Raw genomic sequence first — 115,343 nt, forward strand, 5'->3', positions numbered from 1 at the left:
TCCCTATAGCCAAACCTCGCTAACACTGCATAATTCAATTCAAAATGAGGTATTGCATATTTTAACTATTGAACCTGCCACAATGCAGGAACATTGGAAGGTTCCCACCCAGGCAAGGAAGTGTGGGACTGCAAACATTTATACGTCTTGCCGCTATACGTGACCAGTTGTCCTACAGTATAGGCTGTATTCGCCTGCCAGGCGGAAACGCCCGGGTTCGTCGTTCCTGCTGCCGTTTTCACAGTCAACGCATTGCTCGCAACAGAACTATTCCCCGCCGCATCCTTTGCTTTTACCGTAAATGTATACGAGGTATCCGCAGCGAGCCCACTGATCGTTGCTGTCGTTCCGGTGACAGATGTCGCCAAAGCCGTTCCATTGTACACATCATAACCCGTTACACCCACGTTATCCGTAGATGCCGCCCAGCTCAGCGTTATGCTGGATGCCGTTTGCGCTGTCGATGCCAGGTTCATCGGTGCAGTTGGCGCTTGTGTATCACCTCCAGGCTGAGTCGTGGTGCTTACAGTTACAGCATTACTGGCTGCAGACAGATTACCTGCCGCATCTTTTGCTTTGATCGTAAAGGTATAGGAAGTACCCGCGGACAGACCGCTGATTGTTGCGGTCGTTCCGTTGACGGAGGCAGCAAGATTGGCACCATTGTAGACGTTATACCCGGTAACCCCGACATTATCCGTTGAAGCATTCCAAGCGAGCGTCACCGAGTTGACCGTCACACCTGTCGAGCGGGCATTTCCCGGTACGCTTGGCGCCGTCGTATCTGCTGGAGGTACTGTACCTCCGGTAGGCAGATCGGCTTTTAGTTTATTTTGGAGTGTTTTGTTGCGGTCACCGCTAAGCTCCCAGAACATCGCACCGCCGAGCCCCTTGCTCTTGATATAAGCGGTTTTATATCCAATCGACTCCGCATCATCATAGCTAATAAAACGCTTGTTGGATGCATTATAGAGATATGGCACTTTGGCCGTATCATTCCAGTAACGCGTGTACCCGTTTTTGTTAATGTAGTTGGTCTCCAGATCATAGAAGTCAAAGGAACCTGCTTCCCATGTTCCAACGGAGGAACCTCCCGTACAGGTCTGATACTGGCCATTGCCCGCCTGTGCGCATCCATCCCAGCCGCGGCCATAGAATGGAACACCAAGCACAAGTTTGGCGGCCGGCACGCCAGCATTCAAATGTCCTTGTGCTCCGGCAGCCACATTAAATGTATTGGCATCCGGCACCCCGGCAGTCGAAGCCGCAGGGTCATAGTTCAACGGCGCGTTATGCGCGCTGACTTTTTGCCAGGCCCCGTTAAAGTCGTATGTCATAATATTAATCCAGTCGACGATGGCCGCTATATTGGCAAGCTCTGTATTCGCAGCATAGGTCGTCGACGCACCGCTTGCAATCGTAAGCAGATACTTCTTGCCGTCCACAGCTCCCGCAGCATCCAGCTTCTCACGGATTTTGCTCAGAAGCAGCGTGTAATTTTGCTTATCCTCAGGACGTTTGCTGTTACCATCAAGCCCGCCTGATACCGGATACTCCCAGTCCAGATCCACCCCGTCAAAGTTGTATTTTCGCAGGAAATCCACGGCAGAGTTCGCAAATACTTCTCGCGTTGCAGCAGTCGCAGCTACATCAGAGAAGCGGTTGGACCACGTCCATCCTCCCACAGAGATGATTGTCTTCAGATTAGGATTGATTTGTTTCAGCTTGTTCAGCTGATTGATATTGCCTGCAATGGGTTGATCCCATGTATCCCCTGCAAATGTCTTCCCTGTATCGATCCAAGGATCGCCAAGTACAATTGTTCCGTTGGGCACATTAATTGTCTGACTTTTTTCATTCTGACAAGTCCAAGTCACAGGATTTGGGCCCGAAGGGTCCGGATTCCCATGAACACCGTTCCAGCAAATATCGGCAAACGCATAGTTGATATGCGTGACCTTGGTTGGGTCGATATCTGTTACATTATAGTTTCTCCCGTACGCAGCCCAGGACGGATAGTAACCAACAATTTTATAAGAATCTGCTGCCGCCGCCGTAGCGGGTTGGAGCACAAAAGAAGGAACAATGATGGATAAGAGCAGGGATAGACCCAGGAGAAACTTTGCGGTTTTCTTGAAAGCAGTGTGTTTATTGAAAGGTATCATCTAATACACAACCTCCTTTGTCGTTTGCGTACTCAGCCCGTTCAGGAACGGACGATGTGCGCTCGAAAACTGATTATTCGTATATGCGTCCCAGTTGATTGACCAGGTCATAATCCCTTTTATCCCCGCATAGCCCGCAGGCTGGCGCAAAGTATAGGAACCGCCGTACGACACACCTTTGATCAGATAATTCAGCGCCTTCTGCAGATCGGCTGGCGTGGTATACCCACCTCCGGCAGCCTGTTGGGAAGCCGGTACGCCGATGGCAATCTGATCCGGTCGCAAGGCACTAAAGTAAGGACCGGAGCTGCCGCCTACATGAAAGCCCTGAAGCAGCATCTCAGCCATAGCCACATGGAAATCAGCTGTTCCCTGGGCGTAAGAGCGCCCATCCAGACCCACCATGGAGCCCGTGTTATAGTGCTGTACATGAAGCAGGGTCAGGTCATTACGCAAAGCATGGATGACTGGCAGGTATGCTCCCCAAGGACCACCGTAGCTTAGATATCCCCCCTGTACATAGGCCGTCTCCGGCGCAGCCGTCAGGATGAAATTGGCGCCGAAGTGTGACTTAACCGCTTTCACACCTTGGATGAAGTTAACAATTTTCGGTGTAGTTGGACTACGGAAATCGGTATCCCCTGCATTCAGAGACAGGGAGCTTCCTTCCAGGTCGATGTCGAGACCATTGAAACCATAGGTGGAAATGATTGATTTTAACGAATCTTCGAATTGCTGTCTCTTGGTTGCGTCGGTAAGTTCAATGGTACCGTTGGCTCCGCCCATGGAAAGCAGTACTTTTTTCCCTTGGCTTTGCAGGTAGGCAATATCGGATTTGAATTCGGCTACCGTCGCATTGTATGGAGTAAAAGCAAGTGTTCCGCTGCCATGTGAAATCGGTTCGGCAAAGGAGACATTAATGACGTCATAGGCTGTTGATACATTACGAAGTCTGATATTCGTTGAACCATTATCGAAGTTGTGCCAGTAGCCGATCAGCCATTTGCTGCCGGTTGGCCCAGGATTAGAAGAACCGTTGGAAGTTGTTACACTGAGGGAGGTGCTCGCAGCGGATATATTGCCTGCGGCATCTTTGGCTTTTACCGTAAATGCATAGGTCGTGCTGGCCGTCAGTCCTGTGACTACAACCGTTGTAGTTGAAGTACTTGTCACAAGAACGCCGTTCCGGTACACCTCATATGCCACTACGCCCACATTGTCCGTGGATGCATTCCAGGCAAGGCTAACGGAGGTGTTCGTTATGGCGGATGAAGTCAGACCCGCAGGAACAGAAGGTGGCGCCGTATCTGGCGTTGGCGTTTCGCCTCCCGAACCTTCCCCGACGTATTTCCACAACGCGGGTACAACAGAGGGCTCCCATCCGGTCAATGCCGTATGGGCCTGAATACACTCATAATCTTTATTTTGATAAGTGACGAGGTCTCCTTTCTTGTATGCGGTGCCTGCCTGCCACTGGGCGGCGGCATCGGCTCTCGGTACAAACCACAAAAGAAGTAGAAGAAATGCCAAAGCAAATGTAATAACCGGGCGGAATCGAATAGCTTGATTCAAGCAAAATCCCTCCTGTATTAAGGATACGTTCACCTTGCAAACAAGGCATCAGTCGCTCACCTGTATCTGATCTTTGATCGATTAGAGCCAGCCTCATTCAGCCATCTGATGTTGGTGTCGCTTCACTCCCTTCCCTTATCAAAATGGACCTTCCCTCTCGTTTTCTCTTTCAGCAGACATCACCAAATTTTACAGGGAATTTACAGATCCTCACCCTGTATTTAATCAGTAAAATGCCTGGGAGATAAGGGATAAAATAGTTCTATTGGGGGCGAAAAATGTAATATGGCACGCCGAAAAGGCTTTCTTTCAAGTCCTAGGAGACTTGAAAGAAAGCCTTTGTTGTATATTGTGTAGAGAGGATAGGGCAAATCTTACCGCTGCTGTTCCCCTCTCCCTTCGAAAGGCTGCCATCCATCCACGCCGGATAGAATCAGAGGTAGAGCGTATTCCGCCGCTTCCTGTTCGGTCAGTATTTTGGCCCAAGTCACACGATCGGCAGCATGTGCGGCACCAGGCCCAGCACTGTTATACTCCGCATACTGGACGGTCTGCTCTGCATCAGTCTTGTTCCAGTTATGCCAGCCCTCCCGCTTCACATGAGCGCCGATCCAGCAGTTGAGGAAACAGACTTTGGCATGATGACGCCACGGTCTGCCCAGATACACCGACTGCGGCGGAGCATTGCTGGTCAGATCACAGTCCAGAAATACATAGCCGTAACGTACATCCTCCGGCGTAGATGCTGCGGTAATCCAGCCGTTCACTTGTCCATCCGCAGCCTCCGCTTCGGTCAGGCGATTCTTCGTAAAAATCTCGCAGCCCTTAAATACCACCGTAGCCGAGCCAAAAATAAAATCGATATCGCCTTCAATGTAACAGTCTTCGAAATACTGTCGCAGTTTGCGCCGCTCGGCACCATCGCGTGGCCCGCCAAAGTAACTGCGGTCCATAGGCTGCTCTGGTAGCGGGCCAGTGAAAATCGTATCCTGGTGACCGATCAGACGACAGCGGCGAAAGACCGCCCGGTCTCCATCTACGTAAACGGCCAGCGCCTGACCAACCTCCTTGCCCGGCCCGGCAGCATTTACGAATGAAATCCCCTCTGCCGTGAAATTATCGGCACCGATAAAAGCGGTATAGGAATGAAACGTATGATATGGCGACCCGTCCGGGAACTTCTTGAGTGCATGATCATCATACGTAATGATCGTCTGCTCCGCCCCGTCACCAATCAGATGGATGCCCGGCTTCTCCATATGCAGCTTCTCATAATAGACGCCAGCTTTCACTCGAATCGGGACGTTTCCGATGCCATTCTCCGGCAGCGCATCAACTGCAGCCTGAATCGTCACATAATCCCCCGTCCCGTCTGAAGCAACAGTCAGACAGGAAGACGATGGTTCCAATGCTGCATTCGGCAATCTCTGCTGTGTCATGGCAATCGCTCCATTTCCAGCGCTGCCAGCAGGAGCGGTGCCACCCCCATAAAGGAATCGCTTACAACCGCTTCGCTCACATAGTAGCTGTACGAGCCATCCCGGTCCAGACTTAGTCCTGCGCCATGACAGATCCCGTTTAACCGAACGCCATCAGCCGTCTCCTCCACCAATCTGGAGGAAAGCCCCTGCCATCCTTTCTCCGCCGCTGCTCTGAAATGCGGCTCCAGATACTTTAGCCGCACACCCTTCGCAAGCGCATATACAAACATGCTTGACCCGGATGCTTCCAGATAGTTGCCTTTGCGGAAGCCCTGATCCAGCACCTGGAACCATAACCCGCTCTCCTGCTCCTGCACGCGCACCAAAGCATGGCACATCCGTTCGAAGATACCGATGATGGTTCCGCGCTTTGCATGATTCACGGGGAAATGCTCCACGCTGTCTACAATGGCCATGGCATACCAGCCCATCGCCCGGCTCCAGAAGTGTGGCGAGCAACCTGTCGATGAATCGGCCCAGACCTGCTCCTTCGATTCATCCCAGCCATGATAGAGCAGCCCGCTCCGCGGCTCACGGGTCTGGCGTTCGATCAGCAGAATCTGGTGTGCCACTTCATCCCATAACTCGGGGTGATCAAATGTCTTCGCATACTCGGATAGAAAAGGTGACGACATATACAAGCCGTCCAGCCACATCTGGAATGGATAGATTTTTTTGTGCCAGAATCCGCCCTCCGACGTTCGAGGTTGCCCTGCGAGCTGTGCAGCCAGGAGATGCGCCGCTTCTGCGTAACGCTGATCTTCAGCACCCTCAAGCAATGCAAACAGGTTTTTCCCCTGATTAATCTGATCCAGATTATATTCTTCCAAAGTATACGTGCCAATAGAGCCGTCGGGCTGGATATACAGGTCCATATGTTTTTTCATAAAATCAACATACTCTTGCTTGCCATAATAACGCCCGGTTCGTGCCATCGCCATCAATGTCATGCCTTCCACGTATGCCCATCGTCCCGAAGGGAACGCATGATAACCGTCCCCGTCACATTGCTGGATGATCGTTGCTGCAATTCGCTCAGACCAGGATAACTGCGTCTGTACCTGCATAAGCAATTCCTCCTTAAATGTTGTAACCACCTAATACATGTATGACTAACGGATAACCGCTTCACTCTTGCTTATTGTCGGCACATTGCCGTTGAATTGCGAAGGTTCAGCTTGGGCTGAACGACTACCGGAACATCGACCTGTTCATCACGAATCAACGATACAATCAGCTCCGCTGCCTGCACGGCCAGTTCATCCAGAGACGGGCCAATTGTCGTCAAGGCTACTTCGGCATACTGCATATCCGGCAGATCATCATACCCGATTAAAGAGATATCGCGGGGAACGTTGAACCCTGCTTCAAGCAAAGCCCGGAGCGCACCTCGGGTGACCAAGTTGTTCAGTCCAATAAAAGCTGTCGGCGACTCCGGCCCAAACGCATGATTACGTATGGCAAAATACCCGTCTTCCCAGGAGGAATACGCTGGCAGCACATGATCTTCGTTAAAAGCCAGACCTGTGCGCTGCAACGCTTCCCGGTAACCCTCCAACTTGACATGCTGGGAGTTGCCGATGAATCCGATTCGGCTGTGGCCCAGCGATTTTAGATGCTCCACTGCTTTGAACAGCCCTTCTTTGCGATCAATCTTGATGTAAGGAGAGTTCGGCGCTTCATCTGTACCCAGCACAAAACATGGCATGTTAAGTGTCGAGAACTTTTTCCAAAATACATCCCGATTATCCAGTGCATAGTCCCACAGAATACATCCATCCACACGCAGCTGGCTGAAGACATCCACGCCATCATCGGCCACCACCAGGATCATCTGATATCCCCGCTTCTTCAGCTCGGTGTGCAGACGGCCGGAGATGTTCGAGAATAACGGATTGCTCAGCTCATCCAGCACAAAGCCGATGATGTTGCTCCTGCCGGTGGAGAGCTGCCGGGCCAGCATATTTTTCCGATATTGATGTTTCTCTGCGACCGCAAGCACCTTCTGCTTCGTTGCCGGTTTGATTCGGGGATCATCATTCAGCGCCTTCGATACCGTGCTATAGCTCACCCCCGCCAGTTTGGCAATGTCTTTAATGGTTATCAAAATCAATCAACACCTCTCATACGCCTGAAACCCTATTTCCTATTTCTGTGCAGCCTTATAACGATCATATTGTGCCTGTCTGCCCGCAATAACCTGCTCTATATTCATCTTCTTCAACGTCTCAATATAACTGTCAAACTGGTCCAGACTCGCATCACCGCTAATAAACTTGAAGTTCATCTCTTCCACATATGTGGTGATGTCAGGCATCGCCATGCTCTCCACGCTCGCTTCATCCGGCAGGGCATAGACAAACGGGAACGGTTCGCGGACATACGGCTCCAGTTCCTTATCCATCTTTGCATGCCAAGGGGCTACGACGGAATCGGCAGAATCGGTGGATTGAATGTTCGGCAGATTCACTGGACCGATGCCGAGCTTCTGAATGTATTCATTGTCCTTGCCTTTGTCCGTAAATGTCTTCACGCCATTCTCTTCCGTATACGTGTCATCCTTGATGCCCCAAGTATAATACGTCTGTGCCTCTTCACTTACCGCATAATCCAGGAAGCGGAAAGCCAGCTCCGGATTTTTGCTGTCCCGCGTGATACCGAAGATGCCGCTAACCGGGGTACGACCGATGTAGAACTGATCGCCATGTGGTCCTTTCAGTGGCAGAATGCCTTTGATGATCGGCTCTTCCGGATTGTAATCCTTGAACAGCGGGCTGTAGACCATCGACATGTACCAGCTAAAATTAAACGTTGCGCCGGTGACATCCTGAGAGATGCGCGATGTGACCTGATCACTCGTAGTACTCGCATAATCCACGCCAAGCAGACCTTCCTTATACAGTCCGTTCAGATAGGTCAGGTATTCCTTGTACGCTGGTTCATAATAGCTGAAATGCACCTTGCCCTGATCGTCAGCATAAAACTGATTGGACAGATCCAGTCCAAATGCCGGACCAAAGGCCATGGACACAAATTTGGCTTCCATAGAGAGCGGAATCTCATCCGCCTGCCCATTGCCGTTCGGATCTTCTGTCTTGAACTTGCGCAGCATCGCCGTGAATTCATCCAGCGTCGTTGGCTCGCTTAATCCCAGCTTATCCAGCCAGCGCACATTAACCATAAATACCGGCATGTAGTTGCGGGTGAGCGTCTGCTGCGGGACATAATACATTTTACCATCTGGCGTCGTTAAACTGGCTTTGACCGAAGGCGACTTTTCATATATTTTTTTGAGATTTACGCCGTACTTCTCTACGAGATCATTAATCGGAATGAACAAACCGCTGTTGATGTACTTCATGAGCTGATCCTGATCCGGCAGATACACGATATCGGGCAAGCCGGTACCGGCAGCCAACCTCGGATTTACGGCATCTGCATAGTTCTGCGGTGGAATCAGATCCCAGTCCACTGTAACGCCGGCATTGCTCTCAATTTTCTTCACAATGGCGGCGGTAGACAGATCCACATTGGTCGTCCAGGCATTGGTTCCGAGAACAGACAACTTGGCATCCGGCTGATCCGTTACCGGTCCTGCACCGGTGTAATTAAATGCAGGTTCCGAACTGGTTGGAGTACTTCCCGCATCAGTTCCCGCCCCTGTTCCGCCGCTACATCCTGCCAGGCTGATTGCCAGTATCGCTGCCATTACGCTTTTTCTTCCTGCCCCTTTAAATCTCATCCATCATTCCTCCTTGGTATGAACCCTTTTGAACTCCCTTGAATGACATGACACTAAGCAATACAAGCTATCCTTTCACGGCTCCGAGGGTAATTCCCTTAACGAAGTACCGTTGGATAAACGGGTAGATCGTAACAATAGGCAGAATGCTGACCACAATGGATACATAACGAACCTGAAGGGTCGAGACCGCCAGCGCACCGGATGTCATCGTGCCGCCCATCTTCTGCATCACTTCCGGTGATGCCATGATCAGCACCCTTCGCAGGAACATCTGCAAGGGCTGCATATCCTGTTTGCCCAGATATAATAGGGCCGAGAAAAAGTTGTTCCAGTGGAATACCGCATAGTAGAGCGTGAGAACAGCCAGCGTCGGCTTGATGATGGGAACCGCCAGACGATACAGCATCGTCATCTCGTTGGCCCCATCTATACTGGCACTTTCGAAAATCTCATTTGGAATGCCTTCAAAGGCCGAACGGCAGATCATGACGTTAAACGTAATGACCAGCACGGGCAGCACCATGACCCAGCGGGTATTGTACAGCCCAAGCGAGGTAATCAGCATGTAGACCGGAATGAGCCCACCTGAGAAATACATGGTGAAAGCGATGAAAAAGTTCAGCTTGCGACGCAAGAAAAACTGCTGTCTGGATAATGGAAACGCGGCAAGACATGTGGCCACAATGTTCAACAGTGTGCCTACCACGGTGTACCAGAGGGTGTTGTAGAACGATACCCATAACTCCTTGTATTGCAGTACCATTTGGTAACCTGACAGGGTAAAGCCAACGGGCCACAATACGACTTTTTGTTTGTCGATGGCATCCACCGAGCTGAATGAAATGCTGATGACGTACAGAAAGGGATATAACGTGACAACCACCGCCAGTATGGTCAGCAGGTAGACACCTCCGTAGAACAAACGGTCACTTCTCGATTTTTGCATACAGGTCTCCTTTGGTCCGGGTTATAGTCTTACCAGAGTGACATCTTGGTCAGGCGGCGGGTCATGGAATTGGCAGCAAACACAAGCACAAAGGTAATAATGGAGTTAAACAGGCCGACCGCTGTGGCAAAGCCGTAGTTCTGGCCCTCGATCCCCATCCGGTATACATAGGTGGACAGGACATCCGCCGTTTCGTAGGTGGCTCCGTTGTAGAGCAGATATACTTTCTCGAAGCCTACGCTCATAATGCCGCCAAGCGACAGAAGCAGAAGAATGACAATGGTTGGTTTGATACTGGGAAGGGTCAGGTGCCATAGCTCCTGGAATTTGTTGACGCCGTCGATTTTGCCGGAATCATACATCTCGGGGTCGATCCCCATAATGGCTGCAATGTAGATGATGGAGCTGAAGCCAAAGCTCTGCCAAATGTCGGAACTTGTGAAGATGGTGCGGAACCAGCTGGCATCCATCATGAAGTTCACTTTTTCCAAACCAAGACTCGCAATGAGGGTGTTCACAATACCGTCTGTTGGTGACAGGAAGTTAATAATCATGCCGGCTACAACAACAGTGGAGATGAAGTGAGGAAGGTAGGTAACCGTCTGGGCAAATCGTTTGAAAGTTCGGTTCTTGATCTCCACAATGCAGACCGCGAACAGAATGGGGATCGAGAAGCCAAACAGGAGTGGCAGAAATGCAAGCAAGAACGTGTTGCGCAGCAGTCGCCAGAAGTAAATGGAATTCACGAACTGTTCGAACCAGCGCAGTCCCACCCATTCCCCGCTGAGCATGCCCTGACCCGGCAGGAAATTACGAAATGCCAACAACACGCCAGGCATCGGAAGGTACATGAAGATGAGGTAATACAGGAAGATAGGTGAAAACATCAGCAGTAAATACTTATCTCGTCTGATCAGGCTGAACAGCGTAGACATGCGTTTTTTCAACGTGAAACACTCCCCTTCGCCACATAATTACAACGTTTGAATTTTTGAATAAAAGTGAACTGCCATTTCACTGACGTATTTGTTATTCATCCCATCCACTTTTGGTAACAACCTATAATATTCTGCGTAAAAAGAGATTCTTGATCGAAATAGTCCTCCTTACATTGTAGTTCTTTCTTTTGAATCAATTGTTAAAACCATAATTACAACGTTGTAATTTTAAATTAAATGTATACGCTTACATAAACTTTTTCCCATCTTAGCAAAGTCTCCATTGTTTGGCAACAACAAAAATCAGTGACATGCTGCAACGCACTAAATACAGCCTCGCATACGCGAGACTGTATTGATAATCTACACTTGATTCCGATACTCCATCGGTGTCATAACATATACTCGCTGAAACGCTCTGTAAAACTGACTGACGCTGGAAAATCCCAGTTCATAACTGATGGTGGTTACCGAATCCGTCGTAAGGCGGAGCCTTCTGGACGCTTCTTCTACACGCAAATTTAATAAATATTGATACGGTGTCTTTCCCGTAAGAGTCTTGAAAGAGCGCATGAAATGATATCGGCTCTGATGCGCGACCATCGCCATCGAATCAATATCCATTGGACCCGTATAGGCACTGTGAATGTAATCCAGCACGCGGCGGAGATGAGGGTCCATACATGGACCATTATCTGCAACCGTTTTTCCATTTTCCTGCCCCATCAACATGCGTCTTAGATACATCTCGACCGCCATTTCTGTTTCCTGTACTTGGAGCGAATCCGGCATGTCATCTAACAAAATGGAGTTCCAGCCTCGGAACAGACTGCTGATCTCCGTTGGATCAAAAGTATGGGTGGGTCGAAACTCAGCTTGTCCGCTACTAATCTCCGCACCTTCTAAACTACCTAAAGGCGGCTTACGGAACTTGATCACGATGACAGCCGAATCCGACCCTATCTCAAAATAATGCTCAGTCTGAGGATGAGCAATAATCCCCTTGCCTGCGTTCAGAGGGTATGCGTGCCGTTCCTGTACCAGATGACATTGGCCTCTGACCGGCAACGTTAGCTGATACCAGTCATCATGCACATGAGGTTCATTCGCGAACCCTCCGGTAGCTTTCCATAATTCCAACCCATTTAACGTCATGTTTAATTCCATCGTTTCCTCACCTGCTGACATTATAGCAAATCGTGCTCACTTTCCAAGCACTTTTCACAAAGACAATGCCTGACCGTATCTTTTATCATAGAAAAAAATAATTCGAGGTGATCTCCCATGGCTCAGGCCACTTTAAGCAAAATGCAAATCAACTCTTCCGCCAATTGGGCACTCGCCGGAGTCAGCTTCGCCCATTTGCTGAATGATGCGATGCAGACCGTGGTTCCATCTGCTTTTCCGCTGTTTCAGCAAACCATGCAGCTCAGTTTCGCCCAGATGGGTTGGATTGCCTTCACCCTGAATATTACTGCATCCGTCCTTCAGCCCCTGGTCGGTTATATGTCAGATCGCAAACCCATGCCGATTCTGCTTCCCGGAGGCATGTTATTCTCACTGATCGGTGTGCTCGGCTTAGCCTTGTCTTCCGAGTTATGGATGCTGCTTGTTTCTGCAGCATTGATTGGCATAGGCTCATCCATCCTCCACCCTGAGTCCTCACGTGTGGCTCATATGGCGGCCAGCCGTGGACGCGGAATGGCGCAGTCAATCTTCCAGGTGGGAGGCAACACGGGACAGGCTATTGCTCCATTACTGGTCGCTTTCATCCTGCTGCCACATGGGCAGCGTAGTTTTCTGTGGCTGATGGGCTTTGCCCTGATCGGTATCTTGATTCAGTCTGTTGTCAGTCGCTGGTACAGAGACAAGCTTGCCGAGACTCGCATTCGTCAGCAACAGCCTCTAAAATCAAGCGGCGCAGAGCCAGTAGCTCGACCTGTAAGCCGCGGATTCATCGCTTTTACAATGGGCATTCTTATCCTGCTGCTGTTTTCCAAATTCGTATATATTGCTGGCATGACCGGATATTATGCCTTCTATTACGCGGATGCATATGACTTGCCGCTCTCCCAGGCACAGATCTGTCTGTTTATTCTGCAATTCGCAGGCATGGTCGGAACCTTGCTCGGCGGCCCCCTCGCTGATCGCTATGGACGCAAACCGATGATCTGGTTCTCCATTGCAGGCACTGCACCGTTCTCCCTGTTGCTGCCTTATGCAGGACCCGTCTTGTCCATGCTGTTGTGCGGAATGATTGGACTAATCCTGATGTCCGGCTTCAGCGTCATCATTGTCTATGCACAGGAGCTGCTTCCTCGTCATATTGGAACGGTATCCGGGTTATTTTTTGGCTTGTCATTCGGAATGGCTGGACTTGGCTCGGTGGTGCTGGGTTCCTTAATTGATGTGACCAGCGTTGCATTTGTTATCAAGTTATGTTCGTTTTTGCCACTGCTTGGTGTGTGTGCCGTATTACTGCGCAAGGACCAACCAAGAACAGCGGGATAACCGTTGAAACCTCACTGATGTTGTGACTACAATACACCTAGGACAAACGAGGATAACAGAAGGAGGGATTAACACATGATTATTGATGTACAGCATGTCACTTGGAAAAGGGGACCTCTTACCCTGCTGAACGATGTAAGCTGGCAGGTTAATGACGGAGAACACTGGGCGTTGCTTGGCCTGAATGGCTCGGGCAAAACAACACTCCTGAACATGATCACCGGGTATCTCTGGCCGACGGAAGGCAGGATATCCGTGCTGGGCCATGAATATGGCGATGTAGATCTGAGACAGCTCCGCAAATCCATCGGCTGGGTCAGTTCATCTCTGCAAGAGAAATTGTACGGCACGGATCGCACACAATATGTCGTAATCAGCGGCAAACATGCCACCATTGGCTTGTATGACAAGCTATCGGATGATGATCTGGAACAGGCACAGGAATTGATGCGAACGCTGGGCTGTCAGCACCTGTGGGATCGTGAATATCGCACCTGTTCTCAAGGTGAGAAACAGAAACTCCTTATTGCCCGAGCACTCATGGCCAATCCGCGCGTACTCATTCTGGACGAGCCTTGCAATGGACTGGATCTGTTCTCAAGAGAGCGACTGCTGGATAGCATCCGTGAATTATCACAGCGTCCAGACACCCCTTCACTCATCTATGTCACCCATCATACCGAGGAAATATTGCCCGTGTTCGGTCACAGTCTCCTGCTTCGTAGGGGTGAAATCGTGAATAGCGGACTAACGAGCGATCTGATGAACACCGAAGTGCTGAGCAACTTCTTCGAGGCCCCTGTGGAAGTTGATCGGCACGGGGAACGTGTCTATGTCAGAGCTGCGGCGGATTCATAATTACGTGGTTATACACAGCACACGCAGCATAGGTGCAGAAACTTAACAGTAAAAGCCCAATATCTTATCCACATGTGGATAGATTTTGGGCTTTTCAATGCTATATCTAGTGTTATCCACCGTTTTCTGTGTAGAACTTTCTACTTTTTGAGTATAACTCAGCTATTCCATCTGTTTCTTCACCGCGATCTATTTCCGGGCAGCCAGGAACAGAAACAATGGAATACGCTGCCTGCGCAGATAGGTTTCCTCGTTTATGAAATGGGCACGCTGTGGTGTTGACTCGCGCAAATGTTCTACACGGAACCCCGCCCGCTGCAATGCCATAAAATAGGATTCAATGGACCGATGCATCTTTTTCACAGAACCGCCCAGCCACTGCTGCTCACGGAATCCTTCCACAAAATACTGATCAACAACCCAATCCGTTCGTGTCCCGGAAGGTTGCAGTGTGGACGTGATCACAGGATGTTCTACGGAGAATACGAATGTCCCGTTCTCTTTCAACGTATCGTATATATTGCGGAACAGGCCCTCCACATCCTCAATATAATGGACAGCCAGTCTCGATATCACCAGATCGTACACTTCGGCCGGGTAGGTCCAATCTTCCATGAACGCTTGTTCAATCCGGGCATTCAATCCTTTTACGGATTCGTTAGCTGCCTGAATCATATTCACCGAACCCTCAATTCCCGTATACGTCGCACCTTCGCGCTCCCGACTCAGCAATTCTGCGGCGAACCTTGCATCCCCGCAACCAAGGTCCAGTATATTCTTGCCGGTTACATCTCCGATCAACTCCAGCATCACCGGCTTTTCCAATGTATCATTGGCGTTCTCCTGCCACTTGCGACGTTCCATATACTTCTCGAAATTCGCCTCATCATCGTAAAAGTCTGATCCTCTGTCATTCATTCCATGACCCTCCGTTTCGGGTAAGCATGATCCTCTTTACAGCCTGTATGAGTATACAGAATGCCAACCAATCTTTCCATAGTAAAAAAGACTGCCTTCTGAACGAATCCAGAAAACAGCCCTTCATTTATAAGTTGATGTTTCTCAGCCAAAACGCTGCGTTTTGTACCATTTGGTTTCTCTCCGGAATAGCTTATCTCCAATAAGCGAGATAAATGCTTTGACGGATATGACCAGAAATAACTGGGCATATGTGAAATAGGAGATGCAGGCCACAATAAAATTCTGCGTATTGCTTTGCCCAATATCTGCTGAGAGTGCGAGATTAATTTGTAGTACATAAATGTAGTACATTAATGCCCATGCTATTACGAGATACACGTAAACATCCCCTGAGAACTGGAAGGGAGAAATGACATTCGGATTAAATAATGCAATAACCTGATACACTAGATTCGAGACAAAAATAATATCCGATACAATAATAGCGATCATAAACCAGAAATAACTTGCAGCATAGTACAGAACATGCAGTTTAATTCTCCAGCTAGTACGGTCAAATAAATGCTTCACATTGTCGATAACAACCTGGTAATTTCCCTTGGACCAGCGCTCGCGCTGTTTCATATATACCGATAATTGCTCAGGTTCCTGCTGGTAAGCCTCTGCTTGTGGCGCTAATGCAATAAGCTGACCCCGAGTAAGAATATCAAACGACACGGCCGTATCTTCCGTGATCGCATCAGGGTCCCATCCACCAATCTCACGGATCAGTGCTGCCTTGATAATATAGTTCGTACCAGGAATCGTGCCCAGTTTGAATAACTCCCATAGCCCCGTATGGTGAACACGTTGGACCGTTACAAGTTCCAGATTAATGCAACGGGAGAGAAAATTTTGACCCCGATTACGAGCTTTGTTTCGACCAAATACAGCACCATACTTCTCCGGGTTTTCCAATGCTTTTTGTGTCAAAAACATCAATGCATTCCGCTCAGGCGCCGCATCTGCGTCATAGATACATATCCATTCTCCCCACGCCAGTTCAAGGCCATCATTCAAAGCTCCCGACTTCCCACCTGTACCGGTACGCTCCAGAATGGTAAAGTCACGATCTGCATAACTCGTCTTGGCCTTGAGTTCCTTCAGGTGCTCTGCTGTACTATCTGTACAATTATCTGCAATAACAATAACTTGAACTTTGTGCTCAGGGTAGTTCAGACGCAATATATGCTCAACGGTAGACACGATAACTACCCCTTCATTATGCGCAGGCACCATGACAGTCACAGTGGGGTAATCATCCATATTTTCAGGAATTTGAATTCCCTTTTTTTCTTGTTTGTTAATGAAACGAATAGCTCCAGCCATAATGACAATCGACTCGGTGACGGATATCCAAATACTGAGGATGGACATCAACAGCAGGAAATCAGCCATTCAATTTCCTCCGATCATATTTCCTGTTAATTTTCCCTCGAAAACGAAGAGTCGCAAAGGTTAAGATAAGAATCGTAATGGCAAAGAAACTGCTAACTACAATACATAATGGAACAAACCATGTTAAATAATTCACAGAAATACTCCTCCCCCATAGCATCTAGATGTATTCACCAATGAGATCTGTCTCTGTGTTCCGTTCCAGTGCCGCAATAACAGCATCGATATCCTCATACTTACTGAATTGTTCCTTCTGAAATACCAGTGCACCCGATCGAATAACCGTCTGCAACTCATTTCCCTTTTTATCGATGATTTGCAGATCCATCATGGCTTTTTTGATCCGTTGTGTCAGGATGGGCAAGTACTCCACATTGGTCATTGGACAGATAATCACAAAACGTCCTCGATCCACAAAAAATTTATAATCCTCAAACCGAATCTGCTTCTGTATGGTAGTGGATAGTTCAAGAAGGAACTGTGCATAACGTACGGAACCGAGTGATTCCAGTACCAACGGCAAAAACTCGATCTTGAACATCGCCATGCTGAATCCGTATTGCTCCGAATAACGTCTGGCTAGATTACTTTGCTTAACAAGCGTATCCGCAAGTGCATCCTTATTGCCCAGGGAGGTATCCAGATCAATCTCCGGATTACGCTCCTGAAGCTCCTGCAGACGCTCCATGACACGCGCATTGCGTACAAGACTTGCCTTGATAAAAGCAGCCACAGCCACATTGGCTGGAATGAGCAGCCACCAAGAGAACGTAAGTACACTTACATCCGCGTAGGTAACAAGCCACACAAAATAAGAGACCAAATAGATAAATCCGGCGACGACAGATACCCCGACAGGTATCACAAAACCCAGGATCAGCGCTCCAAGCGACACAATGCTAAACACCACATCCAGTGTAGTATAACTCTGATTCATATAAATCTTAAGATAGACAATGAGCTGCTGGATTACGGCTAATCCAATCAAACTCGCATATCCCCATGCAATACGAAGGATGGGTGCTTTATTCCTCATAGGTTTCTTCTCTCCAGTAGATTGGTTAGTGATATTTCGAGTAAACAATATATGACATGAATAGACAAACATTATGTTAACACATTGTTGAATATATTAAACGACATTTTTATTACTTTTTAAGTAACTTCTGTAATTCAGTTTCCCCAAGCAAAGGAAACAGGTTATCAAACATATGTGTGTTTCCACTAAATACATATCCGCCTGGATAACTGGCGTCCAGACTACGCATGCTGATCATATGCTTATACAGCTGTTTCGCCCATTTTGGATCACCTGATTGAACCGCAAGCAACATCGCGAGTCCATATACGGATGGAGATTGGTAAGATACCGCAGGTGTGCGAGTACTACGCTTATATTGTCCCGGCAGCTGATGACGGGTATTGAATTCTTTTTTTAAAAAAGCAATGAGCTTGTCCGGTTTACGGCTGGTCGCAGTTAGATGGTTCGCTACGATCAACTGATCAATCAGATTCACTGTGTCATCATATGTATACTCTTTCGTCCCCACATTGAATGTTTTCGGATAAAATATCCCGTCATCCGGCATACTCTTCAACATGGATTCGTACTTGGCATATGTGCCCGGCTCCAGCATTTCATGCTTCTCCATTAATTGGAGAGACGGTAGATCCACATAAACCAGGCTTAACATATCCGCGGAGTAACCATTGCCAAAATCGTGAAAATCAACATAATATCCTTTATTCTGAACCGACTGCGTCAGTGTACGGGAAATATCCGAGGCTGTTGCCAGTTTGGCTTCTCTTCCCTGTTGCCATTGATCTGCTGCCTTTAATAAGGCACCGACAATTCGGAAATCATCACCGAGTGCGTTGGTGGTCACGTGAGATTTTCCCTCAGCATCCAGCTTCCAGGCAATATATTTTTGCGGCATGAGGAAATAGGTCGTCAGCAGCTCATAGCTTTGCTCAAATAACGCCTGATCGTTCTTCGCTACAGCATATTGCATCCAAAGACCAAGTGATTCAGATAAAACCTCTCTGCCTGCTACGATATCCGCTTTTTCGGATGTGGCATCTTGCAAATAGGACGCAAGTAAACCATTGGGATTGGTCATATGCTCTTGGACAAAGGATACTGTAGGGGATAATTCATTCATCACGAACCGCTCCTTCATGAAAATAATGAACGCTGCTGCAATACTGACCACCATTATGACCAACCACGTTACTGTTTTCCGGTTCATTCTCTTCATGATTCCCTCCTGTACTTTTGCTATTGTGAGATAATGACTCTGCTCCTTGAGATCGGTTCGGCTAGGGTCTGGGATGTAGGGGGCAAGGATAGAGGTATTGTTCATTCTGAGATATTCATGTAGGACCGCCGTCCGCCCTTTTTGACAAATTTCCAGTCTACCTCGATGTTGTGGCGCATTCGGCGGAGAAGTTTAACCGCCGTATCTATCTCTTCATCCGTAAAGCCGTCCAGCGTCACCTGGTCGGAATGCTCTCCCTCTTTACGAATGAATTCCCATGCTTTCAGGCCAGCTTCTGTCGGATATAACAACTTGTTCTTCTTATTGTCTATTGCCGACTGTTTGACAATAAATCCATCGGATTCGAGTTTGCTAATCGCTCTGGCAGCAGTCGTGCGATCCACTTTGATCAGTTCAGCGAGCTGATTCGGGATGATTCCCGGATTCTCACAGATGCGATACAGGTAGAGATATTGTCCACGGGACAGGTTCAGATGCTGAAATTCGACATTGCTGATCGAATCCAGACAGCGGGCAATCATGCCAATTTCACGCAACACTTCTTTTTTATCAGTCAATGCGCTCACGCCCTTTTATAAAATTGTTGCATTCACAACATAAATAGTGATATAACTACAGTTAAATTGGATTAAATTTTAACCATGATACTCACAAGGAACGGCTGCAATGATTATGCCATATACCAGTTTATCATGCCCGGATATGATTACTATCGTCCAAAGGAGAAACATTCATGAATACAACGATTGTTGAAGTTAATAATCAGGAATTGCTCGATGCCTGCTTCGCCATCCGTACCGCTATTTTTGTCGAAGAACAAGGCGTACCCGCAGCGGATGAATTCGACGCTTATGATACATTAGACGCCGAGGCGCGCCACATTCTGCTCTACGTAGACGGTGTACCTGCTGCCTCCTCCAGACTGCGCGTTGTTGAGCAGGTCGCCAAATTGGAACGGATCTGTGTCATGCTCGATTACCGCAAACATGGCCTGGGCCGTGTGCTGATCGACAAGCTGGAGCAGATGGCCATTGCCGACGGACTCGAGAAAGCCAAATTGCACGCCCAGGTACAAGCCTCCGGGTTCTATGAACGTCTCGGATATGCACCTGCATCGGACGTATTTATGGAAGATGGCATTCCCCATCTGTTGATGACCAAAAAACTGAAATAATGTATTCCAAAAACGCCTCCGTTATCACTTCTCAGTGATGTACAGAGGCGTTTTGTATTCAGGCAACACATTCATTCGCAACCCAACAACGGTATATGGTAAGTACAGACTCTGAATATAACAACTAGGTATCCTAACTTACTTGCCAGCTACGCGTTGTGTCTTAGCCCAGTGCCAGACGGTCTGGCTCTGATTCGGCAGTGTTGTTCTTCATTTGTTTACTGCGCAACTGTCCGCAAGCAGCATCGATATCCGTACCATGTTCCATACGGACAGTGGAGTTAATGTTGTTCTTTTTGAGCGTATCATAGAAGCCCAGAATCGACTCCTCAGTACTCCGTTGATACTGACTGTGCTCATCCACCGGGTTGTATGGGATCAGATTCACACTGACCATACTTCTGCGACTGGACAACAGTTCAGCAAGCTCCGCGGCATGCTCACGTTGATCGTTAACATCACGCAGGAGGATATACTCGAACATGATGCGTTTGTTCGTCGTAGCCAGATAATAATCGACTGCATCCATTAATTGCTCGATCGGGAAAGCCCGGTTAATCTTCATGATGTGCGTACGCAGTTCATTATTAGGCGCATGCAGGGAGATCGCCAGATTGACCTGCAGACTGCTGTCTGCAAATTCCTTGATTTTGTCCGGAAGGCCACTCGTGGACACCGTTATGCGTTTGGCGGCAAGTGCCAGTCCTTTGCGATCCTTGATGACTTCGATGAAATCACTCATGTGCTGGAAGTTATCGAATGGTTCACCAATACCCATCACAACCACGTTGGTTACCCGTTCGTCTTGTCCCGCTGCATCCAGATGTCGCTGCACATGCATAATCTGTTCGACAATCTCTCCAGCAGTCAAGTCACGGCTCTTCTTGATCAGACCGCTCGCACAGAAGCTACAGCCAATATTACAGCCGACTTGTGTGGTCACACAGACAGTCAGTCCGTATTTTTGCCGCATCAATACCGTCTCAATCAGGTTGCCGTCCTGCATTCGAAGCAGGAATTTCACGGTACCATCTGCCGATTCCTGTTTCACATGTTCGCTCAGCGAGTTCATGGTGAAATGCTCGGAGAGAACGTCCAGACATTCCTGACGGACATCGGACATCGCCGGGAAATCATGCACACGCTCTTGGTATAACCATTCCCAAATCCGGGATGCACGGGATTTCTTCTGTCCATGCTCCGGCAGCCAGGAACGTAATTGCTCTAATGTTAATCCATATATGGATGATTTGTTCATTGTATAATCCTCTTTTCGCAAAAAAGCATATGGCTTATCGGTCCTACCCAAAAAACCTCTACTCCGTATTGTCCCAAAATTGACGAGGGAAAACAAGGGCTTTTGCATTTATTCCAAGAGGTTTTATCCATGGTAAATCTGCACAACAGACCATATTTAACCCTATCGGGCCTTCACATTTAGAAGTGAATGATACCGGATGTGTGCAGTAGAACCAGCAGAACCAGGATCGGAGCCACGTAACGCAGCATGAACAGCCACACACGGAACCATCCGGAACGCAAACCGGAAGCTTCAGCAGCCGTTTTCCAGAAGTATCCGGCAAAGATCGTCACAAGCAGTCCACCTACAGGCAACAGGATGTTGGATGCGACAAAGTCCATCCAGTCGAACACGCTCTTCGATCCAATCGTCCATTCAGGCAGCAAACCGAGCGATAGTACCGAAGGAAGCCCCACGATAAAGACCCCTAGCGAGATAATCCATACCGCACGACTACGGCTCCATGACAGACGTTCCATGAAATACTTCACCGGGACTTCCAGCAAGGACACGGCTGACGTCAAAGCCGCAATAGCGAGCAGGATGAAGAACAATCCGCCAAACAGGAATCCAAGCGGCATAGCTGAGAATGCTGCCGGAAGAGCCACAAAGATGAGTGACGGCCCTTGGTCCGGTGCAATACCGAACGAGAATGTCGTTGGGAAGATGATCAGACCAGCAATGAATGCATAGATGAGGTCACCGGCACCAACAGCGACGGTCGCTGCACCGAGAGATTGATTTTTATCCACATACGAACCGTAAGTCACCAGTATACCCATCCCGAGTGACAGGGAGAAGAAGGCATGTCCAAGCGCCACCAGTGCAGATTCCGTTGTCAGCTGCGAGAAATCCGGATTCAGGAAGAAGGAAACCCCGGCCCCTGCACCTGGCAACGTAACAGCACGAATCATCAGGATAATAAGCAAAACCAACATTGCCGGAATCAGTACCTTGTTGAACTTCTCGATTCCGTTCGAAACGCCTTTGGCAACAATCCAGCCTGTAATCAGAACTGCAACCAGCTGCCAAACGATCGGCAAATACCCGCTTACAAAGGAGCCGAATTGTCCAGCATAATCCGGATTATTAAACAATGTTCCACTGAAGGAAGTCACTGCATATTGCAATGTCCAGCCCGCGATAATGACATAAAAGGACAGAATGATAAATGGCGTTAATACTTGCAGCAATCCGGCTGCGAGCCAACCCTTATGTCCACCTGCTTTGATAAAAGCAGTAGCAGCACTACCTCGTCCACTGCGACCAATCGCAAGTTCAGCCAGGAGCACTGGCAGACCGATGAGCAGCAAACAGACGATGAAGAGCAGGAAAAACGCAGCTCCTCCGTTCTCACCCGTAATGTACGGGAATTTCCACATGTTGCCCAGACCAACCGAACTACCAATGGCTGCCAGGATAAATCCAGCTTGGGAAAAACGCTCTCCTTTGCCAGCGTTGTCTTGATTTCGATTAGGCTTACTAAAATTCATTGTATCTACTCCATCACTTTAAAGTTTTCCCGTAATTATATACTACTGACCTTGTCAGGTCATTCGAAATTCGAAATTTGTCGAAATGTTATTTTTTTACATATAAAAACACTCGATCATCTTCATTCTCATAAGTTCCCTAAACACAGTATGTGATAAATTCTGTCAGGCCAACCGTATGGAGTTATAACATAACCATATTTCCAACCTTTCAAAACCCATTAGAGCGAAAAAGAGGTGTCCCTCAGCCACTTTGATGACTGGGGAACACCTCTCTTTTAAAATTAAACTCTTATTTCAAGCAACTCATATTTGATAACACCCATCGGAGCATTAACATGAATGACGCTGCCCACTTCTTTGCCCATCAGTTCTTTGCCAAGTGGACTCTCATAGGAAATTTTATTATCTGCTACATCAGCCTCAGCAGGACCAACCAATTTATATTCAATCTTCTCAGCGAATTCGATATCATTGAGCAATACAGTGGAACCTACACCCACTTTGGTAGCATCCATATTCTCGGATGTGATGACTTTGGCGTTTTTCAGCATCTTCTCCACGATCAGAATCCGTGTCTCCATAAAGGCCTGATCATCTTTGGCTGAATGATACTCACTATTTTCCTTCAGGTCACCGTAACTGATCGCGAGTTTCAGACGCTCAGCCAGTTCCTTACGCTTCACTGTCTTCAATTCCCTCAGTTCGTCCTCCAGCTTTTCCAAGCCTTCCTGTGTCAAAATCACTTCTTCATTAGCCATTTTTCCATCTCCTAATCCTGCTATCTATCTATATTCTAACCTATATCCACTCCAAAGGGTTAGCATACCCCAGAAAAAGAAATAGCTCATCCATATATTGTATTTCACTACCATCAAAATCATGATTACCTCTTGAATGATTTTCAGAGCTGTCCTACTAATTGTACCGTTACAATTAGCTTAATTGACGATGTTGCTTTCACCCGTTGACTCTTACAATGAACTCAGGGCAGCAGAAGTTTATAACCATTGCTTGCAGCCCAATATATATCCTGAGGTGATCTGAATGAACGTTATATTAAATCCATCTGAAATACAGGCCTATCTGAAACGGATTGGCATGAATGATATAAAGAAACCTACGCTGGAATACTTAATTGAACTCCAACGTACACATGTGCAATATCTTTCGTGGCAAACGGTCGATATTTTTGCAGGTCGTCCTGTAGGAATCAGTCTTCAAGAATCAATTCAGCTCATATTACAGGGGCGCAGCGGCTACTGCTTTCATCTAAACGGTGCATTTAGTGTTCTTCTCCGCTCGCTGGGTTATACGGTTGATTGGCATCGTGGCGGAGTACAGCCTCATGGGGAACAACCCCGCGTGAATTCATTCCATCTCGGTCTGTCTGTCCTTCTGCCGGATGCCGATCCAACAATTGAACGCTGGATTGTGGATGTAGGTCTTGGTGGAATGCCCTTTGAACCTCTGCCACTTCGTTATGGAACCCATGGTTCCGCTCCATTCACATACCAACTGATGCCATCATCTGTTGCTGCTGGGGGATGGCGGCTTGAGTACGAACCGAATGGGCCAAGTGAAGGCGTCGACTATGCTCCTGAAGCAGTTCACGATCTGGGGGAGTTCATACCGAAACATGAATTCTACAGTCGGGCGGCCGAATCCCCTTGGCATAATGTATTTTTGCTTCGTCAGCGGAATGAGAACCGCAGTCACGAACTACGAGGATGTATGCTCCGAACACATGATATCGAAGGAATTCGGAAAACGGAAATTCAGAGTTATACCGAATGGCGTAACGTATTAACTGAAATATTCCATGAACCCTTGGTGAATTACAGCGAACTGGAATGCCAGGACATGTGGGAACGAGTGCAGGCTGCGCATACGGAATGGAAACAAGCGCAAGAAGCATAAAGAGGAAGATGCAGAACCTGAGGCCTTAACACGATATGGAAAACAGGATAATTATCTTGATTAAGCATCCGTATAGGGAGCACTTAAATAGAAATCACATAAGGGATTGTTCCATATAAAGGAAAGCTACTGATCCACGCCGAATACGTCCTTAGGTGATAAATGATGATAACGATTCGTGTACTCCAAGTTCCAGAAGTAATGCCTGAGGCATACTGGAATCATTTTCTGTCCCAAGTCTCGGCAGAGCGTCGCACCCAGGCTTCACGTTTTGTTCGTCAGGCTGATGCGTATCGCTCCGTGTTGGGAGAAATATTGACTCGTGTGACTTTGAGCAGGTTAACTGGCCTAAGGCCAGCTGAGCTTTCTTTTACCCGTAATCCCTACGGCAAACCTTCCCTCAGCCAGCATTCGGATGTACAATTCAACGTCTCCCATTCTGGTGACTGGATTGCTCTGATCTCCGGCGGTACCGATGAACTGGGTGTGGACGTCGAGAAAATAGCCCCCATTGACATGCAGATTGCAGAACGTTTCTTCTCTCCAACGGAGAGCCAGTTCTTGTCCGCCACGCCTGACGATCGTCGGCTGAATACCTTCTACCGTCTATGGACGCTGAAGGAAAGTTATATCAAGGCAGTGGGTATGGGGTTGTCCATACCGCTGGACTCCTTCGCCATCCTGCCGGATGAGGGCGGAGTTTGGTATTGCGAGCAAGCCGGGGCATATCGCTTTCTCAGTCAGCGACTGGACGATGGGCATATGCTTGCGGCATGTTCGGCTGGGGGAGAGCTGCCAAGCCAGCCCAAGATTGTAACCTTGGAGGGTCTATATACGGAGTTGATGTAGTGTTCGGCTAGTTGCGGCTTATTAGGGGATCGTGAAGTATAGTTTGGATTTGGTTTTCAGGCTTGGGGTTTAGGGCCGGGTTTTGGGGGTCGGGGTTAAGATTGGGTTCATGCCCTAACGAACCTGACACGCCTTATGGGCTTCAATTACACAGGTCTGGCATTCTAAGGAACCCTACGCACCCTATATGCTCTAATATGTCCTTTTTCACGTTGATATTGCCGAATTCTGCAACAATAAGGTATCTGAGGTTGGTTAGTTTTCCCAAAACACTAAAAATCCTCTATTAAGAGGTGATAGATTCGTTAGAATCTCTCACCTCTTCCTGCAAATCCTGCAAATAAATAAGTGACTAACCAATTAACTAACCAACCCAAAAAAAAGCGAGTCAATCCGGCGACAAATGAACCACGTCCCGTATGACTCGCTTTTTTTTATCAAAACCCTATCAGGTAGAACCGTCTACTTGTCTTTCGTTGCTTCATTCGCAAACTCAATCCTATCCTTCTTGCTGTACCACCGATTCAGAACTCACAGCCGATGAACGATTCAACTTGCCAAACAATCCTCCAGCTGGCGTCTTTCGTATCGTGGCTGCCGCGTCAGCATCCCGGATCTTCAGGGCAAACCACAGCCCGATGAGCAGAAATGCTGCTGCCCCCAGCAAAGCCAAACGGTACGCCAACATATTCGACTCCATCGCGCCTGTAGCAGTCACCGTTGTTGTACCTACACCTGCCAGAACAGCAGAGAGTAAAGCCATGCCGATGGCTGATCCCAGACGATTTTGTACCGTGAACCAAGTAGAAGCTCTCCCCATGGATGCAGGAGGAATCTGGGCGAATGCAGCGATCTGTACCGCCCCTACCGTCTGTCCCAGGAAAATTCCCACACCGAACAATAATGAACGAATGAACCACGGGTTCGTATCCACTGTGATCTGACTAAGCGTGATGAAAATGACTGCCGTACAGATCAAACCCATCGAGATCAGCTTTCGCGGGCCCAGCCGCGGATAAGTCCAAGGGACAAGCTGAGAAGCAATCATCAGTCCCAGCGCTTCTGGGAATGTGGTAAGTCCTGTTTCCAACGCAGAGGCCTGTAGTACATTTTGATACATTAATGGAAACACATACAGCATGCCCAGCAATCCGGCTGCCCCACATACGGATACCAAGCCTGTATAACGTAACAGTCGGTGCTTCAGCAAACGCAGATCAAGCAACGGCTGCTTGGCGCGCAGCTCGACCACGACGAGCAACGTCAGCAGCAGAATACCTGCAAAGCCCGCTCCCATAATAAGCGGTGACGTCCAGCCTCGCAGCGGCCCCTGACTGAGCGCATACATCATCAGTGCGAGTCCCGGTGCAGATAATAACCACCCCGGCAGATCCAAAGGACCTGCTTCCTGTTCTCGGTGCTCCTTCAGATACAGCATGCCGAAGATCACGGCTGGAATACCAACAGGCAGATTCACATAGAAAATCCAGCGCCATGACAGTTGATCCACGATCAATCCGCTCACAATCGGCCCTAAGGCTGGAGCAAGGGCAATGGGCAGCACCAACATGCGAGATACCTTGGCCCGTTCCTGCGGTGGAAAGGTCCGAAACAGCATCGCCATCCCCACAGGTGTAAGCAGACCGCCCCCTGCTCCCTGCAAAATGCGGAAAAATGTCAACGTGCCTAGTTGATCAGCTGTGGCACACAGCGCAGAGGACACCGTAAACAGTGTCAGCGCCGACAGGAAAACCCGTTTCGTGCCCCATCGGTCACCAAGCCAGCCGGCGACAGGCAAAAATACTGCCAAACTCACCAAATAACCTACATTTAAGGTACCGGCAGCAGCCGGCGGAATACCCAGTTCGTTACTGATGGTTCGCAGCGCCACGTTTAAGACCGTTGCATCCATGGCAACCATAAACATCGCCAGAACATAGACAATGCTCACAATTGCCTTTGGATTCAGACGAAACCTCATCTGCCAGCCTCATGAATCATGCCAGGCATCCCCGTTTCATCACAGAGACTCAGAGGCTTCAGGTCTGTCCACTGCTCCGCAATGTAATCCAGACATACACGTCGTTTGGCTTTCCCCAGCACCAGGGTCCAACCTGCCGGTACCGGAATGGATGCAGGCCACAGCGAATACTGTCCTTCATCATTCATTAACACCAGATAATTGCTGTCTTCATGTTCAAAAGGGTTGCTCATCAGCTTATCCTCCTATTTGTGTTGAATGTTACGATTCTTGTTCAGCATCTCCAGCCGGATGGACAGGGTACGGCAAATTTCCTCCAATGGCCCCGGCTGACAAAGATCTTTGTGACGACAGGCAATATCATGACGTTCCAATTGGCCTCCAATGAATGCATTCCACATCTCGGGTTCAATCGGATCGAACCAGTCGGGGATAATGGTAGAACGGAAGAAGATCAGGTCACCTTCGAATCGGGATGGCGTGTAAGCCCCCAAGATCCGGACGGAATTTTCATAGGTTTTCCGGAGCTTCATGATCGTCTCTTCATCCAAACTAGCAAGTGCACTGCCTTCGCTACGAAGAATACGCATCGCTGTTGCCATATCCAGCGGCCCATCCCCAATACTGTCCGGATCATATCCGCCAAGTGCAAGCAATGCCGTTAAAGCTTCTTCCTCATCTGGTTCCCCGCGAATAGGCAGATAGTGACTCGGATACGCATCCAGCATGGCCAGAAACTCTACTTCCTCTCCTTCAGACTGAAGCTGCACGGCCATAGCCTGTGCCACGTTGCCGCCCAGTGACCAGCCAAGCAAACGATAAGGGCCTTCGGGCTGCACAGACCTGATGTGACGGATGTAATCCGCTGTCATATCCTCCAGTGTTGACGGGAGCACCTCGTACTCGGCAATCCCTCTTGCCTGCAATCCGTACAGCGGATACTCCATACCCAAGTGTTTCATCAACCCGGCATAACACCAACTGAGTCCTCCCGCCGGATGCACACAGAATACAGGCGGATGCTGCCCATGAGTCCTCAGCGGTAACAACACTTGAAGCGAGCTTTTCCCGGAATCGGCACCCATCTCCAATCGCTCGGCCAGACCAGCCACCGTGGCGGTCTCGAACAGAATGCCGATGCCCGGCTCCTTGCCCATCGCTTCACGAATTCGACTCATCAGGCGCACCGCAAGCAGCGAATGACCACCCAGTTCGAAGAAGCTGTCATCAATACTCACACTCCGCAATCCCAATACTTCGGCAAACAGATCACAGAGAATCTGCTCCTGCGGATTGCGCGGTGCTCGGCCATCAACCGAACATTGCATCTCTGGTGCAGGCAACGCTTTACGATCCAGCTTGCCATTTGGCGTAAGTGGCAGGATGTCCATCCAAACAACCGCAGACGGAACCATATAATCCGGAAGGCTCGCTGCCGCATGTCGGCGTAACGCAGGCGTTTCCAGTTCCGCTTCATTGTCCGATGCAGGAACAATATAAGCGGCAAGACGCTTATCTCCCGGCTGGTCTTCACGAACGATAACAGCAGCCTGAGCCACGCTCGGATGTTTTGCCAGTACAGCCTCAATCTCGCCAAGCTCAATGCGGAACCCGCGGATTTTCACCTGTTGATCTGCTCGTCCCAGATAATCAAGCGACCCGTCATGCAGACGTTTGGCCAAGTCGCCCGTACGATACATTCGCGTGCCTGGTGGCCCATAAGGATCAGCGACGAATCGCTCTGCCGTGAGATCTGGCCGTCCCCAATATCCACGTGCCAGACCGGCTCCGGCCACATACATCTCTCCAGTTACACCTGTCGGTACAGGCTTCAGATTATCATCCAACACATAAACGCGCAGGTCTGGAATAGCGCAGCCAATCCAGCTGCTTACGCCTTCTGCAGCGCTGCCCGCGTGCAGTTCCTTGTAGCTGACATGAACCGTTGTTTCCGTAATACCATACATATTGATGAGTCTTGGAGTGTCATCCGCATGGCGTTCATACCAGTCATCCAAACGTCCCAGCTCCAGTGCCTCGCCTCCAAAGATCACATAGCGGAGCGCAAGCTGCTGTCCCCAGACCGGATTTTCCCTGTCAGCCTGCATCAGTTGGTAGAATGCAGATGGCGTCTGGTTCAGTACGGTTACCTTCTTTTCGGCGAGCAGTCGCAGGAACGCTCCAGGTGAGCGGCTAATCTCATGGGGAACAACAACCAAGCTGCCTCCATACAACAGAGGACCCCAGATTTCCCACACGGAGAAGTCAAACGCATAGGAATGGAACAACGTCCACACATCGCTCTCGTCAAAAAGGAACCAGTGCTGCGTAGCATCCAATAACCGGATGACATTCGCATGTGGAATCACGACACCTTTGGGTTTCCCTGTTGAACCTGAGGTATAGATCATGTAAGCCGGGCTCAGCGGAGTTACCCGTCCGTTCCGTTCATGGTCTGCCGGGTTTCGCTCATCCATGGATTCCAATTGCCCCTGGGTATGCAGATCGTCCATGTTGATACATTCAATATTCGCCATCTGCGGCAGCAGGGCGTATACATCTGTACTTGTAATCAACACTTTCGGCGCTGCGTCCGTCAGCATATGCGTTAAACGGTCTGCCGGATAATGCGGGTCCAAGGGCAGATAGGCAGCGCCCGTTTTGAGTACAGCAAGAATGGCTACGACCATCTCTACCGATCGAGGTAAGGCTAAAGCCACCATCTGTTCCGGCCCAGCACCTTCTGCGATCAACAGTCTGGCCAATCGATTAGCCCGTGCATTCAGCTCCCTGTAAGTCATACGGATATCCTCACAATGGAGGGCAACCGAACTGGGGTGAGCGGCTGCCTGCACTTCAAAACGCTCGGCTATGGTCAGCTGTGGACCTTCATCCGGTGAAGATATCCATTCCTTTTCAAGCTGGGCATGCTCTGAAGGTGTAACCAGGTCAAATCTGCTGATGCGTTCATCCGTCTGCTGTACGGCATCCTCAAGCACCTGCATTAACCGAACCACCAGCTCTCCAGCAGTCGATTCACGGTAGAGATCTGTACTATACTCCAGTACACCTTCAATTCCGGCTGGAAGTCCGTTCTGCTCCCGTTTCTCCGTCAGTTCAAGTGTGAGATCGAATTTGGATGAACCCAAACCGTGGATGCGAGTCTCCGCTTCAACACCTGGCAGGTCAAGACGAACATCTGGCGTGTTTTGAAGCACCAGCATCACCTGAAAGAGTGGATGTTTGGAACGAGATCGGGGCGGATTCAGCACTTCGACCAGCCGTTCAAACGGTAAATCCTGATGTTCATAAGCCGCAAGATCTGCATCCCGCACGCGGGCCAATAGCTCTCGGAAAGTAGGATCGCCCGAGGTGTCTGTACGCAGAACAAGCGTATTGATGAACATCCCCACGACATCATCCAGCGCATCGTCACTCCGTCCGGCAATCGGTGTACCTATCGCAATATCCGTCCCTGCACCCATTCGAGTAAGCAGCACAGATAACGCGGAGTGCAGAAGCATAAACAGACTGACTTTATGCTCACGGGCAACTATCGCAAGTTGCTCATGCAGACGTTGACTGATCGTAAACGGCACCGATCCGCCTCGGTAACTGGACACAACTGGACGGGCATAGTCTGCCGGGAACGTGATTTGTTCTGGCAATCCTGCTAGCCGATCAGTCCAGAACGCTAACTGCCTCGCGATCAGACTGTCCTGCCGCTTCTCATCCCCAAGCAGGCTCTCCTGCCACACCGCATAATCTGCATACTGAATGCGTAGCGGCTCCCAAGCCGGAGCGGACCCACGCAGACGAGCAGTATAGGCCTCCGACAAGTCCAGGATGAGCCTTGATAAGGACCATCCGTCCCCTGCAATGTGATGAATCAGCAACAGCAATGCATGTTCATCCGCATCCGTATGGAACAATTCCGCGCGTATACCCGGCTCGGTACTAAGCTCGAAGCTGTAACGTGACGCTTCTGCCAGCAGCTCGGGCAGTTTCTCAGACAAAGCCCGGGTGAGCTTCATATTCACCGTCACCTCTGATGCAGGGAGGATATGCTGGCTCGCCGAACCCAGATCTGGCGGATACAATGTGCGCAGCGTCTCGTGACGGGCAACAATATCTTGCAGAGCGTTTCGGAGAGCGTCCACATCCAGCTTCCCGGTCAACCGTGCAACCAACGGAATATTGTAGGTGGGATTAGCCCCCTCAAGGCAATAAAGGAACCATAACCGTCGCTGGGCAAAGGAAAGCGGAATCTCACCCGCACGCGGAACAGGTTGAATAACGGGTCTGACGGACTTCGCCTGATCCAGCTTTCGGGCAAGCCCTGCCGCTGTCGGAGATTCAAACACACTGCCGATGTTCAATTCAGCTCCGAATACATCACGCACTCGGGCTATAATTCGCCCGGCCAGCAGGGAATGTCCACCCAGTTCGAAGAAATCATCATCAATCCCTATGCGAGCTACACCCAGAATCTCTGCAAATAGGCTGCACAGGATCTCCTCCTGCGGTGTACGTGCCTCCCTTCCGTTTGCACTAGTTGTCAATGCAGGCACAGGAAGGCGTTTGCGATCGATTTTTTTGTTCGGTGTCAGCGGCATCTCTGGAAGCAGCATGAAGGCAGAAGGCACCATATAATCCGGTAACGCATCACCTACGTGTGCTCTGATATCAGCCAAATCCATGTCAGCTTGACGATCTTCAGCATCAGCCACAATATATGCCGCTAACCGCTGGTTCCCAGGTTGGTCTTCACGTGCCATGACCGTGACCTGTGCTACACCCGGATATCTGGAGATGACGGATTCAATCTCCCCCAGTTCAATGCGAAAGCCCCTGATTTTGATCTGATGATCTGCTCGTCCCAAATAATCGATGGAACCGTCCGGCAACCATTTAGCCAAGTCTCCTGTCCGGTACATTCTACTGCCCGGCTGTCCGAAGGGACTCGCGACAAAACGTTCTGCGGTCAGATCAGGTCTGCCCAAATATCCCCGTGCAAGTCCCTCTCCTGCGATATACAATTCCCCTGCTACACCCGGAGGGACAGGTTGCATACTCTGATCCAGCACATAGAGCTGTGTGTTACGAACGGGACCACCAATAGACGGTTTGCCTGAATGTCCTTTCCTAAGCGATGCAGCTGTAGAATAGATGGTTGTCTCCGTTGGCCCGTACTGATTATTGACCTGACACCCCAACGCCTCCAGCGAAAGCTTCAGTTCCTCGGATAAGGCCTCTCCTCCGGTAATCACCGTTACTCCGTCGAACCTTCCCGGGCAGCTCGCAACCAGAGACTGCCATAACGTTGGCGTAGCCTGCATAATCGTCGTCTCTTGCTCTCTCATCTTCCTGGCCAGTGCTACCGGATCAAGAATGGTTTCCTTTTGTGCGATATCCAGTCTGGCCCCAGTCGTCAGAGGCAGGAAGATTTCCAGTACCGAGATGTCAAAAGCAATCGTGGTCACCGACAGCCAGCGATCCTGCGGACCGACCTGTAGTCTCGTCTTCATATCTTCAAGCAGATTCGCTAATCCAAGATGGGTCACAGCCACACCCTTTGGTTTACCGGTAGAACCCGAGGTATAGATCAGATACGCAGGGTTGAGCAGAGAAGCCGTGCCTGACAGATCGTCATCTTCGGGATTGCTTCCCGACCGACCGCTCACTGCCTGTATACTGTCCGGTTCATCCATGACCAGAATCGGTACACTGGACGCCTGCGGAATATGAGAGAAGTTGTTCATCACCGTCACTACACAAGCAGGCTTGGCATCCTCCAACATGTAGATGAGACGCTCTTGAGGATAATCTGGATCAAGGGGCAGATAGGCTGCTCCTGTTTTGTGAACAGCTACAATCGCGATAACCACTTCCAGTGAACGAGGCATGGCAATGCCAACTACCTGCTCAGGCCCTACTCCGTAAGTCTGTATCAGTTCATGTGCCAGTTGATTCGCACGCTCGTTCAGCTCTGCGTAGGTTAGCAATGACCCTTCGAATGTTATTGCATCTGCAAGAGGTGTACGCCGAACCTGCTGCTCGAATAACGCTGCTGAATTGCACTCAGCAACGGCATGTTGCGTCTGATTCCATCCTTCCAGCACTTGTTCGCGTTCGGCAGGGAGCAGAATGTTGATCTGTCCAACCGATATGTCTTCTGCCCCTTCTGACATCATGGATTGCAGGATTTGCACATAACGAAGCTGATGATTACGCAGTTCCGAATCCACATAGATCGAAGGGTTCGCATCAAAAGAAATACCCAGTCCATGACCATGTCCCTGGTCTACAATATGAATCGACAGGTCATCCACTGGACCGGTGGACAGATTATGGATCATGCCGCGTGCGCCTGCAAAATTCAACTCATGATGGAAGGGCATTACATTGATCATCGGTCCAAACAGACGCCGATTCTCTCCCAGAAGCTTGAGGTCCCGCCGCAGGTCCTGATGTCGGTATCGCTGGTGTTTGCGTACCGACCGAATCTCCTTCACAATCTGTCCCATCAATTCAGACAAGTTCATCTGCGAATTCAGGTACAGGCGGAGCGGAAGCACATTCATGACCATGCCCGGAACACGTAGAGATGCAGAACCCAATCGGCACATCACGGGCAAGGCCAGAACAACATCGTTGGACCCTGTCATTCGCTGCACATAGACCGCTGTTGCCGCTACACACAGATCCGGCCAAGTCGCACCGAACCTTCCCGCTGCTGCTTGCAATTGCTCCCGTTGTGACGGCGTGAAGACCGCACTCTGTCGTAAGAACTCGGTGGATGTACGCGAAACACTTTCACCCAGACTGACCACATCCGGTGCATCCGCGAATCGTTCGATCCAAAACTGCTGATCCTGCTCTCGACTGGTGGAGGTTGAGTACGCTTCATCTTCTTCCAGAACAGAAGTCAGTGATCCAAACGCTGCCGTTCCCTGTATCTGTCCCGCACCCTCTCCCTGAAAGCTTGCAGAGTACAAGCTGGCAACCCTGCGTGTGATCAGGGATACGCCGTACCCATCAATCGCAATATGGTGAATGCGCTGGTACCAGTAATACCGATCTTCGCTCACCCGGAACAGGGCTTCTGTGAAGAGTGGACCAACTGCCAGATCAACAGGCCGTGCCAGATCCTGCTTCATCCAGTTGAGCGCAGCCATATGAGGATCAGCCTGATTACGAACATCCATGACATGGAATGTCCAATCATTCCTATTGGTGCGCAGACATTGCCACGGGCCTTGCTCATTTTCCCCATATACCATATTCAGCGATTCGGCCTCCATCACGGTCTGGCGTACACTCTCCTCTAATCGTCCCGTATGGATCTGACCTTCAATAACCACATACTCGGCCGTGTTGTACATCGGGTTGTCCGGATTCAACTGTTGGGCATACCAGATGCCAGACTGTGCAGAAGATAAATGCCAAGCTGTGTTCCGACGATGTGACGTCTGCACCGCCCCGCTCAAAAGTAGTCTCCGTTCGGCAGTACTTTCGGTTGGACATGATCAAGGAGTCTTGCCCAAGCGGCCAGTGTAGGCTGCTCCGCCAGATCAACAAAGGTAACCTCTGCTCCTTCCGCGCGAAAACGTTCAGCCAGACTCATCATGCGAATGGAATCCATTCCCCAGTTCTGAATCAGATCGTCATGCTCCCCAATGGAATCGGACTGCTCCTGTAACAGATCGCCAATCTGAGCTCGTAATGCTACCAACCTTGCATGATCAACGGCTTCTCGTCCTTGCTCGACAGACCCAATCTCCGCGGTGGATGCTGATTGCTGCTGCACCTCGGACGTAACTTCCTCTCCAATTCTGGTTGAGGCTGATGCATTCAGCAACGCAATCGAACGTTCGGTCGTTAGTGCTACCGCACATCGCTCTGCCGCGTACGTCAGCGCCATACGATGTTTTTCCGCTGAAAAATCAGCAACCGCATCGGCAATCAGAAACGCCTGAATGTCTCGCATGAATGCCTCACTTGACGTCATCAGACATCCGATATGCGCATATATGCCGCAAACCATCAATTGATCCCGGCCCTGCCGCTCCATCAATTCAAGCAGTTCTGTCTTCTGGAAGGCGCTGTAGCGCCATTTGGTCATAAAGATGTCCTGTGGAGCGGGTGCAAGCGATTCAACAATTTCTTTTTGCACAGGTCCGCCATCGATCCCTGCACCCCAGAAGTCCAGCTGTAGTCCGCGCTGCTCCGGTGTCTGCCCACCCGGTTGTGCCGAGTAGACCACGGGAATCCCTAGTTCATGACACGTTGAACGAAGTTGTGCAATATGATCAATCAGCTCTACCGCCGGGGATGCTCCCGCCGTAAATGCATTCATGAAATAGTTCTGCATGTCGTGGATCAAAAGTACTGCACGCTTCGCATCCGGGGTCCAGGATACCTTGTTGACCGGAAGCTCCGACGCTACAGGCATTGCATATGGTTGAATCACTGGAAGTGCCATGAATATCCCTCTTTTCAGCTTTATTGATCAGATCACGTTCAGCCATATCAGTTGAATTAAAGAATGTTTACACTTGCCACTCCGATGACAGAATAATCTTCCGATCGCTGTTACCCCCAGATTTTTTGATTCAATTTTACAAAGGTGGAAATCCGGTGATAGCGTATGCTTCCGATGTAGCTTTCTTGCAGAAAGCTTTTGGGCGAACGCTTCGCTTCTTCAGGTTATTTCTGCCCTCTACGTTCTTGTGTAAATGGTTAGTTCAACCGATACAGTGCAACGTGATTGAGAATTCTTATTTAGAAACAGGTTGCCCGATGGTCAACATCTCACGTAATGCTTTTTTGCTGACCTTGCCTACTTGTGTCTTCGGAAAAGCGTCTACCCACTCAATCCGGTCCGGAATTTTATAACTGGCCAGTCCCCGATTGCGTAGAAAAGACTTGATCTCGGCCACCCCCGGAGCTTCACCGCTTGGCACAATAAATGCGCAAGAGCGTTCGCCCAGATACTCATCGGGCATGGATACCAATGCTGCATCATGCACGCCAGGATGGGCCAGCAGGTGATTTTCCACTTCCTCGGCAGCCACTTTATCCCCGCCACGGTTAATCTGATCCTTCGCCCGCCCTTCGACAACGAGATATCCGTCAGCCGTCAGGCTCGCAATATCGCCTGTGCGATAGAAACCGTCCGTAGTAAACGATCTGGCGTTATGTTCCTCGGCTTTGTAATAACCACGAATGGTATAGGGCCCGCGTGTCAGTAGGTGTCCGGCTTGTCCCTGCTCCACCTCAACGTCTTCGTCATCCACAATCCGCACCTCGTCATAGGGTGACATTGGTTTCCCTTGTGTATGGTTAATGACATGCTCGGAATCGTCGAGACGTGTGTAGTTCACCAGCCCTTCGGCCATCCCAAACACCTGTTGTAATGTACAGCCAAGAACCGGTTTGACGCGTGCCGCCACCTCTGCACTGAATTTGGCTCCCCCCACTTGAAGCACCTGGAGCGACGGAAGCTTGGTTCCTCGGGCAGCCGCTGCGTTGAGCCAGACGAGAGCCAGCGGCGGCACCAACGCCGTGATCGTTACCTGATGGCGCATAATCAACGGAAAGGCTTCATCCGGGCTTGATCCCCGTGACAGCACAATCGTGCCACCTGCGTACAACGTGCCCAGAATGCCAGGTGAGCTCATTGGATAGTTATGTGCTACAGGTAGTGCAGCCAGATAGACGCTTTCGGGACTGAGACCACACACCTCAACGCTTCTTCGTAAACTGTAAATGTAGTCATCATGAGTACGTGGGATCATCTTGGATAATCCGGTACTTCCACCCGACAACTGTAGAAAAGCAACATCCGAAGACATCGGTTCATCCGGCAGTGTGACAGGTTCTGCATAGACATCTTCCAATGCTGTAAACGGCCCGGCCTCTCCCGCCACGAAAATATGCCGAAGTCCCGGAACCTCTGCCTGTACCTCCTCTGCCAACGTGCGATAATCAAATCCGCCATCCTGATCCGGAATCAGATATGCTACGGCCTCGGAGAACCGAGCGAAATATGTGATTTCGCTCTTTCGATGCAAGGGAAGAGCGAATACAGGCAGCGCACCGATGCGGAATAAAGCAAAACATGCTTCAGCAAACGCTATAATATTGGGCAGCTGAAGAATAACCCGGTCATGCTGCCGTATGCCTTTGGCATATAAACCAGAAGCCAATCGATCCACCCGGTCATCCAGTTCTGCATAAGTGAGCTGTTGTTCACCGCTAATAACGGCTACCCGATTGCCATATAGATCAGCTCGCTGGCGAAGCATTTTCCCAAACGTAATCCCTTCCCAGCAACCCTCCTGCCGATAACGCTCTGCAACTTCCTCAGGCCAAGCCTGATATCCTGACAGCATTGCTCATTCCTCCTTCTGACTGGACACAGTCGAATCCAAACCCATCGCGAGCAGCATCGTTCTGAACTTGGCAGCAGTCTCTGCCAGCTCAGCTTCTGCCGTAGAACCTGCTACAATGCCCGCTCCAGCGAACAATTTCACAGCTGTGCCTTCCACTTCAGCACATCGGATTGTTACGGCCCACTCGCCGTCGCCCTCACTGTCGCACCAGCCCACCATTCCCGTAAATAATCCCCGGTCGAACGGCTCCTGTTGCTTAATAGCTGTCCGTGCAGCCTGTACAGGTGTTCCACAGATGGCGGGTGTGGGATGAAGAGCCAAAGCGAGCTCCAGTGACGTTGTGGCCGCGTCTGCCAGCTCCCCGTGTATTTCGGTAGATAAATGCCACATCGTGCGCGTCTGAATCAGCGAAGGTTCTGCTGGAACGGATAGTTGTCGGCATAATGGACGTAGCGCCTCCGCAACTGCTTCAATGACTACGGCATGCTCATGACGATCTTTGGCTGAGGCCAGCAGTGCCTCTGCACGGCGGCGATCTTCCGCTGGATCTTCACTCCGGGGTGCAGAGCCTGCCAGTGGATTGGCGCGTACATTTATTCCTTTGCGGGTAACCAACAGTTCCGGGCTTGCCCCGATGAAGGTGCGACTTGTTTTATTTTCAATTTTTCCATCTAGTTTAAATCGTTGTTTATTCGTTGTTATAGTACTTACAGACTGAGTTTGGCCCCTCATGGGTACTGCAAATGTATATCCATGTGTGTTGTCCCTGAACAGATTACGCAGCAATTGATAGGTGTCCACGAGGGTCTGCGAAGTCACCTCAAGTGTACGGGATAACACGACCTTGTGGAGATCACGCTGGTTCAGGTCAACCAATACGTTGTCTACACTTTGCTCATACACCTCCCCCACAGGAACCTCAACAACTTCACAGCCTACGGCTGCTGGCAGCTTTTGAATTAATGCACGTGATTCCGGGGGTAACGATTCAGCCCACTGCACCGTCTCAGGTACATATAACTCAGCAGCAGCATCCAGCGGATCAAATGGAATGGCGCCCACCACCATCGGGTTCGATTGACCAGCTTGTTTGGCCTTGTCCATAAGCTGTTGAATACCGTCTATGAAAAGATGTATCTCTTCCTTATATTTATGTTCCATAACTACAGCAGAATTGCTGAGATCTGATTGAATTGCGTGCTCCGTATGCAGCGGAGACCAACGAACCCGTTCTCCTTGCGCGAGCAAGGTATGTTGCGGTGAAGACCAGAAAAAGGACGTCCCTTCTCGATATTGCTCCAGAAGGTGTATGGCGGAAGTTACAGTGACCGTACCCGCTTTTGACATGATTCATCATCTCCTTATCTCTTGATTCAGGCACCAAGTGTGGCGCCTCCATCCACACACAGATCATGCATCGTTATATGTCTGGCTTGATCCGATACCAGATAGACCACCGCATCCGCGATATCCTCGGGCAATGCCATCCTGTTCAGCGGTATGCCCAGACGGAAGGTTTGCGGTGAGCCTGCAATAACCGCCTCAGCGCCATGTTCATCTTGCCACATGGCTCGCTGCATTGGCGTATCCGTTGAACCTGGAGAGACAATATTGCAGCGAATATGCTGATCCGCGTATTCCAGAGCCAGACATTTGGTGAAGATGGTCGAAGCGGCTTTGGAAGCAGCGTAGGCAGACATATACATTCGCGGAACACCAGCAGCATTCGAACCCACGGTAACCACCGCACCCGTCCTGCGTTCAGCCATATTTCTTACTACTGCACGCGACATGTAAAATACACCGTGTGTATTTACGTCAAACGTCCTCATCCATTCCTCATCTGTCAGCTCACTAACTGCCCCTGTGTACAGCACACCCGCAGCATTCACCAGAATGCCAATGGGGCCAACCGTCTCTTCGATCTGTTGAACAGTATCCTCAACGGCTTGACGATCCGATATATCAGCAACATGGGCTGTTGCCTGATGGCCATGACTGCGTAGATCGGTGACAAGCTGATTAAGCGAATTATCCTGTCGATCCACCAGTGCAACGATCGCGCCATTCTGTGCAAGCAACCTCGCCACTGCTTCACCAATCCCTTGCGCAGCACCAGTGACCACGGCCACTGTTCCATCGATTCCTGTGTAGCTCACTCGTATACCTCCCATACTGCCTATAGCTGTGTTCTCCCCTAGAAAACTTCCTCATTCCAACCTTCTATGACTCCGGACTACAGGCAAAACGCATCGTACGACTAATCAAAAATGGCAATACCGAGACATGATTCTCTTCTTCGAACTCGGTGTAGGCGATATCCAGCCCCGGCTGCTTTAATGCCGATAAACGTTCCGTTAGTGTCGATGCCTTGTCATTGTTACGAGCCGGGTGGGTCTTCTCCTGTTCTCCCATACCAATCCACACCCTGACGTTCACCGGATGCTGTTCCAGCCTTGCGACAAATTCCTGTTCCTCAGCCTGCATAACCTTCTGATTCCAGTGCAGCGAGGGACTGCCTGCAATGTAATATCGAAAAGCCTCTGGCTTCGTGAACAACGTATGGATCACGAATAACCCACCGAGCGAATGACCAAATATAGCCTGTCTATCTCGATCAATCCGAAATTGCTGCTCCATATCCGGTTTCAGTTCTTCTTCAATAAAACGCAAGAATTCATCGGCACCTCCTTGTTCCGGAAGAGGTGTACCATCAGACTTTGTGGAATATTCCGTCGTAGCCTTTGGAGTAAAGTCATAGTATCGGTGAGGGGAAAAGGGGCCCGTGATCGGGTACCCGATGCCCACAACAATTGCTGGGACTGCTCCTGTCTTCTCCGGTCTGCGTCCCTGCACACGAACGGCTTCCACCATGGTGCCGAATACTGAATTGGCATCCAGCAGATAAATCACCGGGTAACCGGACGGAGGCGGAGGTTCGGCAGGCTTGAATACCATAATCTGATAGTCATGATGGCCTGAACGTGATTTCATGGTCCATTGTTCGGCGTTCGGGATGTGAACGGTACTGCGTGCGATGTGCTCCAGGGAGCCAGGAACAGTTGGGTTGGGCTGAAACGTCATTACGGATGGGTCCTCCTCGTTGTTCTGCTTATATAAGTTGAATACTGAACTACACTCTATATATGAGATTGATTCTCATTACCAATTATAAAAGAGTGAATGCGGCTGTCCCATGGACGATATCCAGAAATCATTTTGATTATCTCCATATTTCCATATTTATGTCATATCATGTTCACGTTTCAATCGAAAAAACTCCCTCATGGTGTATCCGAAACACTGGACTAACATCCGGTTTCCGGCACTCCAAAGGGAGTTGTATTTCTCCAATTATTGCGTTAACGCTTTGAGTGTATCATCGATAACATGACCGTATGCGATTAATCCACCCCCCAGCCATGGAGCTGGCTCGACAGCGTACACATGCCCTGCTTTTACCGCAGGCATACTGTTCCATACGTTGGTTTCGGTCATTTCCTTCATACTCCCCGGGCCCTGTTCCACGGTGAAAATAAAATCGGCATCAATCTCTGGTAATATCTCAGTGGATACAATAGCACTGTTCTCCGACTCGACCAATGCAGGCTTACCAAGTCCCAGTTGTTCATATACGACGTAACCGCTGAAGTAGTTGCCACCCATCATGCTGATGCCACGCGGGGCAAAACGGATAATGGCTGCTTTTTTGCCTTCGGCTACTTTCGCCAGCTCAGCTTTGGCTGACTCAACCTTGGCATGGTAGGTTTCAATGGCTTTTTCGGCTTCAGCCGTTTTGCCCAGCAGATCACCAATGACCTGCAAAGACTTCTCTACATCACCCGAAGCATTCGTAAATACGTAGGTCGGTGCGATCTTGGAATAACTTTCGTATACCCCGTTCTCGGCATATTGGGCCGTATGTAAAATAATAAAGTCAGGTTTATACGACATCAACGCTTCAGGTGAAGGTAACCCACTGGAGAAATCAAGTGTAGGCACATCACTGAGCTGATCCTGGAGATAGACGTGTCCTTTTGTACCACTTGCCCATTGGGCTACCGGCTTAACACCAAGGGTTAAAAGGGAATCTTCCAGATATGGCGCAAATACGCGTTCAGTCTTCGCTGGAACAATCACATCATGTCCCAGATCGTCTTTTACGGTGCGTTCACCAGCTGTTTCTTTCCCATGTTCTTCCTCTGCAACTGTCTCGGTTGAAGCCGGGTTTGAAGTTTCCGTTGTGGGCTGCTCCGCTTGGGCCGATCCTGTATTCTCGGATGCTGCGCCACAGGCGGACAACAGTCCTGTCATTAACATGAGTAGAATCAGGGCTGAGAGCCGGGCACTGCGGAATTGGTTACCAACGGAACGTTGTCCGATGTTTTTGAAATAGTGAAACATGTGTGATATCCCCCTTGATAAACATTCTCATTTAGATACAAGGATTATATGTCACGTCGCCCGGGAATCACCATGGACGTTATCCAGATATATGTTTGGACAATATCCCGTGAAGATCAATAGCGCTTCATCCAGCATGCGCAACACGCCTACAGCCGAATAATCAAACCAGGGGTCGCCTGTGATCAGATGAACTTGATACTGACGAATGGCCTTAAGCTGGCGCCATGTAACCGAATGCTGCAAGCTGAGCCAGTATGCCCGTGAAGCTGCTTCGGGACACACCATAACGAGAATTCGATCGGGGTTCATGGCGGCGAGCTGCTCCAACGTTAACGGATCATTGGCACTAAGATCAGAGAATGTATCCAGTTGCAGCGCTCCATACAATACTTCTTCAATACCGGGATTGCTATAGAGGTACAGACTTTGCCCGTATACCCGCACAACGATCACTTTCTCCCTGCCCACTTCCCGCTGTACCGATTCACGCGCCTTTTCTGCTCGCTGGTTGTACATGTGTATCCATTGCTCCGCCTGTTCCTTCCGCTCCAGAAATAATCCAATCATTCGCAGCTGTGTCCGCCAATCCGAATGATGTTTGGGGACAAAACAGCAAGGCGCAATCTCGGCCAATTGGGACTGATCCTGTTCACTAATCTCGTCTGTACCTACAATGACATCAGGACGAATATGAACCAACCGTTCCACATTGGCCTCAAACCGCCAGCTCGTGTACGGGTCCGTCAATTTCAGGTGGGACTGAATCTCTGTACGATGTGCATTATAATAATACGCCGTCCACTTGGGGTCGATGGGTGCAGCGACGGGAATGACATTGAGTGCCAGAAGTTGCCCAATCACACTGGAAGAACAGGTGGCAATCCGTTTTCTGGCGTTTTTCGCATAATCCGAAGGAGATACGCCGACTTCCTTTTTAAATTTGCGGCTAAAATAGTATTCATCACTATATCCCACCCTCAGCGCAATATCGCGAAGCTTGTATCGGGATTCCTTCAGGTATCGCTTGGCGCGATTAATGCGCAGATCAGTAAGATACTCCATTGCACTTTGTCCATACGTTTTCTTGAACAGATCTACGAAATATTTCGGACTGATTCCCGCTTTCGAGGCAAGATCTGCAATTGATAGGTGCTGGTAGTAATGCTTGTCCATGTATGTTTTAACGTTGGCAAGATTCGTCTTGGGACTGCGGCCGGTAACAGGCTGGTGCGCAGCAATCTGCGAATCATTTTCCAGTAACATGAGGCCACTCCTTTCGATCTGCTTGATTTTTAGCTAGAGAATGATAACATCAGGCAACTTAATAACCTCTAAACGAAAATGATAATCATTATCAATAAAATAACATAACTATTTCCAGACCGTCAATCCAAATATGGTAACATGTACACATCTGACTCTACATAATTGTCCTCCTTCTACTTTCCATGTTGCTTTCAGACTACCTCCATATAAAACAAAAAAAGCCAACGACGTGAGTAACACGCGTTAGCTTTTTGACTTTAAATTCAAACTCCGTTTACTTCTCGAACATGATTGAAGCAGGACTAGTCCCGGCTACGCAATTTGCCAAGCAGACGGATGATCTCAATGTACAGCCATACCAGCGTTACCATCAATCCAAATGCACCGTACCATTCCATATACTTGGGCGCACCACGCTCAGTGCCACCTTCGATGAAGTCAAAATCAAGGACCAGATTGAGAGCAGCCACAATAACAATAACGACCGAAATACCGATGCCGATCAAGCTGTTGTCATGCAGATAAGGAATCGAAATACCGAAGAAACCAAGTACAAAGCTCAGCAGATACATGATCATGATACCGCCGGTTGCAGCGACGACCCCAAGCTTAAAATTCTCTGTAGCTTTAATCAATTTCGTTTTGTAAGCCATCAGCAGCGCGATGAATACAGCCATCGTCAACAGAGCGGCCTGCAAGGTAATTCCGTTATACAGGGATTCATAGGTTGCGGAGAGCGCCCCCAGGAACAGGCCTTCTGCCACGGCATAGACAGGTACGAGATATGGTGCTGTTATCGGTTTGAACGAAATCACAAGTGCCAGAATGAAACCAACGATCAATCCGCCATACGCGAGCGGCATTACTTCTTGTCCGTTAAAGAACATCATCCAGGTTGCAAACGCACTAGCCAACAGGATCACCAGCGTAATAAACGCTTTGTTCACCGTGCCGTTAATCGTCATATAATTCTGATACCGATCTTCTCCATATCCTCTGTTCTCAAACGTGCTGTCTTTAAGGGTAGGGTTACCGCTACGACCGATCAACACAATCACCTCTTCATATGTATTTGGTATATCTGTGATACTGGGTTTGGGCGTTCTACGTTTCAAATTCTATAAGCTATTCCCTTGAAAGAGCGGGATGGCACCACAAAGGATCGGATGCAACCCTTCGATTACATCCTTACCTCGCGGTGCAACACTTAGGACATATGTCCTAGGTGTTGCATGTTAATTCAGATTTTATGCGTCTTATTTGTACAATACTTTGTCTACATTGTATTTCGCACGCATCGTGTTGATGATATACGTCTCGTAAATTTCACGATCTACCGGATCTTCAATCACGCACACTTCAATCTTTGTTACTTCCTCACGGTGGTTCTTGATTGGTGATACAGTATCTTCAAAATGCTTTTTGATACGTGGTCTTAATTTTCGTGCTTTCCCGACAAATAACAGCTCTCCAGCGGCATTGTAAAACATGAAAATCCCGCCTAGTTCCCGAGTTATCAGGTGAAAATCCGTAAATCCATAAATGTGGCTAAGCTGTGGATCAACCTGCTTCGTAATGGTTACATCCGGTGTTGGCACAGTAATATTAATCAATAGGCTCACTTCCTCATTATCTATAGGTTTACATCCTATCACATATTATAAAGGGACACCATTTCAATCTATATGAAGTACAATTCACGCAATTTTCGCTATTACGACAAATATTTCAAAAAAAAGGTTAACTTCCCTGATTCAAAGTGTTACTATAGGGGTATGAGGAAGAAATTGGGCACTGAGACACATGTCTTTATATCTACCTCCGTCTATTGTACCCTATGATTGAAACTCTTTTTCATGCTGAATTCTGTTACGTGATCACGACAAGAGTACAGTTAGCAAGAACCTTAGCTTATAGATTGTAGATTCATCATCTAATCGACCCTTGCAGCAAGCAAACGTAGAAAGACCTAGATTCTTGATTCACTGTAGATTTTAAGTATCACCTAGAAAGCCTGCAATTATAGTCGTACTGAGTTAATAGACACACGTAGAAGGTCAGATAGCTATCGATCCTAGAGAGACTAGTCATGCAATGCAACTGTAGAATTATAGCAGCAGTACTATAGAAAATGGATCAAGTCTCACCACAGGCCCCGGCATATTGCTTGGGCTTTTTTGCGTTTACGCGAATAACCGACCACCTCTCCAGGGAAACAGAGGTATCGTGGTTCTTTCTGTCGGGTTTATAATATGGCAAGATACCAGTAGAGGGAGTGATGGGATGTATTCCGATCTGCAACTGACGGAGGACCGCCCTGTATATATACAAGTCAAAGATTATATGAAGCGATTGATGCTCAAAGGTGGCCTGCAAGCCAAACAAAAACTGCCCTCCACCCGTGAACTTAGTACACTCATGAAGGTTAGTCGTAGCACGGTTCTGCTCGCTTATGCCGAGCTTGAAGATGAAGGTCTGATCTACGCGGTCAAAGGCAAAGGCAATTACGTTAGTGCTTCCATTGAGGCTCCTGAGGCCACAGCGAGCTGGCAACTGGACTGGAAGACGGAGGTAAGTAAGTATGCCATCCAGGCAGAGCAGTACGATCTGATGAAGCATGGCTCCGGAGCAGAGCGCGGCAAGATATCGTTTACCAGCATAGCACCGGATGAAAAGCTATTTGATCTGCAGAACGTGAAACGGGCTTTTCTGGATCGCATGTCACTTGAAGGCGAAGTACTGCTGAATTACGGATATGCGCAAGGATACAGACCGCTGATGAACTATTTACTACGATATATGGAGAACAAAGGTGTTGACCTCCGTGGCAAGGACATCCTGATCACCAACGGATTCACGGAAGGTTTCGATCTGGTGCTTGGAGCGTTGCGCAAAAAAAGCGGAAAAGCGCTCTGCGAGAATCCGACGCACCACACGGCAATCAAAAACCTGAAGCTGCACCAGTTCCACCTAACCGGTGTCAATATGGAGCCGGATGGCCTGGACTTGAAGCAGCTGGAACATGAACTTGAGGAAAGTCCATATGATCTGGCGTATCTCGTGCCCTCCTACCATAATCCAACCGGGATTGTGACGTCTCCTGCGAAACGGGTAGAGATCATCCGGTTGATGAACAAGTATCAGGTTCCCATCATTGAGGATGGATTCAACGAAGAATTGCGCTATTCCGGTTCCCACGTATCTCCCTTGATCGCCAGCATGGGCAAGGGCAATGGACTGGTTTATCTGGGCAGCTTCTCCAAAGTCCTGTTCCCAGGTCTGCGGGTGGGTTGGGTTATTGCTGATGCGGCGCTGATTGATTATCTGGAGAGTATGAAACGGGCACGCAGCATCCATACCTCCACACTGGACCAATCGTTATTGTATCAATATCTGAGCAACGGCAATTTCGAGAAATATTTGAAGCGAGCCCGCACGGAGTATAAGCGAAAATATGAATTGGTTGTGCGTTGCCTGAAGCAACATCTGCCAATGTGCCGGATTTCCGGTGCGGGTGGTCTGCATCTGTTCGTGCAGTTCCCGTCCGAATACAGAACCCGTGAACTGCTAGAGGCTTGTAAAGTGAAAGGTGTAACGTTCACACCAGGGGATACCTTTTATCTGGAGCCCGGTCAGGGTGTGAACACGATGCGTCTGGGTTTCTCCAGAGTGAGCGATGAGCATATACGTAAAGGCATTCGCATCATTGGCGAGACAGCAGCTCAAATGAGATAAGGAGGATTTCACATGAAAGTTGGCGTGATTATGGGCGGTACATCTTCAGAGCGGGATATTTCACTGCTCACCGGACAGGAGATGATTGCCAATCTGAATAGAGACAAATACGAGGTTGTGCCCATTGAACTGAATTCCAAGCGCGATCTGATCGACAAGTCAGCGGGAATCGATGTGGCACTGCTTGCCCTGCATGGCAAATACGGCGAAGACGGTACGGTTCAAGGCACACTGGAATCCCTAGGTATTCCCTACACAGGCTGTGGTGTGCTTGCAAGCAGTGTATGCATGGATAAAGACATGTCCAAACAGCTCATGCAGCATGCAGGTGTGCTTACCGGTGAATGGTTGCGAGTGAGTCATATGGAGGAGCTGGCCTCTATTGCTGTTCAACAATTAACGTACCCCGTGGTGGTCAAACCGAATTCAGGCGGTTCCAGCATTGGTACCCAAGTGGTGAAGGAAGCTTCCGCCCTGCCTGCTGCTGTAGAGGCTGCCCTCGCCTGGGATGACACGGTCATGATTGAACAGTATATCGAGGGTGAGGAAATCACCTGTGCCATTCTGGATGGTAAGATGCTGCCGGTGATCTCCATTCGTTCGAACGCTGCGTTTTTCGACTATTCTTCCAAATACGATGACAATGGGGCCGATGAGCAGGTTGTGCAATTGCCTGTGGACCTTCACCATCGCGTCGAAGCCACGGCCCTGGCCTGTTATCAGGTGCTAAAATGCAGCGTCTACGCTCGCGTGGATATGATGATTCGGGAAGGCATGCCTTATGTGCTTGAAGTGAACACGCTGCCGGGACTTACTCGTAACAGTCTGCTGCCCAAAAGCGCAGCTGCTGCAGGCATTTCTTTTGCAGAACTACTGGATACCATTATTGAACTTTCATTGAAGGAAAGACCCAAGGAGGATACAACATTATGAGCCTGGATGTGACGATTAGACACAGCTCCCCTACCGATCTGCAAGATATGGTCATTCTGATGGACCAACTCGGTTACCCCACCACTTACGCCGAGATGGAAGAGCGTTATACCCATATCTCTGCGGACGCAAACTTTACGACACTGGTAGCTGAGGTACGCGGACGCGTAGTTGGACTGATCGGATTACAGACGTCTTATCTGTATGAAAAGAACGGAAGACACTGCCGTATCTTGGCCTTGGTTGTACATGACCAGTTCAGAGGTTCTGGCATCGGCCGTCAGCTCATTCTTGAAGCTGAGCAATGGGCAGCCACGCATAACGTGGACTCCCTGTCTCTGAACAGTGCCAATCGTCCGGAACGTGAAGCTGCACATCAATTCTATCGTCAGATGGGCTTTACCGCAGGAAGCACCGGGTTTAGCAAGAAGCCTCAGATCTTACAACACACTTAACCTGCGGATATACGCTATCTGGATGACACGAAAAAGAACGCCCCATTCAGCACATTGGCCAGTTAAGGGCGTTCTTTCGTATCCGAGGTACATGGTGGAAGGAATGATTCTCCAGGTAATCTATTGGTTATTCTATGTTGAATTTTCAGGTCGAATCAGTACCGTAACATATCTGGGATCAATATTTGGCTGACTGTGCACCATCGATTGGTATAATGGCTCCGTTAATAAACGGTGCTTCGCCGGACAGCAGGAAGGCAACGAGGCGTCCCACTTCTTTCGGTTCACCCAAGCGCTTCGCCGGATTGTCCTTCACGAACTCTCTGGATGCAGACTGCCAGTCATTCGGATTGATCTGTTTGAACGAACCGATGACCATATCTGTCAGAATTGCTCCAGGTGCTACCGCATTGATACTGATTCCGTGCTCAGCGTATTCAATCGCCGCATCTTTGGTCATGCCAGCAACGGCATGTTTACTCGCTCCGTAGGCGATCTGGTTTGGTACAGCACGAATGCCACCGACAGAGGACGTGTTCACAATGTAGCCTTCACCCTGTTTTTTCATTACAGGCAAGACGTGCTTTAACCCGTAAAATACACCTTTCAGGTTGATGTCGATGACTTTATTGAACATCTCTGTCTCGTAGTTCTCGATCAGGTTTTGCTTGCCTTCAATGCCTGCATTGTTGAAAAATGCATCGATACGTCCAAACGCATTTACCGTATCACTAACATACTTCTTCACTGCTTCTTCGTCGGCTACGTCACCTTCAATAAGCAGGAACTCGGCATGCTTTACCTCTTCTGATATCACACGCTTGGTCTCTTCCAGCGCCTTCATGTTCACATCCACCAGGGCAAGTTTTGCCCCTTCACGCGCGACTTCCACCGCAGCTGATCGGCCAAGACCCGAACCACCACCTGTAATCAGGACTACTTTACCTGCAAATCGTTCAGACATCATCCATAGACCTCCCTTTGCTGTTTTTGACATCTTCAACACATAATTACCCATTTCATCATTTGCTCTAATCAAACGGGGATCTCTTACAACCAGAAATTCAACCGGATTAGTATGCTTCTATACCCATCCAGTCATTCATTTTAAGGAATTCATAGCCTCATAGGCTGCAAGTAGTTCCTCTACTTCTACTCCGTTGATCTTCATCCCAGCTACTTGACACTGTTCCAACTGAGCCCCAGATAGATCGCAATCAATAAAACGACTCCCCCCAAGATCACAATGCGCCCACTGCATGGGCACCCGGTCAGATCCAAGATGTGTGTCCTGGAATTGAACGCCATCCAGAGCACAGAACTCAATCTTGCTATCGGTTAGGCGTAAATCAGCTAGCAAGATATTGGTCATATTTAAATTGGTAAGTTTGCTTCCACTCAGGTTGCAATCAGTGATCCGACTATTGGCCAGATTACTGGTACTGTAACGAACCCCATCTAGATTAGTCTGAACAAATTCAACCACTGATTCACCCGAATCCGTGGCTAATGTCTCATCACATGTTGGATCATAAGAAGCCGCTGATACGTTCTTCTCATATCCAAACTCATCCTCAGATGCATAGATTCGAACATATCCCATTTTTTCGTAAAAATGATGATTATCCAGCTGCCGACCGGAGGTCTCCAGCTTCCAGGTTTCTATATGCGGAAACTCAGCTTCAATAAGCTTCATGACTTGAGTTCCCACACCACGTCCCTGGCATATGGGGTCAATATAGATCTTATCGATCCGGGCATGTTTTCGTCCGAGCACGTTAACACTCACTCCGCCGATAGCACATCCATCTGATTCGACAACATAATAATCCCATTCACGGATTACGTAACGATGCATTCGAACTGACGAATAATCAGGTGGACACAGATTCCTATCGATATCCTTCTCACCATCTGACCAGACCTTAATGGCATGATCAAAAACACGAGTGCACATTTCTGTAAGTACAACAGCATCATCTTGCTGCGCTCGTCGTAAGCGAATTTCAGAATGTACCTGCTTCAATTGACTTTTTTTCATATATACCACCTCTGGGGATTTATTTAAGATGACACGACAAAGAGGAGCACCTCCAACAGAGGCACTCCCCGATCCGTTTCATCATTTCAGAAACGCCGAATCTCCTCGTAATGGGTCAAAAGGACACACGTATCCCGTTCATGTCTAACGGAATTTTTTCGGTGTTCTTTTCACGATCATTACGAGAAATCTGGCATACTCTGAAATCCCCTCTCATACTAAGGACTACTTCAACGTCTCATTTAAGGACGGTCAATGTAAATCCAGCCCGTTTCTTGTTCCTTATCTACAGTAGCTCCAAGGGATTCAGCCATAAAGCGCAGCGGCACATATGTCTTGCCATCCTTGCCTACATATGCGGATTCCACCATGGTTACTTCTTTACCAGCAACGGTTGCCTTCTTGGAACCTACGGTCAGGACAATCTCATCACCCGTGATGTCGTCAATGACAACAATTCGGTTCGAACCTTTGGTCCATTTCACTTCAGCATCCAATTCTTCAGACACGTAGCGAAGGGGAACAAATGTTGTATTCTTAACGGTGATCGCCCCGGCGTATTCATCATCCGGGAAGAGTACTACACTTTTATTCGTGATCCCAGCTTCATCTTTGAGCAATTGATATGCAAGTGAATTGGAATCAAAATTGCGCAGCATCTGTCCAGGTGTAATATCATCCTTCATCAGATCCATAACGCCGCCCGATACATCCACTTCATCCACTGCAACCGTTCCACCGATATTCCACTGTTCACTGTTTCCACTCACGGTTACAGCGTTCACTGGCAGATCTTCGGAGGCCGGCAGCGCTACCTTCAGTTCAAAGTTTTGCTTGCGGATATCCAGCTTGCTGTCGAGATAGAAGTCCAATTTCAGTTTGGTTTCTGTACCAAATACCGTTTTGAATTCTGGAGTCTCATTCAACAGGTTGTTCAGCTCCTGATCATAATTGACCAGCATGCTGTCCAGTCCTACTTTGATCATGGCATATAGTGAAGCAACGGCTTCATCTTTCGATTCAGGAACGATCGAATTCAGCGTTTCATCTCCCCCGCCTTCAACCTCGTTCACAGCTTCCAGTACAGGATAGAACACATCGTACAGATCTCCAATCAGGTCTTTCAGCCCTTGCTCATCCTTCGAGACACTCGTCAGGAACGGTTTAACCATGGCAAGCATCTCTTCACCACTGATCTCCAGGTGCAGCTTGGAGAGGCTAAGTGTTTCGCCATTCACGGATTCCTGTACCGGTGTTACAGAGATATTCTTCGGATTGGACAGATGTTTCAGGACAAAAGAGAACAGTTTCGGTGAGATTTCCTCGAGTTGTTTCTCCAGAGCCTTCGTATCCACCATTGGAAGAGCTTGTGCATCCTGGAACGTATCCAGAGATATGTACAGCGGTTTCTGGGCTCCATCCAGATCAATCACCACTTGGGACTCATTCATGGACAGGTGGAAAGGTAACTTCGTTCCCTCCATGCTCAGTGTACCTTTGATCGATGCTGTCTTCGCATCTTTCATTTTGGCTTGATCAATATCCAGAGATATGGAATTAATACGTTCGATCATTTCAAGGTCGTTCTCTGTCGCAAATTCCTTAGCCGGTTCTATGTTTATATTCATGGATTGTCTGGATTCACCGGACTTGATACTCGCACCATTGGCCATTGCTTTGCCAACGTCTACTCCACCCACAGCCTGACATCCTGTAAGAACAACCATTAATAATACCAGTGGCACTGCCATCCATTGGACTAACTTCCGATTCGTAATAAGATCCCCTCCTTAGAAAAATATGATTCATTTCCATTATGAAGGTATAGGTAATTGTTGTAAACGGATACGCAAAAAATAAACCAAAAGGCCGGAACATGTCCGACCTCTGGTCTATCTATATTTCAACATATCGTATGTTTCGATAAAAGATCCTGCTTCATTATGCAATACTGGAAGTTATTCTTGATCCTGATCTTCTGCGAGTTTCTCATCCGTTTCTTCATCTTTCACAGTTGCGGGAGTCTCGAATTGATCGGGCTCGTCCTCTTGAATCGCTTTATTCTCTTCGTTCTGATCCTGTGTCATATCGCATTCCCTCTCTTCTACCAGATTGTCATGTCAGCAAGGCATGAGCCTTGTGTCTATCAATAACCCGAATAGGCACAGTTCAAACCTGTCTCCGCGACGGACAACCATTTCCCATCATTTCAGTGCCCGTTTAGAAAACATAAAACACGATTCCGTTTCCACTTGCAGCCGTTGCCTGAAACAAGGCCTGGATATCATCCACCGTCTGGACAATCTCCTGAAATGTCTCTTCCGCATCCCAATCTTCCATGACTGGATAGACGCCCTCAGTGATCATCTGTTCCAGACTATACCGCTGCTTTAATTCATCCGGTGTGAGCTGCTCCAACGCCATGTAAGCCTCCAGCACCTGCTCATTACTGAGTAAGAACAGATCCATATCCGAATAGTTTCCCAAGTATTGCTCACCTGCGAGAGGCACTACATAGCCCAGGGGTGGCTTCCCATCTACCAGATTGCCGTTCAGCGTGAATTGGATCATCTGCCAGGTTTTATCGATATCCAGATCAACTGCACAATCATGGACACTGATCTCCCCTGACTTGATGGATTCAACTAGCTCTTTCGTTACCACAAGATATCTTCCGGACATTCCCATACCGTTATCCCTCCTGTGTAATTGATTCTAATGTTCCCCATTAACCGTGCTTGTTGGTTCAGAATCGGGGTAATTCCTATCAAGGAGGTCGTATACATGAAAAAATTTGACTACAGTCTCAATTATGATGAGTTGGATCTGCGCAAACATCCTGAGCTATACACCGTAGGCCGGGGAGAGCAGGGTGTTCTCATGGTTGAGCCATACAAGGGCGAGATTCTTCCACACTGGCGATTCAAAACACCCGAGATTGCGACAGAGTCATCGGAGAAAATCTATGAGCTATTTTTGGAGTATAAGAAAAAGGGGGATTTCGTGGGTATGGATATGGCTCGCAAATTTCTCCAGATGGGCTATACACGGGCCAGACGGTATACGAATCACAAAGGCGGACGCAAATATTCGAAGGAGGATGGCTCAATCTTGCCCTATCAGAATGATAAGGTGAAGGCAGAAGCCGCAGCCATATTCAAAGCCCAATGGGAGATTGCGAAAACGGACCCAGACTATGTGAAGATGAAGAAGGAGCATCGGGAAAAGTATGAGTCTGATGAGGCGTAGAAAAACGGGGGAACCGTAATATAGTCTCACTGATTGGATCTGTCATCTGCTCGTTGACTTATGGAAACATATGTATCAAAATCTAACTTGTTACTATGTAGTACCATTAATGAGTTTGAAGAACAGAGGCAATCGGAATATGACAGATCCCATCATTCATTTGAGCACCGGCCAAAATACCACGATTCATGAGTCAGGCCAGATTTACGTAACGATTCAAAGTGCTTCAGCACCTTCTGCTCTCGATGCAAGCTGTTTTATGGTCAACGACAGGGGACAAGTTCCCTCGGACGATTATTTTGTATTTTATAACCAGAATGTTGATCCCCACCGCAGCGTTGTTCTCCAACATGCCGAGGATCTCAAGTCATCCTTTGTGCTGGATACCCGTAAATTACGACAGGCTCCTGTAGAAAAATGCGTCTTCACCGCTACGATTGACTCCGTAGGTACGTTTGCAGATGTTCAGAAATGCCAAGCCATTGTAAGAGCAGGTTCACAACAAATTACATATAAGATTACGCAAGCTACTTCAGAAACAGCACTTATTTTCATTGAAATTTATAAGCATCAGGACGGATTCAAGGTTCGCGCCATCGGACGCGGTTTCTTTGGAGGTTTGCAGCCTCTTGCCGAGTCGTTTGGTGTTGAAATTGACGAAAATAGATCTGCTTGAACGTAAAGTCACCTTATCTCTGGAAAAGAAAAAAGTTGATCCTTTACAGGCACGTGTAGCCGTTGTTTTCGATGCATCCGGTTCCATGTTCAATCTATACCGCAGTGGCATTGTGCAAGAAGCCTTTGAACGTATACTCGCCGTTGCGGCAGCGTTTGACGACAATGGCGAGTTGGATGTCTGGTTCTTTGCGGATGATTTTATGCGTGCGCCAAGTGTAACAGCCAAAGATTACAAGGATTACATTGTTCGCACGTATGTTCTCGGACGTAGGGGCTTCGGAAACAATGAACCCAAGGTAATGGAAGATGTTATTCGTAAGTATACGGTGGAAGAGCCTAATGCACATATCCCAACCTACATTATCTTTTTCAGCGATGGAGGTGTGGATAAAGAAAGCAAAATCACACAGCTTATTACCGAAAGCTCGCACAAAAACCTGTTCTGGCAGTTTGTTGGCCTGGGACGGTCCTATTATGGAGTATTGGAAAAATTGGATGACATGCCTGGACGCTTCATAGATAACGCCGACTTTTTTGCCTTGGACGATTTCTCCAAGATCAGTGATGAAGAGCTATATGATCGGCTTCTGAATGAATTTCCAGGCTGGATCAAAGAAGCTCGGGCCAAAGGGATTCTGGCCTAAACTTCCGATCACATCATCCACGATATCAAGATGAACGAACTCCAATTCATGAAAAACGTTGCCAGTGAATACCTCGCTGACAGCGTTTTTCTTTTTACTTTACCACTTTCGAACTACTCACCACTTATCATTCTCAGGCTTTCGCTTTTTCTGGTTTACCACCCTTGGAACGCGGACGAAGCATACCACCCACAATTCGCAACATCAACTTGCGTGGCACGAGACGAGTGAACTGCGCTGTCCAATAATTACCGGACCCCGGCACAGCGTAGGGTTTGCCTGATTCCAGTGCCCTCATGGCCACGGCTACGACATGCTCAGGTGTATCACGTTTGCCCACAGAAGCTTCTTCCGCACCCACGATATCAAAGAACGAAGTCTCGGTTGAGCCCGGACATAGCGCTAAGAACTGAACGCCACGCTTCCTGTTTTCTTCGTATAATGCCTCGGTAAAAGAAAGTACAAATGCCTTTGTCGCTCCATACACAGCCATATACGGATCAGGTTGAAAGGCAGCCGTCGACGAGACATTAATGACAGCACCCTTTTGCTTCTGCAACATGCCTGGTAAGAAAAGATGTGTCATATTGGTCACGGCCAACACGTTTAACATAATCTCGTCCTGTTGCCTTGAACCATCCACCTGTTCAAAACAGCCATGGGTAGCGAATCCAGCATTGTTAATCAATATATCGATGTGTATGCCCCGATTCTGGCATTCCTCATATACATTCTGAGGTGCATGGACTTGCGACAAATCCGATACGATCACCTCAGCCTTTACTTGATATGTACGCTCTATTCGTTCTGCCAATTGAATCAGTTTGGTCTCTGTTCTGGCCACGAGCACAATATTTCTACCCTTGGAAGCCATTTCAAGTGCAAAAACTTCCCCAATACCTGATGATGCGCCTGTAATAAGTGCCCATTGTTGTTGATCCTTTAACATCTCTCATCCACCCTCTACACATGATTGAAACATTTGTTTTCATATGGAAACAACGTTTCCCAATGGAATCATCGTAATCTAAATTCATGAAACTGTCAAATACATTTGTTAAACTTGGATCTTGAGCGGTGTGCGAGCGGTGTGCCTCCTTACTGGATTCGGATTAAATTGACGTTATCCGACGTAAAACAGTAGAATGACCATAAGAAAAAAATATATCGACGTACTTTCATAGAAGACACACCGCATTTAAGCTGAAGTTTTTCTATACAAAAACAACAACAATACGGTTATGAGGATGAAAATCAATGAAGGATCTTAATTCGGGTTCCACGGAATCTGCACATACGGTAACAACTTTTCAGGAAGCCAGACTCCAGCACTCGGATAATTTGCGGCAAAATATTGTGCATGCTGCTGCTGCTTTACTGCAAGAGCATGGACCGGAAGCCGTCACGGTACGCCGTGTAGCTGAACGCATGGAGTGCTCCACCAAAATCATATATAACCTTTTTGGCAAAAAAGAAGGGTTAGCCAAGCATTTATATTTAGAGGGTTGCTCTCTCATGGCCCAGCGGTTTGAAGCTATGCCTCGGCATGAATCGTTCGAACAATATTTCCGGGATCTGGCCCACGTCTACTGGGACTTCGGCATTTCACAATCCAGCTTCTATCAGCTGATGTTTGGAGGGTCTTTTTCCGAATTCAAACCGGATGGAGAGACTTTGCAGGGAACAGCGACTGCACTGAAGCAAGTATCTGCCTTGGTTGAGGTAGCCATTGAACAGGGAATGCTTCAGGTGCAAGATCCCTTGCTTGCGGTACGAATGATCTGGGCTCCCTTACACGGTGTTATTCATCTGTACCTGGGAGGCCATATTGAGAGCGAGGAAGCTGCCAAAACGCTCTATGATCATACGGTGTCCATGGTTATCCACTCCCTTGTCAGTACATCTGCGAGTGAATAAGCATGTGATCTGTACTTTATAGAGAGTTTCGGCAAACAAATGAAAAAGGAGCAGGTCCAATGGCTTAATCTGCCGAGGACGTGCTCCTTTATTTGGTTCACTCTGTGTTTACTGGTTCTCCGCTTCCCAACGTGCAATTTCCTTGCGCACAATTGGAGCGACTTCTTTACCGAGCAATTCGATCGCTCTCATCACCTCGTTATGCGGCATGGTGCCGAGAGGGGTGTGCAACATGAAACGGGTAATTCCGACTTCTTTACGCAGATAGATAATCTTCTGAGCTACCGTCTCCACATCACCTACATACAATGCACCTTCAAGGCTGCGCGCCGCATCAAATGTCGCACGGCTGTAATGTCCCCAGCCACGTTCACGGCCCAACATGTTCATGACCGCTTGAGCTGGCGGGAAGAATTTCTCCACCGCTTCGTCTGTTGTATCGGCAATGAAGCCGTGAGAGTGAGAAGCGACTGTCAGCTTGGAAGCATCATGTCCCGCGTGAGCAGCTGCTTTTTTGTACAGCTCCACCAGTGGTGCGAATTGCACCGGACGGCCACCAATAATGGCAAGCACCAGTGGCAAACCAAGCAGTCCTGCACGAACAACCGATTCCTGATTACCACCACTGCCGATCCATACCGGAAGTTTTTCCTGTACCGGGCGCGGGTAGATGCCCAGATTGTTAAAGGAAGGACGGTGTTTGCCTTCCCAGGTTACTTTTTCCGAATCACGCAGCTTGAGCAGCAAATCCAGTTTCTCGTCGAATAGTTCATCATAATCATTCAAATCATAGCCGAACAGTGGGAACGATTCGATAAATGATCCCCGCCCTGCCATAATCTCTGCACGACCGTTCGAAATGCCATCCAGTGTCGCAAAATCCTGATATACCCGTACCGGATCATGCGATGACAGCACCGTTACTGCACTGGTCAAACGAATATTCTTGGTCTGTGATGCTGCGGCCGCCAGAATGACAGCTGGGGATGAAGCGGCATAGTCAGCACGATGATGTTCCCCCACGCCATATACATCCAGACCTACCTGATCTGCCAAAACAATCTCTTCAACAACATCGCGAATACGCTGCGCATGACTGATTAGCTCTCCTGTTTTTACATCCGGATTCGTCTCCACAAATGTACTAATTCCGATTTCCATTGTCTGTTCCTCCTTGGTATGAAGCGATCCGTCGTTCATCTAACCTATTGTAAGTAGATCACCTTTTGTTATGTATCTTAATATTGAACTATTTTGATAAAAAACACAAGTACCCCTTGTTTCCAGGGGGTACTTTTATGCTTATTTTCAATAATTATGGCTTGTCTATACTAAGTTCCATGAGATTGGCATTAATTACAACACCGGCCTGTCGCATGAAATTGAATCCCAAAATTCCGTCAATCTCCAAACCATAATCCATATTTCCTATTTCAATCTGAAAGTTATTGAGCGTTGTTCCATCCACAGTTATAGAATCCAGAGACTTGGTATAAACATACTCTATACCTCCTACGCCTCTAATAATATCAACGAGATCATCCTCTTCAGGAACCATCCCTACTTCTCGAACTGTATCTGCATTTAACAACGTACTTGCTGACCCGGTATCCAAAAGGACTCTTTCTAAATGAAGTACTTCTCCTCTAAACTCAAGTTCTATGTTTATAAAGGGTAGACCGTAAATCTCTGAAATTTTCATCGGAGGCCTCTTATGCCAATATATCGTTCTCTTGCAATAACCTTTGGACGTGAAGTGTGAAAAAAGCAGTATTCCCGTCTGGGATCTTCCTGATGTAATTCACCATAACGTTTTAATGCCTCTGTAGAATCATCAAATGAATCAATCACTGCCATCTCTTCAATGTAACGCTGGCCTTCACTAGAGTACGCCTTGGTTGCCTCAAAAACGACCCATTCATTAGGGAATCGCTCCTGAACTTCCTTCCATTGCATAGTGACACCTCCAGAACATTAGATACAAATATTATATCATGTGCAAACAGCATTCCACGGGATGACATTCTAAATTAGATACTTTTTTAGATCATTTCTGGTAAATCCATTATTTCTTCCTTCCAATGTACAACAGGTGAGACGAGATACCCAAAATGGAAGGGTCTTTGGCGGCTTCAATCATATATTGAATAAGTTCATCATACTCGCCACGTTCTTTCCAGTGTTGTTGCTGCTCGTCCGTAAGCATGGCTCTAAGGCTGGATGAACCAATGAAATCAACGGTTTCAAATCCTTGTTGCTCCATGAAGGGCATAACGTCCTGAATATTAAAATAATATGCCCCCGTAAATCGTCCTTGATCCTGATGATCGAATATACCCTTCTCCACAAAAGAACGAATTGCTGCCATGTTATCATTCGGTTTCCAATGCTGCGGGGATTGCAGCGAATTGATACTCATGCGCATACGGCTTTGCATCGCTACAAATACCACGCCTCCTCGCTTGGTCACCCGATACAACTCCCGTACAGCAGCCGTTCGCTCCTCCTCTGTCTGCAGATGATATAACGGCCCCAGCATAAGGGAAGCATCATACGTCTCGTCAGCCATACCGGAGAGCGAAGTGGCATCGAGAACATGGAATCCATCGAATTGCTGTGTCAAACCGAACTCCTGAGCCTTTTGCCGTGCAGTATCCACGGAGGACGGTGTCAGATCCGATAAAGTGACCTGGTACCCCAGTCTCGCCAGTTCCATGGCATATTTTCCCGGTCCAGCCCCATTATCCAGAATATGACCGGTAGCGGGGAGACACTCCTTGATGTAATGCATGTTAATGATGAACTCAATCGGTTCCCGCTCCAGTCTCCCCCACTCATCAAACCTCGAATAATATTCAATAATGTGATCTCTCTTCATCGCTCTGACACCTGCCTTTTTATATGTAGAGCACTCAACCATATTCAAAAATTAAATTCCAACCAGTATATATCTGCTAAATATTTCCTGTCAACCAAAAAACGTTCAATTCCCAATGTATGCAGAACTGAACGTTTCTCAATCTTATATTTTCTTCACAAACTCGGACTTCAACTTCATCGCACCGAAGCTGTCGATCTTGCAATCAATATCATGGTCCCCATCAATCAGGCGGATATTCTTCACCTTCGTGCCCTGCTTGACTACAAGCGAGCTACCTTTAACCTTCAGATCTTTAATAACCGTAACAGTATCACCATCATTCAGCACATTTCCGTTGGCATCACGGATTACTTTCGCATCCTCTGCGTTCTCATTGTCTGCTTCCAAAGACCATTCATGTGCACACTCCGGGCATACCAGCAGGTTACCATCCTCGTACGTGTACTCCGAATTACATTTCGGGCAGTTAGGCAAATTAGACATATGTATTACTCTCCATTCTACGATCGGCTATCCAGCAAGTATACGGGATTTCGGCGGTATGTTCCATATGGTTGATCACTGCATGAATGAATTTAAACCAAATTTAAGGTTCATGCATCCCTCACTTTAAGGGTAACAACTTATGATGTAACTATCAGATATTCTCTACACATACTTAAATCCTATCTATTTCTCTATGAGAGTTACTATATTTGATACCACATACCAAAGGAGTGCCTACTCATGTCTCCCTATGTTTTTCCGGTGCAAACGGCTTTTTTCATCTTTGTTGTTGCGGCCATGTTCTTGCTGGTGCCGTGGCTGATCTATGGTTATCGCAAAGACGGCTTCTTCAGCTGGTCGCGGTTTGGCATCAGCTTTTCCTTTATCTTTTATATCCTGGCCGCCTATTGCCTCGTTATTCTCCCGTTCCCCACTACGCGAGATACCTGTGCGCAGCAAGCCGCTGACACGATCTACTACAATTTGGTTCCATTCACTTTTGTCAAAGACATCATGAAAGAAACACCCATTGTATGGTCTCAGCCATCCAGCTATATGGGTATGATTCAGGGCAGAGCCTTTTTGCAAGTTCTATTTAACGTCCTGCTCCTTATGCCGCTGGGTGTATATATCCGTTATTTCTTTCAAAAGAGATCGTTCTGGACGTATGCCCTGCTTGGTGGCTTCGGGCTTTCCTTATTTTTCGAGATCACCCAGATCACCGGATTCTACGGGTATTATAATTGCCCTTACCGTCTCTTCGATGTAGATGATCTGTTATTGAATACTTCAGGAACGGTCATTGGATTCTTCACAGCGCCCATCCTGCTTGCTTTATTCCCATCGCGTGCAAGCATTCAGGCAAAGAGCGAGCAGATTGTGGAGCAAAATCGCGTGTATCCCGTACCACAACTGCTTGCATTGCTTATCGATGGTGCGGTAGTCGTGCTGATTAGCAATGTGTTGTCCATCTTCACCCCGTCCGATGTAATTCAAGGAGCATTGAATACATCCATTGCAATGGTCATTGTACTGTTCTTTATTCCATGGGTACGAAACGGAATAACACCAGGCTCAGCTATTCTGCGCTTCCGTTATGTGAATCGCCAGAGTGGTTCACCGACCATGGAATCATTATTTAAAAGACTGCTCGCACTTTACACGCCTTGGTTCGTGATTACAATCATCCGCTGGGTCAATGATTATGCCTTCACCAGTAATGAGGATGTCATGCTCCGGCCTTATCAAATATGGCTTTCCCTCGGAACAGTCGGTGTCTATATGTTGGTCTACGCGGTGCTCTTTGTTCATGTCTTGATCGTGCTCTTCTCCCGTGGGAAACGTTCCTTCTACTTCGATGAGGTGTCCAACACGCAGGCCTCTCGTAAATAATGTTTGGAATATAACCATGCATGATTTTCCTTGAATCTCTTCTCACGTTCTGCTTCTTCAGCCGAATTAATTAATAAAAGAGGACGTTCATTCTGAGAATGAACTCCTCTTTGGTCTGAATTATAAACCCAACAGCTCTCGCTTGGCTGCATCCGGATCATGCACAACTTCAATCTCATGGTTAAAGATTAGTGTCGCACGATCCTGCTCGTATTCAGGCCAGCTTACACCAGCAACTTCAGGTTTGCCGTTCTTGGCAAAGGAAATCCAGGCATCCTGTACCTTGAGGGCAAGTGCCGCCGCAGCTTCATCCGGCTCCGCATTCATGAATTTGAGGACATGCAGTGTGTTAAACACAAAGAACATTTCGATGCTGTGAATCGCTCTTTTTAACAAGGGATGTTCCGGCATGACCCAATCAAATCGATACATCCACACCGGGGCATACTTCTGCTGTGCACCAGCGTACTGTAGCGCTGAACGCCAGAAGAACATATCGGTCATGACCTGAGCTTGTCCATCAGCTGTTTTGGGATAACTGTCCGCGATGGCTGCCCGGTTCTCCAGATCTGGCGTCATAAAGTCTACGCCCTGCACCATATCGATCTCTTTTGAATACGGCACATGCGGCTGGATGAACAGTGCACCCTCGTGCAATGTCGTACCAATCAGCACAGGAATGTCCTGTGCCGAGCCTTCGCTCACCGCCTGTAGTGGCACTTGCGGAAGAGTCTCCCCGTCCAAGACAGGTTGGAACAATAAGGCCAGACCTGCCCCGCTCTGCTGTTTGACCTTTTCACCGGCTGCAATAATCTGCTCTACAGGGATTGTACTTAACTTCTGCAGATGATCCGGGTCCACCCCAAGAATCTTCAGCATGCCTTCCCGCAACGCTGAGGCTTGCTCTGCCGGCATGAACTGGGAAGCACCACTCTCCATAATTGCACGTTGGAAAAGTCCTTTGGCCGATGGCATCGCCATCAGTGCCGCAATACTCATGCTGCCTGCCGATTCGCCGAACACCGTTACTTGATCCGGGTTACCACCAAAAGCAGAGATATTATCCTTCACCCACTGTAATGCCGCCACCTGATCCAGCAGACCTGCATTGGATACATATGAATCACCTAATGGAGCCATATGGAGGAAACCCAAAGGTCCCAGTCGGTAATTGATCGTGACAACGATGACGTCGCCCCGTACCGCTAACTGTGTACCATCATACATGGGTTGACTGCCCGAACCGGATACGAAGGAACCGCCGTGAATCCAGACCATGACCGGCAATGATAGTTCTGCCTTTTCCCCAGGAGCCCATATATTCAGATATAAACTATCTTCTGACTCATTCGGTAGTTCTGTCAGGCCTTCAGGTTGATGATTCCGAGGTTGTATATTCTCAGGCCCAAATTGCGTAGCCTGTCTGATTCCATCCCATGACTCGGGTTGTACCGGAGCCTTGAACCGCAACTCACCTACCGGGGGTTTCGCATAAGGGATGCCCTTCCATACACTTGCACCGTGCAAAAGCTCGCCTTGAACTGTACCATATTTCGTTTGAACCTGAAGTTCTCTCATGCCGCTTCTACTTCCTCTCCGTGAATAGGTTGGACTATTGCTGATTACGTTATGTGTACTTATTTGAGTATAGTTTGTACACCCACCCATTTACAACTTTACCCAACTCTATACATTCCTACTACGTTTCACGTGGAACTTTAGGGGAGTGACCCTCCCCTTTGATCCCCCAACCCAATTAACTACCCTTCTCGTGGATAAAGAACCGTAAACTCAGCACCCTCGATCCATTCGCCCGCGACAAAATCCCGTCCCTTCACAACAACTCGATCCTTATAAATCTCCACATGAAGTCCTTCACTGCCCTCCAGATGCTCATCCTCATCCGTCCAGAGATAACCTACAGACGAAGCGTTAAACATGGTTGGCATGCGGCCCGCACCATCGTACATCGTATGCTGCGCCTCCAACTGCCAATGGGTATGTCCTGAGAAGAGAATTGCTTGCGGGTATTTAGCCAGAACCGCTTTAAGTTCCGCATCCTGATTCACACCATGCCAGCCTTGCTCTTTCATTGATCCTGCTACCGTATCCATCAGCGGCTGATGCAAAAACAGGAAGATGGGATGATCTGGTGTTGCATGTTCAGACAATTTTGCATCCAGCCACTCCAACTGTTCAACTGACATATCGCAATCCTTCGGGTGAGGTTGCTCAGTGCCCAGGAATATATAATGATATCCATCAATCCAGTGATCGTGGTAAGAGCCCTTCATGCCTGTTGTCCCTCCAAAATCACTCCATCGACGCTGCCATAACCCTGCAACCGTAATGGGGTCGACTCCTGAAGAGATCGGTCGCCCATCCTGACCCTCCTGCCCCGAAGGTGCAGCAGACAACGTATAGGTCCCGCCGGATAGTTGCTCAATCAGTGCAGCTGATTCAGTAGCAGTTTGTGTTGTGATCCGTTCCATATCTGCTTCTTGCTCCAACAGCTCGGCTACTTCGTCCTCATTCATCTCAAGCAAAACGATCGGCGGATCTTGCCATATCACGGCTCCAATATCATGATTACCTACCGTGTACCGGATGTCCGGCAAGCTCTCCGCATGTTGCTTCCATATGCGCTGCAACTCACGATATTCGCTCGGCAGCCCCCGATCCGTCACATCACCCACATGCATAATTCCGCTGCTCCCTTGACTGAATGTAGCTATGTCGGCGAATGCTTGGTCCAGATGCCGATTATGAATATGGTCTGCCTCATCTCGCACATGTGTGTCCGTAATGACCTGGAAGCTGGCCATAGGTTGCTCCGGTGTATGTTCATTTTTCATCAAGAATCACTCCATTTCAGTCCAATAATGCCAATCAGAATAAAACCGATCCATACTATCGAATTGAGCCGCAGACGTTCACCAAAAAAGTAATGCCCTACAACGCCAATAAGCGTAATGCCCACGCCAGACCAGATCGCATAGGCCACAGCCAGCGGCATATACTTCACTGCATAATTAAGAAACGTAAAACTTGCAGCATAACAGACAAACATCAACACCGAAGGCCAGAACCGTGAGAACCCATCCGATACTTTTAGCAAAATGGTAGCGCTCAGCTCCAGACCAATGGCCAGCGCCAACAGTACCCAGCCCAAGTAGGCGTGACTGTTCGTCATCGATTCAGCCCGCCATTCAGCAATTCATGGAAGGATTGAATCGTTCTGTCCGCCAAGCGGATTCTTCCCGTTTCTCCAATCCCAATCCTGTATCCTGCACCAGCGCTTCGTGCCATCTCCATATCTCCGTCCGTATCTCCAATGACCACCGTATGCTGTACCGATACACCCAACCGTTCACAAGCAAGTAGAAGCATATCTGGAAAAGGTTTCCCCCGCTCCACCAGATCGGTTCCAATCACTACGTCAAAAAAGGATTCCAGCCCCATCCACTGCAAGTGCTTGACTGCACTAGGTGTATCATCCGCCGTCACGACACCCATAACCACGCCTTCGCTACGGCACTGTTCAAGGAATTCTCGAACTCCTGGTAATGGACGTGCCGGGCGATGCTTCTCCATCTCTTCCTCTGCTTGCGCCAAACACTCCCGAACCATCATCTTGGCTTCCGCCCAGCTTAGACCTGCACGATATCCATGCCATGTTAACACGGCGTACACTTCATCCATAGTTCCCATTGCAAGCGGCCCGCGCACGTCATATCCATTCATTCGGCCTTGGTCATCGTGGAATGTACCCCATATCCGTGGAAGTTCCTCTGTATTGATACGCAGTCCCAGGATAGCTAACTGATCTCTGAAGCGATCCAACACACAATCGGTCCAGAACCCCCACATGCGCGTAAAATCAAGTAATGTTCCGTCCTTGTCGAACAATACGGCTTCAATCGGAATTGTTAATCCTTCCACATACTTTTCATCTTGCATCGGTTAAACTCCTTGTCTGCGATCTTGTATGAATGGAAAGGACGGTACAGCATGTACCGCCCTTTTCGCATGAGTTACTTATAGCAATACGTTTTGCTTGTTAGTCGAGCAGCTTCACGACCGAAGCACGTGGAAACCATTCATCGATACCATTATTTAGTTACACGATCCAGTTCTTTCTGTGCTTTTTCCTTCGCTTCCTTCAGCGCTTGTTCGGCTGGCATATTATTGATCTGCACCTGATCAGCTGCATCTTTTAATGCATCATTGATTTTGCCACCTGTTGGATCCTGGAATGGAGCCGAGGCGTGAGCTGCCTGTTGCAATGGTACAGTGATCTGTGGATTCTCCTCACTGAACTTCATGAATTCTGGATCTTGTTGTGCCGATTGACGCACTGCAATATATCCGGTGTTCATGGACCATGAAGCTGTGTTCGAAGTTTCGGAGAAATACGTAAGCCATTTGTAGGCTGCCTGTTGTTGCTCTGGACTTGCCGCTGACGGAATACCTGCTGATATGGCACTTGCTACCGGTTTTCCTTCACCCATACCTTCCCAGCCTGGTTGTTGCATTGCAGCGACTACGCTGAAGTCCAAGTCACCTTGGTCCCCACTGGATCCGGTGTAACCTGCTGCTTTATTTTTCATCACATCATCAATCGTTTTGTACCAATACTCCCAGCCCTGGCCACCATAATGAATGCCCATAATCCTGTCTTCGTTGATCCATTTACGGAACAGGTCCCATGTCTCGATCCATTCCGGGGAGTCAATCATGACGGTTTTGCCATCGTCGCTAATAATCTGTCCGCCCTTACCCAGCACGGCATCAATCATATTGTCGCTACCCCACATCGGTTCCCAGCCGTAGAAGGTGGTCTTGCCATTCTCTTGCTTGCTCATCTTCGCAGCTGCTTCAGCCAGCTTCTCCCATGTCGTCAAACTTGCTGGGTCGATCCCATTCTCCTTGAACGTATCCATACGGTAATACATGATCTGGGTTGTACCGTACATTGGTAAAAAGTATTGCTTACCATCCACCTGTCCCTGGTTCAGGAATGTCTGAATGAAGTCGTCTTTCCTAAAATTCGGATCAGCAGCAATCATCTCATCCATGGGCGCATAATATCCTTTACGTGCCCAGTCTATATTGGAGCTAAGTACCGCGGCGGGAACATTCTTGGAAGCAATCGCTGCTTGCAGCTTCTGTTCCGTCTCCGTGTAATCTGCCTGTACAATTCCCTTCACAACGACTTCGTTCTGTGAGGCGTTGAACGCATCAATCGTCTTTTTCATGTTATCGCCCAGATTACCACCCAGACCATACCAGAACTCGATCTCAACCGGATCTTTTGCCTGAACTTCGGTTCCACTGGCAGCAGCCGTCGTGCCCGATTCTGCGGGTGCTTGTGTTCCACAAGCGGTCAGTAGAGCAAAGCTGGTCGCGAGTACCAGCGACATGCCACCCTTCCAGTTCAACCTCAATCTCTTTTTCCATGTCATGCTTGCTTGACTCCAGTTCATTGTCGTTCCTCCCGTTTTAGGTGAAATGGTAGTTTGCATAAATTGAACTAAAGAATATTTACACTAGCCACTCCAATGACAGAACAACCCTCCGATCGCTGTTATCCCCAGATTTTTTTGATTCCTTTTTATAAAGGTAAAATCCGGGGATAAGCGTATGCTTCCGATGTAGCTTTCTTGCAGAAAGCTTTTAGGCGAGCGCTTCGCTTCTTCAGATTATTTCTGTCCTCTCCGTTTTGTCTAAATGTTTATTTCAATTTATATAGTAAGGTAGTTAATATCAGTTCTTGTTCACACCTGCCGTGATATTCACGCTCTGCATGATGGTCTTCTGGGTGAACAGGAAGAGAATAAGTAGGGGTGCAATCGTGAAGGCACTCGCAGCCATAATCTGTGGCCAAGCAAGTCCGTATGCCCCGCCTTCTACAAAGAAACTGCGTAGACCCGCCGATACCAGCTGCAAGTCAGGGTCTTTGGTGATGAGCATAGGCCAGAAATAGTTGTTGTACTGTTCAATAAACGTAATCAGTACCATCACGGCGAAGCTTGAGCGAACAAGCGGCGTGATAATGGTCCAGAGAATCCGGAAGTGGGACGCACCGTCGAGCTGTCCAGCTTCCACCAATTCGTGAGATACCTGCATGAACGCCTGCCGGATCAGGAAGATCGAGAACACGCTGACACAGTTGGATACAATCAAGCCCGTGTAGGAATCTAGCAGATTAAGTTCGCTAAGCACCAGGTAACTAGGCAGATACACGGCTGTACTTGGTATCATATAACCCACCAGAATCAGGGATGTCAGTACACCTTTGAGACGGAATTTCATATGTGTCAGGGCGTACGCCATCATACTGGAGTTGACGATCTGAAATAGACAGATGGCTAAGGCTACCCCGGTACTGTTCAGGATGTAACGGGCAAAGGGTGCCGCATTCCAGGCGTCCACATAATTGCTCCATAGGAACGTTTCCGGCCAGAAGGTCGGCGGGAACTGCCAGATCTCATCATTGGTTTTGAATCCGCTAATGACCATCCAATAGAAGGGAAAGGCTGTACCCAGCGCGATAACGGCCAACAGCAGATAGCGGATCATTTTACTTATTTTAAAATTCGGTTGTGACACGTTCTGCAACTCCTTGCGCTTCATCCGTTTAGACTTTTTGTTAGGCAATGTCATTGTCATTAGTAGTGCACCAGACGTCTGCCAAGCAGGAAGGATACACCCGACAGCAACACACAGATCAGAATAATCACAACGGCGATGGACGAAGCTTCACCCACATTAAAAGATTCGAATGCTGACTGGTAATACATGTACAGCAACGTTCTCGTTGATCCTGCCGGTCCACCTTGCGTCATGACATTAATCTGGTCATAGGCTTGCAGGGACTGGATGGTAAGAATAATCGAGAGAAAAAATGTCGTTGGTGAGATCAGCGGCAACGTGATACTTCTGAACTTATCCCAACCGTTGGCCCCATCGATTGAAGCTGCTTCGAGCAGATCAGATGGTAGATTGCGTAGTGCAACCAGATAAAATACCATCGCCCACCCAATCGATTTCCAGAGCGTAACGATCAGGACGGCAACCAGTGCCCAGTCCGCGTCACGCAACCAGCCGATCGGAGATACACCGGCCCAGCCCAGCATGAGATTGGCCAGTCCCACTTCGGGCTCGAAGATCCAGGACCACGCAATGGACACCGCAACTGTCGGGGTAACCCATGGTGAGAAGAGTAAGGTTCGGAAGATGCCGGATGATTTGATCTTGCTATTCATGAGCATCGCAAGCGCCAATCCACCCACAATGGTTGGGATTACACTTCCCAGTCCGAATAACAGGGTGACTTTCAGGGATCGATAGAATTCAGAGTTCGTCAGCAGATAACTGTAATTGTCCAACCCAATAAACAACTTGTCCGGGCTCATGAAGTCCCAATCGGTGAAACTGAGATACACGATATATCCCAGAGGTCCCAGCCAGAAGATCAGCAACGGGATTAGAGCTGGCAGCGTGAATAGAACCGCCTCAGACTCCCTCCATAGTTTTAAACGCAAATCCCCCACTCCTTACTGTCCAATTTTTCTTTAATGATTGGGAATTTTTGAGTATAATCAGCTTTATATTTCTTCTGTACAAAATTTATTGTACACTCGTATTGAAAATTCTAATTCCGGCTTATGTTAAAATTGGAGCAAGTCATGTAAAATATGAGGCAGCTAGTGGAAACGTTATCATAAACCAGAGGTGACATTGTGGGAAAAGAAACTGACGGGAAACCGAATCATCCTTCGTTACCTGATCGGCATGCGCTGAGGGAGAGAGTCATTGAGGCCATCGCCAATACGATGGATCTGTATGGGGTGAATCATACGTTTGGCAAATTATACGGCATTATGTATTTCGAAGATCGACCGATGACACTTGAAGAGATGAAGACCTCGATGAATATGAGTAAGAGCAACATGAGCTATGCGGTTCGGTCACTTACGGAGTCACAGATGATCTATAAACTGGAGGAGAAGAAAGAACGTCAGGATCAGTATGTGGCTGAGACCGACTTTTATCGTACATTTCAAAATTTCTTCGGGTCCAAGCTCCAACGGGAAGTGGATGTGATGTTAGAAGGCATTCGTGAGGTCATTCCGGACCTGTCGGCAATGATTCTTTCGGAGCATACCTCTTCTGAAGATCGAGATGATGCCCTGCGTGATCTGCACAAACTCCAACACGCAGAGCAATATTACGTCTGGTTACAAGGATTCGTGGATCAGCTGCGGGACGGTAAGTTTTACTAGAGTTCTCCTCGGAAAAACAAATAATGTGCAGTAATCGCATTAATGAGATGCACTTAAAGACAAGATAGGAATAAGAAGTCATTCCAAAACGGTATGGACACGAGCCCTATGCCGTTTTTTTGATACAAGCAATGCAAAAACAACGGACTAACGATTACATCACCAACTATATTGGGGCAATCGGTAACACAAAATGGGCTAATGCATAGACTGGGACTAAATAAAAACCAGATTCTTATGTATTGGAGATGTGAACATTGAGTAATCCAAAAAATAAGGTTAAGACCCAGCAAATTCCCATGAAAAAACTTTCTCCCGTAAGCATTATATCTGAACTCCCACCTGTCCGCGGTAACGCAAGGACTTCCTCCTCGAATCCCAACCCCACCCATAATGAAAAGGACACATCCTCGGCTATTAATGAATGCGTAGATCGCGCTTTTCGTATTCCGATTTTTTTGAGTACAACCAACACGGTAAATGACCTACAAGGACAATTTCTGAACCGTCTTATTGCAGAAATTGAAGATGCATTACTCTTCCCACGCACATTGCCCGTAAGTGAACAATATCCGGAAAATATCCTGACAAATATCCGCCGCTTGGTTTTTTCAAGCTATGGCTTGCTCGCAATCAACTTCCAACGATTTTTTGTTCAAATTCTTCAATCCAATGTGGGTGGTCCACCAACGAGCACGCCATTCTGGGAAGGTTCTACTTTTTCTCAAATCGAACCTGCCATGGCTTTTCAATTCGGAATTCCCATCTTATTAGTTAGAGAGACGGGAACGGATGTCAGTAATGGAATCTGGGCTGGGGGCATCACACCACTCAACATATTTGTTGATTGGGACTCCGAGAATCAATCCGTTGAGGAATTCTTTAACAGTGTTCAATGGAGAGAGGTCTTTGCATATTGGGCTGCTGAAGTTAGGGGTAACTATTTGCTCCGAACAGAACCCATGTTCAATAATTAACATCACTCAATAAGTATGGGAGGGGCTGCTGAAGGTTTGCTCTCTCTCTTAACCTCATAGATACCAAAAAAAGAGCAGGTTATCTTATCGATAACCTGCTCTTTCCCCTTCATTCTGGGCTCTATGCTTTTGTAACAGAAATTACTTTTGAGCAGCAGCTTCAATATCTGCATATGCCCAGTGTGTTGCTGGTACATCGCTGAACGTTGATGTAACTGCACCAGTGAGTGGTGTACGGTTGAACAATACATTTAGCACTTTCACGGCTTCTGCACGCGTCAGCTTACTTTCTGGTTTGAAAGTACCATCGTTATATCCGACCATCAGGCCAGCCGATTGCACGTAAGCAATCGCATCTGCTACCCACAGGTCTGCGGGTACATCTGTGAACGAGACCACTGTACCGTTCACGACTGTAGTAGTAGATTGTTGCTGCATCCAACGATACGCAATGGTCGCCATCTGTGCACGGGTAATCGAACCTTCCGGTGCGAATTGAGTGTGGCTCATGCCGTTCATGATGCCAGCAGATTGAGCCTTTTGAATCTCACTTGTTGCCCAGTGCGTAGCAGATACATCCGTGTAGCTTACACTAGTAGTGGAACCTGTTGCTGCTTCTTTAGTTGGAAGATTGCGAGCCAGCATGGCTGCCATCTGTGCACGGGTTACGAATGCATCCGGACGGAAATCTGCACCAAAACCTTGGATATACGGTTGATGTGTACTTTGTGAAGCTTTTAGCCCATCCACCACAACGAGGGTAAATGTACTGAATTTTGTCACGGTAAACTCAATGCCTTCGCTGTTATCCGCGAGTTGCACCAGTTTCCCTTGCATCAGTTCTTTGGTGCCGTCACTGTGTTCAATGTAGATCGCCAGGTTGTCCAATGCTTGCTGACGAGCAGCCGGATCAGTCGGCAGACTATCACGCAGTGGCAACGTAAGTGTTACTTCGCGGCTCTGCATATTGGTTTCAATTTCAACTGGACGAGCCAGTACGCGTACATTCGCATTCGGAGCGACCTGTTGAATCAGCTGCTCTTTCTTCGCACGCTCTTCAACTTCTTTGCGCTCCGATTCTTTCTTCAGCGGAACCACACGGAAGTACAGGTCCTGATCGAATCCGGCGATGGAACTCGTCGGAACGGAGATCACTACGTTCTCTGTAGAAATTTCAAGTTTCAGCGAACCATCATTCAGTTCTTTCACGGCTGCCTTAGGCAGTTCAATCCGTGTCTCGGACACGGCATCTTTGGTGTCTGGAATGACAATGCGTGCGGTGTTCATGTTCAATTGCTTCGCTTTTTCCACGGATTCCTTCGCAATCGCTTCGGTCATTTTCACCAAATCTTTAATGGTGCCGTTGGTTTCCGTTGTACGGGTAATCGGTGTTTTGGTCAAGTTGGTACCGTTCGTCCCATTGACGTCAACCACGATCTGTTCCTGTTTCGTTGTTGGTGCAGGTGTAGATGTTACAGGTGCAGACGTAGATGATCCGCCACCTGTGCTTCCACCCGGGTTAGGGGTTGGAGTATTGGATGTAAACGTAAGTGTTGTCCATTTCCATGCCGGTGTGTTGCCTTTGGCTCTTACACGAACCACAATGGTTTGGTTACCCTCAAATCGATCGGTACTGGTGAATTTATTCCAAGTCGCCCCATGATCTTTGGAGTATTCCATCGTTTCATCTGCGCCGACAACAACATTGGCCGTGTCATCAGCGGAAACATCGGGCGCTGGGGGAGCAAAGAACAAGTCAAATGCTCTTTGAATATCATTAATTTTCTCATATCCTCCAATAGGTCGTTCACTAAACATCCATTCAGCAAGTTTTTGCTGCTGCTCCATATCCTCTGATATGTCATTTAATCGATTCAGTTGCAGCGGGAATTCTTGAAGCATTACTTCAGGATATTGATTCATATACATTTCTGTCTGCACTTGCATCATGTAGTAAAACGTTAAATGCTGCCATGCCTCATTTGCAGACGCAGCTTGGTTAATTGAAGGTAGCTCTCCAGATATCATAAATAATAAACTGACAGCACTATCATTGTTCATCGTGACAGAACTCATCTTTGCAATATAAGCAATCATCCGTTGATCTGCTTCATTAGCTTCCAGATAAAAATCGGCGGCTGCCTTGAAGTGTTCAAAATCTTTTTGTGAGAAGAGACCCGGGCCTTCTAACAAAATCTGTTGGTAGAAAGTCTGCAATTCATAAGCCATTTCACGATAATCTAACCGATACGCTTGAAGTACCTTGGCACTCGCATCTACAATAAATTGAACCTGATCTTCATTATAGGAATTCGAATCAGGTATCAACTGCACTAATGTAGCAGCAACTGTATTTTGCTCTTCTTCAGTCAAATCAACAAACGAGCCGGACTGAGTCAGCAAATCCGAGTTTCTCAACAGAGATAATATTGCATCCCGATCTTTGGCAAGTATAGCTTCGTTTAATTGTGTCAAAGACCCTTTTGCAGGGGTATCAAAAAATTGGTCAAAATATTTCTGTGCCTTACTGTATGTCTCGTAGCCATTACCCGGTTTTTTCAGCAGCATCCAGTCTGCAAGCTTCTCCATTTCAGTCATGTCGGAAGAAATGCTTTGCATTTTACTAAAATTAAGCGGGAATGTACCAACGAGGGTCTCTTTATCTGTACCTTTAAACTCCTCTGCTTGTTGTTGAAGGTTGTATAATTCCGTTAGTGCTTTAATCATTTCGCTCTGTGTTGAGGCGTTCGTGAACTTAGTAATTTGGCTCAACGCCATAGAAAGATTCATAACGGATTCTTCAAGGGATGAATTGTTAGTAATTCGTTGTAACTTAACTTTGAATGCCAGCACATTCTGTTCCAAATCAGAAGCATCATAATATTGATCTAACATCGGTTTAATCATATTCATATATTCAGGACTAATCGACGTTGCATAAGTAAGAGATTTGTCGTAATACGCAGTCAATCTTTCTTGCACATCGGTCAATTCATCGGCCTTCATTACGGAAATGCCTTGTTGAATATAATCGACCAAAAACTGAACTTCCAGATTACTCTGATATCCATTAACAGGTTCATTCATATGTCCAGCTAAGGTTACCAGTGCATTTTGTTCTTCCAGGGGTAGAGATTCAAAGTCCGGCGTCGTAGTAATAAAATTTTCATTTTTGAATAGTTCAGTTATTTTAGCTGCATCATAATTTTGACCAATGGCGTTATTAAACTCACCCAACGGTGTAGTAAATTTGATAGATTTCATTTGGTACGTAGTTGTGAAATTCGAATCTTGAACAATTACATTAAAAAAGTAGGTTTGGTCTGGTTGCAAAAACGAGACGATAGCAGAAATTATACCATCATCAGACGTTGAACCAGAGATCCAATTCCCGTAGGAATAACCTGTCGATTGACCACCTTCAATATCCTCCATGTCTTCTATATCCGGACTAGTAGACATGTAAATCTGATAGCTCAAATCAGAAGCTGGATTGTAATCAGAATAAGCATCCTCCCAACTAAGCTCTACAGAATTGTCGTCAAGATTTTTGACAGTAATTAAGCCGTTATTACCAGGTGTTAGCGCTATGGCGCCTGCACTAACCTTTCCTGCTGGTGCCAGCCATGGAGCTACCAACACCAAAATGAGCAACATGCTCATTATTTTTCTGTACTGCATATTTCTCTTTCCTCCCTAATCTCGCTTTATGAAGTATAGGCCAATTGTAGTACACAACTCTGAACGGATTCTGAACATTAGAGCAAATAAAAGGTTTTAAATCCATTTATAGATATATATATATCGCTGAAAAAAAATTTTTTTCGTCATTATTCTACACTTTAAATTGAAATGTAATATCTAAGACCTACAAAAATGCATCACGTGAGATTAGATATAATAATATCGTTGGGAATTTCCTTTCTTCGAATTTCAGTAGAACAAAGAAAGACCACCACTTGGGGTGATCTTCTCTGTTCTATCTTATTAGGTATTCAGAACCAGGCTATAGACCAAGCTTCTTAATCTTGCACTAATATTACTTTTGAGCAGCAGCTTCAATATCTGCATATGCCCAGTGTGTTGCTGGTACATCGCTGAACGTTGATGTAACTGCACCAGTGAGTGGTGTACGGTTGAACAATACATTTAGCACTTTCACGGCTTCTGCACGCGTCAGCTTACTTTCTGGTTTGAAAGCACCATCGTTATATCCGACCATCAGGCCAGCCGATTGCACGTATGCAATCGCATCTGCTGCCCACTGGTCTGCGGGTACATCTGTGAAGGAGACTACTGTACCGTTCACGACTGTAGTAGTAGATTGTTGCTGCATCCAACGATATGCAATGGTAGCCATCTGTGCACGGGTAATCGAACCTTCCGGTGCAAATTGAGTGTTACTCATGCCGTTCATGATACCTGCGGACTGCGCTTTTTGAATTTCACTTGTTGCCCAATGTGTCGCAGATACATCCTTGTAGCTCACGCTATTAGTGGAACCTGCCGCTTCTGTTGGAAGATTGCGAGCCAGCATTGCCGCCATCTGTGCACGTGTTACGAATGCATCCGGGCGGAAATCTGTACCGAAACCTTGGATGTACGGCTGGTGTTTACCTTGTGAAGCTTTCAGCCCATCCACAACAACGAGCGTGAATGTACTGAATTTCGTTACGGTGAACTCAATGCCTTCGCTGTTATCAGCCAGTTGCACCAGTTTGCCTCGAATCAATTCTTTTGTGCCGTCACTGTGTTCGATGTAGATCGCCAGGTTATCCAATGCCTGCTGACGAGTAGCCGGGTCAGTTGGTAGACTGTCACGCAGTGGCAACGTAAGTGTTACTTCGCGGCTCTGCATATTCGTGTCGATCTCTACCGGACGAGCCAGTATGCGTACATTCGCATTCGGAGCAACCTGTTGAATCAGCTGCTCTTTCTTCGCACGCTCTTCGACTTCTTTGCGTTCCGATTCTTTTTTCAGCGGAACCACGCGGAAGTACAGGTCTTGATCGAATCCGGCGATGGAATTCGTCGGAACGGAAATCACTACATTTTCAGTGGAAATTTCGAGTTTTAGCGAACCATCATTCAGTTCTTTCACGGCTGCCTTAGGCAGTTCAATCCGTGTCTCGGACACGACATCTTTGGTGTCTGGAATCACGATGCGTGCGGTGTTCATGTTCAATTGCTTCGCTTTTTCCACGGATTCCTTCGCAATCGCTTCGGTCATTTTCACCAAATCTTTAATGGTGCCGTTGGTTTCCGTTGTACGGGTAATCGGTGTTTTGGTCAAGTTGGTACCGTTCGTCCCATTAACGTCAACCACGATCTGTTCCTGTTTCGTTGTTGGTGCAGGTGTAGAGGTTACCGGTGCAGACGTAGAACCGCCCCCACTACTTCCACCTGGGTTAGGTGTTGAGCCATTATCAGTGTTGCTATCTCCGTTCTGTGTAAAGACAAACTTCACGGCGCGGCCTGGCAGTTCATCGCTGATTGCTTTGTAACGAACCCATACCGTTTTGTTACCGCTAAGATCAAGTTTCTGAATATTAGCCAGATCCAACCAGTGCAACTTGTTGTCAAAGGAAATCTCCATCGTGTCGTCCAAGCCCGTTAGGGTGTTATTGATGTCATTCCCCTTCACATTAGGAGCTGTAAAGAAACGATCAAATACATACTGTAGATTCTCAACAGTCTCGTAGCTTTCTTGTTCAGTGAGTAACCATTCTGCCAATTCCTTTTGGTCTTCAGGACTCAGCTCTGCTCTTTTGGATAAATCAAGGGCACCTGTACGATCAAACTTGTATTTGTTGAAGAATGCTTCACCTGTAATGTAATCATTCATAGCTGAATCAAGCCATTGATCCATTCGATCAACCTTGGTAGCCTTGTCGATAGACTGGTATGGCGTAGTCAAAAGCCCTAACACAACCATAGGTTCCACGATATCCCCTTGGTAATTCCCTTCTAACCTCTCGTAGGCTATTGAATACAAGTATCTGTAAGCAAACACACTTTTGTCTACTTCGTTGGTACGTTTCAAGTATTCTTGACCAATACTACGATATTCTTCGCTTTGTTGATCATTAAAGGATGCCGGCAAATTGGCCAACTTCTGCGCAAGTGCATCTAGCTTGTTTTTAAGAGTAACAAGTTCCTTTTGCTCCCAAACCGATTGTGCGAGGACACCCAGTTCAATCATGTATTGAACCTGTTCTTTATTTTTGAACTCTTTACTTACATATTGAATCAGGAATCCTGCAATGAAATTTCTAACCTGCGGGGTTAAAGCGCCGTAGCCATCCGGCAGAGTAATACCCAGATCCGGGTTTTCCATCGCGACACGCATAGCATCTCTATCAAAGTTGCTTTTTGCAATATTTAAGGCAGTCAGTGGATCAGTTCCGTTGTCATCAGGGAAAAATTTATTAAATGCAGTCTGAATTTCTTCAAAACTTGCATATCCACCAAGTGGTCTCTCGCTAAGCATATAGTCTGCCAGTTGTTCTTGCTCTTCAGAAGTGAGACTATCCAATTTGCTGACATCCAACGGGAATTTTCCAAGTGGAGTCTCCACGTCTTCATCGGAATTATATCTCTCAATATCTCCCTGAATTTCTAACATATTTATTAACTTTTTCAACATTTCTTCTGATGTTTCTACTTTGTTAATAAAAGGGGTTTCATCCAGTGCTGATTGCGTATAATTCAGTATCTCTGCGATATCAAGATTTTTTGTGAGTTTACGCTCATATCTAAAAGCTGCCATACGTCTTTCAACTTCGGAGGAATCGAGATAATAGTGAATAAGTTCATAGTATTCATGATCTGCTTCTATATCATTGAATTGTTGCTGTATTCGTTCGGCTTGTTTATTAAAAAATGCATCAAGGACTTCTCTGGAGTCAGTTCCTCCAATTTTGTGAGGAAGCTCCAAGGCTTGCAAGGCTAACTGCACTACATATTGGACTTGTTCCTTACTCTCATATCTATTAGATGCTGGTGGGCTTGACTCCTTTAACATATACTTTGCAATGTCAGATTGTTCTTCTTCAGATAATGATTCGAAATCCGGAGTAGCAATGAAATTTTTGTTACTAAGCAGCTCTATTACTTCTGGGATGAAATCGGTAATAGGATCCTGAGCTTTTTTCTCTTTAATATCGTTAAATTGCTCCAACAAGGCTGAACTATTGGGTTCGAAAAAAGCATCAAACGCAGTTTGAACTTTAGATACCGTTTCATAACCGTTTTGCGGCTTATGATCAATCATCCACCGTGCTAATCCTTCTCTCTTTTGACTGTTATTTTCAATATCTTCCATCTTCTCCATCTGGACTGGAAAAGCGACTATACTGGGGTCCATGGCACTAAACATTCTGGTCATTCGATTATGAACCATCATGGAATTGAGCGCTTCGTCCATGCCTGGTACATCATTGGCAGTATTAATGGGTCGATACTCCTCGATTAATGTTTTCATTAAAGTAAGCTGTGAAACATAAGATACAGAAACTTGTGATCTGTTCATGGAAGCTCCAAACATAGCAATATTCTTAAACATTGGCTGATCAGCACCACTCAATATGCTGTAGCCAACACTGGCCTCTACCATGTACTGTGCTTCGTCGAAAGGTAGAAAGTCTTCTGCCTGACTAAACAGACCATAGATCTCATCCAAAAGGTCCTGAGCATTATCTTCATTCATAAACTTAGGGATGTTCAACAAGTTATATAACACTGAGAAGACATACTCAACTTGGCTTTGACTCTCATAATCCGTTTCCCGTGGCAGCAAAAAAATCATTCCTCGTGCCAATTCTTTCTTCTGTTCATCATTCAACAGGTCATAAGTAGTGGAGATATCGGTCATATCTATTAAACTGCCGCTCCCCAACAAACTTTGAACATCTGAAATAGCTACATCGATATCATCATCTGAACTTCTGATTTGGTTAAGTTGGTCCAACGGTGTGACCGGGGCGGCACTTGCAACCCCACCCACGCTAACCACCTGTAATAACAAAACCGCAATTAAAAGGCAGCTTATCAGCTTTCTGTAATTCATGTACTTGATCCTCCCTGTCTCATGTTTTTTCATATAAACTCAATCCCTCTGATACGTAAGGCCTATTGTAGTGCACTGCAATAAACAGAATCTAAACAAAAAATGATAATAAAAGGAAAAAGATCCACCCTGTAGTGCAAAACCAGGGTAGAACTCAACTTTTTTCGCCATATTTCATCATTTTATTTTTAAAATCATATTCTTTTGGACCTATATAACTCAGACTCTTAAATCAAAGTGTACCCGCCATCCACATACAATGTGCTGTCGGTCATGATGTTTTGATCTTTAACTATGTAACGGTATGAGTAATTTCTCCATTGTAGCCACTTCGCTTGTGTAAGCCTTACCATTCCTCTATAATTTCGTTCAGATGCACAATATGGTTATCGGGCGGAATTCTCATCAGAGAAGAGGTACATTTTGCACGATGAAATGGAAGGGGTGGAACTTCGGTGTTGCAGCTATCGGAGAGACAGGCACAGGATATCGTAGATAAAATGATGCAGGACATTCCATACAACATCAACATCATGAATGAGCACGGCATTATTATTGGAAGTGGTCAGAAGGAACGTGTGGGCACCGTTCATCAGGGCGCCGTCCGCGCGTTGACGACAGGAAGCATGGTTGAGGTCTGGGAAGATGGCATACTTGAGAAAATGGGGACCAATGAACCGATTCTATTCAATCAGCAGCATGTTGGAGTCATTGGCATATCCGGTCATCCGGATGAAGTTCGGCCTTTCTGCAACATCGTGCGTACCACCGTATCTCTCCTGATCGAACAGCGTAATCAATTGGAAAGCATGGCCCATGAAGCTTCACGTAAAAAAGCCTTTATCGAACGACTGCTGAACCAATCCGGTTCCTACTCACAGAAGGTCAAAAAGGAAGCCCTGCAATACCGCATTGACCTACAATTGCCGACCGTTCTTCTATATATCCGTTTCCCCAGTAAATCCATGGCTGCGGACACTGAGATCAACCGAATATTGCTCCAAGTTCCTTCATTCGCTATTGAAGGGGATGACCATACACAGCTCATCCTGATCCAGAACGAAGCAGACGTTGGTCCGATGATTCAGCGTTTGAGTCAGATTTCACCCGAAGCATTCATCGCCGTTAGTCAAAAAGAAGCGAACATCGCCACCGGTTATGAACAGGCCCGGTCTGTGATGAACATCCTGTTGTCACTTCAACCAGACACACCGATCATTCGGTATGAGGATGTGCCCTTTCTGGTACGATTCAGCGCAGCTGATCTAACCCCTCATGCCAATATTATCAGCAAACTTGAGGATACAGCCGATCTGCTGGACACGCTCCGCAGTTTTATCCACCATAACGGCAGTATGAGCACAACAGCGGACCATCTCAATATTCACCGCAATACGCTTCAATATCGGCTCAAACGCATACAGACCCTGACGGGCAAAGACCCCCGTAATCTGCTGGAACTCATTGAACTGACCCACGGACTACTCGCGTTCTACCAATAACGTCCTAACAGCTTACAGAACAGCAAAAGACGAGACACAGACCGCCTGATTTCAGGCATATCCGTATCCCGTCTTTTTTAAATCGCATTCCAATACGATTGCGTAACTCCCCGTACAATCCCGATCGTCACTGTTCTAAGAGAGTAGACCCAGTTTCAGCACCCTGGCAATATTCTCGGTTGTACGCTCTACATTCTCCGGGCCTTCTCGCAATAGTCGCTCCAGATCTGCTGCCCCAGGCACAATACCAAATATGGCATCAATGCCTTCCGCGTACAGGGTGTCGATCCCTTCACCTACATAGCCTGCAAGGGCAATCACGGGTTTACCCGCTTCCTTGGCTGCCCGAGCAACACCATATGGTGTCTTACCAAATTTCGTTTGGAAGTCAATACCGCCCTCGCCCGTAAATACCACATCCGCAGCAACCAATTTTTCACTCAACTCCGTATATTCAATGACAATTTCAATGCCTTTACGTAGCACTGTCTGTGTAAAAATCAAAAGTCCCGCACCCAATCCGCCAGCCGCTCCGGCACCTGGTATATCACGGATATCTTTGTACAGTTGCTGTTTCACCACATCTGCATAATGGGACAGGTTCGCATCCAGCTGCTCAACCATCTCTGGGGTAGCCCCCTTTTGTGGCCCAAACACCCTTGATGCCCCATGCTCCCCGCAGAGCGGATTGGTCACATCACAGGCGACAATGAATTCCACTTCCTTCAAACGCTCATCCAGACCGGATACATCAATCTGAGCAAGTTGATTCAAAGCCCCACCACCCCGCGCAAGCGGTTGACCCTGTGCATCCAGAAACTTGGCACCCAGCGCTTCAGCCATACCAGCACCACCATCATTCGTTGCACTGCCACCAATGCCGATAATCATTTTACGGATTCCCAGATCCAGACATGCCCGAATCAACTCTCCTGTTCCATAGGTTGTCGTCCGTAGCGGGTCTCGGGCTTCCTTGGTAACCAGATGTATGCCACTGGCCGATGCCATCTCTATGGCCGCCGTTGTTCCGTCACCCAGAATGCCATACTGGGCAGTCACGGTCTGACCTAAGGGTCCACTCACCTCTTGCTGGTGAAGGACACCACCAGAGGCATCTACAAGGGACTGCACCGTGCCTTCTCCACCATCCGCCATGGGGACATGAATATATCCTGCGGTCGGATATATTTTACGCAATCCTTTTTCCATCGCGATACATACTTCTTTCGCAGTCATGCTTTCTTTAAACGAATCTGGCGCCAGAACAAACGTCATGCCTCTATTTTCTACCGTATCTCTCATCTCTCTCACTCCATCCGTTAAATTCAAGAATTAAAGGATAAATCCGTACAATATCGTTGCGACGATCGCCATCGTGCCACCTACAATTGCTTCATATGGAATAACGCCCATCCGCTGACGAATTGTCATCTTCATGCTGTCAGCGGACACGTGGAAGTAATTGCCCTGTGGCAGGGAATCGATAACGGTAGCCCCGGTGTGCACCATAACAGCGGCCGCGAGCGGTGCTGTGCCCATGTTCAGGATGGCATCACCGAAGGAACCTGTTGCCAAGATAACCCCCGTCGATGTCGAAGCCGTTGCTGCCGCCATCAGAATGCCCGCGATTGGTGCGAGGAAGGTGCCGGATATTCCGGATGCTTCGATCAGACCAACGACCTGACCCGACAGATCTGAAGCAGAGATAAGTCCTGCGATTCCGCCTGCACCTACTAGAATGAGCACAGTTGCGGTCATCTTGTTTAATCCTGAGGTTGTATATTTCACGATGTTTCTGCCTTGCCCCATCGCCAGCATACCGATGATGCCTGCAATCGGCAGGATGTACATCGCATCCACTTTGAAAGTAGACAATACATCAATGCCCGTAATAGAGCCGATGGGATTGATCATCAACAAAATGATCGCTACCAACGGAGCAACAATGGCTTTGCTCAGTGGAGGATACTTCGATGTATCTATATCGCCCTGTTCGGCTTCCTGGTCAGAAACCATAACCCCCTTGTTCTTGAGCATTGAAGCTACAATTACAGTTACAATCAAGCCGCAGATGGCGGGAATTACGCCTGCCAGCATAACGTTGCTCAGATCAAGATCGAATCCTCGTGCTGCTGCAATGGTATTGGGGTTCGGAGAGATAATGTTGCCCGCCTTACCTCCACCCGATAAAGCCAGCAGTAGGGCCAATTTGGATATGCCCATTTTATTACCTACAGACAATGCAATTGGTGCCACGATCAGCACGGCTACGGGGATAAATACCCCAACCGCGGTAATGATCATCGTAGCCAGTGCCAAGGCGAGAATCGCTTTGCTTCCGCCAAATTTACGTACGATCGCCTGCGCTATCGTCTCCGCCGCTCCCGATTCCATCATGACACCTGCAAGCACCCCGGCGGCTAATACACGGAGTACCGTTCCCATAACACTTTGAGTGCCATTTACCAGTATATTTACGGTCTCATCCAGGTTCGCTCCGCCAATTAAAGCGCCTACAATTGCACCCAGAAATAAGGAATAGACCGGATTCAGTTTCCTCAAAATCAAAATGATGGCTATAGCCAGTCCTGCCAACGCGCCAATCCAGCTAATTGTTAAAGGTTCCATTATTAATTGCCCCCCATGCACTTGTTGAACACGCTTTCATTATAGTTGCTGGAGGCGATAATAAATATTGATGAAAGGACGAAATTCATTGTGCATATGCATAATGAATTTCGTCCCTTCAAATGATATACTGCACTTGGACGGCCGCGAATCGAATCCTTCCTCTCACCCACGGGGTTGGGGCAAAAGCTGAGCTGAACCGGATCGCTAAAGAATCTGAGGCGTCTTATTGAGCGGTTTGAAGCGCCCACAGAAATCTAATGAACCTGAGACACGCTATACCTGAATAAATAACCGTTTGCAGCGTATTCATCAAGTGATTGCGGGAAATAACGTGTCTCGTGTTCCTTACATTTTCAAAAGAGGGCCGAGAGGCCAAATAAGACGTCCTGTGTTCCTTAGAAATCGGCTCTCACCACTATCTATATGAAATACACAAACAGCCTGTTGCCTCGTCATCTCGTGGCAGCAGGCTGGTTTATGGTTGAACTCCTTGGCAAGCATCGGCACACGCACCTACCCTATTCCTGCTCTGCATTCCCCAACGTATACTCACTCAATTTCCCTTCATAGACCATTTGCAATCGTTCACTCTGGCGAAAATCATCCGGTGTCACGAGCGCAGGCAGCTTGTTCCATAACTTGATGCCTGAACGCTGTAGAATCTCGGCTACAAATTGGGAACAGAAGTAGGAGTTGCTGAACTCCACCGGCTCCTTGAGCGTAATGCCAATCACGCCGAGCAGATTGTACATATATTTCTGGCGACTGCGGATGAAAATGTGCAGCACACGTTTCATCTTTTCCACTTCACGATCCGTCACCTGAAGCTCATATATGACACATGTGGTATTGGGATACTTGCTGTATGTACCTGTCTGAATATCTTCCTTCACAAACCCGCCGTTCAGCGGATTACTCGGATGCTTGCGACCGAAGCTGTACAGTTCGGATAATTCCTTGTCAAATGCGATTGATGCGTGATTATACGGCGCTCGGGTATAGCTCTGAATAACCTTGGTAAACAACGTTCCTGTATTCGTAAGCAAAATATAGATGGAGCGTTCATCTGTCATAGCAAAATTTCCCCTTATCAAGTTGGCACTATTCCTTCATAATAACATAGGTGCCCTATAATGGAATCTTACTTTGAATAAGCAGGTGATCGGTACGTGAGCAGCTCACTCTTTACTCTAACGTTAATCTTCACAGCTTTACTTGTGATACATATCGTCTACAAAGTGATTGCGAAGCTTCAACCAAGCAAAGACTATTCAGGCATCGGCCAAAAAATCAAAACCTGGTGGGGCATGTTCGTGATCTTCTGCCTCGCTACCCTTTTCAACCCCATCGTGTCCCTGATCTCCCTCATGGTATTGGCATTCTTCTCACTCAAAGAATACTTCTCCATGATTCGCAGTACACGCAAAGCCGACCGCAGGCTGTTCCTATGGGCGTATCTGGCGATTCCGGTTCAGTTCTATTGGATCTACATTGGATGGTATGGCATGTTTATCGTGTTTATTCCACTATATGTGTTCCTGGTGCTTCCCTTGCCGCGCCTGATCAACAAAGGTACGGTCGGATTCCTGCGCAGTGTCAGCTCCACACAATGGGGATTGATGCTGATGGTCTTCGGGCTGAGCCACCTGGCCTATTTCCCGTTCGCCACACCGGAGTATGGGTCCAAGCTGGTACTGTTCCTGGTCGTGTTAACACAGCTTAACGATGTGGTGCATTATCTGGTCTCTCTCTATCTGGGCAAACGAAAAGTGGTACCTACCGCCAATCCGTTTGTCACCTGGGAGGGGTTCGCATGTGCGTTCATTGTAACGACAGCTACGTCTTATTTCATCCATCCCTACCTGACACCATTCGATTGGAAATTCTCGCTGTTCATCGGGGTGCTGATCAGTTTGGCCGGATTCTTCGGCAGTCTCACCGTGTCTGTACTGAAGCGCGATCTGTTAATCGGGGATGACAACAAGTTTGATTCGCTCAAAAAAAGCTACCTGAGCCGGGTCGACAGCCTGACCTACACCTCTCCGGTAATGTTCCACGTGGTCCGTTATTTCTTTGACTTTATGTAGCAACTATATAAAATGAACTAAAAAGTAATTTTACACTTGCCACTCCGATGACAGAACAACCTTCAGATCGCTGTTATCCCCCGATTTTTTAATTATTTTTATAAAGGTGAAAATCAGGGGATAAAGGCGAAGTTTATGCTTCCGAAGCACCTTTCCTTTAGAAAGCTTCTAGCTCCGCTTCTTCTGGTTATTTCTGTCCTCTACGTTCTTGTGTAAATCTTTAGTTCATTCTTTACAGATATAGCAACAGACAGATCGGTGACCTTGTAATCATACATGTCAAAAAAAGCAGCCGAATGGGCTGCTTTTCCTGTTCAACAAGCTCCAGACTGAGCCTGCATGATGTATGTGCTATTTCAACGTAATTTCCTTCTCGGCCATGATTTCGCTCCCCTCATCATTGGTGAAGACAAATGTGGCTTTGCCACGCTCACCCTTCATCTCATCCGAGTAGATAAATCCGGAGAATTGTCCATTCCCGCTAAAGTAAAACCCCTCTTCGCCATTTCCACCATGTTCGATGGCTTCCTGTAGCGAATTCACAATGGTTACCGTATTAGACGTCCATCGCATCTCCGTTAGTGTATAGCCCTTCGGTACTTGTTTAATGCCAAAATCAAAACTGTTGCCCTCGGTCGGTTTCTCCGACTGGTCAATGACGATATCAATCTGCTCAGACGGTTCAGTGGATTCCGATTGAGCCGCAGGCTTGCCCTCATCACCACTCGCACTTCCTTGATCACTGTTATTCTTCGCATCCGCATTTGGCACAGAGCTCTCTCCAGCTTCCTCTATGGGTTGCTTCGATTGTGGATAGGCGTGTTCCTGAACGGATTCGTTATTATTTTTGGCACCACAGGCACTAACGACTAGTGAAATACAGAGCACAGACATGCAAAGTACAGATTTCTTTATATTCATGGTCATCATCTCATTCTCCCTTCATTCATCTACAGCACATACATCTAGCACACCACTTATTAATCACTACACCATATCGTCCCTCATGAAGCTCCATTATATGTAAATGATTCATAAATTCAGTATGTGACAGCATTTCAATGAATAAAAAAGAGCTTTGTTCATGACATCATGCACAGATGATTCTATCGATCAAACCCCGGCAAAACTAACACTTCTCCAATCCGGATGGCGTTATGCTCAAGTTTGTTCACTTTCTTAATGGCTTCTACATACACACGCGTGTCCATCTGCTGAGGTTTATGTGCCACAGAGATGCCCCACAGCGTATCGCCCGGAGATACAACGATCCGGTCCCCCGATAACACTTGCTCATCTCCGGCAAACACGGTGAATACAGCACTGCACCCTATGATTATAATTAGAGTTATGGTGGCGATCTTCAATAGCCGGGTTGGTGTCTTCACACGCTGCAAGAATTGCTCTTTAATATGCAAGGTGCGAGAATCAGACGTTTTGGTATAAACGGATTCATATATGCTTTTGTACGTAGAATATTTCATTCTAGTCGACCTCCAAAATTTCATTCCGTTAATCTTTAATTTCATGTTTACCTATGTGTTTTTCCTATAACAATGAACAAGATACAATTATGTTTTTCGACACCTAGGTATCTTTGCCTAAGTCGATTCACGATGATAGGTCTATACTACCAGTTCACTCTAAACAAATTCTGAACAACCAAATTTCATCGGGATATTCAATGCAATCTTTCCAATATTCATGCCTGATTTTCGGCGATGCATGCTGTAACGCTTTTCTATAATAGGTTATAGATAAAGATTCTAATGAGGTAAGGACGTGCCCCCATGATTTCTGCTGATCTGAAGGAACAATATTACGAGGCGCTTGTGGCCAAGGATTCGGAATACGAGGGTTTATTCTATGTAGGGGTCCGAACCACAGGTGTGTTCTGTCGTCCCACATGCCCTGCACGAAAACCAAAATTCGAAAACTGCGAATTCTATGAGACGGCTCAGCAGGCACTTCTGGCCTCTTATCGCCCTTGCCAGCGCTGCCGCCCGCTCTCTCATCCCAACCAAGTCTCCGATGTGGTTCGCCTATTAGTTGAAGCTGTGGAGAGAAATCCGGAGAAACGCTGGAAAGGACAGGACTTCAAGGCACTCTCCATCGATGAATCTACGGCACGCCGACAGTTCAAGAAGCGGTTTGGCATGACCTTTGTCGAATATGCCCGCGCCCGACGCATGGGGCTTGCCCTGAAGAATATTCGTTCTGGACGCACCGTGATTGATAGTCAATTATCTACCGGATACGAGTCAAGCAGCGGCTTCCGCGATGCCTTTTCACGGATCATGAGTGCTGCTCCCACTCAAGTTCATGAAGGGCAAGTTCTAAAAGCGTCCTGGATTGACACCCGCCTTGGTCCGATGATGGCTATTGCAGATGATGAGGCCCTATATTTACTGGAATTTGTGGATCGTAGAGGCCTGGAACGCGAAGTTGAGCGCCTGCGCAAACGGACCAAATCAGCTATCGTACCTGGTACTACGGTTCCCATACAGTCCATTGAGCGTGAACTAAACGAGTACTTTCAAGGAAAAAGGACAGCATTCGACACTCCGTTGTTCTGTTTAGGAACACTATTTCAAAAACAGGTATGGGAACAGCTAATGGCCATTCCGGCAGGTGAAACGAGGTCATATCAGGAAATTGCCAATGCACTCGGTAAACCGACTGCTTGCCGAGCCGTAGCACAGGCGAATGGGGCTAATCAGCTTGCCATTGTGATCCCATGTCACCGTGTAATCAATGCCAGTGGTGAACTAGGCGGATACGGCGGGGGATTAACTCGCAAGAACTGGCTTTTGACGCATGAGAAACAACAGGAACAGGGTAGCTGCGAATAACGAAAATGAAGCAATAAAGTACGCATCAAATACTAAAGGAATACATGATATAACAAAGGAGAGTCATCCTAATATGAGGATCTTAGAAGAGAAGGCAGCGTTGTTCCAACAATACCATGTGAAAGGAAAACCACTAGTTCTGGTCAATGTGTGGGATGCCGGAAGTGCACAAGCCATTCAATCCGCTGGCGCAACGGCCATTGCGACCGGAAGCTGGTCCGTTGCTGCGGCCCATGGTGAGCAAGATGGCCAAGCCATGCCATTCCATCTGGTACTTGCCAATCTCGCACGGATTACAGCGAGCGTGGATCTGCCTGTAACGATTGATATAGAGGGAGGGTATGGGAGGTTGGTGTCAGAAGTGAAGCAAAATGTCCTGCAAGTCATCGATCATGGTGCTGTAGGAATTAACATTGAAGATCAACTTCCCGCTGGGTTGGGATTGTACACTGTGGAGGAGCAATGCCCGAGACTGTCCGCCGCCCGGGAAGCTGCCGAGCAAGCAGGCATACCTTTGTTCATTAACGCCCGCACAGATATTTTTCTGCAACATGCACCGGAACACCATAACCATTCCCTGCTGGAGGAAACACTCATGCGTTCGAACCGTTATGCAGATGCAGGGGCCAGCGGTCTGTTCGTACCCGGTTTACAGGATCACCAGTTGATTCAAGAATTGTGTGAGCGTTCACCGCTGCCAATTAACATCATGGTTACGTCTCCTGAGCCTTCACCCAAACAACTTGCCACATTGGGTGTAGCACGCGTAAGCTATGGGCCTTATCCTTACCTGCAAGCTATGGAACACCTGAAAGAACTGGGGCGAAGTATTTTGCTGAGTAGTTCCGAATCGTCATAAGCGATCACCTATGGTATAATCACCCCTACCCAACATTAACTAGGAGGCAATTATGCTTAACGTGGAACAAAAGCTTGAAGTGTTACAATCGTATCCCCAACTGCAACGCAAAGACGTTTCTCTCGGTCGTGTGAATTTCCACTACGAGGAAAGTGCGTATGATAAAAAAATTGTTGCTCTCCACATTCACCCTAACGGTAACGGTTATATCTATGCAGGTCTACTGTCTGACTATGAGACCGATGCTAAAGGATTCGTCAATATTCGCGATTACTCCGAAGCAGATCTGCGCACCTTGTTAGATGAAACGATCCAAGCGATGTCTCACAATCCCAATGCAGTTGAATTCAAAGAGCCAGAACAAATAAAAGCTGCTCCTGCATTGGCTCCAACTTCTACGGGTGGCGGAACATGGGTCGATGAAGATGGACATACGCTGACTTTAAAATATGAAGATGACATGTGGTATGTGTATTCCGGCGATAATCTGGATATGGCCTTTGAAACACGTAGCGAAGCTGGCGAGTATCTCCAAGACGAAGGATTCAAACCACAAGCTCAGGCTTAACACATACACATTCCTTGAATTGAACAGCGATTGATGAATAGTATAATCAGTAGTCAGCAAGCTAAGATGATACCAAAAACACGAGGCGTGTTCGCACTCGTGTCTTTGGTATTCGAGGAATTTTCGCATACTTTCACTAGCCCCGGTTGCTTCATATAACAATATGCTGTCAGTCTCTTTTGGATTTCATGGTAAGCGGCGCATTCTTCATCATCGGGTACGTAGAGAGAAGTAGCGCACCACCTATGAACCCAAGAACGGTAAACAATGTCATGCGATTAATCCCAGCAATCCACAACATAAACTCACCAAGATCACCCAATGTAATAATCAGCGTAATGACCAAGCCTACCCCAAAGAACATAATGAAGAAGTTACGCAACCCCAATCGCATCCAACATACCGTTGGGAAGACAGAGAATCCCAATACGAGAAAGCCACACATCAGATCGATCCATAGGTAGGCTAAGAAATGATATTCGTTTGAATACAACATGCCTGGTTGATAGAGGGTAACGTCAACCATACCACTTTCCTGAAGCAGGTGTATGAGGAAATACACCACATGTAAAATGGCCATGGTACCTGCAACCATCCATACCGAGTTCATATAGAAGGATTTCATGAATTGAATTCGTGTACTGCCCATACCTATTGCAACCGGGAACAGAGTAATGATCCCCCCGATCGCGAACGTGCATATCCCTCCGTACATGGGGCCAAACAGCTGCGTGGTATACGAGACATCAAATATGAAACCAATGGCCAGATATACAACAGTGAGCATTAGAGCGATGGATGTAAATATGATCAAATACAAACGCATATCATCCTGAATTAAACGATTGGTGCCTTTTACTGCATTCATGGTTTAACCCCCTCTTGTTTACGGGTCCTGTTAACCAAATAATCCTGTAATGTCGCTTTCTCAATGGAAAGCCCTTGTGCATGAGCGATATCCTTCCACATTTTCGAGTAGGGCTCATCAATCATCACTTTCACAGTCGATCCCATCTGGGAAGATTCGATAACTTTAACATCTGCTGTCACCCGGTTAACATCTTCTATTCTCCCTGTTAGAAGAACTCCTTTTTCGCGCATTTCTTCCATAGGCTGATTTAATATCACCTCTCCGGCTTGCAAAACGATAAGGGACTCACATAAAGGCTGAATCTCCTCAATATGATGACTGGATATCAGGATCAGACGCGGGTCATCTTCGTAACTTTCCAGTAGCGCATTATAGAAAAATTTACGCTTCTCCGCATCGAGCCCATTGGTCGGTTCATCCAGAATAGTTATCTTTGCATGACTGGCAAGACCTAATATAATCTGAGTGGCTGTCTTCATGCCTTTCGAAAATTTATTGATCTTCTTCTTCGCTGGTAATTCGAACACATCGATTAACCGCTCCGCCAATTCCTGATTCCACTGCGGATGAAAATATTGCCCCATTTGAACCATATCACTAACCGTCCAGTTTTTCCCCAAGGGATGATTCTCCTGGATGTAACATAGATGCTCTTGAGCAGCCAGATTATTATAGGGATCTTGACCCATGATCTGAACGGTTCCACTGTCCGGGCGGTTATGCCCTGCGAGTATACTCATCAGGGTTGTTTTGCCCGCCCCATTTCTTCCCCAGATTGCACTAATGATTGGCTCACTCTCATGCAGCGTAACCTGGTTCAGAACGGGTGTCTTCTGATAACTGTAGTTGACTTGCTCCATATGAATCATAACTCACTCTCCTTATCTTGCTTGCCGCGAATCAGATCAATAATCATGTCTTCATTCATGTGAATACGTCTGGCTTCTTCAAGTAAAGGCTTAATGTATTCTTCATAAAAATCCTGCTTTCGTTCAATGAGCAAGGCTTCTCTTGCTCCCTTCGCAACAAACATCCCAACACCTCGCTGTTTGTATATTATCCCCTTGTCCACGAGTTCCTGGAGTCCTTTGCGGGCTGTAGCGGGATTGATGTTGTAGAAGCGTGACAGCTCATTGGTTGAGGGAACTTGTTCTTCCACCTTCAATCTGCCCTCCACAATATCGTCCATAATCATCGTGGCAATCTGATGAAAAATAGGCTGGGATTCATCCAAAGTCGATTTCATGTGCCTCCAACTTTCATACGTATTCATTAGTTAGTTAGTCGGTTAGTTACTCATGTAACTAACTATAGTATACAAAAACGCAAATGTAAATAGGCGAACTTAATTCATCGTCTTTTCTACCTTGGTTCTATTATATTGATTAATTAGACCGTCCAGGACTACGGATTGCTGGATCACTTCAGGGTGAAGCAGACTGTCGTACTCCATATGCATGCGATATAACAACTGTCTGGCATCTTCGATCCGTGACATCAAATCCAGGCGATCCATAATACCCCTCCCTTTTGTCATATTTTAGTGTATTATGCCAATCAAAAGCGCATATGAGATAAGACATACTTATTCTTCCACTTGAATACACACAAAAAGAACGCTTCTGAAATAAATCAGAAGCGTTTCTCTTAACATTTTATTAAGTTCCAAATCCATGATCAGCAGGTCTCATAATTTCGGGGTTCGGGATGTTAATGTCTGGGACAGGTTCCGTAGCAGGAGCTACGGTGAATACAACGATACTACAGGTAGCTATCAGCAAAGCCAACTTTCTCTTCATTGAGTTTCTGCACCTCACTAATTATCATTTTGTATTGCTGTTTCGCCGTCTCAGATGCAAATTCCCGGTATTGCTCAAACAGTCCGACACCTCTAAGCATACCTCGCCCACTGCTAATTTCAATAGAAAATCTCAAACTATCCAGAACAAATTCTATTCCTAAATGAAACTCGTCCTTCTTTAAATAGTATGCGCCCAAATCTGCTAAAAGTCGTAAATATCGATCATCCGTAACCTGTCTGCTCACTTTACCAATCCGGTTACTCTGTTCCTGATAAGTGAAGTAGGATTCATACTGTTTAAGTACATGATCAATATCCTTATCATAACGATTAGCCGCCGTTACAATATCACAAAGCGCTGGAAATATCTCATTTTCCTTTGTTGAAATATACGCCAGATAATCAGGTAATACCTCAAACTGACCACCCATTAAATGATATATATAACGATTAGCTTCAGCCCATTCCTGAAACTGATTCATAACGACCATCTCATCTTGATCCGGGTTCCTCACCCAGCGGTTATCCGAATATAAAGAAACATAGTTAAGTGCCCCAGTGTAGTCCTTCAAATGATAACAGGCACTTCCTGCAGCTAGATAAGAGTAAAGAATATAGAAGACAATGGGTCTTTTCGTCTCTTCTTGTTTCCGTCGTCCATTCATCTCATAATGAATGGACGCTTTTACTTTCAATTTTTCAGATAACTCCTGAACCTTGTTCCATCTATGCAATGCTCCAAACGCATTAATGAGTTCGTTAAGCGCATCCAACTGATAACGTTCATCCAACCGATCCACATAGTATTCAAACCGAGCTGCAATAATCAGATTCCGCTGCTGATCATTGGTTAACCCCAACCTGAACAGCCGATACTGACAGAGTGCAAGCCGCTCGGAATGCTGCATTTTCTCGCTTTCAGCGATGTTCTCGTATAGAAGGATGGCCGGTTTGAATTTACCTGCTTGGTAGAATTCTTCAGCCACATCAAATAACAAAGGAATATAGGACAGATTATCCATCATCAGACGAATAACCTCTTCAATACAGTCCAGCTTGTCCAACTCGGCGCAGCGATGAAGGAACGGTCCCAACCTTCGCCAGTCCGGGGTTGCATGTACAAAACACTCATCTATGTATAACTCATAGAAGTAACCTTCTTCCAGTCTCATGGCGGAAGTAATACGATCCAACTGCTGCATGGCAATAGGCCGATTTTTATTCAAAATATTGCTCAGCGTACCCGAATTAATCCCTGACGTTTCCGAAAAATGACTAATGGACATCTGTTCACGCTTCAAATAACTTTCTAAATGATCGCGTATCGTGGTTGTCGGCTCCAAACGAACACCACCCTCCAAAATAAAAAACATATACAGGATTATCGGTATGCAAAAGTAATTATATGTAATTAAAAAGTATCGGTCAATATAATAATTTCAACTAATTTGTATTAATTACATTTTAATCCTTTAATTAAAATACAGACCCCTATCCTTATTTTATATCGGAAACGTACTCGGCATCAAACCTGAAAATAGACAAAAAACACGAGCCATCTATCGGCTCGTGCTCTCAACTGACTCATTAGTCAGTATGCTCACTATAACTTGCATTTAAGGCAGTATATTACCTGCCGCACGATAAATTTCATACCACTCTGGACGAGTGAGATGAACATCTCCTGCTTTTACACAATCTTGCAGACGTTCAATATTCATCGTGCCTGTCACAGGCTGCATCTGCGCAGGGTGACGAAGCAACCAAGCGATTGCAATCGTTGTATTGCTCACGTCATACTTCGCAGCAATCTCGTCGATCTTAGCATTCAATTCCGGGAACTTGTCGCTACCCAGGAATACGCCTTCGAAGAATCCGTACTGGAACGGGGACCACGGCTGAATGGTGATATCATGGAGACGACAATAATCAAGAATGCTGCCATCACGGTTAACCGCAGCATCGTTCTCCATGTTCACGTTGATTCCGCTGTCGATCATCGTTGTGTTGGTAATACTCATCTGCAATTGGTTGGCAACCAGTGGCTGTTTCACGTATTTTTTCAACAGTTCGATCTGGTTCGGATTCTGGTTGGACACCCCGAAGTGACGCACTTTACCTTCGCGCTCCAGTTGATCAAAGGCTTCAGCCACTTCTTCCGGCTCAACCAAAGCATCCGGACGGTGCAGCAGCAGAACGTCAAGGTATTCCGTTTTCAGACGCTGAAGAATACCATCCACCGAATTCAGAATATGCTCTTTGGAGAAATCAAACATTCCTTTGCGAATACCGCATTTGGATTGAAGAATCATATTTTCACGAACTTGGGGATTCATCTGTACTGCTTCGGCGAAGATCTCCTCACATGTTCCTGTACCATATATGTCAGCATGGTCAAAGAAATTCGCTCCAACTTCCATTGCAGAACGAACAAAATGTTCAGCTTCCTTACCGTCTAGTGAATTAATCCGCATGCAACCCACAGCGACTACAGGTACTTCAAGTGTGCTGCTGCCCAATTTAATGGTTCTCAAGATGTTTTCCCTCCATATTCGAATATTATCGTGTATCTTCTTTTGATTGTGACACATATCTGCAATCGGTTTCAATAGATTTATCCTACATTCATATGGAGAAATGATAGGTTCTTGATTCCTGCCTATACTTATGAAAAGAAGAAGTTATACTTCTTCCGGCACGATAACCTCAATATGCCTTGGTAGGACAGTGATATGAATAGGCAGGTCAGGACCTTCCTCACCGTCTACATTCGTGCGAATGGCTTCGTCTGAGCGAACATGAACTTCTTTGGCTGTAAAATAATCCACATCCTTATGCTCCTTCAGATTGCCAAAAAACAGGGAAGTACCTAGGGTCAGGCTGTTGAACACACTAATATTGCGAACAACAAAACAATGGATCAAACCATCGTCCACCTCAGCATCAGGTGACAACTTCTGGAATCCTCCAACCGAATTGGTCAGCGCCGCCAGAAAAAGAGGAGATTCTCCCTCCCAGATCTGACCGTCATATTCAATGGTCAGTTGATTGGCTGGTGTATTCACCAAGTCTTTCAAACCTTCCTTGAGATACGCGAATGAACCCAGCTTCGACTTCTCTTCCGAGGATACAGAGAATAGAGCTTCTGCCAAAGAACCTGCTGCTACCACGTTGGCAAACAGACGATCATTAATTTTCCCGATATCCACGATATGGGTCTGATCCGAACGTAACTGCCGAATGGCCTCCTCCGGGTCAAGCGAGATATTCAGCGCACGTGCAAAATCATTCACCGTACCTAAAGGTACGATGCCCAATCGGGGACGATGGTTCTGATCCATCATGCCATTAATCGTCTCATGCAGTGTTCCATCGCCTCCGATGGAAATGACCAGATCACAGCCATCCTTGCAGGCGTTCAGGCAATAGCCCACCGCATCACCTTCCCCGGCCGTCTCGTTAATAACTACCTCATACTGCTGCGACTCCAGAATTTCTCTGACTTGAGACACATACTGATCGGCCTCTTCCTTACCTGACGACGGATTGCTAATGATCATGGCTTGGCGCATACTCACATCTTCCCCTCCAAATTGGCATCTTTACTCCATCTTTACCCGTTTCAAGGGTGGGTTGAATAGGGTCAGCAAGGGATGCTTTATTTTTTTTGATAAACATGTCTCTGAAGAGTGCAGAGCAGGACTTGTTTCATATAGAATAGAAGTAAGAGAATACCCCTTATGAAATTTTGTGTTCCTTTTTCCTGTTGACGGGTTAATAACTATAGATGTGCTTTTAGCCAAAACTGCATATATTAAACTATTCAATCTACACGCAACACTCCGTGGGCAGAACAACCTTCTGTTATGGTGTAAATACGATACTTATCTAACTCAATCGTTCGGATTATTTTATAATTCTAAAAATCGGAGGAAATACATGCAATGAGAAGAGTGACTCTATTATTTCTAGTATTCATCCTAAGTCTCGGGGCATCGGGGCAAGCCATGGCTTACACAACTACAGACTCGGGTGAGGGAATCATCGAGGATCCCTTACTTGAAGACGGATTGAAGCTAATCCTGAATAAACCTCTCGATGTTCCACTGACTTCATCTGATCTGGAGCAGCTTGAAGTGGTGGACCTGAGCAATGCAGGTATTCAGAGCCTGTCCGGTCTGGAATATGCGACCAACCTGACTCACCTCCGATTATATGGGAATGAGATTGAGGATCTCACACCGCTGGAGCACCTAACCCAGCTTCGCGAGATCGATGTTCGCAACAATTACATTACATCCATAGACGCACTTGCTGAATTGAAAGACTTGGGACGGCTGTATATCAGCAACAATTCCATTTCATCCATAGAGGTTGTACGTGGGTTCAACCGATTACATACGTTCCACGCCAGCGGTAACCAGATTGCCAGTCTTGCAGCCCTCTCGGATGCGGATGCACTGAAATGGCTTGAGATTTCAAACAATTCCATTAGTGATCTGACACCGCTCATGGGTAAGAAACGGCTCCAACAACTCAATGTTGCAAACAACCAGATTCAGACACTGGAACTACTGGCTGAATTGCCAAATACCCTGCGGAATCTGAATGTAGCAGGCAATCACATTACGGACCTGACACCACTGGAGCACCTGACACGGCTTCGGACACTTGATATCTCTGGTAACCAAGTACAACACCTCAAGGGGCTTGAGGGACTGACTGGTCTGAAGGAACTGAATGCAGAATCCAATCAGATCTATGATCTGGAACCTCTTCGGCAACTATCAAGTTTGGACGTATTAAAATTATCCAACAACCGGGTGTGGGACCTGACACCGATTGCAGGTTTTACGTTTACCCGTGATCAGTCTGCGACGAACGCCATTCAGGATATCTCAGCGTCGACCTTGTTATCCTCAGGTATTCAGACATCTGTCTCAGAGGTTGAGCCTGCGGGGCTTACCGTGCAGAACAATTATCTGGATGTCACAAGTGGCAGTCAGACGATGCAGATTCTGAACCGGATGAATGTGCGGGAGCAGAAACGGACGCCGCAAGGCGGCTTCCAGCGTCTAATGGAAGGGTCTACCACTGCCTATGTAGGAGATCGTGCTTATGCACTGGATGCTGCACCTTTTATCGATGAAGGGCGGACCTATGTGCCTCTGCGCTTTGTCTCGGAGCAATTAAACGCCAGTGTGAACTGGAACAGCGGTACGCGCGAAGCCGTGATCACACAGAATGACAAAACGATACGCTGGAGCGTGGGCAACAAGCAGGTTATCGTGGACGATACACTTGCGATCAATGATGCTCCTCTAATGATGAGAAATGGCAAAGCTTTTGTTCCTGTTCGCTTCATTTCAGAGCAATTCAATGCCTCTGTTGGTTACATCGGTAGCAGTAAAACGATTCTGATTTTTGAAAATAAACAGCTCGGTGATCGTGTACAGCCTTAAGTCGTATCTCACGTTCAATTTCAGCCATAAGAGAATATGAGAAACATAGCAAAGTCCCCGCCTTGAACGATCAGCGGGGATTTTTCATGTGTTATGACAATAGTGTTACGACATTGGATAGTGGTATATGGATAGAATCAATCATAAGTAAATGCACCGTACCAACTGTTTATACGAGCATGAACTTGTAACATTCTATCTCGGATTAGGGCAAATTTTACACGGTTAAGTATATCTTCTTTTGCCGCGAGAGTTGTTATACTGAACGTAATATAGATGACAGCTGGAGTCCACGCGAGGAGGAAAATTATATGACATTTACGTTCACTGGTTATTCAACAACCCAAGATAGTCCATGGAAAGAGTTATCTTTTGCGTCGACAAATGAAAGCGCTAACTTAAAACTCACGGGTGAGCAGCATCAGCTTGTGGAAGGATTCGGCGGATGTTTCAACGAGCTTGGTTATATGGCTCTGTCTCACTTGAGCGAGGAGCAGCGCCATGAGGTATTTCATTCCCTCTTCCATCCGGAGGGTGAGCACAAGTTTAACATCTGCCGCTTGCCCATCGGCGCAAGTGATTATGCGGAGCAGTGGTACAGCCACAACGAGGTGGACGGCGACGTGGCCATGGAACATTTTTCGATCGAACGTGATTTCAAATATCTGATTCCCTACATCAAGGAAGCTCTGCGTTATAACCCGAACCTGCAATTCTTCGCCTCCCCTTGGAGCCCGCCAACATGGATGAAGTCGCCGAAAGCCTATAACTACGGCACACTTCGTTGGGAGAAAGATATTCTGGATGCTTACGCCCTGTATTTCGTAAAATTCGTACAGGCTTATCGTGATGCAGGCATTACCATTCATCAGGTGCATGTGCAGAACGAAGTCATTGCAGATCAGAAATTCCCTTCTTGCATGTGGACAGGCGAGCAGCTTCGTGAGTTTATCGCCGATTATCTGGGGCCGGCTTTTGACAAACACGGTCTGGATACGGAGATCTGGCTGGGCACGATCAACGCCCCTGATCCATGGGAAGAATTGATCAAGAAAAAAACAAACGACTTCGACGAGTACGCCGGACTTGTCCTGAGTGATCCAAAAGCCTATTCCTATATCAAAGGTGTTGGATATCAATGGGCTGGCAAAAATGCCATTCAACGTACCTCGGCAAGTTATCCGGAGCTACGTTATATGCAGACCGAGAACGAATGCGGCGATGGCAACAACTCATGGAACTACGCCAAATACGTATATAACCTCTACCAGCATTACTTCAGCAACGGCGTGAACGCGTACATCTACTGGAACATGGTTCTGGAACCGAAAGGCCGCAGCACATGGGGCTGGGAGCAGAACTCCATGATGACCGTAGATCCGGACAATAAGGAGGTTACTCGAAACCCGGAGTATTATGTGATGAAACACTTCGCTCATCATGTGGTCCCTGGTGCTCGAAGAGTCGGCCTGTCTGGGGCCTGGAGCGGTAAATCTGTGGCTTTCCGCAACCCGGATAACAGTCTCGTCATTGTCATCAACAATCCATTCCAGGATCGTCGCGACTTGTATCTGGCATATGAAGGACACACCCTTCGTCTGGAGTTGGAAGCTGATTCCTTCAACAGCATGGTTATTCAACCGAAGTAACAAACCTCAGTTGAAACAAAGCATACTCACACCAATAGCGCCATATTCCCATGCTTAACATGTGGAACAGGCGCTATTTGGTGTTATATAATAACGAATTTCACAAGGGAAACTCAGACTCGTCAAAATGAACGCTTAAGGGTTGTTCGCCAGATAATTTCTCAACCATTGCAGCGCTGGACGTTCTGTACCGTTGCTATTAACCAGATGCGAACCGTTCACCCATGTTTGGTTCTGGTTGTAGCCCCACAGTGTTACGCCTTTAACAGCAGCATGCTTCCACAGTACAGGGAATTTCTGCTGATAGCGCTGCAACTGTGTATTATCATCGCCCGTCATATCCAGTTCGGATACATAGACCGGCAGACCTGTCGCAGCCAGCTTATTCAGTACTGTGTTCATCGTGCTCACAGAGACGTTGTCCATATTAAAGTAATGTGCTTGGATACCAATACCATCAACCAAACCTCTGTTTTTCAGAAGGTTGATAATCTGGATATATTGGTCCGCTTTAGCCGGATCACCGATAATTCCGTATTCATTGATCAACAATTTGGCGTTCGGGAAGGCTTGTCTCGCCTGCTGGAATGACCAGATAACCCAATCCCAGCCAGTGGCTCCATCTCCACCAATCGCGTTGCGATAAGAAGGCTTGGCATGAAGCGGCTCATTGACGACATCCACATATGCTGCCTTCGGATACCGCTGGCCTGCGGCGTTAATCCATTGTGTCACTTCAGCCTTCTGATCTGCGGCAGAGAGACTGTTAATCCAGTTTGGTTGCTGATTTCCCCATACGAGCGTATGGAATTTGAACGGAAAATTGTTGTTGACCGCATAGTTGTAAGCCATATCTGCCTGACCCCAGTTCATCACGTTGCGTGTACCTTCCACAGCATCCCACTTGGTGGAGTTCTCCGGAGTTACCTGGTTCCAATAAGGGCTAAAATTCGAAGGAACCTGGCTAGCGATAATATTGCCTAAAAATTTGCTACCTTTTGCCAAACCAGCGCTCACACTACCAACTGCAACCGAAGCAGCGAGAACGCCTACCAATGCTAGTGAACCAACCGTCTTGAACCACTTGGACTTGAACAATGAAATTCCTCCTTAATCATTATTTAGAATTATTAAGCGCTTACAAAAACCATTTTACTGGATAATTTTGGTCTTTAACACCTGCAAATTATACTATTTTCAAAAATCGTAAATTAATAGTTAGCTATATTTATAGATTCCTCTCTTAAATCCAACATAACGCTTACATTGGAGTTTACATTTACCACATGTTTATCTAGTATAAAATGACACATATCTTTACATACACTAGATAACAAGGGAGATTACAACATGCGCAAAATTTCAACAAAACGTTTCGCCGGATGGCCTTTATCGTTCCTTTTATGTGCCTCCATTTTGTTCGCCCCTTTTGCTTCTACTCCAGCTCAGGCTGCTGAGGCAGACAAGGAAACCAAGATCACGTTGCTGGGTACATCGGATATTCATGGCCGATTTATGCCATGGGACTATGCTCTGGACGGTCCAAACCCAACCGGCAGCATGACGCAGCTCTATACCATTGTGAAAAAAGTGCGCGCCGAGAATCCCAATACGATTCTGCTGGATGCAGGGGACATGATTCAGGATAACTCCGCTGAGTTATTCAATGATCAACCTCAATCTCCCATGATGGTTGCGATGAATGAAATGAAATATGACGCATGGGTTATGGGTAACCATGAGTTTAACTTTGGACTGGACGTACTGGAGAAGATCTCTTCCCAATTCAATGGACAGCCTCTCGTAGGTAACATTTTCAAAGAAAACGGCGACCGCTACATGCCTGCCTATACGATTATTGAGAAAGACGGCATCAAAGTGGGTGTCATTGGAATGAACACACCGATGATTACCGAGTTCGAGAAGGGTACGGATCACCTGGACGGTATCATCGTCAAAGATCCTGTAGAAGAGACCAAGAAGGCCATTGCCGAGCTGAAAGGCAAAGTCGATGTCATGGTTGGACTTATGCATATGGGATTGGATAACGAGAACGGAAATCCGGGAACCGGAGTGACGGATATCGCCAACGCCAACCCGGAGCTGGCTGCCATTTTTGCCGGACATATGCATACTCTGATTGAATCCCAAACGGTTAACGGTGTATTGATCTCCGAACCGAATAAATATGGCTCACATATTTCGCGAATTGATCTGACATTTGCCAAAGACGGCGACAAAGTTGTGCTGAAAAGCAAAGAAGCTCAAGCACTCGCTGTAAAAGCAGCCGACGGAACATACGAAGTCTCCGATCCTGCGCTGGAAGAGACATTGCATCCGTTCCACGAGTTTGCTCGTGCCGATGCCAACATTGAAGTCGCTGAACTGAAAGGCACGAACCTGGTGCCTGCCGATGAGATTAAGGGGATCCCTGCTGTGCAGATCCAGGAAACACCTTTGTCTGACTTTTTCACCGAAGTGATGTTGCATTACAGTGATGCCGATGTGGTCGCGCACCAGATTGATAACGACAAGGCCAAGCTGGATGTAGGCCCGATCAAGAAAAAGGATATTGCGTTCAACTACCAATATACCTTTGGTGAAGTAACCGTGTATGAAGTAACCGGACGGGATCTGATGGATTATATGGAGTGGTCTGCGGGATACTTCAACTCCACACGCCCGGGTGATGTGACTGTCAGCTTTGATCCGAAACGGCGTGCTTCCAAATACAGCACCGATGATTTCTTCGGCGGCGTAACGTATGAGATTGACCTGACCAAGCCATACGGCAGTCGGATTACGAATCTTAAGTACAGCAACGGTGTAGCCGTCAAAGAAGACGATACGTTGAAGCTGGGCATGAATGCCTACCGAATGGAAGCCCTGATTGCCAAAGGCGGCGCCATGGAAGGACGTAAGTTCAAGCAGCTCTGGTCCTCCAAGGATGCTTCTGCATTTGGTGAGATCCAAGGTACGATTCGCAACCTGTCCATTGCTTATTTGAAAGATGTTATGAAAGGTGTCTACGAACCGAAGATTCAGCACAACTGGAAAATCACCGGCGTAGACCTGACTGCACCAGAACGTGCAGATGTGGTGGAGTTAATTAACGATGGCATCATGTCTGTGCCAACAACGGAAGATGGCAAGTACACCAACATTGCCTCCATTAACATTTTGGATGCGGTGACCCAAGAAGAGATTGATGCACTTTCTGCCAAAGGCAATGTGAGTGCAGCGCAATTCGCAGGTGTGAAAACCAAGGGAGCGTTCTATCAACAGCTGAACAAAGCTCGCAAGGCAGCAGGTGGCGATGGAGATACGACCACACCTACACCTGAGAAACCGACAACACCAACCGTACCTAAACCAACACCGACTCCAGGCACGTCGAAACCTGGTAAACCTTCAACACCAAACACGGGTAAACCGGGTAGCATCACCAAAGGTAAACAAGCCAAGGTTACAGCGGCTTACCTGAACGTACGTGCTGGCGCTTCATCCAAAGCCAAAGTTATTGCTGCCGTACCGAAAGGCACCCTGCTTGAGGTACTTAGTACAGACAAATATGGCTGGGTCAAAGTGAAAATCGATGGACGTGTAGCATTCGTATACGGGAAATATGTGAGCATTTTGAAATAGCAATCGTTACGCACCACGCTTAACGAAAAAAGGGCGATTCTCCCATGGAAATCATGGTCGAGATCGCCCTTTGCTATGTTAACCAATGTTTATGCGTATTGCCTCTCCTCTACTTCTCTGTGGGAATGAAGACATTTAGCCTGAGGGCAAGTTCTTAATTTTATCCATGAAAGAGTCCAGCTGTATGCCATTTGTTTTTTCCGTAAAATCACGTAATTCCTCCGACTCCCCCTCGTAGGCGGCAAGTACGTAGTCACCATCGACAATATAATACGTGCCGTAGCGGGTGAACGAATATCCATCCACCTGTTTCCCGGTCGTCCCCTTTTTGACTACAGCGATAATCTCCATACCTGGTTTAAGTTCAGGCTCCACACCTGCGAAGTCAGCGTTGTAAAATAAAAAAGTATCCTTCGGTACATCAGCTCCTGTTACTACTTCATGTACCTTCACTTCATAGGAAATGAATTTAGGTTGGTATGGTGTCATTCCATTAGCTTTATCCTTATCAGCCATCATTCTTTCAGGTGTGCCCGGTTCAGTACTCAGCTCCACACTAAAGCTCGGCAAAATTTTCATTACCTCTGCCACAACAACGCTATCCCCATATGTCATGACCTCTCTAAAGCTTACTTCTCTCATGGATATCGTCGCGGGGGTGTTCGTAGATAGTGGATATTCCTCACGTAGTTCCTTCATTCGCTCTTGGGAGAGCACGTTCTCCGCACGATCACTTGAATTGACAAACAGTGTTGTACATCCCATTAGACTAACCAGCAATGCAATACTTGTTAGCCAACATATCATTCGGAATCGTGCCATACATCCACCCCTTACCTGATATGGTTGATATATACCTTCAAGCTCAGCCCCTCTTCACATCCCAGTTTGCGAGCATGCCTCTCGCCATCTCCATGTCCGACTCCTTGCCTGTAATTAGTGCAAACTTGGCAACAATCGCAGGATAGGCTGCCCATTGCTCTCGAATATGCTCCAGCATCCGGGGCCATGTTCTTCCTCCTGCCTTCTCATAACGTCTCAACAGGTCACGCAGTCCTTCCTCCTGAAAGAGTGCATAGTAAATGACGAAATCCTTACCCGGATCAGCAATCTCCGCTTCCGTCCAGTCAATGAGTCCAGTTACGCGTTGTTCCTTATCGACAATAATATGCGGCGGATGCAGATCACCATGGATGAACGCCGAGTGCTGCGGCCAATAGCTACTTACAGATAGCCATATCGTCCAACGTTCAACCAGTTCGGTTGGCACCGTAAAATTCTGCTTAACCTCTTCTATATTGGCTGCAAATTCCTTGCGAGCTTCCATAGGTTTTTTGATCCGTACTCCACCTTTCTTCGCCTCGTGTGGATCGATGTTATGCAGCGCGACGAGGTTCACAGCCAGGGAATCGAGAAACGTATCAGATAAACTTTCCTGGGGGAATTGCCAGACATAACCTCCCCCTGCAGGATCGACAACTGCAATCGGATCACCATCTAGTAAAGGATAAGCGATCAACTCTGGCGTACAGATCCGCCAATCGGGTACTTGTGCGGGTATACTGCCTCGGACTACATCCAGCACCCTGCGCTCATTCTCGGCTCGCTCCCATACGTCTTCACGTCGCGGCTGGCGCAAAACCCATCTGCGGTCTTCTTCGTCCGTGGTGAATGCTACACGAAAATCCATACCCGACTCGTTAATCTCCAAGGACTCCTTATCCATAATTAGTCCGTTCTGTCCGGCTAAAGATAATAGTTCATTTTGAATTGCCAAATGTTCATTTGAGTTCGATTTTGTCATATTAGGCACTCCCCTTTTCCTGGATAAACTAAAAAACACAGACATGTTCGCCTGTGCAGTTCATTTTGGATATTGGCATACCCGAATGCTCACAAAAAAATAGTAGTACATCAAAGAACCCCTTCACAGAGTGATTCTTTCATGACTAGCGGCATACGTGTACAATGGCAAACCAATCCCGATGAGCTGCACACAGGCAGAAAACAGCAAGCGAAACAAACATCTCGCCAAACTATCTCAATCGGGAAAAATTTAGCACACGTATCCCTCCGTTCAATAAGTTACCCATATGCTAACATATTCCATATCCCAGTTCCAGACCGAATGAAATATTTTTGGTTCTTTTTATTGATATACAGGAACTTGTGCGTCTCAGGTAACGTCCATAGTTTATAGGTCTAATCAGAAAGGATGAGAGGTGAACAACTCGATGTCCATTGTACGAAGGTTGTCCTTATTGCCAGTTATCTTACTTCTGCTAACGCTCGGATGCGCAGAGAAATCCGAGGAACAGGGGGAAGAGAAGCCACATGTGCGAGGAATGATTACGGATTTTGAGGAAGAAAGAGGTCAGGTACTCATCGAGAATAAAGAAGATGGAGGTGTTAAATCAGGACCGATTTGGATCTCGCTCAACACGGATGCTGAACTCATCATCGCAGGAGAGACTGTCACCGTCTCTTTGGATGAGACACTCGTTGGTCGAAGAGCAGACGTATGGATTGGTGGAATAATCGCTCAATCTTACCCTCCCCAAACCAAGGCTGTGAAAATGGTCATTCATTAACACACAGCAATATTCACCGATACAATTCGTTTCACGTGGAACGTTATGATACACCTACGAACAGCAACGTGCGGTTGCTCCTGATATCGGATTGGATGAAAACAATTTAATCACTTGAGGTATTTACTCCGTTAGCCTGCCTGCATATAGAGTATAATGAAAAGGTATACGATAAATGTACGGTGCAATAATTGTACAAAAACTAACGCAAAAGAGGTAAACGATGAGCGAGCAACAATTTAAAGATTATGGACTTGGTGAAGAGATCGTAAAAGCACTGGACAGTCTGGGCTATGAGACACCAACCGAGGTGCAAACTAAAGTTATTCCGGTAGCACTGGAGAATCAGGATCTTGTGGTGAAATCACAGACGGGTAGCGGTAAAACAGCTGCCTACGGCATTCCGCTCTGCGAGCTGGTAGATTGGAATGAAAATAAGCCACAGGCTTTGATTCTTACGCCAACCCGGGAACTGGCTTTGCAGGTTAACGAAGATATTACAAATATCGGCCGCTTTAAGCGTATTAAAGCAACCGCACTATACGGACAGTCCCCTTTTCATATCCAAAAAGCCGAGTTAAAACAAAGAACACATGTCGCTGTAGGTACGCCAGGTCGGGTACTGGATCATATCGAACGCGGCACGCTGCCACTCGATCGGATCGCCTATCTCGTCATTGACGAGGCCGATGAGATGTTAAATATGGGCTTCATTGAGACGGTACAAGCGATCATTCAGAAACTGCCGCAGGAGCGAGTAACGATGCTGTTCTCCGCTACGTTCCCTGAAGATGTAGCCAAGCTGTCACGAAAATACATGAACAAACCGGTGGAGATCGAGATCAAAGCAAGCGGACTGACAACAGCCACCATCGAACATGCTGTGATTCACGTGCCAGAGGTGAACAAAACCGCGCTGCTTCAGGACTTATTCATTGTGGAAAATCCGGATAGCTGCATCGTGTTCTGCCGTACGCAGGAGAATGTAGATAAACTGTTCCGGGTCATGGCTGACCTGGACTATCCAGCAGATCGTATCCATGGTGGCATGGAGCAGGATGAACGGATCGAAGTCATGAACGCCTTCAGACGGGGACAATTCCGTTATCTGATCGCGACGGACGTAGCCGCACGTGGTATTGATATCACGAATATTACTCATGTCATCAACTACGATATTCCTTTGGAAAAAGAGGGATATGTTCACCGCACAGGCCGTACGGGTCGCGCAGGCAAAACAGGTAAAGCCATTACGTTGATTACACCGAAAGATGGCCGACGTCTGGCCGAGATTGAATCCTATATCGGTTTCGAAATTCCTGTTGTGAAAGCTCCTTCCGAGGAAGCTGTGGATCGCCGCAGAGAAGATTTTGAGAAGCGATTGAAGATCGTGCCTGAACGTAAAAAGGACAAGCGCGAACAGTTGAACCAACAGATCATGAAGCTGAACTTCAACGGAGGCAAGAAGAAGAAACTTCGTGCCGTAGACTTTGTCGGTACCATCGCCAAGCTTGAAGGCGTTGCTGCAGACGATATCGGGATCATTACCATTCAAGACAATGTAACAGATGTGGAGATTCTGAATGGCAAAGGACCACTCGTACTGGAGCTTATGCAGAATACAACGATCAAAAAGATGCAGCTCAAGGTTCGTAAAGGTCATAAGTAGCAGAATTACATCGGAAATTCGATTCAAGGGTAGCGGACCGTGCAGCTACCATACAAAGAGAACTACGCAAACGCAACAAAAAGATAGAAAATCATACCAAGCAACAGATCCACCTCATCCGGTTACAAAACAAGGGATAACAGGCCTTTAGCAGGTCGTTATCCCTTGTTTGCTCTTTTGTTGAGAATCATTGCCTCCTTATCCTGTCAGTTCATGTGATACATGATATGGATCAGCATTACGCGGAGTCCATCACACTGCAAGCAATGTTAGAGATGTGATCCCCCACTGGCATCGAGACATTGTCCGGTAACCCAGCGGCTGTCTGCTGACGCAAGAAATGCAGCTACATCTGCGACATCTTCAGGCTCTCCCCAGCGATTAAGAACAGACAAACCTGCTGCATATGCCTGTCCATGCGGGTTCGTGAGTGTTGCTGCATTCATCTCGGTATTAATAATGCCTGGCTGGATCGCGTTGACCGTAATCTGGCGACTTCCCAGCTCTTTGGCCAGTAGCTTGGTGAGGGTATCCACCGCCCCCTTCGTCATGCTATAGGCGAACACGCCCGGGGAAGCCACTCGTGTAACAAAAGAAGAAATATTAATGATTCGCCCGCCATCCCGCAGACGCGGAACGGCCTGCTGGCTGACAAACAGGGGGGCTTTGACATTTATGTTCATCACTTCGTCGAAGGAAGCTTCTGTCGTCTCCTCCAGACCAAGAACCTGCCCGATGCCTGCATTATTTACCAGAATATCCAGACTGCCATCTCGTCCATGCTTCCGAACAGCATCATCGACCTGCGCAAATAATGCATGAATTCCATCCAGCGTGCGCAAATCCGCTCCAATGGCTTGCGCCTGTCCACCATGTTCTGTAATATGCCGCACAACCTGCTCCGCTTCGTCTTGTCGTGTCCCGAAGTGCACAAGCACATGTGCACCCTCCTGTGCCAGACGCATTGCAATACTGCGACCGATGCCTCTGCTTGCTCCTGTTACCAAGGCCATCTGCCCTTCAAGTCTTCTGCATATCTCGTTCATAACGTCATCCCCCTACTGAATAAGTAGCACCCGTCACGGGCACAAGACAGTTATATCACGAGACGACATACAAAATGTTGCTCTCCTATTCGGTAAGGACACTCCGTTCAGCGATAGCCATCATATCCGTATATCCTCCGAGCGTAGCCGAAGCTCCAGCAGGTTCGCTGGCTAGCCCTCCTTATGACACCAGGCAGTTTCATTTTCATTCTGCATTCGTGCCCTCGCTCTTGCTGCTCTTGCCCTCTGCCTGCTGCTGAGTTCATCTCTCATTGAAATGTTCACTTGCCAAAGATTGTAAATCAACTACAATATAAATGAAAACGCTTTTATATTTCTATTATCTGTGGAGGTGTATGTAATGGGTAACAGGAAAGCGGTCTGGTTACTGGTCTTTGCACTCACGTTCACCCTGTTTGGACTTCATCCTGAGCGAACAAGCGCAGCAAGTGTCACGATCACCAACGGTACCGATTGGCTCGACACCGCAGGCAATCCCATCCATGCGAACAGCGGCAACATTCTACAGGTAGGTTCGATGTATTATCTGTACGGTGAACATGCGGTGAGCGGCAGATTCGACAGCGTGAACGTCTACACCTCCACCGATCTGAAGAACTGGACTTTCAGCAACGCCATCCTGACGAAAGATTCCGCAACCGAGCTGGCCTCCAGCAAGATTGAACGCCCCAAAGTCATCTATAATGCATCAACCAACCAGTATGTGCTCTGGGCACACTATGAGAATGGCACAGACTACAACCTCGGGCGTGTAGCGGTGGCAACGAGCAATACCCCAAATGGCAAATTCACCTATGAGGGCAGCTTCCGCCCACTCAATTATGAATCCCGTGACATGAACGTCTTTGTTGATACAGATGGCACAGGTTATCTGGTTACTGCTTCACGCAAAAATGGCGGTGCCAATGATTCGATGGCTATTTTCAAAATGAATGCAAGTTACACCGGAATACAATCCTTCGAAGGCTGGCTGTTCGAGAATGCCTACCGCGAAGCGCCTGCCGTTGTGAAAAAAGGAAACCGTTACTACCTCTTCACCTCCCAAGCCGCTGGCTGGTATCCGAATCAGGGGGCATATGCTACAGCAACTTCCATGGCGGGCCCGTGGACTGCACTTACACCATATGGAAATCCATCTGCCTTCGGTTCGCAGATTCATAATATTGCCACGATTACAGGCAGCAGCACCACATCCTACATCTACATGGCAGACCGCTGGAACCCCATGAGTATTGGAGAGCACAAACATATCTGGCTACCGCTAACCTTGAATGATTCGAATGGAACAGCATCACTGGAGTGGTATACAACGTGGAATATCGACGCAGCGACAGGCATCGTAACCCCGCCTGCTCTCGTCAACCATGCACAAGGCAAAACAGCTACCGCCATCTCCACAGCCTCCGGCTCATCCGCATCCAACGTCAATGACGGGAACTACCAGACGTCTTGGGTAGCTTCCTCCAATAGCTGGCCTGCATGGTGGCAGGTGGACTTCGGCGCACCGAAGACGATCACGGAGATCGATACGTCCTGGTTTATGTATAAAGGTTCCGAAGGGTACTACAAATATAAAATCGAAATTAGCAACGATGGTATCAATTACTCCACATTGGATCGCACCAACAATCTGACCTATGGTTTCACCACGGACGCTGTGCATTTCACCGCACGTTATGTCCGAATTAATATGGTGAACGCCGTCTTGTGGAATAATCCAGGGAACTGGTACACCCCAACCCTGCACGAGGTCAAAATGTTGGGTCCAGCCACACCGGAAGCCACAGGGTACAGCCGCTTCAGTTCACACAACGTTCCGGATCGATACATCCGTCATGCCAACTACATCGCACGGATTGACGCTAATGTCTCTCCTGCGCTGGACTCCCAGTTCCGTGTCGTACCGGGTCTAGCGAGTTCCACGGGAATTTCACTGGAATCCATTAACTTCCCCGGCTACTTTCTGAAGCGCAACGCCAGCAACAAAATTGTACTTGAAGCCTACGCCGACACCGCTGCCTACAAGGGAGATGCCACGTTCTTGAGCAGCCCTGGTTGGGCTGACAGCACCAAAGTTTCCCTTCAATCATACAGTCAGCCAGGATATTACATCCGGCATTATGATTATGTACTGCAGTTGGATGCTGTCAATGCAACTAGCAGCGCAACAGTGAAGGGTGATGCCACGTTTGGGCGGACTAATTTCTAAGAAAATGAATTGGAGATGAAAATTTAGGCTTAGCCAGGTTTGGTGGGTTGCGCGAAGCAATGGGAGGCATAACGTGCCGGAGACACAAACGCTGCATGAATTACAATAAATTATAGAATATATGCAAAAAAGCCTACTCCGATGGGAGTAGGCTCTTCTGCCAGTCTGATCTATCAAAGTTATTTGAAATTAGGATCAAACTTCATCATGTTCATTTTACCTTGTTCCTTATAACTCACATAGATGTTATCGGTGCTGTCTATGGTGATGTCTAGCTGAAGAGCATCACCAGTGGAGAACCCGGCAGATCCTACGGGTCTCCAGTCCATATTCTCATATTTCAACACAGTCACCCTGTTGCCGTTTGCTGCATCTCGATAAGCAACGTAAGGTGTTCCTTCGCTGTCAAAGGCCATATCCATGCTTACTTCTTGAGATGAACCCACCGAGAATCCGGGAGTGCTCACCTTTTCCCATGCTGTATCTTCTGATGGAGTGGAGTGCGGATATTTCCACATTTCAACACCATTGGAACTGCTCAGATAGATCATATAAGGTACGCCAGATGGATCCAGCGCGGATGCAGCATCCATATTCGGAGTTATTTGGTATGGATATAATTTAGGGTCTAATTGTTTCCATGACCCATCTGCCAGACTATATCCTATTGCCACAGGGGTACTAGATGACCTGAATGGAGCAAATAAATACATGCCGTTGTTTGGTAATGGTGCGAGGAAGGCTCTTAGACCTGCGAATGCCTGTATTCTCGCTTCTTGTATCCGTCCCCTATCGCTATAATACCTCCATGACATGAGCATTGACGGTTCCGCAGCATTACCGACCAAAGCACCTCTAAACATCAGAAAAGGATTATCATCCTTATCAAAGGTAATGAAGAAGCTATCTTGAACTGTATCTACTTTTCTGCTCGTCTTACCATCATTCCAACTGAAGTCTGAGACAGTAGATACTGCTCTCCACCACTTATGTTCATCATTATAATTCTTAAAGCTTACTTTACCTGAGCTATTCCTATAAGCAACATAAAGCTTGTCCTTACTGTCTATTCCAAGCGATATAGCTGAGCTCCCTAATCCTCCCGCTTTTTCAAGATCGCTTTGATTACCCAAGGGCTGCCACGTGCCTCCCTTATATTGCATTACAAATACTTCGTAATTGTCCTTTATATAAGCCACGTAAGGAGTCCCTTGACTGTCGAAGATGACATTGGACTTACTATTCAATTCCAACAAGTCACCTACTTGTAGCCATGATGTCATGGTCCACTTCGCGTACAAGGTGATGTTTGACGTCACCGGCGTCCCGAAGTCGTAGACGATCTCCAGATCGGGATCGCTGTACCATCCTTCAAATCGATACCCTGCCCACTTCAGCGCAGCAGGTGCCACAGCTTTGTCGCCAGTAACCACCGTCTGACTACCTACTGCTGCCCCCCCGTTACTGTCAAAGTCCACCGTGCGGCTGTTGAATGTCCACTTCGCGTACAGCGCGAGGTTACTCGTCACCGATGTCGTGAAACTGTAGGCTTCATTCAGTCCAGCGTCGCTGTACCAACCGTTGAACGTGTAACCATCCCTTGTCGGTACGGCAGGCTCCGTAGCATTACCGCCGGTTTGCATATTCTGGTCAGCCACCAGTGATCCGCCGTTACTGTTGAAGGTGACCGTGTAAATAGCCGTCCATTTCGCGTACAAGGTGAGGTTGTTCATCACAGGTGTCGTGAAGCTGTAAGATTCATTCAGACCAGCATCACTATACCAGCCTTCAAATACATGCCCTGGACGTGTCGGCGCTTCAGGAATCGTTGCCGTTTCACCCTCACTTACAGACTGATTACTCACTGACGTTCCACTGTTACTGTTGAAGCTCACTGTGTAGCTATTCTTCGTCCACTTCGCGTACAGCATTACATTCGCCGTTACACCTTCCGTGAAACCATAAGACCTCGTCATTTCGCTGTCGCTGTACCAGCCGCTAAATACATAGCCTTCCAGTGTCGGAGCACCAGGAGCAGTAGCCACGGCACCTTCGTTCACAGTCTGTTCTGCGACTACCGATCCGCCATTACTCTCGAAAGTTACAGTATAAGTATTCGGTACATAAACCGTCCACTTCGCGTACAACGTGAGGTCTCCCGTTACCACCATAGTCGTAAAATCATAGGCGTTCGTTAGCTCGCTATCGCTGTACCAGCCGCTAAATACATAGCCTTCCAGCGTCGGAGCAGTAGGGACCACCACCTTGGCGCCTTCGTTCACTGTCTGGGCTGCGACTTCCGACCCTTCATTGCTCTCAAAGCTTATCGTGTAAGGGATCAGCCACTTCGCATACAGTGTGAGATCCGCCGTCACTGCTGCAGCGAAGTCGTAAGCATTCGTCAACGTGTTATCACTGTACCAACCGCCGAATACATAACCATCTTTCGTCGGTTCAGTCGGCGTACTAATCGTAGCGCCAAACCCTACAGTCTGAGCCGGCACTTCTTCGGACCCACCATTACTGTCGAAATTTACGGTGTAGTCGTTCATTGCCCACTGAGCGGTAAAATGGACATCTTCGGCAGGCATCGTGGTCGGCGGCGTTGGCGACCAACCCGTAAAGCTATATCCCTGCCATGTCGGAGTGCCCAGACGCAACAGCATCGTTGCTCCGAAAGGAACATTATCCGTTTTATTTGCTGCTCCAGAACCGTTATAATCCACCGTCATTTGGTATACATCACGCTTATAATATACCTTTAGCGTCGTTTTGCCGTTGCTCGTGATTAGATCCGTCAGTACCGAAATGCTGTCGTCCCGCACGAAGCCATCATAGGATCTCGGCTTGACGTCCGTCATATTCGCCTCGGTACCCGTAACTCCACGATACGATTCCGTATCTGCAACCGTATAGGTGTCACTTCCGATATTTTGCAGCAAGTATACGACCTGATAAGGCGTACCCTCTCTCCCCGTCCACTTCGCTGTATACGTAGTATCCTCAATCGGCATCGCACTTGGAACTTCTGGCGACCAACCGGCAAACGTATATCCCTGCCTTGTCGGCACAGGTATACGAGTAGCGATGTTCTTGCCAACGGCTTCTGTTACCGAAATTTGGGGCGCACCGGCATAACCTCCAGCGAAAGTCATTTTACGATTCGCCGGAGAGTAATTCACTCTGACGACCGTTGTGCCGTCACCCTTGATCAATACGCCGCTTACCGTACCTGTCGAATATCCTTGCTCCTTAAACCTGTCGGAGCTGATGCGAATCTCCGTGTCCGTTGTTCCGGTCAAATTCTCCGTATCCACAGGCGGAGCCAATGTTCTGCTGTTCGGGTCTAGCACATAATGCTCAACGGTATACGGCGTATTCTTGTTCGCAATCCAGTGCGCATACAGTTTCCGATCCTCCGCAGCCATTCGGCTCGGAATCGTGATCTTCGTGCCGCCGGAAGCGGCCGTATACCAGCCGTCAAAGGTGTATCCTGGATATACTGGGGTGAACACGTTAATAGGCGCGTTATACGGAGCCGCCACAACCTGGGTCACTCCGCCGTTCTGAGGATCCAGCTGAAGGATGTAATCACCTACTCTGGCAAGCCAGCTTAACTGAATCGTACGCTTGAGCGGATCGGACGTGAACGACCCCGGCGATCCCTTCCAGGTGATAACCAGATTGCCATCACTCACCTGAATGTTCTTGTCCACCACTTCAATCATCCCGTTTGCTGCGTCATACTTGAAGTTTGGATTGTCCACCTGAATATCGAAATTCGAGCGATCATACGCTTTTTCATCCGTATCGCCTGTCTTCAAATCAAAGGTATTCATCGTGACCCACAACTCCGGTACAGCGATGGATGACGCAGAACCCGCCATGTTCACCTTGAGCGACTTATCCTGAGGATAGGCGAAGTCGTAGACGTTCTGTTCTTCTCCAATTGTATACAGTGGCCACTCTTCATCGACCAGCTCCACGCCGCCAGAGAGTGCGCCATCTCCTAATTGAGCACCGAGTTCAACCTCCAAATAGATGCCAATCTCAACGAAGAGGGCGCCTAGAGACTTCGTACTCTCCACCCCGCTAATATTTTTCAATTGATAATAGAAGTAGCCCCACAGATTCACATACACACCAGGTTCTACAGCAAGCCCGATACTATTCAACTTGACGCTTCCAATCCCCGCTTTGACCTCCATATGAATACCAGCTCGTAAACCGATCGTCCCCATCACATAGAAGGTAAATTGGTAATCTCCGTCTCCCGGCAAGCTGACCGTATTGCTCGAACCACTGAAACTCAATACGCGCAAGCTAACCGAGTAACGCTTGGCCATCTTATAGTAGAAATCTGCCCCCACCGTCAGGTTCACCTGGGCGCTGACCACAAACTCCGCTTCAAATTTAACTTCCACAATACCTAAAGCCACGCGTACGCTCTTTTCAAAGAGCTCCTTCTTGATTAACGGAACCCACTCCGTGTCCTG

The 115,343-nt window shown here is 47.5% G+C and carries 92 protein-coding genes (1 of these 92 cut by a window edge); 26 read left to right on the top strand and 66 right to left on the bottom strand.

Features of this window, described 5'->3' with window-relative positions; genetic code table 11:
* Nucleotides 1-65 precede the first annotated feature (65 nt).
* From MKX40_RS29620 to MKX40_RS29660, 9 genes are all read right to left on the bottom strand, one after another.
* Nucleotides 66-2,165, bottom strand: a complete 2,100-nt coding sequence (locus MKX40_RS29620; RefSeq protein ID WP_339238685.1) for a glycosyl hydrolase family 18 protein — start codon at nt 2,163-2,165, stop codon at nt 66-68.
* Nucleotides 2,166-3,737, bottom strand: coding sequence for a glycosyl hydrolase family 18 protein (locus MKX40_RS29625; protein WP_339238687.1), 1,572 nt, complete (start codon nt 3,735-3,737; stop codon nt 2,166-2,168).
* 374 nt (nt 3,738-4,111) lie between these two features.
* A complete protein-coding gene (locus tag MKX40_RS29630; protein WP_339238688.1) occupies nt 4,112-5,176 on the bottom strand; it encodes a pectinesterase family protein in 1,065 nt (354 codons plus the stop codon).
* Complete coding sequence (locus MKX40_RS29635; RefSeq protein ID WP_339238689.1) at nt 5,173-6,285, bottom strand: glycoside hydrolase family 88 protein; 1,113 nt, start codon at nt 6,283-6,285, stop codon at nt 5,173-5,175. The genes MKX40_RS29630 and MKX40_RS29635 overlap by 4 nt, the downstream gene beginning before the upstream one ends.
* A 71-nt stretch (nt 6,286-6,356) precedes the next feature.
* Nucleotides 6,357-7,325, bottom strand: coding sequence for a LacI family DNA-binding transcriptional regulator (locus MKX40_RS29640; RefSeq protein ID WP_339238690.1), 969 nt, complete (start codon nt 7,323-7,325; stop codon nt 6,357-6,359).
* Between the two features lie 39 nt (nt 7,326-7,364).
* On the bottom strand, nt 7,365-8,960 hold the full coding sequence (locus MKX40_RS29645; RefSeq protein WP_339238691.1) for an extracellular solute-binding protein: 1,596 nt from the start codon (nt 8,958-8,960) through the stop codon (nt 7,365-7,367).
* A 67-nt stretch (nt 8,961-9,027) separates the two neighbouring features.
* The gene (locus MKX40_RS29650; RefSeq protein WP_339238692.1) at nt 9,028-9,909 is read right to left on the bottom strand and encodes a carbohydrate ABC transporter permease; all 882 of its coding nucleotides are present in this window, start codon (nt 9,907-9,909) and stop codon (nt 9,028-9,030) included.
* Nucleotides 9,910-9,938: 29 nt separating this feature from the next.
* Entirely contained in the window at nt 9,939-10,856 is a 918-nt protein-coding gene (locus tag MKX40_RS29655) for an ABC transporter permease subunit (RefSeq protein ID WP_339238694.1), read from the bottom strand.
* Nucleotides 10,857-11,210: 354 nt separating this feature from the next.
* Nucleotides 11,211-12,014 carry a helix-turn-helix domain-containing protein gene (locus MKX40_RS29660; RefSeq protein WP_339238695.1) on the bottom strand — a complete coding sequence of 268 codons (804 nt, stop codon included), beginning with the start codon at nt 12,012-12,014 and terminating at the stop codon, nt 11,211-11,213.
* 117 nt (nt 12,015-12,131) lie between these two features.
* Between MKX40_RS29660 and MKX40_RS29665 the strand changes: the two genes are divergently transcribed.
* Both MKX40_RS29665 and MKX40_RS29670 read left to right on the top strand, forming a co-directional pair.
* Complete coding sequence (locus MKX40_RS29665; protein WP_339238696.1) at nt 12,132-13,358, top strand: MFS transporter; 1,227 nt, start codon at nt 12,132-12,134, stop codon at nt 13,356-13,358.
* Between the two features lie 75 nt (nt 13,359-13,433).
* Complete coding sequence (locus MKX40_RS29670; RefSeq protein ID WP_339238697.1) at nt 13,434-14,216, top strand: ABC transporter ATP-binding protein; 783 nt, start codon at nt 13,434-13,436, stop codon at nt 14,214-14,216.
* 189 nt (nt 14,217-14,405) lie between these two features.
* Here MKX40_RS29670 and MKX40_RS29675 read toward each other — a convergent pair whose 3' ends face one another.
* The 5 genes from MKX40_RS29675 to MKX40_RS29695 all read right to left on the bottom strand — a co-directional run bounded on the left by MKX40_RS29675 (nt 14,406) and on the right by MKX40_RS29695 (nt 19,374).
* Nucleotides 14,406-15,134, bottom strand: coding sequence for a class I SAM-dependent methyltransferase (locus tag MKX40_RS29675; protein ID WP_339238698.1), 729 nt, complete (start codon nt 15,132-15,134; stop codon nt 14,406-14,408).
* Nucleotides 15,135-15,278: 144 nt separating this feature from the next.
* Nucleotides 15,279-16,574: a glycosyltransferase gene (locus MKX40_RS29680; protein ID WP_339238699.1), complete on the bottom strand. Its 1,296-nt coding sequence runs from the start codon at nt 16,572-16,574 to the stop codon at nt 15,279-15,281.
* A gap of 160 nt (nt 16,575-16,734) precedes the next feature.
* Complete coding sequence (locus MKX40_RS29685; protein ID WP_339238700.1) at nt 16,735-17,610, bottom strand: diguanylate cyclase; 876 nt, start codon at nt 17,608-17,610, stop codon at nt 16,735-16,737.
* A 112-nt stretch (nt 17,611-17,722) separates the two neighbouring features.
* The gene (locus MKX40_RS29690) at nt 17,723-18,832 is read right to left on the bottom strand and encodes a glycosyl hydrolase family 8 (RefSeq protein WP_339238701.1); all 1,110 of its coding nucleotides are present in this window, start codon (nt 18,830-18,832) and stop codon (nt 17,723-17,725) included.
* Between the two features lie 101 nt (nt 18,833-18,933).
* Nucleotides 18,934-19,374, bottom strand: a complete 441-nt coding sequence (locus MKX40_RS29695; RefSeq protein ID WP_339243248.1) for a MarR family transcriptional regulator — start codon at nt 19,372-19,374, stop codon at nt 18,934-18,936.
* 212 nt (nt 19,375-19,586) lie between these two features.
* Between MKX40_RS29695 and MKX40_RS29700 the strand changes: the two genes are divergently transcribed.
* A complete protein-coding gene (locus MKX40_RS29700; RefSeq protein WP_339238702.1) occupies nt 19,587-20,027 on the top strand; it encodes a GNAT family N-acetyltransferase in 441 nt (146 codons plus the stop codon).
* Between the two features lie 163 nt (nt 20,028-20,190).
* On the opposite strand, the gene rlmN is transcribed toward MKX40_RS29700, so the two are convergent.
* The 3 genes from rlmN to greA form a co-directional block, all read right to left on the bottom strand.
* Nucleotides 20,191-21,285, bottom strand: coding sequence for a 23S rRNA (adenine(2503)-C(2))-methyltransferase RlmN (gene rlmN / locus MKX40_RS29705; protein WP_339238704.1), 1,095 nt, complete (start codon nt 21,283-21,285; stop codon nt 20,191-20,193).
* Between the two features lie 179 nt (nt 21,286-21,464).
* Nucleotides 21,465-22,820: a sodium-dependent transporter gene (locus tag MKX40_RS29710; RefSeq protein ID WP_339238705.1), complete on the bottom strand. Its 1,356-nt coding sequence runs from the start codon at nt 22,818-22,820 to the stop codon at nt 21,465-21,467.
* Between the two features lie 284 nt (nt 22,821-23,104).
* Nucleotides 23,105-23,581 (bottom strand): transcription elongation factor GreA, encoded by a 477-nt coding sequence (gene greA, locus MKX40_RS29715; RefSeq protein WP_339238706.1) that lies wholly within the window; start codon nt 23,579-23,581, stop codon nt 23,105-23,107.
* Between the two features lie 286 nt (nt 23,582-23,867).
* On the opposite strand from greA, the gene MKX40_RS29720 reads away from it, so the two are divergent.
* Together MKX40_RS29720 and MKX40_RS29725 are read left to right on the top strand one after the other, a co-directional pair.
* Nucleotides 23,868-24,740 carry an arylamine N-acetyltransferase gene (locus MKX40_RS29720; RefSeq protein ID WP_339238707.1) on the top strand — a complete coding sequence of 291 codons (873 nt, stop codon included), beginning with the start codon at nt 23,868-23,870 and terminating at the stop codon, nt 24,738-24,740.
* 162 nt (nt 24,741-24,902) lie between these two features.
* Nucleotides 24,903-25,589: a 4'-phosphopantetheinyl transferase superfamily protein gene (locus MKX40_RS29725; RefSeq protein ID WP_339238709.1), complete on the top strand. Its 687-nt coding sequence runs from the start codon at nt 24,903-24,905 to the stop codon at nt 25,587-25,589.
* 499 nt (nt 25,590-26,088) lie between these two features.
* Here MKX40_RS29725 and MKX40_RS29730 read toward each other — a convergent pair whose 3' ends face one another.
* The 12 genes from MKX40_RS29730 to MKX40_RS29785 form a co-directional block, all read right to left on the bottom strand.
* The gene (locus tag MKX40_RS29730; RefSeq protein WP_339238710.1) at nt 26,089-27,570 is read right to left on the bottom strand and encodes a DHA2 family efflux MFS transporter permease subunit; all 1,482 of its coding nucleotides are present in this window, start codon (nt 27,568-27,570) and stop codon (nt 26,089-26,091) included.
* Nucleotides 27,567-27,803: an MbtH family protein gene (locus tag MKX40_RS29735; RefSeq protein ID WP_124116798.1), complete on the bottom strand. Its 237-nt coding sequence runs from the start codon at nt 27,801-27,803 to the stop codon at nt 27,567-27,569. Before MKX40_RS29735 ends, MKX40_RS29730 begins: the two co-directional genes overlap by 4 nt.
* A 12-nt stretch (nt 27,804-27,815) precedes the next feature.
* The gene (locus MKX40_RS29740) at nt 27,816-35,060 is read right to left on the bottom strand and encodes an amino acid adenylation domain-containing protein (RefSeq protein WP_339238711.1); all 7,245 of its coding nucleotides are present in this window, start codon (nt 35,058-35,060) and stop codon (nt 27,816-27,818) included.
* Nucleotides 35,057-36,055 (bottom strand): isochorismatase family protein, encoded by a 999-nt coding sequence (locus tag MKX40_RS29745; protein WP_339238712.1) that lies wholly within the window; start codon nt 36,053-36,055, stop codon nt 35,057-35,059. The genes MKX40_RS29740 and MKX40_RS29745 overlap by 4 nt, the downstream gene beginning before the upstream one ends.
* A 295-nt stretch (nt 36,056-36,350) precedes the next feature.
* Nucleotides 36,351-37,967, bottom strand: a complete 1,617-nt coding sequence (locus MKX40_RS29750) for a (2,3-dihydroxybenzoyl)adenylate synthase (protein ID WP_339238713.1) — start codon at nt 37,965-37,967, stop codon at nt 36,351-36,353.
* Between the two features lie 3 nt (nt 37,968-37,970).
* A complete protein-coding gene (dhbC, locus tag MKX40_RS29755) occupies nt 37,971-39,314 on the bottom strand; it encodes an isochorismate synthase DhbC (RefSeq protein ID WP_339238714.1) in 1,344 nt (447 codons plus the stop codon).
* 26 nt (nt 39,315-39,340) lie between these two features.
* Nucleotides 39,341-40,126, bottom strand: coding sequence for a 2,3-dihydro-2,3-dihydroxybenzoate dehydrogenase (locus MKX40_RS29760; RefSeq protein ID WP_339238715.1), 786 nt, complete (start codon nt 40,124-40,126; stop codon nt 39,341-39,343).
* Between the two features lie 64 nt (nt 40,127-40,190).
* Nucleotides 40,191-41,051 (bottom strand): alpha/beta hydrolase-fold protein, encoded by an 861-nt coding sequence (locus MKX40_RS29765; protein ID WP_339238716.1) that lies wholly within the window; start codon nt 41,049-41,051, stop codon nt 40,191-40,193.
* Nucleotides 41,052-41,321: 270 nt separating this feature from the next.
* Nucleotides 41,322-42,371 (bottom strand): ABC transporter substrate-binding protein, encoded by a 1,050-nt coding sequence (locus MKX40_RS29770; protein ID WP_339238717.1) that lies wholly within the window; start codon nt 42,369-42,371, stop codon nt 41,322-41,324.
* Between the two features lie 51 nt (nt 42,372-42,422).
* Complete coding sequence (locus MKX40_RS29775) at nt 42,423-43,637, bottom strand: AraC family transcriptional regulator (protein WP_339238719.1); 1,215 nt, start codon at nt 43,635-43,637, stop codon at nt 42,423-42,425.
* A 305-nt stretch (nt 43,638-43,942) separates the two neighbouring features.
* A complete protein-coding gene (locus MKX40_RS29780) occupies nt 43,943-44,689 on the bottom strand; it encodes a Bax inhibitor-1/YccA family protein (RefSeq protein ID WP_339238720.1) in 747 nt (248 codons plus the stop codon).
* Nucleotides 44,690-44,896: 207 nt separating this feature from the next.
* A complete protein-coding gene (locus tag MKX40_RS29785; RefSeq protein ID WP_278297627.1) occupies nt 44,897-45,253 on the bottom strand; it encodes a nucleotide excision repair endonuclease in 357 nt (118 codons plus the stop codon).
* 670 nt (nt 45,254-45,923) lie between these two features.
* On the opposite strand from MKX40_RS29785, the gene MKX40_RS29790 reads away from it, so the two are divergent.
* From MKX40_RS29790 to MKX40_RS29800, 3 genes are read left to right on the top strand one after another with little or no spacing between them, the layout of a single operon-like run.
* A complete protein-coding gene (locus MKX40_RS29790; protein WP_339238721.1) occupies nt 45,924-47,375 on the top strand; it encodes a PLP-dependent aminotransferase family protein in 1,452 nt (483 codons plus the stop codon).
* Nucleotides 47,376-47,387: 12 nt separating this feature from the next.
* A complete protein-coding gene (locus MKX40_RS29795; RefSeq protein WP_339238722.1) occupies nt 47,388-48,308 on the top strand; it encodes a D-alanine--D-alanine ligase in 921 nt (306 codons plus the stop codon).
* Nucleotides 48,305-48,763 (top strand): GNAT family N-acetyltransferase, encoded by a 459-nt coding sequence (locus tag MKX40_RS29800; RefSeq protein ID WP_339238723.1) that lies wholly within the window; start codon nt 48,305-48,307, stop codon nt 48,761-48,763. Before MKX40_RS29795 ends, MKX40_RS29800 begins: the two co-directional genes overlap by 4 nt.
* A 178-nt stretch (nt 48,764-48,941) precedes the next feature.
* On the opposite strand, the gene MKX40_RS29805 is transcribed toward MKX40_RS29800, so the two are convergent.
* The 5 genes from MKX40_RS29805 to MKX40_RS29825 all read right to left on the bottom strand — a co-directional run bounded on the left by MKX40_RS29805 (nt 48,942) and on the right by MKX40_RS29825 (nt 53,492).
* Entirely contained in the window at nt 48,942-49,730 is a 789-nt protein-coding gene (locus tag MKX40_RS29805; protein WP_339238724.1) for a glucose 1-dehydrogenase, read from the bottom strand.
* A 135-nt stretch (nt 49,731-49,865) separates the two neighbouring features.
* Nucleotides 49,866-50,804 (bottom strand): GNAT family N-acetyltransferase, encoded by a 939-nt coding sequence (locus tag MKX40_RS29810; RefSeq protein ID WP_339238725.1) that lies wholly within the window; start codon nt 50,802-50,804, stop codon nt 49,866-49,868.
* Between the two features lie 242 nt (nt 50,805-51,046).
* Nucleotides 51,047-52,555: a copper amine oxidase N-terminal domain-containing protein gene (locus MKX40_RS29815; protein WP_339238726.1), complete on the bottom strand. Its 1,509-nt coding sequence runs from the start codon at nt 52,553-52,555 to the stop codon at nt 51,047-51,049.
* A 207-nt stretch (nt 52,556-52,762) separates the two neighbouring features.
* Nucleotides 52,763-52,891, bottom strand: a complete 129-nt coding sequence (locus MKX40_RS29820; protein ID WP_339238727.1) for a hypothetical protein — start codon at nt 52,889-52,891, stop codon at nt 52,763-52,765.
* 133 nt (nt 52,892-53,024) lie between these two features.
* Nucleotides 53,025-53,492, bottom strand: coding sequence for a YfbM family protein (locus tag MKX40_RS29825; RefSeq protein ID WP_339238728.1), 468 nt, complete (start codon nt 53,490-53,492; stop codon nt 53,025-53,027).
* A gap of 96 nt (nt 53,493-53,588) precedes the next feature.
* Here MKX40_RS29825 and MKX40_RS29830 point away from each other — a divergent pair, with 96 nt between their 5' ends.
* The 3 genes from MKX40_RS29830 (at nt 53,589) to MKX40_RS29840 (ending at nt 55,375) form a co-directional block, all read left to right on the top strand.
* Nucleotides 53,589-54,053, top strand: coding sequence for a DUF4385 domain-containing protein (locus tag MKX40_RS29830; protein ID WP_047840920.1), 465 nt, complete (start codon nt 53,589-53,591; stop codon nt 54,051-54,053).
* Nucleotides 54,054-54,192: 139 nt separating this feature from the next.
* Nucleotides 54,193-54,729 (top strand): TerD family protein, encoded by a 537-nt coding sequence (locus MKX40_RS29835; protein WP_339238729.1) that lies wholly within the window; start codon nt 54,193-54,195, stop codon nt 54,727-54,729.
* A complete protein-coding gene (locus MKX40_RS29840; protein ID WP_339238730.1) occupies nt 54,683-55,375 on the top strand; it encodes a VWA domain-containing protein in 693 nt (230 codons plus the stop codon). The genes MKX40_RS29835 and MKX40_RS29840 overlap by 47 nt, the downstream gene beginning before the upstream one ends.
* A 133-nt stretch (nt 55,376-55,508) precedes the next feature.
* Here the strand turns inward: MKX40_RS29840 and MKX40_RS29845 are convergent, their stop codons facing one another.
* Nucleotides 55,509-56,324, bottom strand: coding sequence for an SDR family oxidoreductase (locus MKX40_RS29845; protein WP_339238732.1), 816 nt, complete (start codon nt 56,322-56,324; stop codon nt 55,509-55,511).
* A gap of 308 nt (nt 56,325-56,632) precedes the next feature.
* Between MKX40_RS29845 and MKX40_RS29850 the strand changes: the two genes are divergently transcribed.
* A complete protein-coding gene (locus MKX40_RS29850; RefSeq protein ID WP_339238733.1) occupies nt 56,633-57,292 on the top strand; it encodes a TetR/AcrR family transcriptional regulator in 660 nt (219 codons plus the stop codon).
* Nucleotides 57,293-57,400: 108 nt separating this feature from the next.
* On the opposite strand, the gene MKX40_RS29855 is transcribed toward MKX40_RS29850, so the two are convergent.
* The 5 genes from MKX40_RS29855 to MKX40_RS29875 form a co-directional block, all read right to left on the bottom strand.
* On the bottom strand, nt 57,401-58,453 hold the full coding sequence (locus MKX40_RS29855) for an LLM class flavin-dependent oxidoreductase (protein WP_339238735.1): 1,053 nt from the start codon (nt 58,451-58,453) through the stop codon (nt 57,401-57,403).
* 154 nt (nt 58,454-58,607) lie between these two features.
* The gene (locus MKX40_RS29860) at nt 58,608-58,994 is read right to left on the bottom strand and encodes a retropepsin-like aspartic protease (RefSeq protein WP_339238736.1); all 387 of its coding nucleotides are present in this window, start codon (nt 58,992-58,994) and stop codon (nt 58,608-58,610) included.
* Complete coding sequence (locus tag MKX40_RS29865) at nt 58,991-59,248, bottom strand: hypothetical protein (RefSeq protein ID WP_339238737.1); 258 nt, start codon at nt 59,246-59,248, stop codon at nt 58,991-58,993. The genes MKX40_RS29860 and MKX40_RS29865 overlap by 4 nt, the downstream gene beginning before the upstream one ends.
* Before the next feature lie 109 nt (nt 59,249-59,357).
* Nucleotides 59,358-60,170 carry a class I SAM-dependent methyltransferase gene (locus tag MKX40_RS29870; RefSeq protein WP_339238738.1) on the bottom strand — a complete coding sequence of 271 codons (813 nt, stop codon included), beginning with the start codon at nt 60,168-60,170 and terminating at the stop codon, nt 59,358-59,360.
* Between the two features lie 144 nt (nt 60,171-60,314).
* Complete coding sequence (locus tag MKX40_RS29875) at nt 60,315-60,656, bottom strand: zinc ribbon domain-containing protein YjdM (protein WP_339238739.1); 342 nt, start codon at nt 60,654-60,656, stop codon at nt 60,315-60,317.
* A 243-nt stretch (nt 60,657-60,899) separates the two neighbouring features.
* Here MKX40_RS29875 and MKX40_RS29880 point away from each other — a divergent pair, with 243 nt between their 5' ends.
* Nucleotides 60,900-62,051 carry a VanZ family protein gene (locus MKX40_RS29880; protein ID WP_339238740.1) on the top strand — a complete coding sequence of 384 codons (1,152 nt, stop codon included), beginning with the start codon at nt 60,900-60,902 and terminating at the stop codon, nt 62,049-62,051.
* Between the two features lie 120 nt (nt 62,052-62,171).
* Here the strand turns inward: MKX40_RS29880 and MKX40_RS29885 are convergent, their stop codons facing one another.
* The 7 genes from MKX40_RS29885 to MKX40_RS29915 form a co-directional block, all read right to left on the bottom strand.
* On the bottom strand, nt 62,172-63,629 hold the full coding sequence (locus tag MKX40_RS29885) for a carboxylesterase/lipase family protein (protein ID WP_339238741.1): 1,458 nt from the start codon (nt 63,627-63,629) through the stop codon (nt 62,172-62,174).
* Nucleotides 63,630-63,811: 182 nt separating this feature from the next.
* A complete protein-coding gene (locus MKX40_RS29890) occupies nt 63,812-64,906 on the bottom strand; it encodes a metallophosphoesterase family protein (protein ID WP_339238743.1) in 1,095 nt (364 codons plus the stop codon).
* Nucleotides 64,906-65,244, bottom strand: a complete 339-nt coding sequence (locus tag MKX40_RS29895) for a multidrug efflux SMR transporter (RefSeq protein WP_339238744.1) — start codon at nt 65,242-65,244, stop codon at nt 64,906-64,908. The genes MKX40_RS29890 and MKX40_RS29895 overlap by 1 nt, the downstream gene beginning before the upstream one ends.
* Complete coding sequence (locus tag MKX40_RS29900; protein WP_339238745.1) at nt 65,241-66,011, bottom strand: HAD family hydrolase; 771 nt, start codon at nt 66,009-66,011, stop codon at nt 65,241-65,243. Before MKX40_RS29900 ends, MKX40_RS29895 begins: the two co-directional genes overlap by 4 nt.
* Before the next feature lie 152 nt (nt 66,012-66,163).
* Nucleotides 66,164-67,537, bottom strand: coding sequence for an ABC transporter substrate-binding protein (locus tag MKX40_RS29905; RefSeq protein ID WP_339238746.1), 1,374 nt, complete (start codon nt 67,535-67,537; stop codon nt 66,164-66,166).
* A gap of 280 nt (nt 67,538-67,817) precedes the next feature.
* Complete coding sequence (locus MKX40_RS29910; RefSeq protein ID WP_248278243.1) at nt 67,818-68,633, bottom strand: carbohydrate ABC transporter permease; 816 nt, start codon at nt 68,631-68,633, stop codon at nt 67,818-67,820.
* A gap of 89 nt (nt 68,634-68,722) precedes the next feature.
* On the bottom strand, nt 68,723-69,598 hold the full coding sequence (locus MKX40_RS29915) for a sugar ABC transporter permease (protein ID WP_339238747.1): 876 nt from the start codon (nt 69,596-69,598) through the stop codon (nt 68,723-68,725).
* 198 nt (nt 69,599-69,796) lie between these two features.
* On the opposite strand from MKX40_RS29915, the gene MKX40_RS29920 reads away from it, so the two are divergent.
* The gene (locus tag MKX40_RS29920) at nt 69,797-70,339 is read left to right on the top strand and encodes a transcriptional regulator (protein WP_339238748.1); all 543 of its coding nucleotides are present in this window, start codon (nt 69,797-69,799) and stop codon (nt 70,337-70,339) included.
* A gap of 257 nt (nt 70,340-70,596) precedes the next feature.
* Nucleotides 70,597-71,316, top strand: a complete 720-nt coding sequence (locus MKX40_RS29925) for a hypothetical protein (protein ID WP_339238749.1) — start codon at nt 70,597-70,599, stop codon at nt 71,314-71,316.
* Between the two features lie 141 nt (nt 71,317-71,457).
* On the opposite strand, the gene MKX40_RS29930 is transcribed toward MKX40_RS29925, so the two are convergent.
* The gene (locus MKX40_RS29930) at nt 71,458-74,997 is read right to left on the bottom strand and encodes a DUF4073 domain-containing protein (protein ID WP_339238750.1); all 3,540 of its coding nucleotides are present in this window, start codon (nt 74,995-74,997) and stop codon (nt 71,458-71,460) included.
* Nucleotides 74,998-75,355: 358 nt separating this feature from the next.
* Entirely contained in the window at nt 75,356-79,384 is a 4,029-nt protein-coding gene (locus MKX40_RS29935; protein WP_339238751.1) for an S-layer homology domain-containing protein, read from the bottom strand.
* A gap of 455 nt (nt 79,385-79,839) precedes the next feature.
* Between MKX40_RS29935 and MKX40_RS29940 the strand changes: the two genes are divergently transcribed.
* On the top strand, nt 79,840-80,886 hold the full coding sequence (locus MKX40_RS29940) for a sugar diacid recognition domain-containing protein (protein ID WP_339238752.1): 1,047 nt from the start codon (nt 79,840-79,842) through the stop codon (nt 80,884-80,886).
* Between the two features lie 135 nt (nt 80,887-81,021).
* Here the strand turns inward: MKX40_RS29940 and MKX40_RS29945 are convergent, their stop codons facing one another.
* The 3 genes from MKX40_RS29945 to MKX40_RS29955 all read right to left on the bottom strand — a co-directional run bounded on the left by MKX40_RS29945 (nt 81,022) and on the right by MKX40_RS29955 (nt 84,590).
* A complete protein-coding gene (locus tag MKX40_RS29945) occupies nt 81,022-82,188 on the bottom strand; it encodes a glycerate kinase (protein ID WP_339238754.1) in 1,167 nt (388 codons plus the stop codon).
* A gap of 30 nt (nt 82,189-82,218) precedes the next feature.
* Entirely contained in the window at nt 82,219-83,514 is a 1,296-nt protein-coding gene (locus tag MKX40_RS29950; RefSeq protein WP_339238755.1) for an SLC13 family permease, read from the bottom strand.
* 521 nt (nt 83,515-84,035) lie between these two features.
* Nucleotides 84,036-84,590 carry a hypothetical protein gene (locus tag MKX40_RS29955; protein ID WP_339238756.1) on the bottom strand — a complete coding sequence of 185 codons (555 nt, stop codon included), beginning with the start codon at nt 84,588-84,590 and terminating at the stop codon, nt 84,036-84,038.
* A 96-nt stretch (nt 84,591-84,686) separates the two neighbouring features.
* Here MKX40_RS29955 and MKX40_RS29960 point away from each other — a divergent pair, with 96 nt between their 5' ends.
* Nucleotides 84,687-85,604: a phosphatidate cytidylyltransferase gene (locus tag MKX40_RS29960; protein WP_124116831.1), complete on the top strand. Its 918-nt coding sequence runs from the start codon at nt 84,687-84,689 to the stop codon at nt 85,602-85,604.
* A 351-nt stretch (nt 85,605-85,955) separates the two neighbouring features.
* Here MKX40_RS29960 and MKX40_RS29965 read toward each other — a convergent pair whose 3' ends face one another.
* Both MKX40_RS29965 and MKX40_RS29970 read right to left on the bottom strand, forming a co-directional pair.
* The gene (locus MKX40_RS29965; protein ID WP_339238757.1) at nt 85,956-86,525 is read right to left on the bottom strand and encodes a hypothetical protein; all 570 of its coding nucleotides are present in this window, start codon (nt 86,523-86,525) and stop codon (nt 85,956-85,958) included.
* A gap of 185 nt (nt 86,526-86,710) precedes the next feature.
* A complete protein-coding gene (locus MKX40_RS29970) occupies nt 86,711-87,088 on the bottom strand; it encodes a LysM peptidoglycan-binding domain-containing protein (protein WP_339238758.1) in 378 nt (125 codons plus the stop codon).
* A 306-nt stretch (nt 87,089-87,394) separates the two neighbouring features.
* On the opposite strand from MKX40_RS29970, the gene MKX40_RS29975 reads away from it, so the two are divergent.
* From MKX40_RS29975 to MKX40_RS29985, 3 genes are all read left to right on the top strand, one after another.
* Nucleotides 87,395-88,456 carry a trifunctional transcriptional activator/DNA repair protein Ada/methylated-DNA--[protein]-cysteine S-methyltransferase gene (locus tag MKX40_RS29975; RefSeq protein WP_339238759.1) on the top strand — a complete coding sequence of 354 codons (1,062 nt, stop codon included), beginning with the start codon at nt 87,395-87,397 and terminating at the stop codon, nt 88,454-88,456.
* 73 nt (nt 88,457-88,529) lie between these two features.
* The gene (locus tag MKX40_RS29980; protein ID WP_339238760.1) at nt 88,530-89,315 is read left to right on the top strand and encodes an isocitrate lyase/phosphoenolpyruvate mutase family protein; all 786 of its coding nucleotides are present in this window, start codon (nt 88,530-88,532) and stop codon (nt 89,313-89,315) included.
* 52 nt (nt 89,316-89,367) lie between these two features.
* Nucleotides 89,368-89,883 (top strand): hypothetical protein, encoded by a 516-nt coding sequence (locus MKX40_RS29985; protein ID WP_339238762.1) that lies wholly within the window; start codon nt 89,368-89,370, stop codon nt 89,881-89,883.
* 169 nt (nt 89,884-90,052) lie between these two features.
* Here the strand turns inward: MKX40_RS29985 and MKX40_RS29990 are convergent, their stop codons facing one another.
* From MKX40_RS29990 to MKX40_RS30020, 7 genes are all read right to left on the bottom strand, one after another.
* Nucleotides 90,053-90,751 (bottom strand): hypothetical protein, encoded by a 699-nt coding sequence (locus MKX40_RS29990; protein WP_339238763.1) that lies wholly within the window; start codon nt 90,749-90,751, stop codon nt 90,053-90,055.
* The gene (locus MKX40_RS29995; RefSeq protein WP_339238764.1) at nt 90,748-91,623 is read right to left on the bottom strand and encodes an ABC transporter ATP-binding protein; all 876 of its coding nucleotides are present in this window, start codon (nt 91,621-91,623) and stop codon (nt 90,748-90,750) included. The genes MKX40_RS29990 and MKX40_RS29995 overlap by 4 nt, the downstream gene beginning before the upstream one ends.
* Nucleotides 91,620-92,000: a GntR family transcriptional regulator gene (locus tag MKX40_RS30000; protein ID WP_339238765.1), complete on the bottom strand. Its 381-nt coding sequence runs from the start codon at nt 91,998-92,000 to the stop codon at nt 91,620-91,622. The genes MKX40_RS29995 and MKX40_RS30000 overlap by 4 nt, the downstream gene beginning before the upstream one ends.
* Before the next feature lie 99 nt (nt 92,001-92,099).
* Nucleotides 92,100-92,270, bottom strand: coding sequence for an aspartyl-phosphate phosphatase Spo0E family protein (locus MKX40_RS30005; protein WP_339238766.1), 171 nt, complete (start codon nt 92,268-92,270; stop codon nt 92,100-92,102).
* Nucleotides 92,271-92,515: 245 nt separating this feature from the next.
* The gene (locus MKX40_RS30010) at nt 92,516-93,898 is read right to left on the bottom strand and encodes a transcriptional regulator (protein ID WP_339238767.1); all 1,383 of its coding nucleotides are present in this window, start codon (nt 93,896-93,898) and stop codon (nt 92,516-92,518) included.
* A gap of 273 nt (nt 93,899-94,171) precedes the next feature.
* Nucleotides 94,172-95,089, bottom strand: coding sequence for an aldo/keto reductase family oxidoreductase (locus MKX40_RS30015; RefSeq protein ID WP_253442051.1), 918 nt, complete (start codon nt 95,087-95,089; stop codon nt 94,172-94,174).
* Nucleotides 95,090-95,236: 147 nt separating this feature from the next.
* On the bottom strand, nt 95,237-96,127 hold the full coding sequence (locus tag MKX40_RS30020) for a diacylglycerol kinase family protein (RefSeq protein WP_339243251.1): 891 nt from the start codon (nt 96,125-96,127) through the stop codon (nt 95,237-95,239).
* A 372-nt stretch (nt 96,128-96,499) separates the two neighbouring features.
* Here MKX40_RS30020 and MKX40_RS30025 point away from each other — a divergent pair, with 372 nt between their 5' ends.
* Both MKX40_RS30025 and MKX40_RS30030 read left to right on the top strand, forming a co-directional pair.
* Nucleotides 96,500-98,017 carry a leucine-rich repeat domain-containing protein gene (locus MKX40_RS30025; protein WP_339238768.1) on the top strand — a complete coding sequence of 506 codons (1,518 nt, stop codon included), beginning with the start codon at nt 96,500-96,502 and terminating at the stop codon, nt 98,015-98,017.
* A 311-nt stretch (nt 98,018-98,328) separates the two neighbouring features.
* Entirely contained in the window at nt 98,329-99,666 is a 1,338-nt protein-coding gene (locus MKX40_RS30030) for a glycoside hydrolase family 30 protein (RefSeq protein WP_339238769.1), read from the top strand.
* 135 nt (nt 99,667-99,801) lie between these two features.
* Here the strand turns inward: MKX40_RS30030 and MKX40_RS30035 are convergent, their stop codons facing one another.
* Nucleotides 99,802-100,764, bottom strand: coding sequence for an endo-1,4-beta-xylanase (locus tag MKX40_RS30035; RefSeq protein ID WP_339238770.1), 963 nt, complete (start codon nt 100,762-100,764; stop codon nt 99,802-99,804).
* A gap of 252 nt (nt 100,765-101,016) precedes the next feature.
* Between MKX40_RS30035 and MKX40_RS30040 the strand changes: the two genes are divergently transcribed.
* Nucleotides 101,017-103,311, top strand: a complete 2,295-nt coding sequence (locus tag MKX40_RS30040; RefSeq protein WP_339238771.1) for a 5'-nucleotidase C-terminal domain-containing protein — start codon at nt 101,017-101,019, stop codon at nt 103,309-103,311.
* Nucleotides 103,312-103,446: 135 nt separating this feature from the next.
* Here MKX40_RS30040 and MKX40_RS30045 read toward each other — a convergent pair whose 3' ends face one another.
* Both MKX40_RS30045 and MKX40_RS30050 read right to left on the bottom strand, forming a co-directional pair.
* Complete coding sequence (locus MKX40_RS30045) at nt 103,447-104,133, bottom strand: hypothetical protein (protein WP_339238772.1); 687 nt, start codon at nt 104,131-104,133, stop codon at nt 103,447-103,449.
* A 43-nt stretch (nt 104,134-104,176) separates the two neighbouring features.
* Nucleotides 104,177-105,115, bottom strand: a complete 939-nt coding sequence (locus tag MKX40_RS30050; protein WP_339238773.1) for a macrolide 2'-phosphotransferase — start codon at nt 105,113-105,115, stop codon at nt 104,177-104,179.
* Between the two features lie 430 nt (nt 105,116-105,545).
* On the opposite strand from MKX40_RS30050, the gene MKX40_RS30055 reads away from it, so the two are divergent.
* Both MKX40_RS30055 and MKX40_RS30060 read left to right on the top strand, forming a co-directional pair.
* Nucleotides 105,546-105,902 (top strand): hypothetical protein, encoded by a 357-nt coding sequence (locus MKX40_RS30055; RefSeq protein WP_339238774.1) that lies wholly within the window; start codon nt 105,546-105,548, stop codon nt 105,900-105,902.
* Between the two features lie 223 nt (nt 105,903-106,125).
* Entirely contained in the window at nt 106,126-107,571 is a 1,446-nt protein-coding gene (locus MKX40_RS30060; protein ID WP_339238776.1) for a DEAD/DEAH box helicase, read from the top strand.
* Nucleotides 107,572-107,840: 269 nt separating this feature from the next.
* Here the strand turns inward: MKX40_RS30060 and MKX40_RS30065 are convergent, their stop codons facing one another.
* The gene (locus MKX40_RS30065) at nt 107,841-108,617 is read right to left on the bottom strand and encodes a glucose 1-dehydrogenase (RefSeq protein WP_339238777.1); all 777 of its coding nucleotides are present in this window, start codon (nt 108,615-108,617) and stop codon (nt 107,841-107,843) included.
* A gap of 361 nt (nt 108,618-108,978) precedes the next feature.
* Between MKX40_RS30065 and MKX40_RS30070 the strand changes: the two genes are divergently transcribed.
* Nucleotides 108,979-110,847, top strand: a complete 1,869-nt coding sequence (locus MKX40_RS30070; protein WP_339238778.1) for an AbfB domain-containing protein — start codon at nt 108,979-108,981, stop codon at nt 110,845-110,847.
* Between the two features lie 179 nt (nt 110,848-111,026).
* Here MKX40_RS30070 and MKX40_RS30075 read toward each other — a convergent pair whose 3' ends face one another.
* A protein-coding gene (locus MKX40_RS30075; protein WP_339238780.1) for an InlB B-repeat-containing protein crosses the window boundary here: on the bottom strand, nt 111,027-115,343 show its 3' portion. The gene runs 2,772 nt beyond the window's last position; only the last 4,317 of its 7,089 coding nucleotides appear in the window; the start codon falls outside the window, past its right edge; its stop codon occupies nt 111,027-111,029.

This window comes from Paenibacillus sp. FSL R5-0517 (assembly GCF_037974355.1).
In the GTDB taxonomy this organism is placed as follows: domain Bacteria; phylum Bacillota; class Bacilli; order Paenibacillales; family Paenibacillaceae; genus Paenibacillus.

Coding starts and splice junctions, on each gene's coding strand:
- MKX40_RS30005 (WP_339238766.1), bottom strand. CDS start 92,270: ATGGATCGCCTGGATTTGATGTCACGGATCGAAGATGCCAGACAGTTG.
- MKX40_RS29770 (WP_339238717.1), bottom strand. CDS start 42,371: ATGTTTCACTATTTCAAAAACATCGGACAACGTTCCGTTGGTAACCAA.
- MKX40_RS29765 (WP_339238716.1), bottom strand. CDS start 41,051: ATGACGTTTCAGCCCAACCCAACTGTTCCTGGCTCCCTGGAGCACATC.
- MKX40_RS29670 (WP_339238697.1), top strand. CDS start 13,434: ATGATTATTGATGTACAGCATGTCACTTGGAAAAGGGGACCTCTTACC.
- MKX40_RS29995 (WP_339238764.1), bottom strand. CDS start 91,623: ATGATTCATATGGAGCAAGTCAACTACAGTTATCAGAAGACACCCGTT.
- MKX40_RS29730 (WP_339238710.1), bottom strand. CDS start 27,570: ATGAGGTTTCGTCTGAATCCAAAGGCAATTGTGAGCATTGTCTATGTT.
- MKX40_RS29850 (WP_339238733.1), top strand. CDS start 56,633: ATGAAGGATCTTAATTCGGGTTCCACGGAATCTGCACATACGGTAACA.
- MKX40_RS29745 (WP_339238712.1), bottom strand. CDS start 36,055: ATGGCACTTCCAGTGATTCAACCATATGCAATGCCTGTAGCGTCGGAG.
- dhbC (WP_339238714.1), bottom strand. CDS start 39,314: ATGTCAAAAGCGGGTACGGTCACTGTAACTTCCGCCATACACCTTCTG.
- MKX40_RS30070 (WP_339238778.1), top strand. CDS start 108,979: ATGGGTAACAGGAAAGCGGTCTGGTTACTGGTCTTTGCACTCACGTTC.
- MKX40_RS29645 (WP_339238691.1), bottom strand. CDS start 8,960: ATGAGATTTAAAGGGGCAGGAAGAAAAAGCGTAATGGCAGCGATACTG.
- MKX40_RS30050 (WP_339238773.1), bottom strand. CDS start 105,115: ATGACAAAATCGAACTCAAATGAACATTTGGCAATTCAAAATGAACTA.
- rlmN (WP_339238704.1), bottom strand. CDS start 21,285: ATGAACAAATCATCCATATATGGATTAACATTAGAGCAATTACGTTCC.
- MKX40_RS29815 (WP_339238726.1), bottom strand. CDS start 52,555: ATGGCAGTGCCACTGGTATTATTAATGGTTGTTCTTACAGGATGTCAG.
- MKX40_RS29675 (WP_339238698.1), bottom strand. CDS start 15,134: ATGAATGACAGAGGATCAGACTTTTACGATGATGAGGCGAATTTCGAG.
- MKX40_RS29710 (WP_339238705.1), bottom strand. CDS start 22,820: ATGAATTTTAGTAAGCCTAATCGAAATCAAGACAACGCTGGCAAAGGA.
- MKX40_RS29930 (WP_339238750.1), bottom strand. CDS start 74,997: ATGCAGTACAGAAAAATAATGAGCATGTTGCTCATTTTGGTGTTGGTA.
- MKX40_RS30000 (WP_339238765.1), bottom strand. CDS start 92,000: ATGAAATCGACTTTGGATGAATCCCAGCCTATTTTTCATCAGATTGCC.
- MKX40_RS29695 (WP_339243248.1), bottom strand. CDS start 19,374: ATGATTGCCCGCTGTCTGGATTCGATCAGCAATGTCGAATTTCAGCAT.
- MKX40_RS29980 (WP_339238760.1), top strand. CDS start 88,530: ATGAGGATCTTAGAAGAGAAGGCAGCGTTGTTCCAACAATACCATGTG.
- MKX40_RS29950 (WP_339238755.1), bottom strand. CDS start 83,514: ATGGAACCTTTAACAATTAGCTGGATTGGCGCGTTGGCAGGACTGGCT.
- MKX40_RS30030 (WP_339238769.1), top strand. CDS start 98,329: ATGACATTTACGTTCACTGGTTATTCAACAACCCAAGATAGTCCATGG.
- MKX40_RS29900 (WP_339238745.1), bottom strand. CDS start 66,011: ATGCAAGATGAAAAGTATGTGGAAGGATTAACAATTCCGATTGAAGCC.
- MKX40_RS29630 (WP_339238688.1), bottom strand. CDS start 5,176: ATGACACAGCAGAGATTGCCGAATGCAGCATTGGAACCATCGTCTTCC.
- MKX40_RS29875 (WP_339238739.1), bottom strand. CDS start 60,656: ATGTCTAATTTGCCTAACTGCCCGAAATGTAATTCGGAGTACACGTAC.
- MKX40_RS29855 (WP_339238735.1), bottom strand. CDS start 58,453: ATGGAAATCGGAATTAGTACATTTGTGGAGACGAATCCGGATGTAAAA.
- greA (WP_339238706.1), bottom strand. CDS start 23,581: ATGGCTAATGAAGAAGTGATTTTGACACAGGAAGGCTTGGAAAAGCTG.
- MKX40_RS29825 (WP_339238728.1), bottom strand. CDS start 53,492: ATGGGAATGTCCGGAAGATATCTTGTGGTAACGAAAGAGCTAGTTGAA.
- MKX40_RS29830 (WP_047840920.1), top strand. CDS start 53,589: ATGAAAAAATTTGACTACAGTCTCAATTATGATGAGTTGGATCTGCGC.
- MKX40_RS29835 (WP_339238729.1), top strand. CDS start 54,193: ATGACAGATCCCATCATTCATTTGAGCACCGGCCAAAATACCACGATT.
- MKX40_RS29945 (WP_339238754.1), bottom strand. CDS start 82,188: ATGAGAGATACGGTAGAAAATAGAGGCATGACGTTTGTTCTGGCGCCA.
- MKX40_RS29885 (WP_339238741.1), bottom strand. CDS start 63,629: ATGAGAGAACTTCAGGTTCAAACGAAATATGGTACAGTTCAAGGCGAG.
- MKX40_RS29635 (WP_339238689.1), bottom strand. CDS start 6,285: ATGCAGGTACAGACGCAGTTATCCTGGTCTGAGCGAATTGCAGCAACG.
- MKX40_RS29975 (WP_339238759.1), top strand. CDS start 87,395: ATGATTTCTGCTGATCTGAAGGAACAATATTACGAGGCGCTTGTGGCC.
- MKX40_RS29810 (WP_339238725.1), bottom strand. CDS start 50,804: ATGAAAAAAAGTCAATTGAAGCAGGTACATTCTGAAATTCGCTTACGA.
- MKX40_RS29735 (WP_124116798.1), bottom strand. CDS start 27,803: ATGAGCAACCCTTTTGAACATGAAGACAGCAATTATCTGGTGTTAATG.
- MKX40_RS29665 (WP_339238696.1), top strand. CDS start 12,132: ATGGCTCAGGCCACTTTAAGCAAAATGCAAATCAACTCTTCCGCCAAT.
- MKX40_RS29795 (WP_339238722.1), top strand. CDS start 47,388: ATGAAAGTTGGCGTGATTATGGGCGGTACATCTTCAGAGCGGGATATT.
- MKX40_RS29890 (WP_339238743.1), bottom strand. CDS start 64,906: ATGAAAAATGAACATACACCGGAGCAACCTATGGCCAGCTTCCAGGTC.
- MKX40_RS29955 (WP_339238756.1), bottom strand. CDS start 84,590: ATGACAGATGAACGCTCCATCTATATTTTGCTTACGAATACAGGAACG.
- MKX40_RS29865 (WP_339238737.1), bottom strand. CDS start 59,248: ATGCAATGGAAGGAAGTTCAGGAGCGATTCCCTAATGAATGGGTCGTT.
- MKX40_RS29820 (WP_339238727.1), bottom strand. CDS start 52,891: ATGACACAGGATCAGAACGAAGAGAATAAAGCGATTCAAGAGGACGAG.
- MKX40_RS29935 (WP_339238751.1), bottom strand. CDS start 79,384: ATGAATTACAGAAAGCTGATAAGCTGCCTTTTAATTGCGGTTTTGTTA.
- MKX40_RS30060 (WP_339238776.1), top strand. CDS start 106,126: ATGAGCGAGCAACAATTTAAAGATTATGGACTTGGTGAAGAGATCGTA.
- MKX40_RS29860 (WP_339238736.1), bottom strand. CDS start 58,994: ATGAAAATTTCAGAGATTTACGGTCTACCCTTTATAAACATAGAACTT.
- MKX40_RS29685 (WP_339238700.1), bottom strand. CDS start 17,610: ATGAGGAATAAAGCACCCATCCTTCGTATTGCATGGGGATATGCGAGT.
- MKX40_RS29845 (WP_339238732.1), bottom strand. CDS start 56,324: ATGTTAAAGGATCAACAACAATGGGCACTTATTACAGGCGCATCATCA.
- MKX40_RS29880 (WP_339238740.1), top strand. CDS start 60,900: ATGTCTCCCTATGTTTTTCCGGTGCAAACGGCTTTTTTCATCTTTGTT.
- MKX40_RS30040 (WP_339238771.1), top strand. CDS start 101,017: ATGCGCAAAATTTCAACAAAACGTTTCGCCGGATGGCCTTTATCGTTC.
- MKX40_RS29660 (WP_339238695.1), bottom strand. CDS start 12,014: ATGGAATTAAACATGACGTTAAATGGGTTGGAATTATGGAAAGCTACC.
- MKX40_RS29965 (WP_339238757.1), bottom strand. CDS start 86,525: ATGAATATAAAGAAATCTGTACTTTGCATGTCTGTGCTCTGTATTTCA.
- MKX40_RS29700 (WP_339238702.1), top strand. CDS start 19,587: ATGAATACAACGATTGTTGAAGTTAATAATCAGGAATTGCTCGATGCC.
- MKX40_RS29895 (WP_339238744.1), bottom strand. CDS start 65,244: ATGACGAACAGTCACGCCTACTTGGGCTGGGTACTGTTGGCGCTGGCC.
- MKX40_RS29680 (WP_339238699.1), bottom strand. CDS start 16,574: ATGGCTGATTTCCTGCTGTTGATGTCCATCCTCAGTATTTGGATATCC.
- MKX40_RS29725 (WP_339238709.1), top strand. CDS start 24,903: ATGATGATAACGATTCGTGTACTCCAAGTTCCAGAAGTAATGCCTGAG.
- MKX40_RS29910 (WP_248278243.1), bottom strand. CDS start 68,633: ATGATCCGCTATCTGCTGTTGGCCGTTATCGCGCTGGGTACAGCCTTT.
- MKX40_RS30025 (WP_339238768.1), top strand. CDS start 96,500: ATGAGAAGAGTGACTCTATTATTTCTAGTATTCATCCTAAGTCTCGGG.
- MKX40_RS29790 (WP_339238721.1), top strand. CDS start 45,924: ATGTATTCCGATCTGCAACTGACGGAGGACCGCCCTGTATATATACAA.
- MKX40_RS30020 (WP_339243251.1), bottom strand. CDS start 96,127: ATGCGCCAAGCCATGATCATTAGCAATCCGTCGTCAGGTAAGGAAGAG.
- MKX40_RS30045 (WP_339238772.1), bottom strand. CDS start 104,133: ATGGCACGATTCCGAATGATATGTTGGCTAACAAGTATTGCATTGCTG.
- MKX40_RS29870 (WP_339238738.1), bottom strand. CDS start 60,170: ATGAAGAGAGATCACATTATTGAATATTATTCGAGGTTTGATGAGTGG.
- MKX40_RS29720 (WP_339238707.1), top strand. CDS start 23,868: ATGAACGTTATATTAAATCCATCTGAAATACAGGCCTATCTGAAACGG.
- MKX40_RS29970 (WP_339238758.1), bottom strand. CDS start 87,088: ATGAAATATTCTACGTACAAAAGCATATATGAATCCGTTTATACCAAA.
- MKX40_RS29620 (WP_339238685.1), bottom strand. CDS start 2,165: ATGATACCTTTCAATAAACACACTGCTTTCAAGAAAACCGCAAAGTTT.
- MKX40_RS29985 (WP_339238762.1), top strand. CDS start 89,368: ATGCTTAACGTGGAACAAAAGCTTGAAGTGTTACAATCGTATCCCCAA.
- MKX40_RS29690 (WP_339238701.1), bottom strand. CDS start 18,832: ATGAAGAGAATGAACCGGAAAACAGTAACGTGGTTGGTCATAATGGTG.
- MKX40_RS29800 (WP_339238723.1), top strand. CDS start 48,305: ATGAGCCTGGATGTGACGATTAGACACAGCTCCCCTACCGATCTGCAA.
- MKX40_RS29650 (WP_339238692.1), bottom strand. CDS start 9,909: ATGCAAAAATCGAGAAGTGACCGTTTGTTCTACGGAGGTGTCTACCTG.
- MKX40_RS29990 (WP_339238763.1), bottom strand. CDS start 90,751: ATGAATGCAGTAAAAGGCACCAATCGTTTAATTCAGGATGATATGCGT.
- MKX40_RS30055 (WP_339238774.1), top strand. CDS start 105,546: ATGTCCATTGTACGAAGGTTGTCCTTATTGCCAGTTATCTTACTTCTG.
- MKX40_RS29750 (WP_339238713.1), bottom strand. CDS start 37,967: ATGCTGTCAGGATATCAGGCTTGGCCTGAGGAAGTTGCAGAGCGTTAT.
- MKX40_RS30065 (WP_339238777.1), bottom strand. CDS start 108,617: ATGAACGAGATATGCAGAAGACTTGAAGGGCAGATGGCCTTGGTAACA.
- MKX40_RS29775 (WP_339238719.1), bottom strand. CDS start 43,637: ATGTTACTGGAAAATGATTCGCAGATTGCTGCGCACCAGCCTGTTACC.
- MKX40_RS29805 (WP_339238724.1), bottom strand. CDS start 49,730: ATGATGTCTGAACGATTTGCAGGTAAAGTAGTCCTGATTACAGGTGGT.
- MKX40_RS29905 (WP_339238746.1), bottom strand. CDS start 67,537: ATGAACTGGAGTCAAGCAAGCATGACATGGAAAAAGAGATTGAGGTTG.